General features: G+C 50.2%; 105 protein-coding genes and 1 tRNA gene (2 of these 106 running past the window's edge). 52 read left to right on the top strand and 54 right to left on the bottom strand.

Annotation, left to right across the window (positions count from 1 at the left end; all coding sequences use genetic code 11):
- Both accB and accC read left to right on the top strand, forming a co-directional pair.
- Positions 1-380, top strand: the 3' portion of a protein-coding gene (gene accB, locus ACJJI4_RS22955) for an acetyl-CoA carboxylase biotin carboxyl carrier protein (protein ID WP_282934436.1). 88 nt of this gene lie to the left of the window's left edge; only the last 380 of its 468 coding nucleotides appear in the window; the start codon falls outside the window, past its left edge; the stop codon is at positions 378-380.
- A 15-nt stretch (positions 381-395) separates the two neighbouring features.
- Positions 396-1,736, top strand: coding sequence for an acetyl-CoA carboxylase biotin carboxylase subunit (gene accC, locus ACJJI4_RS22950; protein ID WP_413664257.1), 1,341 nt, complete (start codon positions 396-398; stop codon positions 1,734-1,736).
- Here the strand turns inward: accC and ACJJI4_RS22945 are convergent.
- Entirely contained in the window at positions 1,725-1,862 is a 138-nt protein-coding gene (locus ACJJI4_RS22945) for a hypothetical protein (protein ID WP_444926578.1), read from the bottom strand. The two genes, accC and ACJJI4_RS22945, sit on opposite strands and share 12 nt — an antisense overlap.
- A 24-nt stretch (positions 1,863-1,886) precedes the next feature.
- On the opposite strand from ACJJI4_RS22945, the gene prmA reads away from it, so the two are divergent.
- From prmA to coq7, 7 genes are all read left to right on the top strand, one after another.
- A complete protein-coding gene (prmA, locus tag ACJJI4_RS22940) occupies positions 1,887-2,768 on the top strand; it encodes a 50S ribosomal protein L11 methyltransferase (protein ID WP_444926577.1) in 882 nt (293 codons plus the stop codon).
- Between the two features lie 75 nt (positions 2,769-2,843).
- Complete coding sequence (locus ACJJI4_RS22935) at positions 2,844-4,079, top strand: DUF3426 domain-containing protein (RefSeq protein WP_444926576.1); 1,236 nt, start codon at positions 2,844-2,846, stop codon at positions 4,077-4,079.
- 205 nt (positions 4,080-4,284) lie between these two features.
- Positions 4,285-5,277, top strand: coding sequence for a tRNA dihydrouridine synthase DusB (gene dusB, locus ACJJI4_RS22930; RefSeq protein ID WP_444926575.1), 993 nt, complete (start codon positions 4,285-4,287; stop codon positions 5,275-5,277).
- Entirely contained in the window at positions 5,274-5,582 is a 309-nt protein-coding gene (gene fis, locus ACJJI4_RS22925; RefSeq protein WP_020411495.1) for a DNA-binding transcriptional regulator Fis, read from the top strand. Before dusB ends, fis begins: the two co-directional genes overlap by 4 nt.
- A 143-nt stretch (positions 5,583-5,725) precedes the next feature.
- On the top strand, positions 5,726-7,297 hold the full coding sequence (gene purH, locus ACJJI4_RS22920; protein WP_444926574.1) for a bifunctional phosphoribosylaminoimidazolecarboxamide formyltransferase/IMP cyclohydrolase: 1,572 nt from the start codon (positions 5,726-5,728) through the stop codon (positions 7,295-7,297).
- Between the two features lie 191 nt (positions 7,298-7,488).
- Positions 7,489-8,793 (top strand): phosphoribosylamine--glycine ligase, encoded by a 1,305-nt coding sequence (purD, locus tag ACJJI4_RS22915; RefSeq protein ID WP_444926573.1) that lies wholly within the window; start codon positions 7,489-7,491, stop codon positions 8,791-8,793.
- A gap of 56 nt (positions 8,794-8,849) precedes the next feature.
- Positions 8,850-9,494: a 2-polyprenyl-3-methyl-6-methoxy-1,4-benzoquinone monooxygenase gene (gene coq7 / locus ACJJI4_RS22910; RefSeq protein ID WP_444926572.1), complete on the top strand. Its 645-nt coding sequence runs from the start codon at positions 8,850-8,852 to the stop codon at positions 9,492-9,494.
- Between the two features lie 84 nt (positions 9,495-9,578).
- Here coq7 and ACJJI4_RS22905 read toward each other — a convergent pair whose 3' ends face one another.
- Complete coding sequence (locus ACJJI4_RS22905) at positions 9,579-9,986, bottom strand: OsmC family protein (protein ID WP_282934442.1); 408 nt, start codon at positions 9,984-9,986, stop codon at positions 9,579-9,581.
- A gap of 301 nt (positions 9,987-10,287) precedes the next feature.
- Here ACJJI4_RS22905 and crp point away from each other — a divergent pair, with 301 nt between their 5' ends.
- Entirely contained in the window at positions 10,288-10,938 is a 651-nt protein-coding gene (crp, locus tag ACJJI4_RS22900; protein ID WP_051089460.1) for a cAMP-activated global transcriptional regulator CRP, read from the top strand.
- A 78-nt stretch (positions 10,939-11,016) separates the two neighbouring features.
- Here crp and trpC read toward each other — a convergent pair whose 3' ends face one another.
- The 8 genes from trpC to ACJJI4_RS22860 all read right to left on the bottom strand — a co-directional run bounded on the left by trpC (position 11,017) and on the right by ACJJI4_RS22860 (position 18,600).
- A complete protein-coding gene (gene trpC, locus ACJJI4_RS22895) occupies positions 11,017-11,814 on the bottom strand; it encodes an indole-3-glycerol phosphate synthase TrpC (protein WP_444928264.1) in 798 nt (265 codons plus the stop codon).
- On the bottom strand, positions 11,808-12,857 hold the full coding sequence (trpD, locus tag ACJJI4_RS22890) for an anthranilate phosphoribosyltransferase (protein ID WP_413664251.1): 1,050 nt from the start codon (positions 12,855-12,857) through the stop codon (positions 11,808-11,810). The genes trpC and trpD overlap by 7 nt, the downstream gene beginning before the upstream one ends.
- Before the next feature lie 73 nt (positions 12,858-12,930).
- Positions 12,931-13,509, bottom strand: a complete 579-nt coding sequence (locus tag ACJJI4_RS22885) for an anthranilate synthase component II (RefSeq protein WP_444912048.1) — start codon at positions 13,507-13,509, stop codon at positions 12,931-12,933.
- A complete protein-coding gene (locus ACJJI4_RS22880; RefSeq protein ID WP_444914855.1) occupies positions 13,506-14,369 on the bottom strand; it encodes an ion transporter in 864 nt (287 codons plus the stop codon). The genes ACJJI4_RS22885 and ACJJI4_RS22880 overlap by 4 nt, the downstream gene beginning before the upstream one ends.
- The gene (gene trpE, locus ACJJI4_RS22875) at positions 14,356-15,867 is read right to left on the bottom strand and encodes an anthranilate synthase component I (protein WP_444926571.1); all 1,512 of its coding nucleotides are present in this window, start codon (positions 15,865-15,867) and stop codon (positions 14,356-14,358) included. The genes ACJJI4_RS22880 and trpE overlap by 14 nt, the downstream gene beginning before the upstream one ends.
- A gap of 231 nt (positions 15,868-16,098) precedes the next feature.
- Positions 16,099-16,761: a ribulose-phosphate 3-epimerase gene (gene rpe / locus ACJJI4_RS22870; RefSeq protein ID WP_444892691.1), complete on the bottom strand. Its 663-nt coding sequence runs from the start codon at positions 16,759-16,761 to the stop codon at positions 16,099-16,101.
- Positions 16,762-16,780: 19 nt separating this feature from the next.
- The gene (locus ACJJI4_RS22865; RefSeq protein ID WP_444926570.1) at positions 16,781-17,488 is read right to left on the bottom strand and encodes a nucleotidyltransferase family protein; all 708 of its coding nucleotides are present in this window, start codon (positions 17,486-17,488) and stop codon (positions 16,781-16,783) included.
- Between the two features lie 29 nt (positions 17,489-17,517).
- Complete coding sequence (locus tag ACJJI4_RS22860; RefSeq protein WP_444926569.1) at positions 17,518-18,600, bottom strand: aminoglycoside phosphotransferase family protein; 1,083 nt, start codon at positions 18,598-18,600, stop codon at positions 17,518-17,520.
- Between the two features lie 295 nt (positions 18,601-18,895).
- Between ACJJI4_RS22860 and ACJJI4_RS22855 the strand changes: the two genes are divergently transcribed.
- From ACJJI4_RS22855 to ACJJI4_RS22835, 5 genes are all read left to right on the top strand, one after another.
- Positions 18,896-21,499: an LPS-assembly protein LptD gene (locus tag ACJJI4_RS22855; protein WP_444926568.1), complete on the top strand. Its 2,604-nt coding sequence runs from the start codon at positions 18,896-18,898 to the stop codon at positions 21,497-21,499.
- The gene (locus tag ACJJI4_RS22850) at positions 21,499-22,839 is read left to right on the top strand and encodes a peptidylprolyl isomerase (RefSeq protein ID WP_444928263.1); all 1,341 of its coding nucleotides are present in this window, start codon (positions 21,499-21,501) and stop codon (positions 22,837-22,839) included. Before ACJJI4_RS22855 ends, ACJJI4_RS22850 begins: the two co-directional genes overlap by 1 nt.
- Before the next feature lie 76 nt (positions 22,840-22,915).
- Entirely contained in the window at positions 22,916-23,899 is a 984-nt protein-coding gene (gene pdxA / locus ACJJI4_RS22845; RefSeq protein ID WP_444926567.1) for a 4-hydroxythreonine-4-phosphate dehydrogenase PdxA, read from the top strand.
- 149 nt (positions 23,900-24,048) lie between these two features.
- A complete protein-coding gene (gene rsmA, locus ACJJI4_RS22840) occupies positions 24,049-24,849 on the top strand; it encodes a 16S rRNA (adenine(1518)-N(6)/adenine(1519)-N(6))-dimethyltransferase RsmA (protein ID WP_444926566.1) in 801 nt (266 codons plus the stop codon).
- 27 nt (positions 24,850-24,876) lie between these two features.
- Positions 24,877-25,689 (top strand): symmetrical bis(5'-nucleosyl)-tetraphosphatase, encoded by an 813-nt coding sequence (locus ACJJI4_RS22835; RefSeq protein WP_413664241.1) that lies wholly within the window; start codon positions 24,877-24,879, stop codon positions 25,687-25,689.
- 113 nt (positions 25,690-25,802) lie between these two features.
- Here ACJJI4_RS22835 and ACJJI4_RS22830 read toward each other — a convergent pair whose 3' ends face one another.
- A complete protein-coding gene (locus ACJJI4_RS22830; RefSeq protein ID WP_444926565.1) occupies positions 25,803-27,128 on the bottom strand; it encodes a M1 aminopeptidase family protein in 1,326 nt (441 codons plus the stop codon).
- Positions 27,129-27,478: 350 nt separating this feature from the next.
- Positions 27,479-28,507, bottom strand: coding sequence for a UDP-glucose 4-epimerase GalE (gene galE / locus ACJJI4_RS22825; RefSeq protein ID WP_444926564.1), 1,029 nt, complete (start codon positions 28,505-28,507; stop codon positions 27,479-27,481).
- 339 nt (positions 28,508-28,846) lie between these two features.
- On the opposite strand from galE, the gene ACJJI4_RS22820 reads away from it, so the two are divergent.
- From ACJJI4_RS22820 to ACJJI4_RS22810, 3 genes are all read left to right on the top strand, one after another.
- Positions 28,847-30,769 (top strand): PrkA family serine protein kinase, encoded by a 1,923-nt coding sequence (locus tag ACJJI4_RS22820; RefSeq protein WP_444926563.1) that lies wholly within the window; start codon positions 28,847-28,849, stop codon positions 30,767-30,769.
- Positions 30,770-31,007: 238 nt separating this feature from the next.
- Positions 31,008-32,285, top strand: coding sequence for a YeaH/YhbH family protein (locus tag ACJJI4_RS22815; protein ID WP_444926562.1), 1,278 nt, complete (start codon positions 31,008-31,010; stop codon positions 32,283-32,285).
- The gene (locus ACJJI4_RS22810) at positions 32,285-33,874 is read left to right on the top strand and encodes a SpoVR family protein (protein WP_444912041.1); all 1,590 of its coding nucleotides are present in this window, start codon (positions 32,285-32,287) and stop codon (positions 33,872-33,874) included. Before ACJJI4_RS22815 ends, ACJJI4_RS22810 begins: the two co-directional genes overlap by 1 nt.
- Before the next feature lie 76 nt (positions 33,875-33,950).
- On the opposite strand, the gene ACJJI4_RS22805 is transcribed toward ACJJI4_RS22810, so the two are convergent.
- Positions 33,951-34,523: a helix-turn-helix domain-containing protein gene (locus ACJJI4_RS22805; RefSeq protein ID WP_413664235.1), complete on the bottom strand. Its 573-nt coding sequence runs from the start codon at positions 34,521-34,523 to the stop codon at positions 33,951-33,953.
- A 532-nt stretch (positions 34,524-35,055) separates the two neighbouring features.
- Here ACJJI4_RS22805 and ACJJI4_RS22800 point away from each other — a divergent pair.
- The 5 genes from ACJJI4_RS22800 (at position 35,056) to ACJJI4_RS22780 (ending at position 40,294) form a co-directional block, all read left to right on the top strand.
- Positions 35,056-36,276, top strand: coding sequence for a multifunctional CCA addition/repair protein (locus ACJJI4_RS22800; RefSeq protein WP_444926561.1), 1,221 nt, complete (start codon positions 35,056-35,058; stop codon positions 36,274-36,276).
- Positions 36,260-36,997 (top strand): pteridine reductase, encoded by a 738-nt coding sequence (locus ACJJI4_RS22795; RefSeq protein WP_444912039.1) that lies wholly within the window; start codon positions 36,260-36,262, stop codon positions 36,995-36,997. Before ACJJI4_RS22800 ends, ACJJI4_RS22795 begins: the two co-directional genes overlap by 17 nt.
- A gap of 108 nt (positions 36,998-37,105) precedes the next feature.
- The gene (locus ACJJI4_RS22790) at positions 37,106-37,801 is read left to right on the top strand and encodes a response regulator transcription factor (RefSeq protein ID WP_444906520.1); all 696 of its coding nucleotides are present in this window, start codon (positions 37,106-37,108) and stop codon (positions 37,799-37,801) included.
- Positions 37,785-39,032, top strand: a complete 1,248-nt coding sequence (locus tag ACJJI4_RS22785) for a sensor histidine kinase (RefSeq protein WP_444926560.1) — start codon at positions 37,785-37,787, stop codon at positions 39,030-39,032. The genes ACJJI4_RS22790 and ACJJI4_RS22785 overlap by 17 nt, the downstream gene beginning before the upstream one ends.
- Positions 39,033-39,235: 203 nt before the next feature.
- Positions 39,236-40,294, top strand: coding sequence for a type 1 glutamine amidotransferase domain-containing protein (locus ACJJI4_RS22780; RefSeq protein WP_444926559.1), 1,059 nt, complete (start codon positions 39,236-39,238; stop codon positions 40,292-40,294).
- 21 nt (positions 40,295-40,315) lie between these two features.
- On the opposite strand, the gene ACJJI4_RS22775 is transcribed toward ACJJI4_RS22780, so the two are convergent.
- Positions 40,316-40,777: a winged helix-turn-helix transcriptional regulator gene (locus ACJJI4_RS22775; protein ID WP_282934464.1), complete on the bottom strand. Its 462-nt coding sequence runs from the start codon at positions 40,775-40,777 to the stop codon at positions 40,316-40,318.
- Between the two features lie 415 nt (positions 40,778-41,192).
- On the opposite strand from ACJJI4_RS22775, the gene ACJJI4_RS22770 reads away from it, so the two are divergent.
- A complete protein-coding gene (locus tag ACJJI4_RS22770; protein ID WP_444926558.1) occupies positions 41,193-42,305 on the top strand; it encodes an NADH:flavin oxidoreductase in 1,113 nt (370 codons plus the stop codon).
- A 68-nt stretch (positions 42,306-42,373) separates the two neighbouring features.
- Here ACJJI4_RS22770 and folK read toward each other — a convergent pair whose 3' ends face one another.
- Genes folK through tsaD form a run of 3 tightly spaced genes read right to left on the bottom strand, consistent with a single transcriptional unit; the run spans position 42,374 to position 44,336 of the window.
- On the bottom strand, positions 42,374-42,865 hold the full coding sequence (folK, locus tag ACJJI4_RS22765) for a 2-amino-4-hydroxy-6-hydroxymethyldihydropteridine diphosphokinase (protein WP_444912034.1): 492 nt from the start codon (positions 42,863-42,865) through the stop codon (positions 42,374-42,376).
- 2 nt (positions 42,866-42,867) lie between these two features.
- The gene (gene folB, locus ACJJI4_RS22760) at positions 42,868-43,257 is read right to left on the bottom strand and encodes a dihydroneopterin aldolase (protein ID WP_444912033.1); all 390 of its coding nucleotides are present in this window, start codon (positions 43,255-43,257) and stop codon (positions 42,868-42,870) included.
- A gap of 44 nt (positions 43,258-43,301) precedes the next feature.
- Positions 43,302-44,336 carry a tRNA (adenosine(37)-N6)-threonylcarbamoyltransferase complex transferase subunit TsaD gene (gene tsaD, locus ACJJI4_RS22755; protein ID WP_444926557.1) on the bottom strand — a complete coding sequence of 345 codons (1,035 nt, stop codon included), beginning with the start codon at positions 44,334-44,336 and terminating at the stop codon, positions 43,302-43,304.
- Positions 44,337-44,509: 173 nt separating this feature from the next.
- Here tsaD and rpsU point away from each other — a divergent pair, with 173 nt between their 5' ends.
- From rpsU to ACJJI4_RS22720, 7 genes are all read left to right on the top strand, one after another.
- Positions 44,510-44,725, top strand: a complete 216-nt coding sequence (gene rpsU / locus ACJJI4_RS22750) for a 30S ribosomal protein S21 (protein ID WP_020411530.1) — start codon at positions 44,510-44,512, stop codon at positions 44,723-44,725.
- Between the two features lie 197 nt (positions 44,726-44,922).
- A complete protein-coding gene (locus ACJJI4_RS22745; RefSeq protein WP_108731584.1) occupies positions 44,923-45,369 on the top strand; it encodes a GatB/YqeY domain-containing protein in 447 nt (148 codons plus the stop codon).
- Between the two features lie 15 nt (positions 45,370-45,384).
- Positions 45,385-47,349 carry a DNA primase gene (dnaG, locus tag ACJJI4_RS22740; protein WP_444926556.1) on the top strand — a complete coding sequence of 655 codons (1,965 nt, stop codon included), beginning with the start codon at positions 45,385-45,387 and terminating at the stop codon, positions 47,347-47,349.
- A 196-nt stretch (positions 47,350-47,545) separates the two neighbouring features.
- Entirely contained in the window at positions 47,546-49,411 is a 1,866-nt protein-coding gene (gene rpoD, locus ACJJI4_RS22735; RefSeq protein ID WP_444926555.1) for an RNA polymerase sigma factor RpoD, read from the top strand.
- Between the two features lie 90 nt (positions 49,412-49,501).
- Positions 49,502-49,921, top strand: coding sequence for a diacylglycerol kinase (locus ACJJI4_RS22730; RefSeq protein WP_282934471.1), 420 nt, complete (start codon positions 49,502-49,504; stop codon positions 49,919-49,921).
- A gap of 284 nt (positions 49,922-50,205) precedes the next feature.
- Positions 50,206-50,282, top strand: a tRNA-Ile gene (locus ACJJI4_RS22725).
- Positions 50,283-50,564: 282 nt separating this feature from the next.
- The gene (locus tag ACJJI4_RS22720) at positions 50,565-50,720 is read left to right on the top strand and encodes a hypothetical protein (protein ID WP_444926554.1); all 156 of its coding nucleotides are present in this window, start codon (positions 50,565-50,567) and stop codon (positions 50,718-50,720) included.
- A gap of 415 nt (positions 50,721-51,135) precedes the next feature.
- Here the strand turns inward: ACJJI4_RS22720 and ACJJI4_RS22715 are convergent, their stop codons facing one another.
- Together ACJJI4_RS22715 and ACJJI4_RS22710 are read right to left on the bottom strand one after the other, a co-directional pair.
- Positions 51,136-51,444, bottom strand: a complete 309-nt coding sequence (locus ACJJI4_RS22715) for a hypothetical protein (RefSeq protein ID WP_444926553.1) — start codon at positions 51,442-51,444, stop codon at positions 51,136-51,138.
- Positions 51,445-51,501: 57 nt separating this feature from the next.
- On the bottom strand, positions 51,502-51,882 hold the full coding sequence (locus ACJJI4_RS22710; RefSeq protein WP_444926552.1) for a hypothetical protein: 381 nt from the start codon (positions 51,880-51,882) through the stop codon (positions 51,502-51,504).
- An 822-nt stretch (positions 51,883-52,704) separates the two neighbouring features.
- Between ACJJI4_RS22710 and ACJJI4_RS22705 the strand changes: the two genes are divergently transcribed.
- Positions 52,705-53,718: a zinc-dependent alcohol dehydrogenase family protein gene (locus tag ACJJI4_RS22705; RefSeq protein ID WP_444926551.1), complete on the top strand. Its 1,014-nt coding sequence runs from the start codon at positions 52,705-52,707 to the stop codon at positions 53,716-53,718.
- A gap of 58 nt (positions 53,719-53,776) precedes the next feature.
- On the opposite strand, the gene ACJJI4_RS22700 is transcribed toward ACJJI4_RS22705, so the two are convergent.
- Positions 53,777-54,721 carry a GlxA family transcriptional regulator gene (locus ACJJI4_RS22700; protein ID WP_282934496.1) on the bottom strand — a complete coding sequence of 315 codons (945 nt, stop codon included), beginning with the start codon at positions 54,719-54,721 and terminating at the stop codon, positions 53,777-53,779.
- 506 nt (positions 54,722-55,227) lie between these two features.
- Here ACJJI4_RS22700 and ACJJI4_RS22695 point away from each other — a divergent pair.
- Positions 55,228-56,316 carry a hypothetical protein gene (locus ACJJI4_RS22695; protein WP_444926550.1) on the top strand — a complete coding sequence of 363 codons (1,089 nt, stop codon included), beginning with the start codon at positions 55,228-55,230 and terminating at the stop codon, positions 56,314-56,316.
- A gap of 128 nt (positions 56,317-56,444) precedes the next feature.
- The gene (locus tag ACJJI4_RS22690; RefSeq protein ID WP_413664215.1) at positions 56,445-56,720 is read left to right on the top strand and encodes a hypothetical protein; all 276 of its coding nucleotides are present in this window, start codon (positions 56,445-56,447) and stop codon (positions 56,718-56,720) included.
- Between the two features lie 62 nt (positions 56,721-56,782).
- On the opposite strand, the gene ACJJI4_RS22685 is transcribed toward ACJJI4_RS22690, so the two are convergent.
- From ACJJI4_RS22685 to pepB, 5 genes are all read right to left on the bottom strand, one after another.
- The gene (locus ACJJI4_RS22685; protein WP_444926549.1) at positions 56,783-57,499 is read right to left on the bottom strand and encodes a CARDB domain-containing protein; all 717 of its coding nucleotides are present in this window, start codon (positions 57,497-57,499) and stop codon (positions 56,783-56,785) included.
- Positions 57,500-57,791: 292 nt separating this feature from the next.
- On the bottom strand, positions 57,792-58,838 hold the full coding sequence (locus ACJJI4_RS22680) for a DUF3667 domain-containing protein (protein ID WP_444912022.1): 1,047 nt from the start codon (positions 58,836-58,838) through the stop codon (positions 57,792-57,794).
- Positions 58,839-58,905: 67 nt separating this feature from the next.
- A complete protein-coding gene (locus ACJJI4_RS22675) occupies positions 58,906-60,060 on the bottom strand; it encodes a DUF3667 domain-containing protein (protein WP_444926548.1) in 1,155 nt (384 codons plus the stop codon).
- A gap of 232 nt (positions 60,061-60,292) precedes the next feature.
- Entirely contained in the window at positions 60,293-61,447 is a 1,155-nt protein-coding gene (locus ACJJI4_RS22670; RefSeq protein WP_444926547.1) for a DUF3667 domain-containing protein, read from the bottom strand.
- A gap of 232 nt (positions 61,448-61,679) precedes the next feature.
- Entirely contained in the window at positions 61,680-62,969 is a 1,290-nt protein-coding gene (pepB, locus tag ACJJI4_RS22665) for an aminopeptidase PepB (RefSeq protein ID WP_444926546.1), read from the bottom strand.
- Positions 62,970-63,134: 165 nt separating this feature from the next.
- On the opposite strand from pepB, the gene ACJJI4_RS22660 reads away from it, so the two are divergent.
- Positions 63,135-64,553, top strand: coding sequence for a hypothetical protein (locus ACJJI4_RS22660; RefSeq protein ID WP_444926545.1), 1,419 nt, complete (start codon positions 63,135-63,137; stop codon positions 64,551-64,553).
- A 57-nt stretch (positions 64,554-64,610) separates the two neighbouring features.
- Here ACJJI4_RS22660 and ACJJI4_RS22655 read toward each other — a convergent pair whose 3' ends face one another.
- The 7 genes from ACJJI4_RS22655 to ACJJI4_RS22625 all read right to left on the bottom strand — a co-directional run bounded on the left by ACJJI4_RS22655 (position 64,611) and on the right by ACJJI4_RS22625 (position 73,470).
- Entirely contained in the window at positions 64,611-64,976 is a 366-nt protein-coding gene (locus tag ACJJI4_RS22655) for a thiol-disulfide oxidoreductase DCC family protein (RefSeq protein ID WP_444906538.1), read from the bottom strand.
- 35 nt (positions 64,977-65,011) lie between these two features.
- On the bottom strand, positions 65,012-65,479 hold the full coding sequence (locus ACJJI4_RS22650; RefSeq protein ID WP_444906539.1) for a cupin domain-containing protein: 468 nt from the start codon (positions 65,477-65,479) through the stop codon (positions 65,012-65,014).
- A 53-nt stretch (positions 65,480-65,532) separates the two neighbouring features.
- On the bottom strand, positions 65,533-66,936 hold the full coding sequence (locus ACJJI4_RS22645) for a rhomboid family intramembrane serine protease (RefSeq protein ID WP_444906540.1): 1,404 nt from the start codon (positions 66,934-66,936) through the stop codon (positions 65,533-65,535).
- Positions 66,937-67,074: 138 nt separating this feature from the next.
- Positions 67,075-69,237: a mechanosensitive ion channel family protein gene (locus tag ACJJI4_RS22640; RefSeq protein ID WP_444926544.1), complete on the bottom strand. Its 2,163-nt coding sequence runs from the start codon at positions 69,235-69,237 to the stop codon at positions 67,075-67,077.
- Between the two features lie 99 nt (positions 69,238-69,336).
- Positions 69,337-69,921, bottom strand: coding sequence for a DUF6515 family protein (locus tag ACJJI4_RS22635; RefSeq protein WP_444892664.1), 585 nt, complete (start codon positions 69,919-69,921; stop codon positions 69,337-69,339).
- A 115-nt stretch (positions 69,922-70,036) separates the two neighbouring features.
- The gene (locus tag ACJJI4_RS22630) at positions 70,037-71,293 is read right to left on the bottom strand and encodes a PepSY-associated TM helix domain-containing protein (RefSeq protein WP_444926543.1); all 1,257 of its coding nucleotides are present in this window, start codon (positions 71,291-71,293) and stop codon (positions 70,037-70,039) included.
- A gap of 77 nt (positions 71,294-71,370) precedes the next feature.
- Positions 71,371-73,470: a TonB-dependent siderophore receptor gene (locus ACJJI4_RS22625; protein WP_444926542.1), complete on the bottom strand. Its 2,100-nt coding sequence runs from the start codon at positions 73,468-73,470 to the stop codon at positions 71,371-71,373.
- A 64-nt stretch (positions 73,471-73,534) separates the two neighbouring features.
- On the opposite strand from ACJJI4_RS22625, the gene ACJJI4_RS22620 reads away from it, so the two are divergent.
- Positions 73,535-73,729 carry a hypothetical protein gene (locus tag ACJJI4_RS22620; RefSeq protein ID WP_444926541.1) on the top strand — a complete coding sequence of 65 codons (195 nt, stop codon included), beginning with the start codon at positions 73,535-73,537 and terminating at the stop codon, positions 73,727-73,729.
- Here ACJJI4_RS22620 and ACJJI4_RS22615 read toward each other — a convergent pair.
- The 4 genes from ACJJI4_RS22615 to ACJJI4_RS22600 all read right to left on the bottom strand — a co-directional run bounded on the left by ACJJI4_RS22615 (position 73,709) and on the right by ACJJI4_RS22600 (position 80,059).
- A complete protein-coding gene (locus ACJJI4_RS22615) occupies positions 73,709-74,827 on the bottom strand; it encodes an efflux RND transporter periplasmic adaptor subunit (RefSeq protein ID WP_444892661.1) in 1,119 nt (372 codons plus the stop codon). The genes ACJJI4_RS22620 and ACJJI4_RS22615 overlap by 21 nt on opposite strands.
- Positions 74,824-77,919, bottom strand: a complete 3,096-nt coding sequence (locus tag ACJJI4_RS22610; protein WP_444926540.1) for an efflux RND transporter permease subunit — start codon at positions 77,917-77,919, stop codon at positions 74,824-74,826. Before ACJJI4_RS22610 ends, ACJJI4_RS22615 begins: the two co-directional genes overlap by 4 nt.
- Before the next feature lie 231 nt (positions 77,920-78,150).
- Complete coding sequence (locus ACJJI4_RS22605) at positions 78,151-78,966, bottom strand: LytR/AlgR family response regulator transcription factor (protein WP_413664204.1); 816 nt, start codon at positions 78,964-78,966, stop codon at positions 78,151-78,153.
- Between the two features lie 4 nt (positions 78,967-78,970).
- Complete coding sequence (locus tag ACJJI4_RS22600) at positions 78,971-80,059, bottom strand: sensor histidine kinase (RefSeq protein ID WP_444926539.1); 1,089 nt, start codon at positions 80,057-80,059, stop codon at positions 78,971-78,973.
- 121 nt (positions 80,060-80,180) lie between these two features.
- Here ACJJI4_RS22600 and ACJJI4_RS22595 point away from each other — a divergent pair, with 121 nt between their 5' ends.
- Entirely contained in the window at positions 80,181-80,651 is a 471-nt protein-coding gene (locus ACJJI4_RS22595; protein ID WP_444926538.1) for an EVE domain-containing protein, read from the top strand.
- Here the strand turns inward: ACJJI4_RS22595 and ACJJI4_RS22590 are convergent.
- The 6 genes from ACJJI4_RS22590 to ACJJI4_RS22560 all read right to left on the bottom strand — a co-directional run bounded on the left by ACJJI4_RS22590 (position 80,648) and on the right by ACJJI4_RS22560 (position 86,787).
- Positions 80,648-80,839, bottom strand: a complete 192-nt coding sequence (locus tag ACJJI4_RS22590) for a DUF3094 family protein (RefSeq protein ID WP_413664201.1) — start codon at positions 80,837-80,839, stop codon at positions 80,648-80,650. The genes ACJJI4_RS22595 and ACJJI4_RS22590 overlap by 4 nt on opposite strands.
- A 109-nt stretch (positions 80,840-80,948) precedes the next feature.
- Positions 80,949-82,730, bottom strand: a complete 1,782-nt coding sequence (locus tag ACJJI4_RS22585; RefSeq protein WP_444926537.1) for an acyl-CoA dehydrogenase C-terminal domain-containing protein — start codon at positions 82,728-82,730, stop codon at positions 80,949-80,951.
- Between the two features lie 175 nt (positions 82,731-82,905).
- Positions 82,906-83,301: an HIT family protein gene (locus ACJJI4_RS22580; RefSeq protein WP_413664199.1), complete on the bottom strand. Its 396-nt coding sequence runs from the start codon at positions 83,299-83,301 to the stop codon at positions 82,906-82,908.
- Positions 83,302-83,846: 545 nt separating this feature from the next.
- Positions 83,847-84,854, bottom strand: coding sequence for a S66 family peptidase (locus ACJJI4_RS22570; protein WP_413664197.1), 1,008 nt, complete (start codon positions 84,852-84,854; stop codon positions 83,847-83,849).
- 83 nt (positions 84,855-84,937) lie between these two features.
- Positions 84,938-85,828 (bottom strand): hypothetical protein, encoded by an 891-nt coding sequence (locus ACJJI4_RS22565; protein WP_444926535.1) that lies wholly within the window; start codon positions 85,826-85,828, stop codon positions 84,938-84,940.
- Complete coding sequence (locus ACJJI4_RS22560) at positions 85,825-86,787, bottom strand: amino acid--tRNA ligase-related protein (RefSeq protein ID WP_444928262.1); 963 nt, start codon at positions 86,785-86,787, stop codon at positions 85,825-85,827. Before ACJJI4_RS22560 ends, ACJJI4_RS22565 begins: the two co-directional genes overlap by 4 nt.
- Positions 86,788-87,106: 319 nt before the next feature.
- On the opposite strand from ACJJI4_RS22560, the gene ACJJI4_RS22555 reads away from it, so the two are divergent.
- Positions 87,107-87,682, top strand: coding sequence for a 3'-5' exonuclease (locus ACJJI4_RS22555; protein WP_444926534.1), 576 nt, complete (start codon positions 87,107-87,109; stop codon positions 87,680-87,682).
- Between the two features lie 65 nt (positions 87,683-87,747).
- Here the strand turns inward: ACJJI4_RS22555 and bioD are convergent, their stop codons facing one another.
- Positions 87,748-88,446 carry a dethiobiotin synthase gene (gene bioD / locus ACJJI4_RS22550; RefSeq protein WP_444926533.1) on the bottom strand — a complete coding sequence of 233 codons (699 nt, stop codon included), beginning with the start codon at positions 88,444-88,446 and terminating at the stop codon, positions 87,748-87,750.
- Positions 88,447-88,678: 232 nt separating this feature from the next.
- On the opposite strand from bioD, the gene ACJJI4_RS22545 reads away from it, so the two are divergent.
- Complete coding sequence (locus ACJJI4_RS22545) at positions 88,679-89,167, top strand: L,D-transpeptidase family protein (protein ID WP_282934516.1); 489 nt, start codon at positions 88,679-88,681, stop codon at positions 89,165-89,167.
- Positions 89,168-89,213: 46 nt separating this feature from the next.
- On the opposite strand, the gene bioC is transcribed toward ACJJI4_RS22545, so the two are convergent.
- From bioC to bioB, 3 genes are read right to left on the bottom strand one after another with little or no spacing between them, the layout of a single operon-like run.
- The gene (gene bioC / locus ACJJI4_RS22540) at positions 89,214-90,758 is read right to left on the bottom strand and encodes a malonyl-ACP O-methyltransferase BioC (RefSeq protein ID WP_444926532.1); all 1,545 of its coding nucleotides are present in this window, start codon (positions 90,756-90,758) and stop codon (positions 89,214-89,216) included.
- A complete protein-coding gene (gene bioF, locus ACJJI4_RS22535; protein WP_444926531.1) occupies positions 90,755-91,948 on the bottom strand; it encodes an 8-amino-7-oxononanoate synthase in 1,194 nt (397 codons plus the stop codon). The genes bioC and bioF overlap by 4 nt, the downstream gene beginning before the upstream one ends.
- Positions 91,945-92,994 carry a biotin synthase BioB gene (gene bioB / locus ACJJI4_RS22530; protein WP_413665834.1) on the bottom strand — a complete coding sequence of 350 codons (1,050 nt, stop codon included), beginning with the start codon at positions 92,992-92,994 and terminating at the stop codon, positions 91,945-91,947. Before bioB ends, bioF begins: the two co-directional genes overlap by 4 nt.
- 180 nt (positions 92,995-93,174) lie before the next feature.
- Between bioB and ACJJI4_RS22525 the strand changes: the two genes are divergently transcribed.
- Together ACJJI4_RS22525 and ACJJI4_RS22520 are read left to right on the top strand one after the other, a co-directional pair.
- Positions 93,175-93,867, top strand: a complete 693-nt coding sequence (locus tag ACJJI4_RS22525) for a ComFC family protein (protein ID WP_444926530.1) — start codon at positions 93,175-93,177, stop codon at positions 93,865-93,867.
- Between the two features lie 159 nt (positions 93,868-94,026).
- A complete protein-coding gene (locus ACJJI4_RS22520; protein ID WP_413664188.1) occupies positions 94,027-95,172 on the top strand; it encodes a beta-ketoacyl-ACP synthase III in 1,146 nt (381 codons plus the stop codon).
- 135 nt (positions 95,173-95,307) lie between these two features.
- Here the strand turns inward: ACJJI4_RS22520 and ACJJI4_RS22515 are convergent, their stop codons facing one another.
- Positions 95,308-95,796: a DUF1203 domain-containing protein gene (locus ACJJI4_RS22515; RefSeq protein WP_444926529.1), complete on the bottom strand. Its 489-nt coding sequence runs from the start codon at positions 95,794-95,796 to the stop codon at positions 95,308-95,310.
- A gap of 96 nt (positions 95,797-95,892) precedes the next feature.
- Positions 95,893-96,438, bottom strand: a complete 546-nt coding sequence (locus tag ACJJI4_RS22510; RefSeq protein WP_444926528.1) for a PadR family transcriptional regulator — start codon at positions 96,436-96,438, stop codon at positions 95,893-95,895.
- Positions 96,439-96,680: 242 nt separating this feature from the next.
- Here ACJJI4_RS22510 and alaE point away from each other — a divergent pair, with 242 nt between their 5' ends.
- The 5 genes from alaE to ppc all read left to right on the top strand — a co-directional run bounded on the left by alaE (position 96,681) and on the right by ppc (position 103,136).
- Entirely contained in the window at positions 96,681-97,178 is a 498-nt protein-coding gene (gene alaE / locus ACJJI4_RS22505) for an L-alanine exporter AlaE (protein WP_444926527.1), read from the top strand.
- Positions 97,179-97,218: 40 nt separating this feature from the next.
- Positions 97,219-97,920, top strand: coding sequence for an aspartate/glutamate racemase family protein (locus tag ACJJI4_RS22500; protein WP_444926526.1), 702 nt, complete (start codon positions 97,219-97,221; stop codon positions 97,918-97,920).
- A gap of 374 nt (positions 97,921-98,294) precedes the next feature.
- Complete coding sequence (locus ACJJI4_RS22495; protein ID WP_444895363.1) at positions 98,295-99,668, top strand: response regulator; 1,374 nt, start codon at positions 98,295-98,297, stop codon at positions 99,666-99,668.
- A 168-nt stretch (positions 99,669-99,836) separates the two neighbouring features.
- Entirely contained in the window at positions 99,837-100,190 is a 354-nt protein-coding gene (locus ACJJI4_RS22490; RefSeq protein ID WP_444926525.1) for a DUF4870 family protein, read from the top strand.
- A 282-nt stretch (positions 100,191-100,472) separates the two neighbouring features.
- The gene (ppc, locus tag ACJJI4_RS22485; protein ID WP_444926524.1) at positions 100,473-103,136 is read left to right on the top strand and encodes a phosphoenolpyruvate carboxylase; all 2,664 of its coding nucleotides are present in this window, start codon (positions 100,473-100,475) and stop codon (positions 103,134-103,136) included.
- A gap of 71 nt (positions 103,137-103,207) precedes the next feature.
- On the opposite strand, the gene ACJJI4_RS22480 is transcribed toward ppc, so the two are convergent.
- Complete coding sequence (locus ACJJI4_RS22480) at positions 103,208-104,452, bottom strand: DUF945 family protein (protein ID WP_444926523.1); 1,245 nt, start codon at positions 104,450-104,452, stop codon at positions 103,208-103,210.
- Between the two features lie 680 nt (positions 104,453-105,132).
- Between ACJJI4_RS22480 and ACJJI4_RS22475 the strand changes: the two genes are divergently transcribed.
- The 3 genes from ACJJI4_RS22475 to ACJJI4_RS22465 all read left to right on the top strand — a co-directional run bounded on the left by ACJJI4_RS22475 (position 105,133) and on the right by ACJJI4_RS22465 (position 107,240).
- Complete coding sequence (locus ACJJI4_RS22475) at positions 105,133-105,519, top strand: hypothetical protein (protein WP_282934530.1); 387 nt, start codon at positions 105,133-105,135, stop codon at positions 105,517-105,519.
- A 135-nt stretch (positions 105,520-105,654) separates the two neighbouring features.
- Positions 105,655-106,593: an NADP-dependent oxidoreductase gene (locus ACJJI4_RS22470; protein WP_444926522.1), complete on the top strand. Its 939-nt coding sequence runs from the start codon at positions 105,655-105,657 to the stop codon at positions 106,591-106,593.
- Positions 106,594-106,640: 47 nt separating this feature from the next.
- Positions 106,641-107,240 carry a DUF1287 domain-containing protein gene (locus ACJJI4_RS22465; protein WP_413664175.1) on the top strand — a complete coding sequence of 200 codons (600 nt, stop codon included), beginning with the start codon at positions 106,641-106,643 and terminating at the stop codon, positions 107,238-107,240.
- 27 nt (positions 107,241-107,267) lie between these two features.
- Here ACJJI4_RS22465 and ACJJI4_RS22460 read toward each other — a convergent pair whose 3' ends face one another.
- The 3 genes from ACJJI4_RS22460 to ACJJI4_RS22450 all read right to left on the bottom strand — a co-directional run bounded on the left by ACJJI4_RS22460 (position 107,268) and on the right by ACJJI4_RS22450 (position 108,995).
- On the bottom strand, positions 107,268-108,122 hold the full coding sequence (locus ACJJI4_RS22460; RefSeq protein WP_413664174.1) for an AraC family transcriptional regulator: 855 nt from the start codon (positions 108,120-108,122) through the stop codon (positions 107,268-107,270).
- A gap of 80 nt (positions 108,123-108,202) precedes the next feature.
- Positions 108,203-108,505, bottom strand: a complete 303-nt coding sequence (locus ACJJI4_RS22455) for a DUF1330 domain-containing protein (protein ID WP_282934534.1) — start codon at positions 108,503-108,505, stop codon at positions 108,203-108,205.
- Between the two features lie 58 nt (positions 108,506-108,563).
- Positions 108,564-108,995 carry a DUF4345 domain-containing protein gene (locus tag ACJJI4_RS22450; RefSeq protein WP_143729557.1) on the bottom strand — a complete coding sequence of 144 codons (432 nt, stop codon included), beginning with the start codon at positions 108,993-108,995 and terminating at the stop codon, positions 108,564-108,566.
- A gap of 110 nt (positions 108,996-109,105) precedes the next feature.
- Here ACJJI4_RS22450 and ACJJI4_RS22445 point away from each other — a divergent pair, with 110 nt between their 5' ends.
- From ACJJI4_RS22445 to ACJJI4_RS22435, 3 genes are all read left to right on the top strand, one after another.
- On the top strand, positions 109,106-110,119 hold the full coding sequence (locus ACJJI4_RS22445) for an SDR family NAD(P)-dependent oxidoreductase (RefSeq protein WP_444926521.1): 1,014 nt from the start codon (positions 109,106-109,108) through the stop codon (positions 110,117-110,119).
- 116 nt (positions 110,120-110,235) lie between these two features.
- Complete coding sequence (locus ACJJI4_RS22440; protein WP_444926520.1) at positions 110,236-112,143, top strand: multicopper oxidase family protein; 1,908 nt, start codon at positions 110,236-110,238, stop codon at positions 112,141-112,143.
- Positions 112,144-112,402: 259 nt separating this feature from the next.
- A complete protein-coding gene (locus ACJJI4_RS22435) occupies positions 112,403-112,753 on the top strand; it encodes a nuclear transport factor 2-like protein (protein WP_444926519.1) in 351 nt (116 codons plus the stop codon).
- Positions 112,754-112,899: 146 nt separating this feature from the next.
- Here the strand turns inward: ACJJI4_RS22435 and ACJJI4_RS22430 are convergent, their stop codons facing one another.
- Positions 112,900-113,748 carry a putative porin gene (locus ACJJI4_RS22430; protein WP_444926518.1) on the bottom strand — a complete coding sequence of 283 codons (849 nt, stop codon included), beginning with the start codon at positions 113,746-113,748 and terminating at the stop codon, positions 112,900-112,902.
- A gap of 714 nt (positions 113,749-114,462) precedes the next feature.
- On the bottom strand, positions 114,463-115,343 hold the 3' portion of the coding sequence (locus tag ACJJI4_RS22425; RefSeq protein WP_444926517.1) for a hydroxymethylglutaryl-CoA lyase. Its footprint extends 19 nt past the window's final position; 881 of the gene's 900 nt are visible here — the last part of the coding sequence; its start codon lies off the right edge, out of view; the stop codon is at positions 114,463-114,465.

Below are 115,343 nucleotides of genomic sequence, written 5' to 3'. Positions count from 1 at the left end.
TGCGCATCAGTCGCGGCGTCAGCAGCGCAGCCCAACCCGTTGCACCGATTTACAGCGCGCCTCCCGCACCGGTTGCCGCCCCCGCTGCTCCGGCGCCCAGCGCTCCTGCTGCCCCAGCTGAAAAAGAGTCCAAGCCGGCTATCAGCGGACACGCGGTGAAGTCCCCGATGGTAGGCACCTATTACGCTGCCCCCAGCCCTGGCGCCGAGGCATTCGTGAAGGTGGGCCAGCAGGTCAAAGTTGGCGATGTTGTGTGCATCGTCGAAGCGATGAAAATGATGAACCAGATCGAAGCCGACAAGGCCGGTACCATTGAGTCGATCCTGCTGGAAGACGGCCAACCGGTTGAGTTTGACCAGCCCCTCGTGACCATCGTCTGAGTGGGGTAAGTCACAATGTTCGACAAAATCCTAATCGCCAACCGCGGCGAAATCGCATTGCGGATTTTGCGCGCCTGTAAAGAGATGGGCATCGCCACTGTGGCGGTGCACTCTTTGGTAGACCGCAATCTCAAGCATGTACGCCTGGCCGACGAATCTGTATGTATCGGTCCCAACCCATCCCCGCAGAGCTACCTAAATGTGCCGGCCCTGATCTCCGCCATGGAAATCACCGATGCAGTAGCCGTGCACCCCGGCTATGGCTTTCTCGCAGAGAACGCCGACTTCGCCGAACAGGTGCAAAAGAGCGGCTTTACCTTTATCGGCCCTGATCCCGATGTGATCCGCCTGATGGGTGACAAAGTGTCTGCAATTGCCGCCATGAAAAAGGCTGGCGTTCCCACCGTTCCAGGCTCTGACGGCCCGCTGCCCGATAATAGCGAGCGCTGCATGGAGATCGGCCGCAGCATCGGTTATCCGGTCATCATTAAAGCTGCCGCCGGTGGCGGTGGTCGCGGCATGCGCGTGGTGGAAAAGGAAGAGGAGCTGGTGAACGCGATTGCCGTGACCAAGTCCGAAGCCCAAGCGGCCTTCGGTGACGGCACCGTCTACATGGAAAAATTCCTGCAGAATCCCCGCCATGTTGAGATCCAGGTAATGGCCGATGGCCAGGGCAACGCCATCCATCTCGGCGATCGCGACTGCTCCCTGCAGCGCCGCCATCAAAAGGTTTTGGAAGAAGCCCCAGCTCCGGGTATTCCCGATGAGGTGCGCGAGCAGGTACATGAGTCCTGTGTACAAGCCTGCATCGATATCGGCTATCGCGGCGCGGGTACTTTTGAATTCCTGTATGAAAATGAGCGCTTCTACTTTATCGAAATGAACACCCGAATCCAGGTGGAGCACCCCGTTACCGAAATGGTAACCGGCGTCGACCTGATCAAAGAGCAAATTCGGGTTTGTGCCGGTGAGAAGCTATCCCTGAAGCAGGAAGATATCGTAATCAAAGGTCACGCCTTTGAGTGCCGTATCAATGCCGAAGATCCGCAGACCTTCTTCCCCAGCCCCGGCAAGGTAAACAACTTCCATATGCCTGGCGGCTTGGGTGTGCGGGTCGACTCCCATCTCTACTCCGGATACTCGGTACCCCCCAACTACGATTCCATGATCGCCAAGCTGATCACCCATGCGGAAGATCGTGAAACCGCGTTGGCGCGTATGCGTGTGGCCCTGTCGGAACTGGTAGTGGACGGTATCAAAACCAACATTCCCCTACAGGAAGAGTTGGTACGAGATGAAAACTTTGCCAAGGGTGGGGTCAATATCCACTACCTGGAGAAGAAGTTAGGTCTTTAAGCGCTCGCCAGCCGGGGCAAAGTTAGCGAGAATTGCGGCAAACATAACGACACTGAACCTTGCCATGGATGGCGTGGCAACCGTCGTTATCTGAGTGCGGCCCGGCCGCAACAATGCCGTAAACATCGCTATAACAATTCCGGAATAATTATGCCCTGGCTACAACTCCGCGTGGACACCGACCGTGATCACGCGGAAAAAATTGAAGACGCACTGCTTTTTGCCGGTGCCGTATCTGTCACCCTGCAAGACAACGCTGACCAACCGATCCTTGAGCCCGGGCTCGGAGAAGTGCCCCTATGGGAGCAAACACGGGTCACCGGGTTGTTCGATGCGGAAGTGGACACCTCGGTTACCGAGGCAAAAGCAGCTTCCTTCCTATGCGAAATGTTGCCCAATGCCCGCTGGGAGCAACTTGAGGACAAGGATTGGGAGCGAGAGTGGATGACCCACTACAAACCCATCCAGTGCGGCCCCAATTTATGGATCTGCCCCAGCTGGTGTGAACCACCACAGCCAGACGCCGTGAACCTGCTGCTCGATCCGGGCCTAGCCTTCGGCACTGGCACGCACCCAACTACTTTCCTATGCCTGCAATGGTTGGCGCAGCAGGAGCTCGCAGGTAAGAGTGCCATCGACTTCGGTTGCGGCTCGGGTATTCTGGGGATTAGCGCACTTCTACTGGGAGCAGAGCGAGTTCTCGGCACCGATATCGATCCCCAGGCATTGCTCGCCAGCCGCGACAATGCCCAGCGCAACGGCATAGACCCCGAGCGCTTCCCGGTCTACCTGCCAGAACAAATGCCGAGCGAAGCCGCCGATGTTATGTTGGCCAATATCCTCGCCGGTCCCCTGGTAGAACTCGCCCCTCAACTGATACAGCTCACTCAATTGGGCGGAAAAATCTGTCTGTCCGGCATCCTCAGTTCTCAGGCAGAGCAGGTGAAAAATGCTTATAGCGAATGGATTAAGTTCGATCCTGACGGCGAACACGAGGGATGGGTCAGACTGACAGGCAAGCGGGTGTGCTAAATGCGCTCCCCAGCACTACGCGGGACCCCTTTGGGCTGATAAACTTGGCTGCTAAATAAACTGCGCTCTAGTCGAATGTCTCAACTGGTAACCCGCTGCCCTCATTGCAGCACATCATTTCATATTAATGACCAGCAACTGCGCGCTGCCCGCGGCGCCGTTCGCTGTGGGTCTTGCCTGCAGGTGTTTCGCGCAGATGAAAATATCGTTTTCTCAGAAAGTGATAGCGAGAGCCGCAATGATTTGGAGGCTTTGCTGGAAGACGATGACTTCCTGATCCATGACGATATCGAGCTCGACGAGGACGAACCCACCTCCCCGCCATCTCCCCCAGCTGTGGATCAAACTACCAGTCAGGAGAGTGCAACCAATGAGAGTGCACCTGACAGCGCGCCCACATCGGAACCAAAAAAATATAGTGCAGCAGCGCAGGAATTAATTGGTGACGCCTTTGGCGACCATGAGTGGCAGGAGCTGGAAGCATCTCACACCGAAGAGGAAGCGGAACCCGAAGAGGACCTGGATAAAATCCTCAAGCCGGACTGGGAAGAACTTCCTGATTTTGATTCTGACCCTGCGCCCGAGAACAACCGCCAACCTGAAGTACCGGAGTTTGAAACCTCTAGCTCCCTCGCTGAAGAACCGTCCTGGGACAACAATGAGCCTGCAGTATCAACCGAGTCTGTAGATACACCTCCCCCCACTGAGGAAAGCCGCCAGGAGCCTTACTTCGGTGGCGAATCTACCACTGCTGAAGAGCCCCAGCGGGAGCAATTGATCTCAGCCATCCAGCCCGCGCCTGTGGAGATGTCGTGGGGAGTTCCCAAAAAGAAACACACAGCCTCTCCCTGGCTGTGGCGTGCATTGGTTCCCCTATCGATCCTCGGCATAGTGATTCAGGTTGCATACTTCCAGTTCGATAGCCTCAGCCGCAAACAGCCCTGGCGCGACTTCTATGCTGCCGCCTGTCCACTATTCGGCTGCACTTTACCCCAACTAAAAGATACCCGGGCGATCCAGGCCACAAACTTAATGGTGCGTACCCACCCGCAGCTGCAGGGCGCCCTGGTAGTGGATGCAGTGCTGCTAAATACCGCCCCCTACGCACAACCCTTCCCCAACCTGTTGCTGAACTTCAGCGACCTGAAGGACAAGGCTGTGGCCAGTCGCCGGTTTACCCCGAACGAGTACCTACAGGGGGAGTTGGCCGGACGCAAACTAATGCCCCAGGACAGCCCCATTCATATCGCGATTGAGGTGGTTGACCCCGGTGCAGAAGCGGTAAACTACGAGTTGAACATCACTCACTGAGCGCACACAAGCACCCCGACTGAGTTTTTAGCAAAGGGGATTTGACGCCATAAACAACCAAACCTGCGCATTCAGCAGGCTAAATGAACAGTGTTCGATCAAATTGCCCGCTTTTTCGCTTTGCCATTAACGGGCCAGCCGCTATCATAGGCGGCTGTTTTGCCGGGGCACAGATTGCCCTTCCTACAGCCCAAATGGAGCTACCGTGTCTACTGCCATTGGCCCCTATATTATCGACAACCCGGTAATTCTGGCGCCCATGGCCGGTGTCACCGACCGCCCCTTCCGCCAGCTGTGCCGAGAACTCGGCGCCGGATTGGTGGTTTCGGAGATGGTGACCTCGGACACTCGCCTGTGGAACAGCCGCAAGTCCCGCTTGCGCCTGGATCACGGTGGCGAAGCGGCGCCCATATCGGTGCAGATCGCCGGCGGTGATCCTGAGATGATGGCGGAAGCCGCTCGGGAGAATGCTCGTCGCGGCGCGCAAATCATCGATATTAATATGGGTTGCCCGGCAAAAAAGGTGTGTAAGAAAGCAGCGGGCTCCGCCCTGCTGCGGGATGAAAAGCTGGTAGCGGATATTCTTCAAGCCGTGGTCCAGTCTGTTTCCGTCCCGGTGACGCTAAAGATCCGCACCGGCTGGTGCCCGGATTCCCGCAATGGCGTCACTGTAGCCAAAATGGCCGAGGATTCCGGGATCGCTGCACTGGCGGTTCACGGTCGCACTCGCGCCTGTGGCTACCACGGAGAGGCTGAATTCGATACCATTGCCGAAATTGTATCCAGGGTAGAAATCCCGGTTTTTGCCAATGGCGACATCTGCAGTGCTGAGAGAGCCCGAGAGGTGCTCGATTACACTGGCGCATCGGCGGTCATGATTGGCCGTGCAGCACAGGGACGACCATGGATTTTTCGGGAAATAGCCCACTATCTCGCCACTGGCGAGCGGCTACCCGAACCGACATTGGATGAAGTCAGGAATATTTTGCTCGCCCATTTGGGCGAACTACACCGATTCTACGGTGAAGTGATGGGGGTCCGTATCGCTCGCAAACATGTGAGCTGGTACTTGAAGACGCTCGCGGATAGCGAGTCCTTCCGCAAGACCTTTTTCCAAATAGAGAGTGCAGAAGTACAACATGCCAGCGTTCACGAGTGGTTTGAACGCCGAATAACGAGAGGGGCACAAGCGGCATGAACAACGAAGTATTAATTCCGGATACTGGCAATGAAGAAGTATCCTCCAGGGGACAGACTCAACTGGCACAGCCACAGCAGCAGTCCCTGCGCGATGCCGTCGAGCACGCAATGGAGAACTACTTCCGCCACCTGGATGGCCAGATGGTAACCGATGTCTACGACATGGTGCTGTCGGAGATCGAAGCGCCCATGCTCGAAGTGGTGATGAAATACACCCGCCACAACCAGACCCGCGCCGCGCAATTACTGGGTCTCAACCGTGGCACCTTGCGCAAGAAGCTGAAGCGCTACGGCCTGCTGTAAGCTTCCCACCGAGCGAAATTTTGAAGGGGGATGAGGTAACTCATCCCCCTTCGCTATTTTCCCGGCAGCGTTTTTGTTGCCACAGTGGACAACCGCTAAAACCCTTTAAACATCCTTTTCGAAAACCAGTTGGATCAAGTGCAATGACAGACAAGGTTTCCATCCGCCGCGCTCTAATTAGTGTCTCTGACAAGAGTGGCATTGTAGAGTTCGCTCAACAGCTCTCCGCAATGGGGGTTGAGATTCTTTCCACCGGCGGAACCCACCGCCAGCTCAAGGAAGCGGGTATTCCCGTGGTAGAAGTTTCCGACTACACCGGCTTCCCCGAAATGATGGACGGCCGTGTCAAAACTCTGCACCCGAAAGTACACGGTGGCATTCTGGGGCGCCGTGGTACCGATGATGCCATCATGGGCGAGCACGGTATCACCCCGATCGATATGGTGGTGGTTAACCTCTACCCCTTCGCTCAAACCGTTGCCAAGCCCGACTGTTTCCTCGAAGACGCTATCGAGAATATCGATATCGGCGGCCCTACCATGGTTCGCGCTGCCGCCAAGAACCACAAAGATGTCACTATCGTGGTCAATGCCAGCGATTACGGCAATATCATCGAGGAGATGAAAGCTAACGATGGTGCCCTGAGCCACGCCAGCCGCTTTGATCTGGCGGTAAAAGCCTTCGAACACACTGCGGGCTACGACGGCGCTATTGCCAATTACCTGGGCGCCATTAAAGGCGAAGAAAAGCAGCTGTTCCCGCGCACTTACAACAGCCAATTTATCAAGAAACTGGATCTGCGCTACGGTGAGAACCCGCACCAGAAATCCGCTTTCTATACCGAAGCCAACCCAGCTGAGGCCAGTATTTCCACTGCCACCCAGTTGCAGGGCAAAGAGCTGTCCTACAACAATATCGCCGATACCGATGCCGCACTGGAGTGCGTTAAGTCCTTCGAGCAACCCGCCTGCGTGATCGTTAAACACGCCAACCCCTGTGGTGTGGCGATCGCTGAAGATATTCGCACGGCCTACGACCTGGCTTTCGCTACCGACAGCGAATCCGCCTTTGGCGGTATCATCGCCTTCAACCGGGAACTCGATGGCGCCACTGCCCGCGCTATCGTCGAGCGACAGTTTGTTGAAGTCATCATCGCACCGTCAGTCTCCGAAGAGGCCAAACAGGCCGTTGCCGAGAAGAAGAACCTGCGCCTGCTAGTATGCGGCCAGTGGAGCAGCGAGCGCACCCCGGCACTGGACTACAAGCGCGTTAATGGCGGCCTACTGGTTCAGGACCGCGACGACGGCCTGATCACCGCTGCCGACCTGAAAGTGGTCTCCAAGCGCCAGCCCACTGAAGAGGAAATCCGCGATTTGCTGTTTACCTGGAAAGTGGCCAAGTTCGTAAAATCCAATGCCATCGTATACGGCAAAGACGGTCGCACTGTCGGTGTGGGCGCAGGCCAGATGAGCCGCGTAAACTCCGCGCGTATCGCCGCGATCAAGGCTGAGCACGCCGGCCTCGCCGTGGCCGGGTCCGTTATGGCTTCCGATGCCTTCTTCCCCTTCCGCGACGGCATCGATAACGCTGCCGCTGTCGGTATCCAGGCGGTTATCCAGCCCGGCGGCTCCATGCGCGATGAAGAAGTGATCGCCGCAGCGGACGAGCACAATATGGCCATGGTATTTACCGGCATGCGCCACTTCCGCCACTAAGATCGTGCGCCCGCACAGACTTAACATTGCGGGCTATGATCAGCGGGTTGGAAGGTATCTACCCTCTCCAACCCACACAAATCATTGGAATCCAGGGGCGAGACTCAGGCCCGAGGATCAATTCCACGTTAAACTAGCACACCTATAACCTGTGCAATGGACCGGATCGGTCGACTTAGGGGGATTTAAGAATGAACGTATTGGTTATCGGATCAGGTGGCCGCGAGCACGCCCTGGCGTGGAAAGCAGCGCAAAACCCAAATGTCGGCACCGTCTATGTTGCCCCTGGCAACGCCGGCACTGCCCGCGAACCCAAGCTGGAAAATATCGCAATCGGTGTGGATAACTTCGCCGCCCTGGCAGATTTCGCCGAGGAAAACGGCGTAGAACTAACGATTGTCGGCCCGGAAGCACCGCTGGTAGAGGGTGTTGTCGATTTCTTTAATGCCCGTGGCCTCGCCATTTTTGGCCCCAGCAAAGGCGCCTCCCAACTGGAGGGTTCCAAAGCCTTTACCAAGGACTTTCTCGAGCGCCACAAAATCCCCACCGCTGCCTACCGCAATTTCACCGAAGTGGAGCCGGCGGTTGCCTACATTCGCGAGCGCGGCGCGCCTATCGTGGTTAAAGCCGACGGCTTGGCTGCGGGCAAGGGGGTAATCGTTGCCGAAACCGAAGAGCAGGCTGAGCTCGCTGTACGCGATATGCTGTCTGGAAACGCCTTTGGTGAAGCCGGCTGCCGCGTGGTTATCGAGGAGTTCCTTCAGGGTGAGGAAGCGAGCTTTATCGTGATGGTGGATGGTGAAAATATCCTGCCGATGGCCACCAGCCAGGATCACAAGCGCGTTGGCGATGGCGATACCGGCCCTAATACGGGCGGTATGGGTGCCTACTCCCCAGCACCGGTGGTGACCGACACCATTTACCAGCGCATTATGCAAGAGGTTATCGAGCCCACAGTTAAAGGCCTGGCCTCTGAGGGCACACCCTACACCGGTTTCCTTTACGCCGGCCTGATGATCGATAGCGACGGCACCCCGAAGGTCATCGAGTACAACTGTCGCTTTGGCGATCCGGAAACCCAGCCAATTATGATTCGCCTGAAATCAGACCTGGTCGACCTGTGCATGGCTGCTCTGGACAAGAAGCTGGACACTGTCACTGCTGAGTGGGATCCCCGCCCAGCCCTGGGTGTGGTACTTGCCGCGCACGGCTATCCCGGCAGCTACCGCAAAGGCGACGCCATCAGCGGCCTAGACAAAGCAGACGGTGACAACGCCAAGGTCTTCCACGCCGGTACCGCACTGGATGGTGAGCGCGTAGTCACCAATGGTGGCCGGGTGTTGTGCGCCACAGCAATGGGAGATACTGTCGCTGAAGCTCAGGAAAATGCCTATGAATCAGCTCGGGCTATCTACTGGGACGGCGTGTTCTTCCGGAAAGATATCGGCTACCGCGCTGTCGAAAGAGAAAAGGTTTCTGCAGAGCAGCAGGACTAATAGCTGGCATCGGCGGCCGCTCATCAGCGGTCGCCTCTGACAGGGAGCAGAATACTATGAGTAAACGCAGCCTCAGTGGACTCGACCGCCTGTTAATTCAAGCGGATCGGGCTCTGCGCACCCTGAGTCCCGGCGAACCCTGCCACGGCCGGGTATCCCCGGCGAAGGGTGAAGCCGAGATAGACCTCACCGACAGCGAACGCAAACACGCCGCTGGCCTTATGCGGGTCAACCATAGCGGTGAAGTCTGCGCCCAGGCGCTCTACCAGGGCCAGGCCCTGACCGCCAAGCTGCCCGAGGTGCGGGGAGAAATGGAGCGCGCTGCCGATGAGGAGATCGACCATCTGGCCTGGTGTGAACAGCGCTTGAAGGAATTGGACAGCCGCCCCAGCCTACTCAACCCACTGTGGTACGGCATGTCCTTTGGGCTCGGCGCCGCCGCCGGGAAAATCAGCGACCGAATCAGCCTCGGTTTTGTGGCCGCTACGGAAGAGCAGGTGTGTAAACATCTTGAGAGCCACCTCGAAAAGCTTCCCGCCGACGACAAGAGAAGCCGTGCGGTAGTGGAACAGATGTTAATTGACGAAGACGAGCACGCCCACGCTGCACTGGCCGCCGGTGGTGCCCGCTTCCCCGCTCCAGTAAAAGGAGTGATGTCTCTGGTATCCAAAGTGATGACCTCGGCCAGTTATAAAATCTGACCGTTACTCTTCACTCATTAAAACAACTTGGATTTTAGGGAGGTTACGCCCAGTATCCTCCTTCCCTTCCCGGCTAATTTTCCTTCAAGCTTCTTCAACGCTGTAGCTGTGCACAATCTCGACACCCGCATTGCGCAACATGATGGAGCCTGAGCAGTATTTCTCTGCGGAGAGTTCCACTGCACGGGCAACATGGGATTCCTTCAATCCGCGACCGCGCACTACAAACTTCATTTCAATTCGCTCAAACGGCGATGGGGTTGTATCTGGGCGCACACCTTCCAGTTCACAATGACAGGAAATAATGTCTTGTCTCGCCTTCTGTAAAATACTCACCACATCGTAAGCCGCGCAGCCACCGACGCCCAGCAAAATCATTTCCATCGGGCGCACACCATTATTTGTGCGGCCGCCTTCCATCACTACCGAATTACCACTGCCGGCTTCACCGACGAAGGTTAAATCATTTACCCAGGTTACTTTCCCCTGCATCACTCCACTCCCATTAAAACTTCAGCGGCGAAGCTTAGCATATTGGCGAAGTCTATCCCGGCACCTGTATGTTTCCGGTATAGTGTCTGGTACGCCTCCGCGCGAAAGCCGAATGACGCATGATCAAATGCTTTTTCTATGAACGCATCGTGGATTATGAAGTCCAAGCGACCCAGTGCCATAGTGTCACAGGTCACACTGCGGAACTTTGCCGCGGTCAGCCCCTGTTGGGGATTTTGTTTTCGCGCGATAATTCAATAGTGCTCAGCTGCTAAAGCCGGGATAGGGCACAAGACAAAAAATGAGGAATAAATCCGTGACGGTTGCTATCGAAGACCCCATGACTATCGGCAATATTGAAGACTTTCTGGCCCACTGCCACCGGCGTCGCTACCCGGCCAAGAGCACGATTATCTATGCTGGCGACCGCTGTGAATCCCTTTATTTCATTATGCGCGGTTCCGTTACTGTTCTGATTGAGGACGATGAAGGCCGCGAAATGATCGTTGCCTACCTCAACGACGGGGACTTTTTCGGTGAGATGGGCCTGTTCGATCAGGACACCCGCAGTGCCTGGGTCCGCACCAAAACCGAGTGTGAGGTGGCAGAAATCTCCTACACCAAGTTCCAAGAACTCACTCGCCAGCACCCAGAGTTTCTTTTTGCCCTGGCCACCCAAATGGCCGGCCGCCTGCGCAACACCACGCGCAAAGTTGGCGACCTCGCCTTCCTGGATGTGACCGGACGTGTCGCTCGCACCCTGCTCGATCTTTGCAATGAGCCGGATGCCATGACTCACCCCGAGGGCATGCAAATAAAAATCACTCGCCAGGAAATTGGCCGTATCGTCGGCTGCTCCCGGGAAATGGTGGGCCGCGTATTAAAAACCCTGGAAGAACAGGGCTTGGTTTCCGTTAAAGGTAAAACCATGGTGGTGTACGGTACCCGCTAGTAACCGAATAAATATACCACATAAAAAAAGGGCGATTTTTATATCGCCCTTTTTTATTTCTACTACTGGAGTAAGCGGTCAGTTAAACATTTCCATCAGTTTCCTGCCCGGCTCCTCCTCCCGCATAAAGGCCTCTCCCACCAGGAAAGCATTGACGTTATGACCGCGCATCGCCGCAACATCATCTGTGGTATGAATACCACTTTCCGTGACCACAAGACGGTCTTTGGGGATCAAGTCCAGTAACTTAAAGGTATTTTCCAGCTGCACATCGAAAGTGTGCAGATTGCGATTATTGATGCCGATTAAGCGGTTAGGTAATGCCAGGGCCCTCTCCAACTCCTTGTGGTTGTGCACTTCCACCAAGACATCCAAACCCAACTCCAAAGCGAGCCCGTTGAGATCCGCCATCTGTGGATCTTCCAGGCAGGCTGCAATCAGCAAAATACAGTCGGCCCCAATCGCGCGAGCTTCATAGATTTGGTAGGGATCAACGGTAAAGTCCTTGCGCAGCACCGGTAGGCGTACGGCATCTCGGGCCTGCTGCAAGTAATTATCTGCGCCCTGAAAAAAGTCGACATCGGTTAGTACTGACAGACAAGCCGCGCCACCTTTTTCATAGCTGGTAGCAATTTCTGCAGGAAGGAAATCCTCGCGAATCACGCCTTTACTGGGAGAGGCTTTTTTAATTTCGGCAATTACTGCAGCCTCACCAGTGGAGATCTTGCGATCCACTGCATCGACAAAGCCTCTCGTCGGTTCCTGATCCCTGGCGCGAAGGCGAACTTCGTCGGTGGAGCACTCAGCCTTGCGCTCGGCAACCTCTTGCCACTTGCGCTCGACAATTGTTTTTAAAATGGTCGGTGTACTCACGATTGAATTTCCTCTGGGCGAAACGCACTGGTAAACGCGGCAAGATCGTTAATTTTCTCTCCGGCGAGACCGCTGTCGATAGCATCTTGTGCCATAGCGACACCTTGCTCTGCAGAGTGCGCAACGCCGCTGACATAAATTGCCAGGCCTGCGTTTAGCGCAATAATATCCGCGGCTTTTTGCCCCGCCTCAGTATTGCGCTTACCCAGCGCATCGCGAATCAGGGCCAGGGAGTCCTCGGAACCAGAAACACTAAGATCAGATAGGTCACGGCGCTGCAAGCCAAAGTCTTCTGGCTTGAGGGTATATTCCTGCAAGGCACCATCCTTTAATTCCACAGCAAAGGTATCCGCAGCAATACTGGCTTCATCGAGCCCATCATCACTATGTAAAACCAGCACATGCTCTGAACCGAGCTTTTGCAGAACCTCAGCCAACAGGCGACAGTAGCGCTTGTCATACACACCGATTACTTTGCGCTTTACCCCCGCCGGATTTGTCATCGGCCCGAGTAAATTGAAGATGGTACGCAGTCCCAGCGCCTTGCGCGATGGGCCAACGTGGCGCATGGCATTGTGAAAGCTGGGCGCAAACATAAAGCCAATACCGATAGTCTCTACGCAACGTGCCATCTGCGAGGGACTCAATTCCAAAAATACGCCGGCGTGCTCAAGCAGGTCAGCAGAACCACTACTGGACGACACCGAGCGATTGCCATGCTTGGCTACCTTAGCTCCGGCAGCAGCTGCAACAAAGCTGCTCGCGCTGGACACGTTAAACAGATTGGCGCCATCACCGCCGGTGCCGACAATATCAACCGTGTTTTCCAGATCGAGCTCAACCTTTACCGCCAGCTCACGCATGGTTTCCACAGCGCCGACAATTTCATCGACTGTCTCCCCGCGAATGCGCAGTGCGATAAGGAGTGCGCCTATCTGAGACTCCAGCGCTTCGCCACACATAATCTGGCCCACGGTTTCGCGCATTTCTTCACGAGTAAGGTGTTCGCCATCCACCAGTTTGGCAATGGCCTGTTGAATATTCATTTTTCCCCCTTTGCCCCGCTCTGGTTATTGATTCTGGCGGGGCCTGCCCGCCGCGCACTTATTCTTCCGGTCCTCAAGACTCGATAAAGTTTCTCAACATATCGTGACCGTGCATGGTGAGAATCGACTCAGGATGAAATTGCACCCCTTCTACCGCTAGTTCCCGGTGCTTCACGCCCATGATCTCGTCAATTTCACCATCCTCTGTCTCAGTCCAGGCGGTGATCTCCAGGCATTCCGGTAAACTGCTTTTCTCCACTACCAGTGAGTGATAGCGAGTCGCCTCAAACGGGTTGGACAAACCGTGGAACACCCCCAAGTTGTTGTGCACTATAGGGGATGTTTTGCCGTGCATAACCTGCCGGGCACGAACTACCCTGCCACCGAAGACCTGGCCAATACTCTGGTGCCCCAAACAAATACCCAAAATAGGGATACTGCCGGCAAAACGGCGAATGGTATCGAGAGAAATACCCGCCTCATTGGGAGTACAGGGACCCGGCGAAATCACGATTTTCTCTGGCGCCATTGCCTCGACTTCATCCAGGGTAATTTCGTCGTTGCGTTTCACCACCACTTTTGCACCCAGCTCTTCCAGGTACTGCACTACATTCCAGGTAAAGGAGTCGTAGTTATCGATCATTAAAATCATTGCGCGGCCCCCTTAGCCTCTGGTTGATAAGTGGATTCTTCCATTCTTTTTTGCAGGCGTGCGAGAGAGGCCTGGGTTGCGCGGAGTTCGCGCAGGATTTCGGTCTGGCTTGGAGGCAGACACATTTCATCCATTCGTCGCAATTTGGCCTCTTCCAGGTTATTCAAGACTACACCGATAAAGAGGTTAATCATTACGAACGCCCCCATGACCACAAAGCTGACGAAGTAAAGCCAGGCCCAAGGCATCGAATCCATCGCTGTATACATAATATCCGTCCAGTCCTCAAAGGTGACTATGCGGAATAAACTCAAAAATGCGATGGGTAAAGTGCGCCAGTGAGTTGGATCAATATCGTGAAATAGGAAATAACCCGCTACACCATAGATATAGAAAATGATGCTCATCAACAAAGCAATGTGCATCATGCTTGGCAAACTGCGCAAAAGCGTGTCCACCAGTGTGCGGAGTTCCGGGAATGCAGACACCAGCCGCAAAACCCTTAATACCCGCACCAAGCGCGCCAGGGTAGCTAGCGGCCCTGTAGCAGGAATCAAACTCAGTGCAATAATAGTAAAATCAAAGCAATTCCAACCACTGGCAAAGTAACGCCAGGGACGGGCCCCATGGGCAAAAATTTTAACCAGCGCCTCAATAACAAATGAGGCGAGAATCAGTTGATTAATAGCGCCCAGCAGCGTACCAAAGCGCTCCGTCACCCAAGAGGAAGTCTCCAACCCAACAGCGACAGCATTGAGCAGAATCATTCCGATAATGATTTGGTTAAATAACGGCGCTGCGACGACTCGCTCGCAGCGTTCAGCCAGGGTCAACTTTTGAGAAATACTAACTTCGCTCATCTTGCTCGATCTTTAAAGGGTCACTACTCTTGGCCAGCGCCATACCGGCAGCGCGAAAAAGCGCTCGGGCCTTATTCATTGTTTCATTCCACTCTGACTGTGGATCTGAGTCCGCCACCAGGCCAGCCCCCGCCTGCACATATAGTCGGCCATCCTTGATAACTGCGGTACGAATGGCGATAGCGGTATCCATATTGCCATTCCAAGCCAGGTAGCCAACCGCCCCACCGTAAATGCCACGCTTTTCTGGCTCCAGCTCATCGATAATTTCCATAGCGCGAATCTTGGGGGCGCCCGACAGGGTACCGGCCGGCAGTGCCGCGCGCAGAGCATCCATGGCGGTGAGGCCCGGCTTTAACCGGCCGACAACATTGGAGGTGATATGCATCACGTGGGAATAGCGCTCGACAAACATTTGGTCGGTGACTTTGACACTGCCAGTATCAGCCACCCTGCCGATATCATTGCGCCCCAGGTCAATCAGCATCAGATGTTCGGCGAGTTCTTTGGGATCTGCCAACAGCTCTTCCTCCAGGGCAAGATCCTCCTCCTCAGTGGCTCCCCGATGGCGGGTTCCCGCCAGAGGTCGCACAGTCATTTCCCCCTCTTCTAAATGCACCAAAATTTCTGGGCTGGAGCCCACCACATGGTGATCACCCAGATCGAGGAAATACATATACGGCGAAGGGTTCAAACTGCGTAAAGCACGGTAAAAATTGAGTGGCGGCGCATTGAAAGGCGCAGACAGGCGCTGGGAGGGCACCACCTGCATCACATCACCGGCAAGCACGTACTCTTTAACCCGGTCTACTGCGCGCTTAAAATTGTCCTCGCCAAAGTGGGATTGGAATTCGCTCTCATCAATGCCGCGCCCATGCAAATCGAGGGGCACAGTATCCGGTAGCGGTTGCGCCAACTGGCCAACCAATTGGTCCAGGCGCTGCTGGGCTTTTTCATAGGCTGCTTCTTCAGCGGTATTTGCGTGGACAATCAGAATTACCGCACCGGCAAGATTGTCAAAAACCACCAATTCATCGCTGACCATCAACAGGATATCCGGGTTACCCAGGGTATCCGGCGGAGTACTGGCGGCCAGACGCGGTTCGATATAGCGCACGCAGTCATAGCCAAAATAGCCCACCAACCCGCCGTTAAAACGGGGCAGATCCACTAATTCAGGCACCTGATAGCGCTGCTGAAACTGTTCAACAAACTCCAGAGGGTCGGCGGCGCTGTGGCTCTCTACAACCTCACCATCAGTTTCCACTGTGATGTCAGTGCCCTTAACCCTGAGCAGAGTCCGCGCAGGTAAACCAATAATGGAATAGCGTCCCCATTTCTCCCCGCCCTGAACCGATTCCAGCAAATAGCTGTAACGGCCTCCGGCCAGTTTCAAATAGGTGGACAGTGGCGTTTCAATATCCGCCAGTACGCGCCTTACCAGGGGGATACGGTTATAACCCTCAGACGCAAGTTGAGCGTATTCAGTAGGGGTCATGGAGACTCCGATCAATTTTTCATTCTTTATGATTGGCGCCAGAGTATAAGCAGCGCCCACGGGAAAGGTGCCTCAATCGCCAAACTCGATTGGGCCTCAGCAGGTCAGTGGCGCCATCGCCAACTGTTTGTCAGGGAGAAAGAGTGGTTCACGGAAATTCCCTCAGTGCAGGCGCACAAGTTAACAAATCCCGTCTATGGCGGGCAAGAGATTGCCCGCCAGTTTTGTAAATTAAGCCAAACTCTTACGCATAGCTGCAATCACTTCAGCGTAGTCTGGGGTATTGAATATGGCAGACCCAGCGACAAAGGTATCTGCTCCAGCTGCAGCAATTTCGGCAATATTGTCGCGATTCACACCGCCGTCGATCTCAAGGCGAATATCAAACCCAGACTCATCAATCAACTTGCGGGCTTCTTTTAACTTGGTCAGGGTATTGGGGATAAACTTCTGCCCACCAAAGCCCGGGTTCACCGACATCAGCAGGATCATATCCAGCTTATCCATTACATACTTGGCCGCATCGAGGCCACTGGCTGGATTGAACACCAGCCCGGCTTTACAGCCGAGACTGCGGATCAATTGTAGGGAGCGGTCCGGGTGGCGAGAGGCTTCTGGGTGGAACGTAATATAGGTAGCTCCGGCATCGGCGAACATGCGAATCATTTCATCCACCGGCTCCACCATCAGGTGTACATCAATCGGAGCCTCAACACCGTGTTTGCGCAGGGCCTGGCATACCATAGGGCCAATCGTGAGATTTGGCACATAGTGATTGTCCATCACATCAAAATGCACCCAGTCCGCTCCGGCTGCCAACACATTGTCCACCTCTTCACCCAAACGTGCGAAATCTGCGGAGAGAATAGAGGGGGCGATCTTGTAATCTGACATCAAAATATCCTTTGGTAACTCAACTTTCGCCAGTCAGTCGGCGATCTAAATTTTCCAGGCGCTCGGGGGTTCCCACATCGCACCAGTCCCCCTCATAGAGTTCAGCTTGTAGCTTATCCTCATTAAAGGTGAACACTTCCCCAAGCCCAAAGCATTCGCGACGCTTAGGGTATTCAGTTAGGGTTTCAGCTCGCAGCCAGCTAATACCCGCAAAGGTATAGCGGGGCTTGGCTGTACCCGACAGCAAGCCACCCTCCATGCCAAAATCTCCATCGGGGTTATGGGGAGGATTAGGGACCATCAAAAGACGCCCAGGGCAAGACTCCGGCAGCGGCCTCTCGATCCATTGCGACAGGTCATAGTCACACCAGACATCACCATTAACCACCAAAAACGATGAATCGCCGATCAGTGGCAGTGCCTTGAGAATCCCGCCGGCAGTTTCCAGTGGCTCCTCCTCATGCTCAATGGAGTAGTGAATATCCAACCCCCAGCGGGAACCAGAACCGAGCTGTTGACGAATTTTGGGTCCCAAGTAGCCCAGGTTAATCACGACCTTTTGCACACCAATAGCTGCCAAGCGCTCAATTGCATATTCAATCAGGGGCTTACCGGCAATCGGCAACAGAGGCTTTGGAGTTTGGTCCGTCAGTGGGCGCATACGGCGCCCAAAACCTGCTGCCAATACCATGGCAGTCAAAGGGGAATTCTCTTTGGGTTTGCTCATTAAATTAATCTGTACAGTTTTCGTACGGCCTACTGCGGCTGGTCACCGGCACAGCGGTAATCGGTGTACCAGGGCAAAGGCTCTATCTGCGGCAGTAGGGTGCCGCTGAACCAATCAGTAAACAGCTCCAGCTCTGGGTAGCGCTCAGCGGTTTCCAAAACATAGCGAATCACCAGCGGCAGGTGCTGCAAGTATCCCTGCTTTCCATCACGCAGACTGAGGCGCGGGAACAGACCCAGCACTTTAATATGACGCTGTAACCCCATCCAGTCGAACCAACGAAGATAAAGTTGTGGGTCCACAGGCTGCATAACACCCGCCGCTTCAGCGGTCGCGACGTAAGCCAGCACCCAGCGCTCTACCCGCTCGCGGGGCCAACGGATATAGCAATCTTTGAGCAGAGACACCAGATCGTAGGTGGCGGGCCCCCACACTGCGTCTTGAAAATCGACAATCCCCGGCCTTTCCCCGTCGCGGATCATCAGGTTGCGACTGTGGTAATCCCGGTGAACAATAGTGTGAGGCTGTTCCTCCGCACTGTTAAGCAACAATTCAAAGGTTTGCTCCAGCAGCTTTTCTTCCCGCTCTGAAAGCTGGTAGCCAAGTAGCTCTCGCACCAGCCACTCAGGCATAACCTGCATTTCCTTAAGAAGTAGTTCCCGACTATAAGCTGGGAATAATTGTTCCTCAAAAGGGATTTGCTGCAGGCATAAAAGTTCACTCATTACCTCTGCGTAGAGTCCCTCAACACTGTCGCTGTTGAGCACGCTATACAATTGGGTATCCCCCAAATCTTCCAGCAGCAGGTACCCCTCCGCGGTGTCTGCAGCAATCACCATCGGAGTATGGATACCGTTGCGGCGCAAGTAATCAGCCAGAGCCACAAAGCGGGCGGGGTTAGTCAATTGGGGGGGAGTATCTACCGCTATCAGTGACGGCTCGGTTAGAGTGCGAAAATAACGGCGAAATCCAGCATCTCCCGCCAAGCTCGATAAATCAGCCGGAGCCCCCATATCCATGGCCACACCAACCCACTCACTCAAGGCATTGTGTCTGGGATCGGAGTCGATCTCGCACCTTTTCTCAACTTCACTGCTCGATCTTAAGCTCATCTTATATTCCAACTGTTTCTAGCTGCATTTTAACCCCGAGCCTCTCTGCGTCCAGAGACGCCATCACTTTTATTGGAGCCCCTACTTTGCCTCAGCTAAAAACAGAACACGAGTTCCAGGTAATTTGCGTTTCGAAGCTGAGCCTCTAGCTGTAACATTACGACTTCAGTACGGCTATTAACCACATCTACATTCAAGTAGAATCGGACGATGATTTTGCGCGCCCCGGCTCGAAAGCTGTCGCACGTATCCATCGATAAAGAAACACTAAAAGATAGCTGGAACATATCGTTTGATGCTTGAAGTCTCCCGGTGGCGTCGCCTCGCTCTGGCGATTGCTAATAACTCCCAAGCCCGCTCCATCGCTCTCGGCCTAATCGCTGCTCAGTCTCTGTGGGCGCAAGCCAATCAGGGCGAGTCGTACCCTGACCCAGACTACAACCCCTATTTGTACTTGGATTGGTTGCCCCGCTCTGAGCTAACCCCGGAGGAGTTAGCCAATCTACCGGCTGTGTGCTCTGGCGCCTTTGTGGCCCCTCCGCGCAACTATCCCGGTTCTGACCTGCCCCCTGGGGAGGCCCCACTGAGAGCCACTGCTGAGAAATCCCAGTGGCTGGAAGATGGTTCAGCCGAGCTGAGCGGGAATGTGCATATTACCCAGGGTTACCGACAGCTCTTCGCCGACCAGGTCAAACTGAATCGCCCGGAAAATATCGCTACTTTAGATGGTGCGATTGAGCTTCGGGAGCCCGGTTTACTGATCCGTGGCTCCTCCGCCGAAGTCCATACCGAAAGCGAAGCGGCCTCTGTTGAGGATGCCACTTATGTGGTGCACGATGCTTTTATTCATGGGGATGCCGAGTTAGTTGCACGTCAAACCAGTGGTGAGCTAACCCTGACAGAGGGCACATATACCCGCTGCGAGCCCGGGCGTGAGTTCTGGCAACTCACGGGCCGCGAGATCAATATTGATGAAGTAGAAAGCCAGGGGACTGCGCGGGATGTGCGCCTGAAGATTCTGGATGTACCTGTCTTATACCTGCCGTATTTCCGCTTTCCAGTGGGCGATGCGCGCATGTCCGGTTTCTTGTTTCCCACACTCAGCAACAGTGATAAGAATGGCTGGGACCTCGCAATACCCTACTACTGGAATATTGCACCTCAGATGGATGCCACCATTTCCCCGCGTTATATCCAATATCGCGGAGCCGGGCTGGAAGTTGAGTTCAGACACCTGGCAGAAATGTTTAGTACGGAAATCCGTCTGGCCGATCTACCAGACGACGATGGCGGCAATAATGACCTTGCCCAAGACCTGATTGATGAGGGCTTTCCTGAGGACTTAGTTCTCCCCTATAAAGGTGAGGACCGCTGGCTGATAAGTTTGGAGCAACAAGGGGGCTACAGCGGGAGTGTCTGGCGTACTGATATCGACTACACCAAAGTCAGCGATCCGGACTATTTTCGTGATTTAAGCACGGCCAATCTCGATATCAATGCAGAAACCCGAGTTAGTCAGAAAGTTCAGGGACTACTGCGCAGCGAGCACTGGCAAGCAACACTGCGTACCCAGGACTATCAAGTACTAGAAAATGACGCCTTCGATACATTTGCCCAATATCCTCGTTTGGATATAGACGGGGATTACCGCTGGGATGACTGGCTGCTAACCATGCAGAACGAAGTCACCAGCTGGGAGCACAGTGACACACAAACCATAAGGTTTATCGAAGACACCGATGACCCCGATAGTGTCATTACTCGAACACGGGACTTTATTACCGCAGATCGGTTGCGCCTCGACTATGAATTCTACTGGGATAAAGAGTGGCTCTGGGGATATTTTAAACCGGGAATAGCTGGCCGCTACCTCGCTTACAGTGTGAGTGACCTGTTTCTACCTGAGGATGCCGACGATACCCCGGATGCGGCTGCCGCCCAGTTTATTCTGGATACTGGGCTCTACTTTGAGCGCGATAGCCACCTATTTAACCGCGACTTTATCCAAACACTAGAACCTCGGCTGTTTACCCTGATTAGCAGCAATGCCGATCAGAGTGACTTCTTTGATATCAGCGGTCGTGCTAACGATGTCGATCCTGAAATTAGGATCGACCCTGACAGTAACAACTTGCTGTACGACACGTCACTTTACACTTTCAGTTACGACCAGTTATTCCGCGATAGCCGATTTACCGGAAATGACCGGATCGACGATGCAGGCAGACTTGCCCTGGGCCTGACAACCCGCTTTCTAGATCCAGTCAGTGGCCGGGACCTCTTCTCCGCCAGTGTCGGACAGGTCTACTACTCCAGTGACAGGCAAATCGGCCGCACCGCTTACATTGAGGATACTCAACGGTCAGAGCTAGCTGCACGAATCGAGAGTCGCCCTTTCGAATCCCTGCGTTTGGGTACTGAGCTGGTCTATGAAGATAGTGAGCACAATATTAATCGCGGTAATTTCAGCCTGCGCTATCTTGACGACGACTACCGCATCTTTAATTTAAGCTATTACTACGAGCGACCAGACTCGACGGATGACGAGGATGAGGATGAAGATGAAACCGTGAGTCAACTAAATGCCTCAACAGTCCTCCCACTTGGTACTCATACCTCACTCATGGCTGGTGCCAGCTATGATCTTACTTTGAATCGGGAACTGGAATACCTGGCAGGAATCGAATATGACGACTGCTGCTACCGTACCCGACTGGTGTGGCGACGCACACTGGACAACGATCTCGCAGGGGTTGTATCTGCTGAAGACCTTGAGTACGACGAAGGTATCTATCTTGAAGTCGAACTCAAAGGATTAGCAGGCTTTGGTTCAACCGTGACAGAAATGCTGACCCAGGGGATTGCCAACTTTGATCAGAGAGAAGAGCTGAAACAGTGATGAGAATAATTAAGAAATTCGTACCGAAACTGGGCCTAGCTCCCGTGCTGGCAGCTAGTGTTCTGATCGCCGCCACTGCCACCGCACAAGTCAGAACCCTTGACCGGGTAGTCGCCGTTGTTGACGACGATGTTGTAATGGCCAGTGAACTGGCCCAGCGCATGAATACCATCGCCAGCCAAATCCAATCACAACAGGTTCAGGCTCCTCCAGTAGATGTTTTGCGTCGCCAGGTCCTCGAACAACTGATTATCGAGCGTTTGCAGCTGCAGATGGCCTCTCGCGCAGGGGTCACCGTCTCTGAATCAGAGCTGGACCAAGCTATCGCCCGTGTCCAACAAAATGCCGGAGTCAGCCCCGAAGAATTCCGCCAGCGCCTGCTCGCTGACGGAATGAGCATGAAGAGCTTTCGTCAGCAAATTCGCCAGGAGCTGATGATTCGCCGGGTCGAGCAAGGCAGCGTTAACCGCCGGATCCAGATTACCGACCAGGATATCGATAACTTTCTGCGCTCCAAAGAGGGGGAGTTTTGGAAGTCCCCTCAATTTGAGCTGGGTCATATCCTGATCCCCGTAAGTTCCAGCGCTCCCAGCAGCGAAGTTACCCAGGCACGGGAGAAGGCTGAAGACCTAGCTAAACAGGCCAAAGAAGGCGCTGACTTCCGCCGCCTAGCAATCGCTAACTCTGCCGGCCAGAATGCCCTCTCCGGTGGTGACCTGGGTTGGCGCAAGACCGTCGAGCTTCCAACTCTTTTTGCCGATGCCCTCACCGACTTAAAAGCCGGCGATGTTACCGAGCCTTTCCGCAGTGATGCAGGCTTTCACCTGTTAAAGATTCACGCTCAGAAAGGTGCAAGTGAGCAGTTGGTAGAACAGACAAAAGTTCGCCATATCCTGCTTAAGCCATCCGCTATTCTTACCGATGACCAAGCTTACAATAAGCTGATTGAGCTGCGTGAAGAGGCCATGGCCAGCGATAACTTTAGCGAGCTCGCGCGCGAGAACTCAGAGGATATAGGTTCTATGCTATCCGGTGGCGATCTTGGCTGGTCTATGCCCGGGCAGTTTGTACCGGAGTTTACCCAAGCTATGGATGCAACTGAGATTGGCAGCATTAGCCTGCCTTTCCGCAGCCAGTTCGGCTGGCATATCCTGCAGGTTGAAGATCGGCGCAAACAGGATATGACCGACAAATATATCCGTAATCAGGCAGCCAATTTGCTGCGCAACCGCCGCTATGAAGAAGAACTGCAAAACTGGCGCCGTGAGATTCGCGACCAGGCGTACGTTGAGATCAAATTGCCGGACTCTGAGACCACCGAGGACTCAGGAAACCAATAGTAAGCCGCTTTTTCAGCGGTAAAGACCGGGCCCTGTGCCCGGTTTTTTTTTGTAGCTACAGGAAAGTTATATAGCAATGGCTCCTAAAATTGCCTTCACCCCCGGAGAACCTGCAGGTATTGGCCCTGAGCTCGCCGTGAAGATTGCACAAGAGAGTTCTCCTGCACAGATTGTCGCAATTGCTGATCCCCAGCTACTGACAGATACCGCTGCGGCATTGGGGTTGCCTCTTCAGCTCCTTCCTCTGTCCAAAGCAGGCACAGAGGGAACACCTGCCGGTGCTCTCTACATACTACCGGTCTCCATAGCCGAGCCTGCTAAACCCGGCTTACTGAATGCAGTCAATGCACCCTATGTATTGGAAACTCTTACAGTTGCGGCAGAGGGGTGCCTGGCCGGCCAGTTTGATGCCGTGGTTACAGGGCCCGTACACAAAGGCATTATCAATGATGCCGGTACTCCATTTAGCGGCCATACAGAGTTCTTTGCTGAAAAAGCCGGTGTTGAGCGTGTCGTTATGATGCTAGCAGCAGAGGACCTTCGAGTTGCTCTAGTGACAACTCACCTGCCCCTCAAAGAGGTGAGCGCTGCTATCACCCCCCCGCTTCTAGAGCAGATTATTACCATCCTCGACGCCAGTTTGCGGGAACATTTCTGCATCTCCAATCCTCGTATTAGCGTTTGCGGCCTCAACCCCCATGCTGGAGAGGGGGGACACTTAGGCCATGAGGAAATAGAAATAATTGAACCCACACTCGAACACTTGCGCCACCAAGGTATATCACTGAAAGGTCCACTTCCCGCAGACACTCTTTTTACACCGCCGCATTTGTCGGAATGTGACGCCGTTTTAGCTATGTATCACGATCAGGGGCTTCCAGTGTTAAAATTCAAGGGTTTTGGCCACGCCGTCAATATCACTTTGGGGCTACCCTTTATCCGCACTTCAGTAGACCACGGCACAGCTCTCAATATCGCGGGCACAGGCATTGCAGACTGCGGCAGTCTCAAAGCCGCACTGTCTCAGGCTGTGGCGATAGCTAAATTGCGCAGTTCCTAACCAGTGCCTAAAACTTGCTTGGAGAAAGAGTGGACCATGCCCTCAACACGTGAGCGCAGTGAAAGGCCCTAAAGGGTATCCAACTGAAATGCTCACCAGCACCCCAAGGCTTAACCGCAAAATTAATCATCCAGGTTACAGATATATCAATGGATAACTTCTTTCAACACAAAGCCCGCAAACGCTTTGGACAAAACTTTCTCGTCGATGAAAATATTATCGAGCGCATTGTTCGTGCGGTAGGCCCTAAAGAATCAGATACGCTAGTGGAAATTGGCCCGGGTCAAGGGGCAATTACAGAATTACTACTAAAACGCTGCCCATCTCTAACCGCTGTCGAACTGGATCGCGACCTGATTCCGATGCTGGAATTTAAATTCAGGGAATACCCGGAATTTAGCATCATTGAAAAGGACGCATTAAAATTTGACTTTGGCACCTTTGCTGGAGATAAGCAGCTACGCATCGTCGGTAACCTTCCATATAACATATCCACACCGCTACTGTTCCATCTGCTCAGTTTTCGCGGGCAAGTCCAGGATATGCATTTTATGCTGCAGAAAGAGGTGGTAGATCGGCTCAGCGCTACGCCTTCGACTAAATCTTATGGGCGACTTAGCGTGATGGTTCAATATTACTGTCGCGTACAGGGCCTGTTCCCTGTACCCCCGCAGTCTTTCCGGCCCGCCCCTAAGGTGGATTCTGCCATCGTGAGATTGGTTCCCTACAGTACTCTGCCATTTACCGCAAAAGATGAAGGATTATTGGAAAGAATCGTCAATATAGCCTTCCAGCAGCGCCGTAAGACCCTACGCAATGCTTTAAAACCCCTATTCCCGGATCTCGACCCCGAGCTGCTGCCCATTGATGCCGGCCGCCGACCAGAAACCTTAAGCGTCGGGGACTTTGTTAAGCTGGCCGACTACTGTACAAACTTGCAACAACAATAATTATTTTTCATATTTTTGGGGGAAACCTTGGCAACTTACGCCATCGGAGATATTCAAGGATGCTTTGCAGCTTTTCAAAGCCTTCTCAAGAAAATCAATTTTAGTGCTGACCGTGACAAGCTCTGGCTTGCCGGAGACTTGGTTCACCGGGGTGAGGATAGCCTGAGCACCCTTCGCTATCTCTATGAGCACCGCCAACAGGTTACAGCAGTGTTGGGCAACCATGATCTCCATTTACTGGCGATCGCCCATGGTGCTAAATCTCTGTCTGAAAAAGAGCATGACCTTGCCAAGGTTTTGAAAGCAAAAGATTCTGATAAGTTACTGGAGTGGCTACAAAGCCTACCTCTTCTAGTACATAAGAAGGGGTACACCATGGTGCATGCGGGTATCCCCCCCATTTGGAGCGTTACTAAAGCGCAAAAGCTCGCCACTGAAGTGCATAAGGCCCTCGCCGACGAAGCTATGGCAAAGGCATTTTTTTATGGCATGTACGGTAATGAGCCACACTGTTGGGATGATCATTTGATCGGCATCGAACGCCTGCGGTCCATTACCAATTACTTCACAAGAATGCGATTTTGTAAGGCTGATGGCACTCTGGATCTAATCAATAAAAAGGGGGTCCAGGCCTCTCACGGTGAATACCAGCCATGGTTTAGCTTTCCCAATCGAAAAACCAGAAATGACAAGATTATTTTTGGGCATTGGGCTGCCCTGGAAGGCCGTGCAGATACTGAGAATATCTATGCCCTAGATACAGGTTGTGTTTGGGGAGGATATCTGACTGCAATGCGATTAAGTGATGAAGAATTTTTTTGTACAGACTGCAGCTTATAAAAATTACTTTACCCTGAAGCTAAAAGAAGAATTTAAACCGACCGAATCTAAAAAAACAAACTGACAGTTATCACCTGAGTGTGTAACTGTCAGTTTACCTAGCTTGAATAACCTTATAAACCATGAGTTAATTGATCCAAAGCGACTCCTGCACTCGCCGGTTTCCCACCAAGTAAAAGCTCAATAGAGTTAACAAGTTCCGCTGCTCCTTCCCTCTGACTGAGAAGCATCAAGAAAGTATCAGCGCCTTTTTCTCCGCCGCCCTCGACCTCTTGACGAAAACTGCTCCATATCGAAAAAATATTTGACGAATCAGCATTTTCACTTTGCAGAAACAGGTCAATTGCTCGATGTATGAGCAGACCACAGCTATAATACAGATCAAACCTGCCCCGGTTAGCAGCCTCAACCAAAGGAATCTCTTTTACACCTTTTGTGCAACTTTCCTTAAAAGCCTTAATTTTATTAGAGACATATTTTGATGACTCGGGATACAAATCTAATAAAGCCAGCGCTGCCAACCAATCCGCATTCCCTTCATGTAACCACGATTCATTTGCATCACCATACAACCCTGTTTCACTACCCTGCTGGTATAAATGTGCGACCTCATGAGCAAAAAACCAAATGGTTTCATTAATAAAGTTAGGGTCGGAAAATTTCCCATCAAGTTCATTCATATTCCAATGCATAAAAATCTGATGTGGCAAGGTCCCCCCCTGCCAAGAGTTATCATCGACATTCGCATATGATGCATACAAAGCAGGCTTTGCTCCACTTAGTGCCCCAAGCCTTTGCTCAAAATAACTCATTAACCTGGGAATATCTGATTCTAAAGACAATCTCAATTTTTCCGGCAAACCTTTATCAATAACAGCTACAACACTAACTGTATTTATAGGTTCTTGAGTTCCAACATAGACCATCATTCCATTATCACGATCAATCCAGCTGGCTGTCCGATCATTTATCTTCCCGTTAATAATCATATGCTCACCTGGGGGAACCTGCATAGTTACTCGCCAGGCTTTTGCTTTATAATCACAGTTGTCAATACAAGCAAAAAAGCGGCCCGTATATATCAGGCTTCCACCATCTGAATAGGGGGAGAAAGGTGCATAGTCTTTGGGAAGAGATATATAGCTAGACGTCAAAAAAATTTCAATGTGTTCGAATGAACTTCTATCTTTTCTAACCAGAAACTCTTCACCTTCCATAGAAACTAATTCAAATTCTGGTGACACAGGCTTCCAGCGTTTTATACGAGAGGCATCCGGGTTACGCACAAAGCTAATCCGGCTTGCCGGCCTATCCATTTGATAGGTAAGCTTCCAGAGCTTATCGCCCTGCTTCTCAATCGTGATATCCACCCCAGATATATCTTCAGCTAAAGCTGAAAAACTAGTTAAAACTAACAGTAAAAACTGAATATATTTCAATCTTAACTCCTTTTAGATTGAGAAAAATAAATAAAAATTGAAGTAATAAATGCTTCCATATATTGATAACTATCAATACAGAGTTATACATACAACCAGACAGACAAATAGTTCTTATTCTTCGCTAATCATAAACATTCAAGTCAATCAACAGGATTGTATCTATCGGTAGCTTAATGGCCCCTTAACGCAGGTACTGATGATATAATTTTATTTAGAACATGAAAGAAACTCATTACCTGCAATATCCGCATGGAGCTGCGCAAGCAATGAGCATTATCAGGTTGATAGAAAAACCTAATCCTCTGTGAGGCAAAAAATAGGATCAAATTTCCTTAACTTAATTTTGCCTAATCTGCACTGTACCCTTTAGGATTTTTATACTGCCAACGCCAGGTATCTTTCACCATACGCACTAAATCATACTCAGCTTTCCACCCCAGCTCTGTTTCAGCCAGCTCTGGATCTGCGTAACACTCTGCAATATCTCCGGGTCTCCGCGGAGCAATGTTATAGGGAATTTCCTTCCCGCTGACACTCTCGAAAGCACGAACGACTTGTAAAACAGAACTGCCCTGTCCCGTCCCCAGATTATGGGTATAACAACCCTCAGAAATTTCTTCTTTACATATTAAGTTTAGCGCCGCCAAGTGTCCGCGAGCCAAATCAACTACATGTATATAATCTCGAACTCCAGTACCATCAACGGTATCATAATCACCACCAAAAACCTGTAGCTGCTCCAATCTACCTACTGCCACTTGGGAAACATAGGGTAGTAAGTTATTGGGGATACCACTGGGATCTTCACCAATAGTCCCACTTTCATGGGCCCCAATCGGATTGAAGTAACGCAACAAGCTCACTTTCCACTGGCTGTTCGGCGCAGCACAAAGATCTCGCAACATGTTTTCCACAATCAACTTACTTGAGCCATAGGGGTTGGTTGCGCCAGTAGGAAAATCTTCTTTAATTGGTACTGTTTCAGGATCACCATAGACCGTTGCCGACGAACTGAAGATCAGGCGGTGAACTCCAAACTCCTCCATCACCTCACATAAAGTTAAGGTCCCAGCTACATTATTCTGGTAATAGCGCAGAGGCTGCGCAACAGATTCACCAACTGCTTTCAACCCCGCGAAGTGAATTACGGCGTCAATCTTATGATCAGAGAATACTTTGCGTAAACCTTCCTTATCACTAATATCCAGATGGTGAAAAGGGATATCTTTGCCAGCAATTAACTCGACTCTCCGTAGGGCTTCCTCACTGCTGTTCGATAGGTTATCCACAACTACAGGCTCAAAGCCGGCAGCAAGCAACTCGATACAAGTATGACTGCCAATATATCCGGCACCTCCAGTCACCAAAATCGCCATTTATGTTCCTCAATATTTCTCTAATACCCAATATGGGCTGTAGTAAAGCGTAAAACAGCCGCCCAATTCAACCTATATAAGTGACATTCCACTGTCTCATTCAAAGGGAAAGCTATGCTGGAAAAGCTGGAGAGCATTCAACACTTACTCCAGCAAAGAACAAGGTTCACAACGGCAATAACGATAGTGCTTCACGCCAAGCGTATCCCAAACACGATCTGGACTTTACAGCTCATGCATCGCTCGTCCCATTTGGGCAAGAGAAGCCAAGGGCGTACGACATCCTAACCAAAGCAGGAAACTGAGCTAATTCCAGTAGGCTACAGGGAGGTAGACACCATGACAATTTTCAATCACTACTTGGAAAGATACGAATCTATCCAGGACGAGGAACTCAGTATTCAGGAATACCTGGAGCTGTGTAAGACAGACCGCAGTGCCTATGCGTCACCAGCTGAGAGGATGCTGATGGCCATTGGCGAGGCCGAACTGGTAGACACCTCACGGGACCCGCGTCTGTCACGTATTTTCTGTAATAAGGTTATTAAGCGATACAAGGCCTTCAGTGAATTCTATGGTATGGAGGAAGCCATAGAACAAATTGTCTCTTTCTTCCGGCATGCCGCACAGGGTCTGGAAGAGAAGAAGCAAATCCTGTACTTGCTAGGTCCTGTTGGTGGCGGAAAGTCATCCCTTGCGGAGCGGCTAAAAGCCTTGATGGAGCAGGTGCCCATCTATGCAATTAAGGGATCTCCAGTATTTGAATCCCCCTTGAGCCTTTTCTCTCCTACTGAGGATGGCCGCATCCTTGAAGAGGACTACGGCATTGCACGTCGATACGTCAACACTATTATGTCTCCCTGGTCTGTTAAGCGATTGCATGAATTTAGAGGGGACATCAGTAAATTTCGTGTCGTAAAAATTCGTCCTTCTATTCTCGATCAAGTTGCCATCTCAAAAACAGAGCCCGGTGATGAAAATAACCAGGATATTTCATCACTAGTTGGCAAGATCGACATTCGTAAGCTTGAGGATTTCCCCCAGAATGACCCTGATGCCTATAGCTTTTCTGGTAGTTTATGTAGGGCCAACCAGGGACTGATGGAGTTTGTCGAGATGTTCAAAGCGCCTATCAAGGTGCTTCACCCCCTACTAACTGCAACACAAGAAGGAAATTACAACAGTACAGAGGGATTGGGGTCAATTCCTTTCAACGGTACAATCCTCGCTCATTCCAATGAATCAGAATGGCAATCCTTCCGCAATAATCGCAACAATGAGGCTTTCCTGGATCGTATTTATATCGTCAAGGTGCCCTACTGTGTAAGAGTGCAGGAAGAAATACGAATCTATCAGAAACTGCTAGAAAATAGCTCCTTGTCAAAAGCGCCCTGTGCACCAGACACCCTGCGGATGTTGGCGCAATTCTCTGTATTGTCGAGAGTTAAAAACCCTGAGAACTCCAGCCTTTATTCAAAGATGCGTATCTATGACGGTGAAAACCTAAAGGATACCGACCCCAAAGCAAAAACCATTCAGGAATACAGAGATAATGCAGGGGTAGATGAAGGCATGAACGGACTATCCACCCGTTTCTCCTTTAAGATCCTTTCAAAAGTTTTCAATTTCGATGCTACTGAGGTGGCGGCAAATCCAGTCCACCTACTCTATGTTCTGGAACAGCAAATAGAGCAGGAGCAATTTCCACCAGAAGTGCAAGAGACTTACCTCGGGTTTATCAAGGAATATTTAGCTCCAAGATACGTAGAATTTATCGGTAAGGAAATCCAAACAGCTTACCTGGAATCCTACGCTGAATACGGCCAAAACTTGTTTGATCGCTATGTCACTTACGCTGATTTTTGGATACAGGACCAGGAGTATCGCGACCCAGAAACCGGTGAAATACTGGATCGCGGCGCCCTTAATGAAGAGCTTGAAAAGACAGAAAAACCTGCAGGAATTTCCAATCCGAAAGATTTCCGCAATGAAATAGTCAATTTTGTGCTCCGTGCCAGGGCTAACAATCAAGGAAAAAATCCCGACTGGAGATCTTACGAGAAACTACGTGCCGTTATCGAGAAAAAAATGTTCTCCAATACGGAAGATCTTCTGCCAGTTATATCCTTTAATACCAAGGCATCAGCAGATGATAAACGCAAGCATGCAGACTTCGTTGCGCGTATGGTTGAACGCGGCTATACCGAGAAGCAGGTTAGATTGTTATCCGAATGGTATCTACGCGTGAGAAAATCTCAATAGTAAGGTTTTCCTCCATTAAGGTCACTGGAAAAACACGAGGAAGCCAAACCCGGATACTGATTAGATCATTAACTTTTAGTGAGCACTTGAGTGATTTCACAGCATCTCATCGGGACCCTCAATGGCTCGCTATAGTGAAGATACCAATAATTGTGTTTGGTGGATTCAGCAGGAAATATTCTGAATAGATTTATGGCGATGAATGCCTGTGAGCTTTATTCAGAACAAAGGCAGAAATATGAGCTATATCATCGACCGCCGCTTGAATGGAAAGAAAAAGAGTACCGTTAATCGGCAGCGATTCTTAAGGCGCTATAAGGCTCACATTAAGAAAGCTGTCGGCGACGCCATGAATAGCCGCTCTATTATGGACATGGATAAGGGAGAGCAAATCAGTATCCCTACTCGGGATATCAGCGAACCCTTATTTTCTCACGGTAGCGGTGGGCACGTAGAGCGAGTTTTACCCGGAAACAAGCAATTTACTGCTGGTGATCGTATCCCTCGTCAAGGTCAGCGAGGCGGTGATGGAAATGGTGGTGGTGCCAGTGATAGCGGGGAAGGGGTTGATGAATTTGTCTTCCAGATATCACAAGAAGAGTTTCTGGACTTTATGTTTGAGGGGCTCCAGCTGCCCAATATGATCAAGCAACGCCTGGCCGGCAACGAGTCTTTTCAAATAGTACGTGCCGGAATTAGTAATGAAGGAACTCCAGGTCGTCTCAATGTGATCCGCTCACTCAGGGCTGCCCATGCAAGACGCATAGCCTTGACCAGTAATAAGCGAAGAAACCTGCGCAATTTAGAGGAAGACCTATCCCAAGAAGAAAACAAAGATACTGCTCTGCGAGACCAGCGCAAAATTGAGGCTCTTAAAAACCAAATCGCCGAACTTCGCAGCCGTATCAATCGAGTCCCTTTCCTCGATGATTTCGACCTGAAATATAACCTGCTGATTCGACAACCAAAACCTCGATCTAGGGCGGTGATGTTTTGCCTGATGGATGTATCCGGCTCGATGAACCAAGCCACAAAGGATATGGCCAAACGCTTCTTCTTACTTTTATATTTGTTCCTACAGCGCAGTTATGAATATACAGAAGTCGTTTTTATTCGACACCACACTAGCGCCAAAGAAGTTGATGAAGAGGAGTTTTTCTATTCACGGGAAACTGGCGGCACCATTGTCTCAAGCGCGCTCAAATTAATGCGACGTATTGTAAGAGATCGCTACCCCGCCAGCGAATGGAATATCTATGGAGCCCAGGCCTCAGATGGTGATAACTGGAACGACGACTCCAGTACCTGCCACCGAATCCTTATCGACGATATTATGCCCCATGTGCAGTATTACTCTTATGTGGAAATTACTCCCAGAGATCACCAGGCCCTGTGGGAAGAGTATGAAAGTGTCCGCACTTTATTCCCCGATCACTTTGCTATGGAGCAGATTGTCGATGTACAGGATATTTATCCGGTGTTCCGACAACTGTTCCGCCAAAAGGTGACTGCCTGATGCTCGACAAATTTGCCAGTGGCGCTGAAGCATCTGAATCTGAGTCGCGTCAGCCCATATCAACAAGCTCAGAATGGACTTTTGAATTAATTCAGGAATATGATCGCGCCATCGGCGCACTGGCAGAAGAGTTTGGGTTAGATACCTACCCAAATCAGATTGAAGTTATCTGCTCAGAGCAGATGATGGATGCCTACTCCTCGGTAGGAATGCCAGTGGGTTATCACCACTGGTCTTTTGGCAAGCAATTTATCAGCGTGGAAAATAATTATCAGCGCGGATTGATGGGGCTGGCTTATGAAATAGTCATTAATTCTAATCCCTGCATCGCTTACCTCATGGAAGAAAATACCATGACAATGCAGGCTTTGGTGATTGCTCACGCCTCCTATGGGCACAACTCTTTCTTTAAAGGGAATTACCTGTTTCGCTCCTGGACAGATGCCAGCAGTATTATTGACTATCTGATCTTTGCCAAAAATTATATTTCCCGCTGTGAAGAGCGCTACGGGCTTGATGAAGTCGAGGCCATTCTCGACTCCTGTCATGCTCTAATGAACTACGGTGTAGATCGCTATAAACGCCCTTACCCAATCTCGGCTATTGAAGAAGAACGCCAACAGCAAGAGCGAGAAGAGTACCGCCAGAGGCAGCTCAATGATTTATGGAGGACCATCCCAAAACTCGGTGACGGTATAGAGGAGACAAAGGAGAAACGTTTCCCCGAAGAGCCTCAGGAGAATATCCTGTACTTTGTTGAGAAAAATGCCCCTCTCCTGGAAAACTGGCAACGGGAGCTAGTGCGTATTGTACGTAAGCTGGCCCAATATTTTTATCCACAGCGGCAAACCCAAGTAATGAATGAGGGCTGGGCTACCTTCTGGCATTACACTCTCTTAACCGAGCTGTACAAGCGCGGGCGGGTGACTGAAGGCTTTATGATGGAGTTTCTTCAAAGCCACACCAATGTTATCTACCAACCCTCTTTTGACAGCCCTCACTACAGCGGTATCAATCCCTATACCCTAGGCTTCAGTATTTTTACTGACTTACGGCGTATCTGTGAAAGCCCCACTGAAGAGGATCGCCGCTGGTTCCCAGACATTGCTGGAAGTAATTGGCGTGAAACCCTTCAATTCGCCATGCGCGACTTCAAAGATGAAAGTTTTATTTTACAATTCCTGTCTCCCAAGGTTATGCGAGACATGAAACTGTTTTGTATCAGCGACAACGATAAAGAGAACGATATCATTGTCAGCGCAATTCACGATGAGAGCGGTTATCGCCAGTTAAGAGAGAACCTTGCGGGACAGTACAACCTGGGCAATCGGGAACCGAACATCCAGGTATATTCAGTAGATACCCGTGGTGACCGTTCACTGACCCTGCACCACACACAGCACCGCCGTCGCCCTCTTGGTAAAGATACAGCAGAGGTATTAAGGCATCTTCACCGGCTATGGGGCTTCGATGTTCACCTGAACAGTTTGAACGGGGATCAAATAACGGCCAGTTGTCACTGCCCGGAGCAAGGTCGGGACCGACCGGAGGGTGAAGAAGAGTCTATGTTAATACCAAAACCCATTTAGGTTTCAGCGCGGGAACTGTTGAAATACCAGCCCCGCACAGAATGGGGAAATAATACCCACTAGCGAATCGTGCTACTTAGGCATCAGCTTCCAACAAAAGCTTGGCCTTTGCAGAAAGTTCACCGTGCTCAGAACGGTGAGTTAAAAGAGCATCAGCTCCAGCATCCAGCCAACGGGCTTTCTCGCCATCGTCATCAGAAGGCACAACCAGAATGCTCAAATTTGAATACTCACTGCGGGATCTGAGGTAGTCCAGCACCTGAAACCCACTCTCCCCAAGCAACCCAGTGTCAACCACTAACAACGCCGGCTTGGCACTCGCCATCAAGATACCGGCGGAAAAACTATCACTAGCTACTTCTACTTCACACCCCATCTGCTGAAGCGCCTGGCGTCCACCTGAAGTCAGCTCAGGATCAGTCGTTAACAAAAGCACTTTTCGACTGGGAACTGCCAGGTCGTTCGGAACTGGCATTGAGTTGTCCCGCAGGAAGCCCACGAAATCCTCAACACAGATACGGTGATCACCACGCCCTGGAAGTTTGTATGCCTTGAGCTGGCCACGCTCAATCCAGCGAATCACCGTTCGGAAGTTAACACCGCAGTACCTGGCTGCTTCCCCGGTGGTTAGCACATGTAATTCGCTCATCTTTATTCTCCCCAACAACTGCGATTAAAAAGAAGAACAGTCAACTTCCCGAAAGTATCCTCTGCCCCACAGAGTTACACGTGAAATTATCCTGCCCAGCTGAACCGCCCCTATAAATTATGCTGTTTAATGCTGCAAACCCAGCCCGAAATTCGGTCCATGTAATTTATTAACGAACAGCGGAACAACCCCCTCAAAAAATACTAATAGATATAGTTGACAGGTAAGACAGGTTTCTTAGAATGACACTAGATTCGTGACTTGAGACTTGTCACGCGATCCTTTCCAGTGGTGTGGCCGTTAAGTCAGAGCCCCCACAGTTGGCAAAAAAATGTTTGCTAAGCGAATACCCTAAGACCCTGGGCCCCCTTGTTTTTTCGGGGCCTTTTTTTTATCTTGCCGAAGCTTCTTACACTCCTACCGCTCATCCTCCGTCCAGCAGACAAACCTGGAACAACGCCGGAACAAATGGACTTATGGCAGTACAATCACCTATCAGATCACTGGTCCCTCCAGCTCTGGAGCAAATGCTTTGAAGATCTACCTTGTTGGCGGCGCAGTGCGCGACAGACTTTTGAATCGCCCAGTCACCGAGCGTGACTGGGTAGTGGTTGGGGCAGATGCAGATAGAATGCAGGACCTCGGATACAGCCCAGTCGGCAAAGATTTTCCAGTATTCCTACACCCTGAGACCGGTGAAGAATACGCGCTCGCTCGCACCGAAAGAAAGAGCGGACACGGCTATGGCGGTTTTACCGTTAACGCTGATGCCAATATCACCCTGGAAGATGATCTTCTGAGGCGAGATCTCACTATTAATGCCATTGCAGAAGACAGCGACGGCAATCTAATTGACCCCTACGGAGGGCAGGAAGATCTTGGAGCTCGGCTTTTGCGCCATGTTTCCCCTGCTTTTGCAGAAGACCCGCTAAGAGTTCTACGAGTCGCCCGCTTTGCCGCCCGCTACCATCACCTTGGCTTTAGCGTTGCCCCTGAAACCATGATACTCATGCGCCAGATGGTAGAAGCGGGTGAAGTGGAATATCTGGTGGCCGAGAGAGTCTGGAAAGAGGTAAGCCGGGCGCTTACCGAGCCAGACCCCGATATTTTTATTCGGGTACTGCGAGACTGCGGTGCCCTCTCGGTACTGTTACCAGAACTAGAGAATTTGTTTGGTGTTCCCCAACCGCCCAAACACCACCCCGAAGTGGACACTGGAGAACACGTACTACTAGCCCTGCGCGCCGCCCCAGTAGAGCTCCCCTTGCGTTTTGCAGTACTGCTACACGACCTGGGCAAAGGACTGACTCCCGAGGAGATTCTCCCCAGCCACCACGGCCACGAGGCCGCAGGCGTGCCCCTGGTAAAGGCCGTCTGTGAGCGCTGGCGTACCCCAAAAGACCTGACTGCACTAGCTGTCGGGGTCTGCGAATATCACCTGCACTGCCACAGAGCCTTCGAATTGCGCCCACAGACCATTATGAAAATGATCCGCAGTCTGGATGCCTTGCGACGTCCCGAGCGATTTGAAAACTTTCTTCGCGCCTGCGAGGCAGATGCCCGAGGTCGTGAGGGGCTGGAGAATCGAGATTATCCACAGGTGGACTTTTTACGCGCCGCTCGAGATGGGGCAGCGGCAGTAACTGCCGAGGAGTTGATTAAACAGGGCTACCAGGGTGCGAAACTGGGGCAAGCACTGGACCGGGAGCGCATCAAGGCAATCGCCAGAGTAAAGGATGACTACATTGCGTAATGTGTTGATTACCGGTGCCGCCGCACGCCTGGGCCGTGCTATTGCTGAAGAGCTGCATAGAGATCACAGAGTTGTTATTCACTATCGCAACTCGGCTGATGCTGCCAAGGCCCTGGCAAACGAGCTGAACCAACGTCGCCCCAACTCTGCCATAGCGTTGCACAGTGAGTTGAATAGCGCCGAAGCCTGTTCCAATCTGGCCCAACGTGCACAAGAGGCCTGGGGCGGTATTGATGTTCTGGTCAACAATGCCTCAGCATTTCACCCCACACCTGTGGGAAGTGCAACCGAGGAGGACTGGGATCGGCTGGTAGGCAGCAACCTCAAAGCCCCCTTCTTTCTCACTCAGGCCCTGAAAGAAACACTCAGCCAACAGCTGGGTTGCGTTGTTAATATGGCGGATATTCACGCCGAGCGCCCGATGCCCAAGCATACTATCTACTGCGCCGCCAAGGCTGGGCTGGTAATGCTGACAAAAAGCCTCGCTCTGGAGCTATCGCCCCAGATTCGGGTCAATGCAGTCGCCCCCGGTGCCATTCTTTGGCCAGAACAAGAGGCAACTAACGAAGCCAAGAAAGCAAAAATCACCCAGCGCATTCCTTTGGCCCGAACCGGTGACCCCAGTGATATCGCCAAGACCGTGCGCTTCCTTGCCTGTGATGCCCCCTATATCAACGGTCAGGTTATTGCCGTTGACGGCGGCCGCAACCTCAATATCTAGAGCACTCCAACCAATACCTAAAACAGTTCAACAACGGGGCTTCACTTCAATTTCACCGGCACTCTGTCAGAATGTTTTGTAACTTCCTCTGCCACAAGAGATTTGCCGGTGCGCTCACTGAAGATATTGTTGATTGAAGATAACCCCACTATCGCCCGCCAGCTTGCCGAATTCCTACATGCTGAGGACTGGCAGATAGATTATGCCCACCGGGGTCGCCAGGGCTTACAGCTGGCCCTGGAACAAATCTTCGACCTGATCATTCTCGACCTGGGCCTGCCGGATATGGACGGCTTGGAGGTCTGCGAAAAGATCAAGGCACAAGCGCCAGTTAACATGCCAATCCTGATGTTAACTGCCCGAGATGCTCTCGCAGATAAAGAACGCGGATTTGGTATCGGTGCCGATGACTACTTATGTAAGCCCTTCGAACCAAGGGAACTGATACTGAGATGCCGCGCCCTGGCACGTAGACACCAGCTGCATACCAGTGAAGAAATTAAGGTCGGTGATTTACAGATAAACCAGCGCCAGCAAACGGCCTACCGGGATAAACAACCTCTGCCCCTGACAACTATCGGTTTTCGCATTCTCACTATGCTCGCCCAGGCGTCGCCAGCACCAGTAAGCCGCTCGGCAATAATCCACCATATTTGGGGTGATGAACCCCCAGAAACAGACGCCTTAAAATCCCACATTTATAGTCTTCGCCAAACACTGGATAAGCCTTTCCAGGCCCCTATGTTGAAAACCATCACCAATCTCGGTTATCAGTTGGAAACTCCCAATGCGCGAAACCAGTAATTTACAGAGGAAGGTCTTCGCTATTTTTGGCAGTTTTACCCTGCTGCTATGCTTGGTGTTTTTTGCCATTTGTATGATGGTGGCCTATGTAGTTGAAGATCATTTACTCGATAACTTATTGGCCGGAGAAGTCCGCTACCTCGAACAGCAGGCAAGACTGACTAATACGACCCCAGAGCCACGCCTACCCTATCTAACGCTATACACTGAAAGCAAAATAATTCCGGCCGAACTGCGCACTGCCCTACCAAGCTATGCAGAAAAGGCTGAGTGGTTTAGTGATACTGAACATCACTTCCATTTACGCAGAGTACATTTTCCGGACAACCATTCCGCCGTTCTCGTAGCTGAAGTCAGTGAATTGCTCACTGTTACGCGACAATCTTCAAAACTTCTTTGGCTCTTTGCCAGCGCCTGTATCTTGACCCTACTCTTAGCCCTCTATTGTGCTTTTCGTATTTCCCGTAAAACCATCGCTCCTGTAGTAACCCTTGCTAAAGCAGTTCAGCAGCAGAGAAACTGCGATTCTCAAATTTCCCTGCCCTATAACAATGAACAAGATGAAATCGGTTATCTCGCAAGTACGTTGCAAGATACACTTAACCAGCTCAAGCTAACATTGCGCAGGGAAACTGAGTTTACCCGGGATACAAGCCATGAGTTGCGCACCGGGCTAACCATTCTGAAAAGCACACTGGCTCTCAGTCAAAATCGGGAAATGACTTTAGCTGAGAAAAATGAGCTATTAGAAACTGTTACCGGTATGGAAAAAACCGTTAAGACACTATTAGCCCTCGCCCGCTCTGAGTCTCTACAGTCGGAAGATATCCCATTGTGCGCTTTACTAGAGGAACGTCTTTTAGCTCAACACCAGTTAATTGTACAAAAGCATTTTAATGTTGATTTAAAGTTAGGGCACAAAGTCAGAGTCCTGGCCAATCGACACCTGGTAAGTCTGCTCTTCGACAACTTAATCAGCAATGCATTACAGCACGCTACCAGCCCTGAATTGGTTATTACCTATAAGGCGGACACACTCTTTTTTGAGAACGCCACAGACAACCAATTAGATCTTAAAACCTCCCTCTTACCCGGCCAAAAAAGGGAAGGCAGTGACGGTATTGGTCAAGGCCTTTTCCTGGCCAAGAGAATCTGTGAAGCCTTGAATTGGACCATCTCTATCCAATGTAAAAAAAATATTTATCAGTGCTCTCTATCTTTTACACAGTAGCGTTCTAAGATTCAAATTTTTACCGTATGCGCTCGAGATGCACAGTGAATCAGCATCCATACCTTATAAGATCTCAAGCGCAGATTTTTTCTTTCTTCCTAAATAGCAATTGCAATCTCACCTGAATTTCACCTTCCACCCCTTATTCTCCTACGAACTCACTAGAAGATTTCCCGTCTGCTACTGTAATTTTGGAGATTAATATGTTGAAGAAAATTGTTATTTCCCTGGCTCTGACTTTGTCCGTATTTTTTGGTTTTATTATTTGGGTTAAGGGCCTAATTCCACCCCAAGAGCAGGACTTTTCCACTACGACAGTAAGTGACCTGCCGTATTTACAACAATTACCCAGGGAAAGCCGAGGAAAAATCTTAGCTGTTGTCACCAGTACTGAAACGATGGGAGATAGTGGCAAGGCGACTGGTTATGAATTAACTGAACTGGCACGCCCCTATTACATCTTTTCAGCCAACGGATTTATTGTCGATATTGCCAGTCCCAAAGGCGGCAAACCGCCTGCGGTGATCGATAAAGATGATCTGGGGCCTTTCGACTATGCCTTTCTCAATGACCCGGAGGCACAACAAAAGGTCAATCACAGTATTCCTATCGATCAGGTATCAGCAGAGGATTACCAGGCCGTATTTTTTGTCGGCGGTAAAGGCACCATGTTCGATTTCCCCGACAATCCCCATATCCAGTCCCTGGTGCGGGAAATCTATAACAGCGGCAAAATTATCGGAGCGGTATGCCACGGGCCAGCAGCCCTTACCAATGTCACCCTGGATAATGGCAAGCCCTTAATCGCCGATCGGCAGATCAGTGCTTTTACTAACGAAGAGGAGCTTTTTCTTATCCCTGACGCCGAGCAACGATTTCCATTCCTGCTTGAGGATCGCTTACGTGAGCAAGGCGCGTTTTTTCAGGCTGGGCCCACTTACCTGGAACAAGTCAGCGTGGATGGCCAGCTTATTACCGGGCAAAACCCCTGGTCCACCTGGCTGGCAGCTGAGAGTATGGTAAGCGCGATGGGGTATACCCCTGTTCCACGCCAAATCACTCCGGCAGAGCAGACCGTCAAATTACTACTCACTTATGAGCAGCGCGGCTTTACCGAGGCCACAGAGAAATTACACAAGCTGCAGGAGAAAGGGGAAATAGACCAGCGCCTACTGGCCATGCACGGCGTTGTCTCTGTTATGCGTTGGGAGCCGGGCAGGGCTCTGGACATAATCAGACTGCTATCCAAGAGCCAGGATTGATAGAGCTCCTCAAAAAGCCAGCTAGCCAGCCTGCTCTAGGGGCTGGCCATTTTCATCCACAAATAATACATCGCGAATACTGAGTTTTTGTCCCTGGGCATTCTGCACAGCAACTTCGGAGATAGGCTCACCACTGTTTTTATCGACCAGGTGCATCCCATCTTTATTGCCGTTCCAGCGCAGATTCCACTGGCGTAGGGCGATTACCACCGTAAACAGGTCCCGACCTTTTTCCGTTAAACGGTACTCGTAGCGAGTGCCGTGTTCACCCGCATCAAAGCGTACCAGCACCTCGTTATCCACCAGACGTGATAACCGATCCACAAGGATATTTTTGGCAATTCCCAGGTTTCTTTGGAAATCCACAAAACGGCGAGTACCCAGCATCGCCTGCTTAATTATCAGCAGGGACCACCAGTCCCCCACTTCATTCAGGGCACAGGCCAGAGAACAGTCGAGATCATCAAAGCGTTTACGTGACATATAGGGAGCCTCTAAATAACTCCGTGATACCTCTGGCATGCAGAGCGGTTCACAATCAAGGCGCGGCTTCGCAGGAATGTCTAGACCTTTCAAGAAGTCGCAACGCGGAGTGTGAATCGCTCTGCACGCCCCAAAGGGCGGGCCTTGAAGGCCACAGCTGCTGCGTTGCAGCTCTTGCATAGGGCTGCGGCCATTCGCGGCGAGCTGCGCCTAACATCTGCAGCCTTCATGGCCCGCAGAGGCATTACGGAGTTATTCAGAGGCTCCCTAGCCATTATACCGACAAAAGAGTTGCAATACGAAACCAGATATTGAACTCAACCTTAAAATAAGGTCTTATAACGCAACCGTTTTAATTGTGACCTAGTGGGACCAGTGAGTCCCAGTGTTGAATCGAGACATTCAGGAGAGAAATATGAGTGGTTCCCTGGACAACCTACTGCGTCCCTTCGAGCATAAATCCCTAAAGCTGCGCAACCGGGTTGCGATGGCTCCCATGACCCGCACTATGTCACCGGGCTATGCAGCCAATGATCAAGTGGCCGGCTATTACCGCCGCCGCGCCGAGGGCGAAGTGGGACTGATTATTACCGAAGGCACCTTCGTTAATCATAAAGCTGCAAACGGCTACGAGAATGTTCCGGCAATCTACGGTGAGGCCGCTCTCGCCGGCTGGAAAAAAGTGGTAGACGAAGTACACGCTGCCGGTGGCCAGATTATCCCGCAGTTATGGCACGTAGGCTCCGTGCGCAAAGAGGGCATAGGCCCGGATAAATCAGTGCCCGGCTACTCCCCCTCAGGCCTGTTCAAACCCGGCAAGCCCAATGGCCAGGCGATGAGCAAAGAGGACATCCAGGAAGTTGTACAAGCTTTTGCGGACGCGGCGAAAGCAGCCAAGGAAATCGGATTCGACGGCGTAGAGATCCACGGCGCCCACGGCTATCTGATCGACCAGTTTTTCTGGGAAGGTACCAACCAACGCGATGACGAGTACGGTGGCTCCATCGAAAATCGCACCCGCTTTGCAGTGGAAATTATCAAAGCGGTACGTGAAGCCGTGGGCGAAGATTTTGCCATAGTGCTGCGCTACTCCCAATGGAAGCAGCAGGATTACGAAGCCAAGTTGGCGCAAAACCCGGAAGAACTGAAACGCTTCCTGACACCGCTGGTTGAAGCCGGCGTTGATATTTTCCACGCCTCTACAAGACGCTTCTGGGTGCCAGAATTTGAGGGTTCTGATCTCAACCTGGCAGGCTGGACCAAGGAATTGACGGGAAAACCGGTAATTTCTGTCGGCAGTGTCGGCCTCGACGATGATTTTATCGGCGGCAATAACCAGGGCATGGGCGGCACTGCCAATCCTACCGATTTAGCCGAACTGACCCGCCGTATGGACAACCAGGAGTTCGACCTGATTGCCGTTGGCCGCGCGCTATTACAAGACCCACATTGGTTCGCCAAGGTGCGTGAAGATCGCGCGGAGGAAGTCACTCCGTTCACCAAAGAAGCGCTAATGAGCCTAAGTTAATTATTCCTAACAAAAAAGCAGCCTCAAAGGGCTGCTTTTTTATCTGCATTTTTAAAAATTTATTGGAATCACGGCCAAATAAATTCTACCGGCCACAATTTTTGTGAAGCCTGGTCGTACTCATCCCACAACTGGCGGTATGTTTTCTGCTCGACCGGATGCAATACTTCTGGAGCAATTTCTGCCAAGGGCTGTAAAACAAAGGCATTTTTTACAATCTCACCTCTAGGCAATTTTACCCCATCGACAGTTCCCGTCAGGTGATCATAGGTGAGAATATCAATATCCAGGGTGCGCGCGCTGAACTTGGGACCGGAGCGCAGGCGGCCGTTGGCATCTTCAATACCGCGCAGACACAGGGCCAGCTGCCCTACCGGCAGGTCAGTCTGCAGCCCAACCACCAGGTTGTAAAAGTTATCACCCTGGAAACCTACCGCTTCACTTTCGAAGACCCGGGACACCTGTAATTCGCCAAACCGCCCGGTCAGGGCATCCAGCGCTGCGCGGATATATTGCGCGCGATTGATATTACTGCCGAGGCTGAGATACACCTGAGCCACGTTTACACTCCCGCAGACATCGCTGCTGCACCTTTTGCCGGCCTCTCGCCGCGCTCAATAATGACACCCACATCCCTGGACCCTCTGACCGCACCCGGCTTGGACAACCGCAGTCGCAGCCAGTTTACAGAAAACTCTTCCCTGACAATTGCCGCAGCCTGCTCTGCCATGGTCTCCACCAACAGAAACTCACTGCTTTCAATAAAAGCGATCAAGCGCTTGGCCACCGCTTTATAGTTAAGTGTGTACTCGATATTGTCTGTACGCGCCGCCTCACTAATATCGAAGGCCATCTCCAAATCGAGACTGACCGTCTGGCGCACTTCCCGCTCCCAATCGTAAATACCAATAATGGTATTCACCTTTAAATCCCGTATATAAACAATATCCATTTATCGGCTCTTTTCTTTTTAATGCCAGGCTATCCCTGGGATTTTTAAAGTTCGGTCTTGGGCAATTCTGTCATGGGCCAGCGCGGACGCACATCTACCGCAAGGCTCGTCTGCTCCCCTGCTTTTAAGCGCAAACTACCGGCGTAGGCGATCATGGCCCCGTTATCAGTGCAGAATTCATGGCGGGGATAGTAGACGCTGGCGTTATCCTTTCGCAGGCTCGTTTCCAAACGCTCACGCAATAATTTATTTGCGGAAACTCCACCGGCAATCACCAGGGTTTTATAGCCGGAAGCCTTAATAGCGCGACGGCATTTAATCACCAGGGTGTCCACTACCGCCTCCTGGAAAGCCGCAGCAATATCTGCGCAAGTCTGCTCGTCTGGTAAACCATCCTCGAGGGCGTGCTTGCGCACCGTCGTCAGGGTGAAGGTTTTAAGGCCTGAAAAACTGAAATCCAACCCCGGTCGATCAGTCATAGGACGCGGGAAGGTAAAGCGCCTGGCGTCTCCTTTCTCCGCCAGGGCAGCCAAACGCGGGCCACCGGGATAATCCAAATCGAGCATTTTGGCGGCCTTATCAAAGGCTTCGCCGGCGGCGTCATCCAGGGATTCACCCATCAGTTTGTAATCACCGAGCCCCCGCACCTCCACCAGCTGGGTGTGTCCGCCGGAAACCAGCAGGGCCACAAAAGGAAAGGCGGGCGGATTATCCTCCAGCATTGGGGCCAGTAGGTGGCCTTCCATATGGTGCACCGCCACCGCCGGGATATCCCAGCCATAGGCCAGAGCACGAGCCGCGCAGGCCCCGACCATCAGCGCTCCCACCAGACCGGGGCCTGCGGTATAGGCGATGCCATTGAGGTCTGAAGGGCTGGTCTCGGCCTTCTTCATTACCTGGCGAATCAGCGGCAAGAGCTTGCGCACATGATCACGGCTCGCCAGCTCGGGGACTACACCGCCATAATCGGCATGCAGGTCCACTTGACTGAACAGGGCATGGCTGAGCAAATCGGACTCAGAATCGTAAATAGCGACGCCAGTTTCATCGCAGGAAGTTTCTATACCAAGGACGCGCACTTGATCTCATTCTCGTGACTACTTCGAGGGGTGGTTATCATACTGGAAAATGGGGTTGCGATCCCGTATAGGAGTGTTTAGAATTTGCGCCCTCGCTGTGAACCGGCCACCGGATGCAACTGCGAGAGCATTGCCGGAATGGCCGAGAGAAACGAATTTTAACAGGTATCCTAATGCCCTCTGTACGAATCAAAGACAACGAACCTTTCGATATCGCCCTGCGCCGTTTCAAGCGCTCCTGTGAAAAAGCAGGCGTACTGTCTGAAGTACGTCGTCGCGAGTTCTACGAGAAGCCCACCGCTGTTCGTAAGCGCAAAGCTGCTGCCGCTGTAAAGCGTCACGCTAAAAAGCTTCAGCGCGAAAACCGCAAGTTCCAGCGTCTCTACTAAGAGCCGCAGGCTGCATAAGCCTGTCGCAGCGAGGCGGCCGGACGGGCTTAGCCCGTAGCGGAGCTATAAAGAACGGCGTGCGAGCCATACTCGCGCGCCGTTTTTCGTTTGGGCTAACGCATTTCCCCCGCCCAGCAGACAAGCTATCCTAAGCCCCTGATCCAAAATTCATTGCCAACAATCCCGGAACACTCATTATGAGCACTCTCAAGGAAACCCTGACCCAAGCCACTAAAGACGCAATGAAAGCGCGAGACAAAGAGCGCCTGGCCACCCTGCGCCTGATCAACGCCGAGATCAAACGCGTTGAAGTCGACGAGCGCATCGACCTGGATGACGCCCGCATCCTCGCCCTGCTGGACAAAATGACCAAGCAGCGCCGCGACTCCATTACCCAGTACGAGAAAGCTGGCCGGGCTGAACTGGCAGCAGTAGAGCAGGCTGAAATTGAAGTTATCCAGGAATTCCTGCCGAAGCAGCTGAGCGAAGCTGAGATCACCGATATCGTTGCCTCCGCCGTCAAAGACACCGGTGCCAACAGCATGGCGGATATGGGCAAAGTCATCGCCCAGGTTAAACCCCAGGTGCAGGGCCGTGCAGATATGGGCGCGGTGAGCAAACTGGTGAAGGCCCAACTGGCCTAAGCTGAGCGAATCCCCATGGCCGGCAAGATACCCCAGCACTTTATTGACGATCTGCTCGCAAGGGCAGATATCGTCGAGCTGGTGGACAGCCGGGTCAAGCTGCGTAAAACAGGCAAAAACTACTCTGCCTGCTGCCCCTTCCACGACGAGAAAACCCCATCGTTTACCGTGAGTGCGGACAAGCAGTTTTATTACTGCTTCGGCTGCGGCGCCAATGGCAATGCCATCGGCTTCCTCATGGAGTACGACCGCCTGCCCTTCCCAGAAGCGGTGGAAAAACTCGCGGCCACCCGTGGACTGGAAGTTCCCAGGGAACAACTGGCACCGGGGCAAGAAAAGCGCCAGCGGGAGAGTCAATCTCTCTACCAGCTTACAGAGAAAGCCGCCGACTACTACCGTGAACAGCTGCGCAACCACCCCGCCGCAGGCAATGCGGTGGCCTACTTGCGCAATCGCGGCCTCTCCGGTGAGATTGCCCGGGACTTTGGTATAGGCCTTGCGCCCCCGGGCTGGGACAACCTGCTCAATGCATTAGCCGATACCCCCGAGAAAGCGGATCAACTGGAATTGGCAGGCCTGGCCATTCGCCGCCAGGACAGTGATGGCAACACCAAGCCCAATGCGCGCCATCACTACGACCGCTTCCGCAACCGTATTATTTTCCCGATCCGCGACCAGCGCGGGCGCGCCATCGCCTTTGGCGGGCGGGTACTGGGCGACGACAAACCCAAGTACCTGAACTCCCCGGAAACCCCGATATTCCACAAGAGCCGCGAACTCTACGGCCTGTGGGAAGCGCGCCAGGCCAACCGCAATTTAGAGCGCCTGATTGTGGTTGAAGGCTATATGGATGTGGTGGCCCTGGCCCAGTTCGATATCCGCTGCGCCGTCGCCACCCTGGGTACCGCTTGTGGCGAAGACCATATTCAACTCGCCTTCCGCCACACCTCGGAACTGCTGTTTTGCTTTGACGGCGACCGCGCCGGCCGCGCTGCCGCCCGCCGCGCTCTTGAGTCGGCCCTGCCGCAGATGCAGGACGGGCGCAGCCTGCGCTTCCTGCTGCTGCCAGAAGGCGAGGACCCGGACACCCTGGTGCGCCAACTGGGCGGTGAACGTTTCCAGCAGTTAATTAAGGAGCAATCCCTACCGCTGGAAGATTTTCTCTTCGACCTACTGAGCGAAGATATCAACCTGCAGACCATGGACGGCCGCGCGCGCCTGTCCAAACTCGCCGCTCCCCTGCTGGACCTGCTGCCCGATGGTGTCTACCGCCAGCTGATGTTCCAACAACTGGCCTCGCGCACCGGACTCGACAAGGAAACCCTGCTAGAGGTTATCCGCACAGAAAAAGCTCGCGCACCACAACAGCCCCACCCGCAACCTACAGCTGCACAGGGAGAGCCAAGCCAAGCACCCTCCCCTCACGAGGAGCTGGAGCACCGCACACCGCCGGAACCCTGGCAGCGCGACAGTAACTTCAATGAAAGTGCAGCACCGAGTTACGACAGTCCGCGCCGCCAGAGCCAATATCTCCTGCCACCGGAGCGCATGCTGATCGCCCTGCTGTTGCACCACCCGGAGCTGGCAGCACAAATCGAAAATCCACAGCAGTTCCCCGTTGAGGGCAATGCAGACCTGGCATTGTTTATCCAGCTGGTAGAGCTGTACAAAAGCCGCCCCCAATTAAATTTCTATCAATTGATCGGCCACTGGCGTGCACACCACAGCGCAGAATCTTGCGATACCCTGGCCAAGCTCGCTATTTCTCCACTGGTATCGGTCGCGCGGCAACTCGCCCAGGATGACAGCAACCTGGAATACGATCCGCACACCGAATTTAACGACTGTCTGCTGCGCCTGAAACAAGCTGCGGACAAACAGCGCAACCGCGATTTACTCGATCAACTCAAGAACAGCGCCCAGTTGAGCCCCGAAGAACAACTGGCTCTATTAGCCAATTGGCGAAAAAAGCAGAATTAATAAGCGCCAACCCCTTGAAAACTGCGGGCTCAGCACTATATTCACTCACCCCCGCCGGGCGGGATCGGGAACCCCAGCACCCTAAACATCGCACCTACGCCGTTACTTGACAGCTAGAGTGGTTATTGCTAGTGCAAATACGCTATAATCCCGCGTCTTTGTCCCGTATTTTCATTCCCAGAATTCAGGGTTGTGCATGACCGACAAAACCCAGCAACAGTCCCGCATTAAGGAACTGATCGCCCGCGGTAAAGAGCAGGGCTATCTGACCTATGCCGAGGTAAATGACCACCTACCGGAAGATATTTCCGATCCCGATCAGGTGGAAGACATTATTGGCATGATCAACGACATGGGCATCAAGGTGTTTGAAACCGCACCGGATGCCGAAGAGTTGTTGATGGCTGAAGGCGACAGCTCCGCTGATGAAATCGCCGCAGCCGAAGCTGCCGCTGCCCTGGCAGCCGTAGAGTCCGACGTAGGCCGAACCACCGATCCAGTACGCATGTATATGCGCGAAATGGGCACCGTAGAGCTGCTCACGCGCGAAGGCGAGATCGCCATTGCCAAGCGTATCGAAGAGGGCCTGCGCGAACTGATGGCCGCCCTGGCCTACTGGCCGGGTGCAGTGCAGCAGATCATCGATGAGTACGCTCTGATCGAGAAAGAAGAGCGCCGCATCCCCGATATTATCTCTGGTTGGCTCGACCCCGCCGACGAGGTTCCGCCCGGAGCCCAGGCTGGCCAAGCCGCCGCTGCCAGCGCGCCGGAGTCATCAGATTCCGATGACGACGCCGAAGACGACGACAGCGATGACGACAGCAGCGAAGAAGAAGAGGAAGCTACCGGCGGTATCGACCCCGAAGAGCTCGCCGAGCGCATGAACGCGCTGATCGCCGCACAAAAAGCTGCCGACGAGGCCATCGCCGCCCACGGCCGCGATTCCAAAGAAGCTGGCCAGGCCCTCGAAGCCGTTGGCGATGTATTCCGCTTCTTTAAACTGGCTCCCCGCCAGTTTGACCCGCTGTACGGCGAAGTTCGCTACGTACTCGACAGCGTGCGCGAGCAAGAGCGCGTGGTTATGGCCATGTGTATCAAACGCGCCCGCATGCCGCGCAAGACCTTTATCAAGGAATTCCCCGGCAACGAGACCAATGATGATTGGATTCCCGCAATCATCAAGAAAAAGCGCGATTACTCCGATGCCTTGCGCCACGTCGTAGACGAAGTTGTTCGCGCCCAGCGCAAACTGGCTCAGTTCCAGGAGCGCGCTAAGCTGGACGTAGGCCAGATCAAAGAGATCAACCGCCGCATGTCCATTGGTGAGGCCCGTTCACGCCGTGCCAAGAAAGAGATGGTCGAAGCCAACCTGCGTCTGGTTATCTCTATCGCCAAGAAGTACACCAACCGCGGCCTGCAATTCCTGGACCTGATCCAGGAGGGCAACATCGGCTTGATGAAGGCTGTGGATAAGTTCGAATACCGCCGCGGTTACAAGTTCTCCACTTATGCCACCTGGTGGATTCGCCAGGCCATTACCCGCTCTATTGCGGACCAGGCCCGCACCATCCGTATCCCGGTACATATGATTGAGACTATTAATAAGCTCAACCGTATCAGCCGCCAGATGCTGCAGGAAATGGGTCGCGAGCCCACTCCGGAAGAACTGGGCGAGCGCATGGAAATGCCGGAAGACAAGGTGCGCAAAGTCCTCAAGATCGCCAAAGAGCCGATCTCCATGGAGACGCCTATCGGCGACGACGAAGACTCCCACCTGGGTGACTTTATCGAGGATCAAAATCAATCCTCGCCGGTGGATACCGCCACTCAAACTGGCCTGCACGACGCCACCCGCTCCGTGCTTTCCGGCCTCACCGCCCGTGAAGCCAAGGTACTGCGTATGCGTTTCGGTATTGATATGAATACCGACCACACTCTGGAAGAGGTGGGCAAACAGTTTGACGTAACCCGCGAGCGTATCCGTCAGATCGAAGCGAAAGCATTGCGCAAACTGCGACACCCTTCCAGGTCGGAGCATTTACGCAGCTTCCTCGACGAGTAAGCGCTAGACTAAAGCCCGGTTCAACCGGGCTTTTTTTTGTGACATAAAGATGACCTCCCCGCGCAGGCTTAGTGAAAGCAGGAGATAAGCATGCAAAAAGAAATGGCGAATAAGCAGGAAAAATCTGAAGAGCTTGCCAACAAGCCCGGCAAGAAGGGGTTTGCTCGCCTCCTGGCTGCCACTAGCTACTCCAGTCAGGGGCTCGTCGCTGCATGGCGCAATGAGGAGGCTTTTCGCCAGGAAGTAATTGCCGCCTGCCTAATGGTGCCTCTCGCACTCTGGGCCGGGGAGACACCTACTGAGCGCGCCATATTGATTGCAGCCGTGATGTTTGTCCTCCCAATCGAACTTATCAACAGCGCTATTGAGGCGACCGTGGACCGCATCGGCCCCGAGAAACACCCGCTGGCCAAGATTGCTAAAGACACAGGCTCCGCCGCCGTGGCCGTCGCCCTCTTCGCTGCATTCCTGGTTTGGTGCTGTATTCTTATCCCCAAACTGCCGATTTAAATACTTTAGTATGGAGTTTTAGCCTCCATTTCGCATAAACAAGACACTCGTACCAATTGAAGTTTCTAGTTAAGACACTCGAACCAATTAAGCTGTTTGGCAGCTCTCTCAAGGTGAGCATCTATTCCATAAAGATCAGTTGTTGGCGAAAGCTTGAGCAACAGGGAAAGAAGATTTCTAGAATTTGCCCATATCGGCTTTGAGTGCTAACAAAGGCATTGATTTGCAAGGGAAAATCTTGTACTTTTCCCAACCGCTTGCAACGATCCTCGCAAGCAATGTGTGGGCCCTTAGCTCAGTTGGTTAGAGCATCCGACTCATAATCGGCAGGTCCTGGGTTCGAGTCCCGGAGGGCCCACCATTTTTAATCCCCTATGACCCCAAGCCATTTCTAGGTAATTCGACTCCCCCGCTGTCCTTAGCTTTCAGGGGAAGCGATTACTTACTCGCCACCTTACAAAAAATTAGCTAAAGAAATATTCGTAGCTTTCTAGGGCCCGCCGATTGCTTAAAGCTCAAGTATTTATTGGCCTATTATTGATGCGGTGTAAGGATTCGTAAGGAAAATCGTGTAATTCACGAATCCCTGAATATTTCTATTATTTTTGAGATGTCACTGGACTATCTGATAATGGGCCAGTCGATGAAAAATGCCCCATCCGCAACGATGGTGCTATTTAAGCATTTCAAGCTGCTGGGGACTTTTGATGATCAAGACAAGGACACGGTGATGCGGGTGATTGTTGCGATTATCGCCCAGAGCCAAGTGGAACATGCCATGCGGCCATTAGATCGCTAACTACTGATAGTTAGCGATCTACTTTTCTTATTCGGTAGCACTCAAACTAATGTCCGTATTTTTAGCTTCTGAAAACCCTCATAAAGAATCGAGCCGACCATGAACAAATTACAAGCCCAAAAATAAGAAACCAATCAAACCTTTCCGCAATCAATAATACAATTACTCCACAAATCGCAATTATAAATAATACTGCAAGAACTAAAGCTAACTTTCTATAAACTGGTTTCACCCTAGAAGAGCCTATCGGATCAATTTCACTCAACTGGATTCTCCACCAAACTTAAACCTACTATTCAGATAGCCAAATTGCTATTCTATTTACAGCAATACGAACAAATGAGAAAAAATTTTCTAGCTTCATATGCAGCCGTTAAAAGTGCACCATTAACTACAGCACCTGTAGACACATGACCTAGAGTTTAAAGCCTTGCTCCCAAGTGGGCTGTCGGCTTAAACCACCTTTAAAAAACTGTCCAAACGTCATATATCCAGTTTCACGTACAATTGCACTACCGACAAATAATCCCACTACTTTTTTATCTACTGACTTCAGAATACCAATTGCAATACTTGTTGTCATGAAATTATTTTTCATGGCAGTAGTAAAAGAACTTTCTGTCCAACCACCAGTAAAATTAATTATCCCCTCAAAAATGCCTTCAAAGAAATCTTGACTTGACCCATTTGCTACCGCGTTATAACGCCATTTAGCACCATCCAAGAATGCATCAACATAGTCTTTAGCAGAATTCCAAAGACCATCCTTTTGTGCAGCAGCTCATCTTTCAGTCAAGAAGTATGCTAGAAAAAATATACAAATTATAGGAACCAATAAGCTCAACACTCCACCCACATACCCAGAAGGCTGACAGAGAACAACCTTTTTCTTAACTAAAAAACCCTTACTGCGACTTCGAATAGAAAAAAGTATATAATTTACTAAAAAAACAGTAATGGAAAATAATACTGCCGAAAATTTGGTAACACCAGAAAAAACCTCTCCTATCCCTAAAAACATATGAGCAAGCAAAGCTCCGTTTATAAAAAGGGCAATCTCAAAGAAAGAGAGGGACAGACAGGCATAGTAGTGATTATGTCTGCCCACACCATTGATCTTTTCGGAGAGAGCAAAAAATTTAAAATAAAAAGAATTAAGCATATTTTGATCTAACAATTTTCAGTATACCAACATAAGAAATCTGTTCCAGGCTTGACAGTATAATCATACACTCCAGGAATATATTTAATAGCTGCTGATGTTCCACCATAGCTAACAGCACCCACAGTACCCCCTGCAAATCCCGCTACACCAAACGCTAAGTCAACGCCTGCATTAAATACACCAAAGCCATTCCCATTACTTAAGGCCTGACCACCATTCCAAAGTCAAATAGCAGTACTGACATAAAAAGTCCTGAACCCGCATGTTTTAGTGCTTGAAGACTTTTAGACGTATCTAATGCATTTGCAACAGGAAATGGACTCATAAGGAATATAAATTTCTATAAAAATAATGGGATATTACTTTCCTTCTTGCAGACAATCTTCTAGGTCATTAAACACTATAAAGCTCTACTTGACTCTGAAATTCTAAAGAATCCAGAGGGTATCACTAGGCTATTATATGCCTATCCTGAAGCTTAGAAAATTTAAAAATCTTATATTACGTAGAAGTAAGTAAAGAGGAAGACCTTTCCTAAATTCAAGCAGCACTTAATCCCACTGAAAGATATCAATGCGAATCTCCAAGTGGATAATTTAATAAATAATCAATAACAGCCTTACAGGCTGATCTTCCATTGTGGATATCTTTCACTTGAATCAACAATAGATTCGATTACCTAAAAAGGCCTTTCCTTTAGATGCCGAGAGACTAGTTCTCTTTGATTTCACAATTAATCTAAATATTTCCCAACTTATCAAACATATCAAAGTTAATTTATTATCTAGTGAACTAAGAAATCAATAAAAGGAAAAAACTATGAAGGCATTGACGCTAAAAACACCAGGCGGACTAGAAAATATTTCGGTTAGCGACATCGATGACCCGGGAGCACCCGGCCCAGGCCAGATCCGTGTTGCAATTAAAGCCTCCTCTCTCAACTTCCACGATCTTTTAGTCGCCAATGGCGGTATTCCTACAGAAGACAGCCGCATTCTGATGTCTGATGGCGGCGGTATCGTGGATGCAGTTGGTGAGGATATTACCGATTTTCAGGTCGGCGATTCTGTTGTGTCGTGCTTTTTCCCACAGTGGCCAGCAGGTACGCCTATGGCTTCCGTGGGTAACTTTGCCAATACGCCTGGTGACGGTATCGATGGGATGGCCGCTGAGTTTGTTGTGCGCGATCAGAGCGCCTTTACCCTTGCCCCAAAAGGCTGGAGCCACGCTCAGGCGGCAACCATTACTACCGCAGGCCTTACTGCTTGGCGGGCATTGGTAGTAGACGGCAAGGTAAAACCTGGCGACACAATATTGACACTAGGCACTGGTGGAGTATCTATTACGGTAATTCAGATTGCCAAAATACTGGGCGCCAAAGTTATTGTAACCTCTTCTTCCGACGAGAAACTGGAGCGCGCTAAAAAATTAGGCGCCGATCATGGCGTCAACTATCGCACCCATACACAGTGGTCAAAGAAGGTTATGGAGCTGACGGAAGGCAAAGGTGCGGACCATATTATTGAGCTCGGTGGCCCCGGTACACTAGAGCAATCAATCCATTCAGTCAGAGTTGGCGGCCATATTTCATTGATTGGTGTTTTAACGGGCCGCTCGGGAGAAGTGCCCACAGCACTGTTAATGGCCAAGCAGGCCCGGTTACAGGGCTTGATCGTTGGAAGCCGTAGGGATCAACGGGAATATGTCACCGCATTGGAAGCCAACCAGATACAGCCAGTGATTGATAAGACTTACCCTATGGAGGAACTGGCTGCGGCATTTGAGTACCAGGCCAGCGGGTCGCACTTTGGCAAGATCTGCGTCGAGTGGTAATGGAATAGCTCTCAATCTCGGCGCACTCTTAAAGCTAAGACACTTGTGAGAGCGCGGCTTAACGATTCCTACTGAAATATGAGGGGGACACACCAAATTGGCCATAAAAAGCTCGGCGAAAGCTATCATAGCTTGCAAACCCCACCTGCCGAGCTACCTGAACAAGGCTTGCTGATTCACAGGTGATTAAATCCCGCGCCCGGTTTAAACGGAGTTGGTTTAGATAATGTCCGGGGGTGCTATTAAGATGTTGTTTGAACAAGCGAGTTAACTGGCGATCGCTAACAGAAATACGTTCCGCCATATCGGAAACGCTGATTGATTTCTGGTAATTCTCCGACAGCCACTCCAATAGGGGATTGAGCCTCATACTGTCGCTGGATTGCACTTTAAGCAGATCAGAGTACTGTGACTGCCCTCCCCTACGCTGCAGATAAACGACCAGATCTTTAGCCACGCTGGCCGCAATAGTATTGCCATAATCCTGGCGAATCACTTCCAAGGCCAAGTCGACTCCAGATAGAATTCCCGCTGAAGACCACAGTTTTCCGCTTTCAATAAATAAGGGGTCCTGCTCAACCTGATAATTGACTGCTTGCTCGGCAAGCTGCCGGCAATGCCGCCAGTGAGTGGTAATACGGTGCTTTTGTTCCGGAAATATATCTGTTAGTAAGAATGCACCTGTACAGATACTCAAGACACGCTCTGCTTTGTCTGCGATTGCACGCAGCGCATTTACCTGCTTAGGGCTTAAGCGGAGCTGCCGCATCCCAGTACCGCCAGTAATGACCAGGTAATCAATTTCCCTATCCTGGTAAATATCAAAATCCACTGATAGGGCTTGGCCGTACGCGGTTTTAACTGATGCATTGGTTAAACCTATCAAACGACTTGTATAGGCCTCACTAACGAAACTATTAGTCTCCATAAAGGCATCCAAGGGCCCAAAGAGGTCTAACGCCTGAAATCCATCAGCAACAAAAAAACCTATCTTCTTGGTCATAGCATCTCCTCCACACAGGGAATTGTACTCCAATGGGTACGTCTGCTATGACACATTTACGACACAAAACGACATTGGTACTTCACCTGAACTCGTTCAACATAGAACTACCTCCATGAAACTGAACCACCCAATCTCATAAGGCTGGCAGAAGATTAGCTAGTCAGTCCAAATCCCACAGCAATTAAAACTCTGCCATTCAGCTACTCAATATTTGTAAGGTTCGTATTATCTAAATCATTTGTACCACATTGGTCAGCTCTTATCCTAAGTAGGAAGTTTTACTTAAGAAAAAACAATCTTTAAGAAAGTACTCAATATGCAAATGGACCAACCATGATGCCGGTCAAGTAATAAAAATTAATTTAGAGTTAACCTTCAGTTTTATTCACCAAACAAACTGCAGTTGTATTTTTCACCCACACCAAGTTTCCACTCTATAAAAAAATTATTACTCCAAAAGTACCAATACCTAAAGCACAAGAAATACAGTAAGGATGTATTAAATGGCGTTACAAAAGTCCCCCGGACAAAAAAGAAAATCGATGGTACGTACAGCATGTATTTTAGTTTTCCTTATTCTGACTTACTTTCTGTCAAACTATTACTCTCGTGCCAACAATGAATCATTAAGTTGGGTCGAAGATCATCAAGCTCTAGATGCTGAAGTAGTAGCGTTAAGAGAGGAGGAAGAAGAGTACCGGGGCCGCAAAGGTAAAAAGCGCTATCGTACAAATTACTATATTGACTATCAGTTTAACTATGAAGATGAGGACTTCGAATCCTCCGCAGAGGTTTCAAAAGTAATTTATAGTCAATATGAACAAGGTCAACCTATCGAAGTATGGTTTCCAGAGGGCGACATCTACGGTCATGTATTGGCGCAGAATGCTCAAAGAGATATCGAAAGTAACACACCTGTAGGAAACCTGATTCAAGCAGCACCTATCACTATAGGTATCTGCCTCGTCTTATATTGGATTTTAAGCTTCTTGTTTGTAAGGGAATCAAAAAAAGCACTACCCGAGGGCTTTTATACTGAGACGTCCTGGCTTGATATCGATGATAACTACCTCGTCGCCTTAGAAGGAGATGAACTCGTCTATTTTGATATCCCGAAAAAGCAGGCTTTAACTGCTCAATCTGCCTACCAAGCGGGGAAATCCCCTGAAGAAATATATCACTTGTGTAAACCTGAGACCGCAGCCCGAATCCCTCTCAATGAAATAAGTTCACTTAGCAGTGACCACAATTCGGATGTAATAACTATCAAGCACGAGGATAAGACCCATTCTGTTGAGTTCTTAAATCAAACAGTAAAAGCGCACGCATTAGAACGTATCGAGAAACAACTACCTGAGACAATGGATTATCAGCATATTCAGCGGTCTCGTTTGCAAGCCACTCTACCGTCACTTGTGATAGCAATACTGTTAATAGGCCTTATCTACTGGCTTGACTCATTTATTTTCCGTGTGATAGTTGGTTTTATTGGGCTAACCTCTGTGGCCCCGAATCTTTTGTCCAAATTAATTAGTCCGACAGAGACACGCCTCTGGGAGAAAGTCGAAGAGACCTCTGTAGAGCACGCATAGTTCAGAAGATGGCCAGCTTCGCCTGGCCGCTTTAATAGAGCTATCTGTTGCTCATAATCAAGCTCAGCTATACTGTCCCCAGAATAAACATAACGTCAGTCTGAAGACCCATTGGGATAGCAGAGATTATGAACTTCTCTTCATTAGCTTTTGCCATGCTCACCACAGCTACTACTCCTAATAGTTGCACAGATGGTATCGCTTTACTCCATGGAGTAACAGCCATTGCCGCTGAATACCCTTGGCTGAGTGCAGATAAAAAAGATTATATAGTCCGAGACTATCCACGAATGTATCTCGTGCTACCTAAAATACCAGGGGAGCAAACAGTCGGTAATGAACAGCCTAATGCTGCGGTGGATAAAGAAAGCTGCCAGGTTATTAATGTGTTTCTTTCGAGCTGATCTTATTTAGTATCTCAAAGCTCCCTACGGCTTAGTTCCGGGAGCTCTCCCCCTATCTACTACTACCCTTGCTCGGCATAAGTCAGTGTATTGTTATTTTCGTTACACTCATCGACGAGATTGGTAAAGTCAGCAGTTACCTCTAAAACCGCATCCGGATCAAAAACCCAGTAACCCAAAGTAAATACAATACTTACAGTGCCACCTGCTGGAATTGCAGGCGTCGCCTGTACATCGTTGGCTAGTGTATCAATATCTAAAAGGCGAGCCTGGCTGATTGGCGCTGCAAGAGCACCTATATTAGTGATATCGACTACGATGATGGATTGCCCGGTTCCAGGATTCCAGATCGGATCATAGATTTGGCTCACTATCAGGTCAGGTTTATTACATACACACAGACACATATAGTGATCATCTTCTTTGACACCATAAGGAGTTCCGACATAGCAAACCGACTTATCGTCAAACTGATTGCCATAGAGCCAGTGAGATGATGGGTCATTGACAGGTTTCTCGATTATTTCAGGGTCGCGAGTTACCTTACAAACACTGGTAGATTCAAAATCATCTATCAGGTCAGTAGCAACCTCTGACTCAGGCACCCCTCCAACCCAAATTGCACAAGTCCGACGACATGTCAGTGGACCCTGCCCCTGCCAATAATTTGGAAACCAACCCGCTTCATAGTTTTGCATACTTAAATCTTGAATTGGATCTGCATAACTGCTAGAAGCTAAAATCCCTAAGATAACTACACGCAATATAGATTTAAACATAACGCCCTCCATTTAAGTGAATACACCTATAAATTTACCCATTCCAGATTCATGTAACTTAGACTGAATTTATGGGTAGAGCGATTGTAAACTGTGCTTAATGAATATCTATGGAAACAGTAAATTTCTGGCGGGCATTAATTTTGCTTTCTATTGAATGAAAACAAAAAACAAACACCTTCAAACCGCGTATTTCTAATAACAATTAGAATAGAAATCCATCTATCATACAATTATAAATAACAAAATTACGCAGCTGGATCAAGAATCACAAATTGGAATAACCAGAAATTTATAATTCAGCCAAACTATAAAATGCGGCCATTACCGTACAGAGTATAATTAGTGGCAGATAAACAAAATTTAAAGCCGAGTATTTAATACAGGTCGAGACCCACCCCTCTTTATAGATATTCTTTTGCATCACTAGTAAATTTATTGGCATCCAAAGGAAAAGCAGCAGCAAAATCCCATAACATAAAATTTCCATCCAGAACAAAGGCTCAACAAATTCTTGCAAGAGAAAAATAGCAGTTCCTAGCAACAACGTTAGGCTCACATAGGCATGACTATGGAGCGATACAATAACATGTTCCATATACAATTTTTCTCTACATGCATAAAGTAGCCACAATATACCTGAGTATATTGGCAGCATAAGTAACAGCATTGTAGGAAGAGATCCGAAGAAAGCTTTGGCAAAGATTGTAGGGTTTTCCGACACTCGCTCAATATTACTTCTCGCCTTTTTGAATTCGATATCAAACCAATGACGCCATGACTGCGGCATAATTTCTACGGCATAGACTTTTTCTTCAATAATTGAGAGTACTCGATTAAAAGATATCGACCATACTTCTTGCTTATTTTCTGCTCCACGAACTTTCAATTTCCTGCCACCAGGCAGATCCCAGTCAAATTGTTTTTCTGTATCACCTGTGGATGACGGAACCATTTTTGCGGCAACATTCTCACTAGTACGGATAGACTGCTCTTGAGCAATACTCCAATCACTACTAATACGAATCAGAAAAAAGGCACTTACGCAAAGAAAGATAAACAGCTTTACCGGGCTTACATATCGTGCTCGCCTTCCAGATAAATATTCTATCGTCAAAAATCCTGGGGATAACAGTAAAGCCGGCAGTGTTCTCCACAAACGTGAATCAAATGCCACAAGGGTATTTAGAAAGTCTCTAATCACACTTGATAAGCGTCTCACAATACCTTCTGCTGACTGTCCACAGCCATAACAGAAATGCCCCAATAAAATTGTATTACAGTTAGAGCAATAATCTTGCCTCTCTACCGAGGCTTCCTTTCGACTTTTAATACCCACTATATCTTCCGATTATATATAACTGTAAACTTTAAATGTCCATCAATTTATATCGCTAAAACCGTTATTACAATCCAGCCAAGCTCCAAACGATGGCAAAAACCGCTCCAATTGATAATAGACACAAGTAAGCCATCCCCAATACTGAATATTTACAAAAGGTTACAAACCAGCCTTGCCTATATATACGCTTTTGCATCCAAAGGAGATAAACCAGAACCCAAAAAATCAATAAGGTTATCAGGGCCTCTAAAGCTAATGTTATAGGAGTATACCCAGCCATGTTAACACTTAGCACGTATAAGATATTTCCAATCAGGATACTTAGAAATATAAAAGCATGACTATGTAAAGCTACAATTAAGTGCTCCATATATAGTCGACGCTTAAAGATATAGAGCACCCATAACATCATGGCAAACATTGGCAACATGATTAACAGTGCATAAGGAAGCGTCTTAAGAAATGCTTTCTTGAACCGATTTGGATTTTCAGTAACTTGCTTAATATTCTGGTTAGCATTTTCAATCTTGGCATCCATCCAGTCTTGCATGGGCTTTGGTAGGCCCTTGATATCCATTCTTATCAATTTATTATCTGGATCATTGGCTGATGACTGCCAAACCGGCTCCGAGTCCTCTTGAGAAATTATTCGCCCCTTATCACTGCCTTTAACAATCTCATTTTTAATACCTCTTTTAATACCCTCTTCAACCTCCTCTTTAGCTTCGATAAGACTTATTTCAGCCTTCTTAATTTCTCCTAGCAGGCCTTTTTGTTCAGGAATTTCAGTATGTACTGGCCGATCCGCCTGCAAAAGGAGGTCGACACCCGACGCTTCTAACTGAGGTCCTTCATTTGAAGCATCAACATCCATAAAATTGATTGTCCAGTCTCCACTCAAACGAGTTACAAATAGACTGGTGATACAGAGAAAAATAAATAGCCGTACAGGGCTTACATATCGAACACGACGACCAGAAAAATACTCTGTTGTTAAAAACCCTGGTCGGAATAATAGCGCAGGTATGGTTTTCCATGTTCTGGAGTCAAACGCCAACAAGGTATCTAAGAAATCACCGATTACAGATGAAAAATGCCGCACCATACCTTTAACGGGCTGACCACAAGCATAACAATGGGGACCTAACAACTGTGTACAGCAGTTTGCGCACTTATTATCTTCATTACAAACACTTGCTATTGATGTCGTACTACTCAAGATCTACTTCCTTCGACATTCCCTTTAACTACTTACCACCAGTAATCGAAAGTCCAATTTTCTGAACAGAATTACGGATATAAAAATTTGCAATACAATATTCTGAATATAGACAGTACTGCGAGTAAACTCTCTAGTTTGAATAACTTAACATCCAAGCAGCATAGCTTCACCAACACCAACCATTAAACGCTTATGCGTTTAATGGTTGGAATCCTATTAGGATATATCCTTATAACTCTGCCAAACTCCAAAGTACAGTAAGAGCCGCACCTACAGATAATAAAACTAGATAGGCTAACCCCAAAAAAGAATACTTAAACAAGGTCATGAACCAACCCTGCTGATATACACGCTTTTGCATCCAAAAAAGATAGACAGGAACCCAGAGAATTAATAGTGCCATCAGGCTATCAAGAGATGAGGATATAAATGCGTATCCTTCCAGTTGACTACTAATACTATAAAACAGGTTGCCAATCAGAATACTCAGGCAGATAAAAGCCTGGCTGTGTAACGCTACAATCAGGTGCTCCATATAAAGTCTGCGTTTAAAGACGTAAAGCACCCACAGCATCATGGCAAATATTGGCAGTATGACTATAAGAGTTGACGGAAGAGCTCCCAAGAATGCTTTTTTGAAACGATTTGGATCGTCAGTCACCCTTTCTACATTTTTATGGGCGCTCTCTACCTTACGGTTCACCCAATCTTCTAATGGTTTGGGAAGCCAATCAACTTGAAGAAACTCTCTATCTAACTCACTAATAGTCTCATTCAATCCTGAGGCCAGTTCCTCTTTAGAAAGGTTTTCCGATCCATTCTGGCCTCCATCAATCTCACTTAAATCTTCATTGAGTTTATGCAAACCATCGGTAAGCTTCTCTTGTTCGCTAATCAGATTTTTCTCAACATCTTCCAAAACAGCGACAGCATAACTATTGTTAACGTGCTTTTCTTTGCCTTTTCGAATATCTTCGATGGCGTCGTTATAACCTTGGCTCGCCTTTTCAACATCGACTGACTCAACGTCTACATTTCCAAAATTAATAGCCCAATCACTGTTTATCTGGGTTACAAAGAAGCTGGTGATACATAGAAAGATAAACAAGCGTACAGGGCTGACATAACGGACCCGTCGACCAGAGAAATACTCAGCGGTTAAAAATCCAGGTTTAAAAAACAGAGAGGGTATTGTTTTCCATGTGCGGGAATCAAAAGCAAGCAGGGTATCAAAAAAGTCTCCAATTACTGAGGAGAAATGACGAACCATGCCTTTAACCGGCTGACCACAGGCATAGCAATGGGGCCCCAATAGCTCTGCATGACAATTGGCACAATGGTTTGGATTATAATCCGAATTATTTGTAGAGGTTGCAGTGCTCATTACCGCTCACCGAATCACTGATTATCTTATTTACCTGGCAAAAGCTTCCAGGCCCAAGTATCTGCTAACGAACCAGAACCGAAATACCTCAATTAGCAGAACTCTACTAATATCCCGATTATCAGCTGGAGTACAATTTTTTTAATGACTTATAGGTATTAAGGGAGAGGTAAAAGAAACGCGCCGACTATTAGGCGCGTTTCGAAGGGAAATTGGCATAAATTGCCGGTTGCTAATTATCCAAAAGGAAGCGTGCAATTGTACGCAGGCCGTGCCCTTTAGCACCTGGCGCCCACTGATCATTGCCACTGGGCTGGTAAGAGCCGGAAAGGTCCATATGCACCCAATTGCGCCCTTCATCCCGTACAAAGCGCGCCAGGAAGGAGGCTGCCGTAGATGCACCAGGACTTCCCTCAATACCAACATTGGCGATATCGGCAAAGTTGGATGGGGTTTGCTCAAGGTGGAAACGCTCTAAAGGAAGTCTCCACGCCTTTTCATTTTCCTCAGAAGCTGCAGACAATACCTTTTGAGCTGCTTCATCTTCAAAACTAAAGACAGAGTTGAAATCCCGACCTACAGCCATCTTTGCTGCACCGGTCAGAGTAGCGGCATCCAATAACCAGCGAGGATCTTCTTCCGAAGCTGCAATTAAACCATCGGCCAGCACCAGGCGCCCTTCAGCATCGGTATTCAGTATTTCTACACTCACTCCGTTTTTATATTTAATAATATCGCCCAATTTAAAGGCATGACCGGAGATCAGATTTTCTGCGCAACAGAGATAGAGTTTGACCCGCTTGTTGAGACCTCTGGCTATTGCAAGAGCCAAGCCTCCAGTTACCATGGCCGCGCCACCCATATCGGATTTCATTGTGGCCATGTTGTTGGACGGCTTAATGCTGTAGCCGCCGGAGTCAAAAGTAATTCCTTTACCCACCAAACACATATCAACCGGCGCCTGGTCATCACCCGTCGGGTTGAAGTCCACTTGTAACATCACCGGCTCACGTACACTACCACGCCCAACGTTGTGGATACCGACAAACCCTTCACGCAGCAGGTCATCCCCGGCAACTATACGGTAAGTTACCGCACTGGGAGCCAGCTTTTGCAGCATTTCTGCAGCGCTCTCCGCCAATACACGCGGAGACACATCATCAGGAGTACCATTAGTAATTTCACGAACCCAGCGACTGGCATTTTCACGGGCGGCGAGTTCTTTTAACTCGGCGCTGTCATCAGTCCCCCAGTCAATTTTGTTGGATTTACGCGGGTTAAAAAAACCTGCCCAAAATGCCCAGCGGCTTTCAATGCTCCAGCTTTCTCCTTTGAGGATAGCATCGTTGACCCCCATACCATCGAGCTTTCGGGCAGCTCGCTGCGCTGCAACCAACACAGCGCCTTTCGCAGCGCTAATATGAATATTGGCAGCGCTACCATCAAAGCTCAGCAGTGCTGATTCTCCCCAGGGTTCCGGCGCAAAGCCCTCAACCAAATGAATATGCATAGCCTTTGTCATACAACACCTATTTTGAAACTTGTGTACCAATTTTATCGGTATTTCTCCTGCATTCTAACAGGACATTAAAAATACTTGATGATTGCACCGCCACCGAGTCGACAGATAAACTGTGAACCAAGACAAAATTACTATTAAGTAGAGAAATTCGTTAGGGAAGAATAAATGGCTGATTCCTGCCACTATCACACTAGCAAGACTGCATCCTGGCAGTGCCAGCCCTGCAACCGTCAGTTCTGTGGCGAGTGTATTCCGGGTTCGAGTACCAATTACCATGGGCAGGGTCCCGAATGCCCGCTCTGCCGCGATAGCCTGGAATATATTGGAGCCAGTAACAACGCCAAGCCTTTTTGGCAAATGGGGCTATTTTACTTTCTCTATGCTTTTAAGCCTGGCCCTCTAACAATCATGGCTGTTGCAGCAGCGGGCAGTATGGCAATAACGTCAATGGGTCTTCTGACCCTTATCGCTTTGGTAGCCATTGTAGCTGTTGTATCCCGCTACAATCTCTTGGTCATCGAAAGACTCGCAGGAGGCCAACTGGAAGCCCCTCCACTGGCAGATGCACTTGATGGCAATGGTGCAATGTTATTTCTGAAAGTCATTGGAATGACATTGATCGCCGGTTTTGTTGGCTACAAGCTTGTACAATTTACTGGGAGCCTCAATGTCATAATGATTTATGCGGCCGCCCTGTCATTTTTAGCGCCGGCTGCAATGATTGCCTTAGCGCTTACCCATAGTTTGAGGTCCGCAATCAACCCACTCAAATTATTGGAATTTACCCTAATCATTGGCTGGCCCTATTGGTTGCTGTTAATTATTACCAATATCATTTCTTTCGCACCCAATATACTAATGGCCGTGGTCAGCGATAAACTGCCGGCTTGGGCAATTTTCCCGACCACGGCAGCCATTGTCTCTTACTTTTCCATCGTCTCAAGTGCTGTAATGGGATATATCTGCTTAACTCGACAGCAAAAACTGGGAATAGCTTCAATACAAGAAGATGATGAAAATTACTTAGAGGAAAATGAATTCCTGTGTAAGCGCGCTCGGGCTGAGGCGCAAATATTTTTACGCGAAGGGGACTTCAAGGGCGCTCGCCAGGCTTTGGTTGAAGGGTTGCGCCGCTTCCCTAACGACGAAACTCTTAATGAGCGCTACTACCGCCTTTTACTTGCTACTGACGATAAAAAAGCCCTTCAGGAGCTGGGGCCACATCTACTAGAAAAATTTGTACAGATAAATCGCCCACATAAGGCAGCTGAACTGTATTTGGCCACAGAGCCCAGCCTGACTGTGGCTAAGCCCGAGATACGCCACGCACTAGCCAAAGTGCTATACCAACAGCATAAGTACCAATTGGCAGCACAGCTGCTCAATAATTTACATAAAGAAGCCTATCCACAACTCGATGCTGCCTATCTGTTATTGGCACAAGTGTATATGGATGGATTGGATAGAGAGGACTTGGCAAAAAAACTACTGCACTTTGTCCGACAGAAATTTCCAGAGAGTACTTTGCGTTCTGAAATCGATACCCTGTGGAAAGTACTTAACAGCACTGCCGAAATTCACTAAATAGCAAAATATGGGTAGCCATCTATGGTAGCTACCCTAAACCTAGCCCGACATTCGCTACCAATGCTTTAGCGCCCGATTCCATAGATACAAACCTCGCGCAAAAACGTTGTAACCTTTATTCAAAAACCACCTAAGGCCGGCTAGCTTCGACACCCTAGCCTTCCATTGCTCCTTGGGAGAGTTCTCCCAAATTGTAATAAAAGCTTCGTAGCCTACTTTCAGATTTCCATCCGCATCCAATACATGCAACCGCTCACGGACAAACTCTAAATCTGTATTCAGTTCCTTCGCTTTATCTTCATCAATATGAACATCCTCCCAATCCACTTGGCAGGAGACGGACTTTTTCTTTTGTGCTGAAATTCCTGCGTTACAGACTGGACAAGCGGAATTATAAAAAACCCGAATCTTTTCAGGCATAAGCTAAAAATCCATTCTTTTTCTACCGGCGAAAACTACTTAGGGTGGTCAATGTCATCGCGGTTCACCAACTCCCAGGGTAAACCATTATTTCGGTAGATCCGCTGATTTTTTTCTGGGTAGTCGGCAACATCATGTTGCAATCGCTGGCCTACAACTATGCAGCGCAAGGTCACTTCTCCCACATTGCGCATCACATGAGCTGGGCCACCAGCGGGGTAGCCAATAAAATCCCCTGCAGAAACCTGGTGGTGATCGTCACCAATACGCACCTCGGCCCTACCCTCCAGGATATAAACACATTCATCTTCAAAATAGTGACAATGGAATTCTGTGGATTCATAACCTGGCTCGATTTCAATCATATGGAAACCAAAGCCGGATATGCCGGTAAGATCACCCAGGGACTTGTTTTTACGCACCGCATTGGCATTAAGGAAATGTACCTTGCGCTCCCCCTCCATCCCTGCAATTTCGGTCCCGGTCAAAATATAGCGACTCACTCTGCCCCCAATACAATATTTAATTATTTATAAGACATACCAAATTATGTTCATCAACCTGAGGCAGCCATATCTTGGGTCATCTCTTTCACCTCGCGCGCGCGGCCTTCCTCACCCAGGCGACGATAGTAATTGACCAGAACCATTCCCAGCTTCGGAATCAAGGGGTGATTCACTCGCTGCTGTTTCAAGTGGCGCAGTAATTCCTCTAGCCACGGCCAGTCCTTTTCCTCCGCTGCACGCCGTGCCATCAATAAATTTGCCTTTCCGGTGAGCGCCTTTGGACTTTTTGTTGCCGCCAAGTAGCGGCGATAGCCACTTGCCAGGGTATGGCCATCGATCTCCAGATTTCCTGCCTGGGCAAATAAAGCGAGATTGGCCCGGTGGTAACCTTCACTCTCTGGCGCCGCTGAGGTCAGTTCTATATAGCGCTCAATCAGTGTTAACGCCTGTGGATATTGCCGCACCGCTGAGGCTGCCGCTTCAGTGGCTTCCAGGATTTTTCCCTCTTCCAAAAAACGATCAATCCGCGCCAAGGCTACCCTTTGGGGGGACGGGGCCTCCTCTTCCTCCGGCATAGGTTCCACCATCGGGCGCCAGTACAACACCGCCAAAGTCAGGGCAAAACCTGCAAGTAAACCACCAGTATGGGCCCAGTAGGCAATGCTGGCATCTCCATACAAATAACCGAAAATCTCCTTACCCAACCACAGCGGTAACACCAGCAGCGCCGGTGCACTGAATTCGCCAAACATAAAACCAATGGTGTAAAAGAAACGTAGCCGGCGCACACCGTAAACCGCGACGAACATGCCCATAATTGCCGAGACCGCACCGGAGGCACCCACCATCGGTACATGGCTGCCGGATTCCACCAGCACATGCAGACCTGCTGCCGCCAATCCTCCCACCAGGTAGAGCCCTATAAACCACAACCCTCCCAGGGCCAACTCAACAGACAAGCCAAACAACAGCAGAAACACCATATTGCCGATAAGGTGATCCCAGCTTCCGTGTAGAAACATATGGCCAAAGGCTCCAGCAATACTCGGGTCTGCCGGTATCAGCCCCAGTGCGTTGCTACTGACTCTATCCCGCAGTTGGGCAAACTCCTGCCTCTGTCTTAACCATTCGGTCTCACCCTCTGCTTCGAGCTTCGGCAACAACCAGTGGTGGAATTCAGGGTTACCCAGGGATTCCCGGTAAAAAAACTCCTCCCCTTCCACACCCATCTGCGCTCTCCACTCTGGGTGCATTTCATTGACATACACAAGAAAGCGTTGCTCTTCGAGGTCCGGTAAGTCACTCTCAAAATAGTAATCTTCAGCTTCCTGCCAGCGAGCTTCATCCCCCCCTTGATAGAAAACAAACATCAGTAAGTTAAGGGCAATCAACGCAAAACACATTAATGGCGGCCGGCGCCAGTCGGGTTTGTTTTGGATGGGGATGATCAGCACGGGCTTCCCTTATTGTGATTTCATCAGCGCCCTGAGAGAAAACGCAGTAACACCGGTAAATGAACTTGCACCAACACAAAGGCCAGTAGACTGAAAATACTATGAAATCCCGGAGGTGTCATGCCAGCCGGACTCCAGTTACTTCCTGGCGGTACGGCCAATGATCGCCGGAACATCCCAACTGCGCAGATGCAGATCTCTCTGAGGGAAAGGTACCTCAATACCCTTATCGCGAAATTCCCGCAACAACTCCAAGTTGTACAGGGCATAGGAGTCTCCCAGGGAAGTCACCATATTGCTGTTGACCCACACCACCAACTTGAAGTCGAGGGCATTATCCCCGAACCCCATCAGCCACACCTCGGTTTTTCGCTTCCAGTCGGTATGGGTGATATTGACTCGAGCAGCAGCTTCCAGGGCAGCTTCCCGCACCAAATCTGGGTCCGAGGCATAAGACACACCAAAGGGTACATGAATACGGCGCACAGGATCATCCAGTGTGTGGTTAATAACCCGGCCCGCAACAAACTCAGTGTTGGGCACCAAGATATCCACATTGTCCCGCGTGGTAATACGGGTTGAGCGCACGCTGATATCGCGGATGCGGCCAAAAACGCCCGACTCCAGCTCCACCAGATCACCCACTTTGAGAGGGCGCTCAAACAGCAAAATCAAACCGGAGATAAAATTCGAGAAGATCGCCTGAAGCCCAAAGCCAATACCTACCGACAGGGCTCCAGCGACCAGGGCCAACTTGGAGGTATCCAGGCCCAACATGCTGAGCACCACAATCAGGGCCGCGGAAATAAAGATGTAATGCAACACCCGCCCAAGATTGTACATGGAGGATTCACTGGCATGCTCCCTGCGCACAAGCCGGCGCAGGAAGGCCTGGGTGAGTCCAGACAATAGCCAGGCCCCCACCAAGACCACAATCATCTTGGCGATCAACCGCAGGGTTATCGGGTTCTGGGCAACAGTAAATAGCTGATAATCCGCCAACTTACGCCAGCGGTTATAAGCTTGTCTTGCGCCCAGTGCGACTCGTTCGCGCACTGTTGCCCACCAACCCTGGCGCTCCTTGTAAACCTCCAGCTGGGCCTTTTCATAGCGCTGAATATCCTGCTCGAGGTCATTGGCGCGGGCCAGGCCACTGCCAATACGCTCAAAGTAAGACCACCAGCGACTCAGGTCTTCGTTCTCTTCATCTTCGCGCCAGGCCACCACCTGGCGCTGGCGCACCGCCAGCTCCCGCGACGCACTTTCAATCACAGAGTTGGCATTTTCCAATAAATCCCGACTGATAATCAGGGGGCGCTCTTCGCCCTCTTCATTCAGGACCTCATTGATGGATTGCAGCAATTCCTTTTTGCGTTTTTCCAACTGCTCCTCCAACAAGTCCACTTCAAGCTGCATCAGGGTGAGGTCTTTCTGCATATTGATGGTGGGGTCAGTGGAGGGTTCTGTAGTGCTTTGAATACTGGTGCGGGTCGCAGAAATACGTTCGATTTTCTTTTCGTTCGCGGCAATATCCTTATCTATTTCCTCTGCATCTTTACTGGAGTAGACGAGGGTATCCAGAAGTCTCCGCAATTTAATTTCTGCGCTGTTAATCTTTTCCCGCCAGGTTCCCAGGAAAGTATTAACGGTACTCAGCTGCTCAATAATATTTAGGTGATTTATTTGAGCTAAAAGTAGGGCCTGCGCCGCCTCATCCTCCTCTCGTCCACTGGAATCCCGCAGCACAATCACTTGTTTACGCAGTAAAGATAGAGACTGGGACTGGGTTGATTTAAGTTGGCGAGCCTCCAGTTCTACGCCTTTCAACCTACGTCGGCCACGGCTGATGGCAGAATCGGCCTTGGCCCAGTTCAATACCGTTGGGTTCTCTGGAAAATCCACATCCGGCATTAAAGGGACTTTCAGGTACTCCTCTCGTTTTTTCCAGGTAATTGCGATCCCTTGTAAACTTTGGCTAATCTTTTCTGCACCGTCCTGTAAGGCCTCATCCTCCGGCAAATCCTTTTCCCACTCCTCCCAGCTCTTTGTGACCAAGCTAAGCCATTCTCGTCGCTCTTCGGGAGAAGCACTGGTCCATCCAGTCCACCAATCTGCAGAGGGGTCAGCAAAATCCGGAACCTCCGGCTTAAACTCCTTGGGTTTACTACCGGGAAGCTGGGCGACACTGGAAACAGAGAGACAGGCGACGCTAAAGAAAAGGAGAAATGAAAGGGCGAGGTGAAGAAAAGAAAATTCTTTGCCGGCACTACAACGAGGGATGAAAAGGCTGGCACCCGGCATAAAATACTTCTATCCGTGAAAAAATCCGGCACTAATAAAATAGGCGCCTACTGGGCCATATTGTTCAGTGTAGCCCAGGGACTTCCCTGCCCCATGCATTTACCTGAAGCGCCGACTTTGACGCAAACATTTTCTGTATACCTTGCGATATTCACGCATAGCCTGCCTGGTTGTTTTACCAGGCTCACCCGTACGGCGCAGCAAATTTGCCGCCCGGGCTTCACAGTAAATATCCCAATCCTTACGATCGACTCGTTTACCCTCTGAGCGGTGCCGCAAATGGCGGGGCGGATACGCTCGGGGGTATATTTTCTTTTTCGGAGCTAGGGGATTGCGATTAACATGCTGCCAATTGGGAGGGGGCGTGACCACCACATATTGATTGTCCCTGGGGTCTAATAAGAAAAAGGTACCATTACCCGCAAGCATATAATGCTTGTTACCCAAGTTAATGGGGGTTCCAAAAGGTACTCGGGAGACCCGAGCTCCCAGAGGCGGCTCAATCCGGGTATAGGCGTCGGGGCCTTTGCGGTAGAAATAACCATTTTTATAAAAAACTGTCTGGTTATTCACTTCGATAGGCTCAGCTCCGGGAGGCAGGTGGTCCGATCGAACCTGAGACTCCGAAACAGAACAGAAGAATACAAGAAATAGGGTAAGCAGGGATCGCATGGCTAATGTCATCAGCAAATTGCAATCCGCTAAGGGTATGGTGCGAACAAGTCATCCCCAAGGCTATCCCAAGCGGTAACTAGAGCGCCATTAATTGCTCCAATTACCACTGGTCTAACCAATAGAGTTATACAGCAGTACTCGGCAAGGGAGACCTGCTATCCACCCGACTACTGACTGCCACACGACGTTTACGTAACCAGATTAAAACTCCAGTCACACTCAACATCGCAATCACCACCCCCATAATTGAAATCAGTATGCGACCAGGGAGACCGAGGATCCTACCGGAATGCACTGGAAATTGCGCCTGTACAAATAAGTCTGCTGCCGTCCCTTCCCAGGGGATAAAGTCTCCGAGATATTCGCCGCTGTGGCCATCAAAAAATAGAGCCTTGTGACCAACACCTCCGGCACCATGCCCTGCGCTGGCATCAAAAAATTCAGCCCGATATATCCCCCACTCCCGGGCATACCACAGGGAATTCAGCGGTTGTTGCCAGCCAATCTGCGCAGCTTGGTTTTCTCCAATCGCGGCTATATCCCCAAAAGACAACACCGGGGTAATTGGATTGCTGTGATCGTTGGGTGTGCGCTCTTCCAAGGGCGACGGAGTCACATCTGATACCAGCGACATCAGAGGAAAAAACACTTCTCGATAGAGATTCAGTGAGAAGGCCGTAAATGCAATTGTCAGCAGCAACGCCCAGGTCCACAGGCTGAACGCACGATGTAAATCAAATGTGAGCCTGGCACGCCCAGCGCCGGCCTTAATCATCCATGCGGGCTTCCATCGCTGCCACCAAGTCCGAGATGGCTTTCGGGTGGATTTCTTGCGACGAGGTAAAGTCACCGCTAGCCCCACAAAGCAATCGATTGTCCATACCAGTGCAATAACGCCCAGCAGCCAAATCCCCCAGTGATCAGTGCCCCAAAATTCGGGTATATGAAAACTGTAATGCAGCTTGTACAAAAACGACATCAGGGTTTCAGTTGTTATTGGCCAGACACGTCCCCACTCGCGCTTACCAATAATTTCCCCATTGGTCGGATCGACAAATACCTGGTTGTAATCCACCGCAAAGAATTTACCGGTAGCCGGGTCAATTCGAGGCTCTACCCAGAAATACTGGGTATGCCCAGGCTCCTGTACTAATTCAAAATAGGATATTTGGACTTGCGGCAAGGACTCTTCAAGCCGTTCTGCCAACTCGATAGAGGCTAAGGGTTCGCCGCTGGAAGTAGTTTTATATAAGTGGGGATTGAGCCACTCATCCAGTTCGTGATCCCAGGAGATAATAGCGCCGGTTAGCCCGGTGACTATCAGGAAGACCGCAGTAGCAAGCCCCAGGTAACGATGTAAAAGAACCAGGGTTTGACGCATAACATTTACCTAAAACTAAAAAACAGAAAACCCGGCACAAGTACCGGGTTAAACTGCAACGGAGTTAACTAGGCGCCTTAGTAGCGCCAGCTCACACTCAACTGTGCCTGACGCGGAGCGCCGTAATAGCCCTGGGTCCAATAGAGGCTGTTGATATATTTCTCGTTGGTCAGGTTATCAATATTGAGGCCAACCGTTAAAGCATCAGAAATATCGTACTTGGCAAATGCGCTGAGCAACGCATAGCTATCCTGCTCTACACGAACACCCTCGACAGGCTCAATGTAAGTATCATCCTGCCAATTGATACCGCCGCCGAACTTCAAGCCTTGAACTTGAGGTAAATCGTAAGCCACGGCCACCTTCACGGTGTTGCGCGGAATATAAGTGCGATCTTCCTCACCGTCTTTATTGACTACTTCACTTAAGTGGGTAAGGCCAAAACTAACATTGAAATTCTCGGTAATTGAACCGATTAGCTCCAGCTCAACGCCCTTTGTAGTGAAATCACCACTCTCGTAAACATTCTTTCCATCAACCTTATCTAGGTATTCACCGAGATTATTCAAGTTAGATTCAAATAGCCCAACACTAGCCGTTGCTTGTCCACCCGCAAGGGAGTACTTAAACCCCACCTCAGAACTATCTCCCTCTGCGGCGCCCAGTGGTTTAAATTCAGGGTTAACCCAAGACTGCGGGGTAAAGACTTCAGTATAGCTACCGTAGAATGAGAAACTATCGTTCAAATCAAAAGTGGCCCCTACATAGGGAACAGTTTCATCCGCCGAAGTGTCAGCATCAACACCATAATTGTAGCCAGATTGTTCCACTTCCATTTTGCGTGCGCCGGCCAATAAAGACAGGCTGTCGGTAATATTCAAACGAGTGGCAAAGTACAGGGACTTGTGTTCTTGATCGTCTTCGTGGCCATCTTCATAAGGATCAAAATCAACAAAGTCAGGCCGCGCCGTTGTGCCATTAGCCCAGTCACTGCCAAGAACCGGATAACCGTCGGAGTAGCTATAGAAAGACTGGCCGGTTAATTCGATATCCGCATAGTTGGCTCCCACCACCAACTCGTGATCGCGGCCGAACAAATTGTAGGTTCCTGACAGGAATACATCCGCAATTTTTTGCTTTTCATCCAACTTGTAGCCAAAGGCATATCCATATAAACCCAGTTCGGTTTCTCTGTCTGGAGTGCCGTAGACATACATCTCCTCGACATCCATATCGATTTCATTCTGGGTCAATAATGCAGTAACGGACCAGTTTGCGGAAAGATCCTGCTTCAGTTCAACAAAAGTCTGGATTCTGTCTACATTGCGGAAAGCCCAGTCTGGTGCCGTACTTGTGGAAACATCGTAATTGGTAGCGCTGCCATTGGTATAGAAAAGTGGCAGGGCACCAGACATACTGCCATCGGCTCCACTGCGATTTTGGCTGTGGCCTAAGGTCAGGGTGGTGGAATCAGTCAAATCCGCTTCCACAATACCGTAGTAGACACTGCCGTCAGTTTCGTAGCGATCAAGATAAGAGTCGGCCTGATCCTCTGCAACCACCAACCGTCCTCGGACGTTATCGCTGATAGAACCTGAGATATCTCCCTGGGTGCGCAAACGTCCCTCTTCACCGACAACCAGATCTACACCCGCCTTGAACTCTTCTGTTGGACGCTTGCGGATAAAGTTAACCGTCGCGGAGGGGTTAGCCAGACCTGTGGTCAGAGCTGCTGCGCCCTTCACCACTTCAACCTGATCAAATATCGCGGTGTCTTGATGCCCATGGGATAAACCAGAGGAAAAGGGAACACCGATACCATCGTATTGGAAGTTCACAATATCAAAGCCGCGAGCGGTGTAATAAGTACGATCCGTCTCTACGTTCTCTACGGTTACCCCAGGGGTATATTTCAGCAGCTCATTAATATCCTGTAGGGCAAAGTCCTGGATTTGTGCTTGGGATACAGTTGTTACCGTTTGCGGAGTATCGTAAACAGATAGGCTTAGGCGAGAGGCAGTACTGGTCTCCTCCTGCTCTCCGTAGACACTGACTTCTTCCATGGTTTCAGCAGTTTCGCTTTCAGCAGACCAAGCAGAACTTCCCAGCGGGGCGAGCACGGCGGCAGCAATCCAGGCTGACAGCGCTTTTTTCTTCATTAAGCCGTTAATTTTCATCGGCTAAAACCTCTTTCCAAATCAGTGAACGGTGCAGGGGCACCATAAACGGAGCGGATGATATTTGAAGAAATATACGCCAGTCAATGCGAATGATTATTATTTGGCCGATGTGCCCACAAATAGTTTGGATGTGGAGGGAACATCATTGCTTGGCGAAAGATTAGGAGGGCCAGGGCGATCACAAGCAGCGAGTCACCCTGTATTTGATCAGAAGGCCTTCAGGGAAAATCAGGAATTAGCCACTGCCCGCCTGTAATGGCTCTTTATCTCGCACCACTTCCGACAGCACTTTAACTTCCTGTCCAGGCTGCAAGCGCTCAGCACCACGCACTATCACACGATCGCCCTTGGTGAGATCACCGCTTACCGACACCCATTCACCATCGCCACTGCCGATACGCACAGATAATCGCTCAGCCTTATCCTCCTCGCCCACTCGATATACGAAGGTATCGCCATTTCTTAAAACCAAGGCATCCCTTGGCACAGACATGGTGGCCTGCGCCTGCGCAATAGGCACAGAGACCTGTACCGGCATACCGACAATCCAGTCCCACTGCTCCGGCGCACTCTGTGGCAAAGTTACCATCAGCTTAACTCGCCGGGAGCGATCGCTTGCCACAGGCACAAATTGACGTACCCGGCCGCTAAATAATTGATCATCCACCCGTGCCTCTCCCGGCAGAGAGACAGAATCACTGCGCAGCGCCACTGTGTCACCGATGCGAATCAGCGGCAGAGCCGTCAAGGGAATATCCGCCTCCACTTCCATCTGTGACATATCCAGGGCTCGCAGTAATTCCGAACCGGTGCGCACATATTCTCCCGCCTGTAATTCGCGGCTCACCACTAAAGTATCAAAGGGTGCATCAATGGCTGTTTTAGATAATTCATAGGCCCGTCGGTCGCGCTCAATTTGAGCTGCAATCAGGTCCTGAGCCATTGCCTCTCGCTCAGCCTGCTGCTCTTCCAATGCGGCTCGGGAGGTACTATTGGTTTCCGCCAACTTACTCAGTCGATTTAACTGAGCATCCATATAGGTCAACCGCGCACGCAATTGTGCAATACGGCTGTCACTATTGCGCAGCTGTAATCGCCAATGAGTACTGTCCAGCTCGGCCAGGCGCTCACCCTTTTTAATAAAGCTGCCGGGCTCAGCGACAAATTCCAACACACCATCCAGTTCAGAAGAAACCAGGATATCTCGTCGGCTCACCACCTCACCTGCAGACCACTGGCTCGGAGCAATTTCCCGAACTTGGGCCCGATCCACCAATACCGCAATAGGATCGCCCTGCGCCCATACGCCATTGGCACCCAGAGATAAAACGATTCCTGCGAGCAATTTCTTCATTGTGAACTCCTCAGGGCAAACCTTTCGCGCATAGCCGTAAATTTGGGTAGTGGCAGGCTGCCGGTTTGCAGTAATGCCGGCAATAAAACCAGGGTAAAGAGCGTGCTCACTGCCATGCCGCCCACAATCACTGCGGCCAGGCCGCGGTAAATAACACTGCCCTCACCGGGAGCAACCAACAGTGGCAACATGCCAAATACACTGGTCAGGGTACTCATAAAAATAGGACGCAAACGCAGGCGCAAGGCCTGCTCTACAGCGTCCACCCGAGTGCTACCCGCCATTTCTGCCGCTCGCGTCTGGTGTACCAGCAAAATAGCATTATTCACCACCAGGCCTAGCAGTATCACAAAGCCAATCATGGTGAGCAGATCCAGTGGTTGGAAATCGATCAAGTTTAAAATTTGTAGCGCCAACACGCCGCCCACTGTCGCCAGGGGCACGGTGAGCAGTACCAGAGAGGCATCCCGCAAGGAGCGGAACAGTGCACTCATCAGCAGGAATAAAATTAGCAGCGCTAACAGGAAATTCTTGGAAAGCGAAGCCAACGCCTTATCCAGGTCACTGGCATTTCCTCCCACCAAAATACTCCCGTCAGCGGGAAGAGCTTCGCGAATCTTCGGCAATACATCCGCCTCTAGCTGTGCGCGCACCTCTTCAAGGGACACATCTTCCGGCGGTACTATATTCAGTGTAATAGTGCGCCGACCATCGACCCGGCGCAAACTGCCCGGCCCCACAGTCCGCTCCACACTGGCCAGCTGACTGAGCGGCACTACTTCTCCACGGGGCGTTACCAACGGCGTATTTTGCAGTTGTTCGGGAGTACTCCAGGGCTGCGCTTTAAAAATAATATCCAGGCGCTTTTCACCGTCAAAATACTCGCCGACATAGAGACCATTGCCCAGCGTTCGAACCAATCCGCCCATATCCTGGCGATTCCAGCCCTGCTCCAGCATTGCGCGATCATTGGGGCGCACTGTCAATTCAGGTTCTGATAAAGATAAGCCTGGGTTGGTCTGCACCGGCGTTCCCGGCATCACCTCTTCAACAACCTCAACCCCAAGGGCAGCCGCACTCATCAATGCTTCGGCATCACGGGATTGCAGATGTAAAGCAATGTTTCGGTCACCACCGAATTGGCCAAACAGATTACCCCGGGCGGCGAATCCCTGGAAATCAGGAATATCCACCAGGATTTCTTCCCGCAGGATTCTCTCCATCTCCTTGGCTTGATCCATATCCTTAACCCGCACTCCCATAGTGCCGCCATTGGGCCAGGTGATCACGTAGTAGTTCTTCAGGGCTGGTTCGCGCTCACCACTCATGTAGGGTGCCATGCGCTTATCCAACTCGTTGACGATTTCTGTTTCTAAAGTTCTGGTATTAGTGGATGCGGGGAAGTTCATCCACACATCAACTGCATCTCTTTTTACCGGCGGTAAATAATCCAGGTTTGGTAAGAATAAATAAGTCGCAACCATGGGCATTAATAAAAGCCCCCCGATCACCTGCCAACGGCGGGTCCTTGTGCTCGTCAAAGCCATTACCCGCGCAGTTATTTTTTCCCACACTCGGGAGAGGCGGTCTTCAGTAGAGATAGAGGGTAGCCACAGACGCGCAGCCAGGGGAACCACAGCCACCGCAACCAACAGGGAAAACACTACAGCCACAGCAATAGTCAGGGCCAGGTCACCGAAGACCTGCCCTTCGACGCTATTAAGGAAAAATACCGGCAGGAATATCGCAACGGTTGTCGCAGTACTGGCCAACAGTGCACCCCACACCTGGCCCGCACCCTGCTCCGCAGCCTCCTCTGCCCCCCGACCTTTTTCTCTCAAGCGCACAATATTTTCCAACACTACTATCGCAGCATCGAGCACCATACCGGTAGCAAAGGCCAGTCCCGCCAGAGAAATTACATTCACGCTGCGGCCTGCGGCCGACAGCACCACAAAGGTCGAAAGTAATGAAATTGGAATCGCTGCGGCAACGATCAAGGTCGCACGCATGCGTCGCATAAACCACCAGAGCACTCCGACAGCTAATACGATACCTAAAATCATATTACCGCCGAGCAAGTTTAAAGCCCGATAAACAAATACTGATGCATCAAATGATTGCACCAGCACAAGCTGCTCAGCTTTCAATTTAGTTTCATTCAGCTCAGCGACTTTTTGCTTAACCCGCTCCAAAGTCGCCAGCATATTGGCATTGTTGGTACGGTTAATACGGAGAGAAACTGCCGGGTTGCCATTCTGCGTGGTGACACCGCGGGATTCTGAAGGCCCCACCTTGACCTCAGCAATATCGCCCAGGCGCACCGGCTGTCCATTGCGCCATTCCAACACTAATTCGGATAAGTCTTTGGGTTCATACTCGCCGACAAAGCGCAGGGTATAGCGACGCCGCCCCACGTCTGTAAATCCGCCGGAGACATCCCTGGCAGACGCCAGCTGCCGACTCACTGTAGGCAGCTCTACTCCCAGTTCAGCTGCTTTCCAGGGATCAAAAATAATCTGTAACTCTTCCTGTGCCGCACTCCCAGACTGGGCCTGGACACTAGCAACCCCGGGCACCGACTCCAACTCCGGGCGCAGTACATCTTCGATCAGGCCAGCGTAGTCATCCAGGTTATTCTGGTTATCAGGTAATTTTTGCAGAAAGAAATAGGTCAGTGCTGTGGCATCGCCACCCCAGCCACCCAGCATTACTCGCGGTGGCTCCGCATCCCTAGGCAGTGGCGGCAGGCTGCTCATACGGCTGATAACGTCAATTAGCACCTTATTCATATCGGTGCCCATGGCAAATTCCAGATTTGCCCAGGCGCCGCCGCGACCCGCGTTGACTTGCATCATTTCCAGACCGGTAAGGCCCTGTAATACGGATTCGATCGGCTCGACAATTTCCGCTTCCACCTCTTTCGGTGCGGCCGCTCTCCAGCCCGCCTGAATAGCGATACGAGGATTGTCGATATCGGGGAAAAGTTGAACCGGCAGCTGGCTGGCAAGGAAAGCTCCAAGCAGAACAGCCATAACCACTGCGACCCCCGCAGCAGCGGGATTTTTTAAAGCGGCGCGTGTTAATGCCATTACTTCAGCCCCAGTTTTTTATTGGGACTGAAGGCTAGCGGAATATGAATTCCTTACAAGGCAGTTGCGACTAGTTGCCAGGAAAATTCGATCAGGCCATGAAGAGCCCGTTTATTCGCCGGAAAGAAAATAAAAATTCACAAAATGAAATCTATGCCTTAAGAGGCAGCGTTACAGTGGAAAACCCATCTGCTTTGCTGCCTCAACTGAGAGCCATAAAAAATTTATGGATCAGAGGAAGTGCTGGACTTTATTTTTATAGCTGCGGCTCATTTTTAAACACTCGCCGCTATCTAACACCAGATGGTATTCGCCATTAATATGGGCACGTATTTCCCTTACCCGACTTAAATTGACGATGGTTGAACGGTGTATGCGCTGGAAAAGTTTCGGGTCCAACTGCTGCTCCAGTTCTTTCATGGTGATACGCATCACATGGGTCTCACCCCGAGCGTGAACGCACATATAATCACCGGCAGCATCGATCCAGTCGATTTCACTGGAGGGCACCAAAGTTATTTTGCCCGCATCTTTCACTGCAATTTTGTCCGGATAGGCACTGCCGGCAAATTGCCCGCTAACCAGCTTCTGCTCCAGCACCTCAGGGGATTCCTTGGTCAAATCGGCAACAGCTTCAAGTAATTGCTCTCGTTGGTTAGCGATATCAGCGTTAGCTCTCTGTTCCCTGACTCGGGTAAGAGCCAACTCCAAGCGCTCTTCTTCGATGGGTTTTAATACGTAGTCCACCGCATTGATTTCAAAAGCCTCTACCGCATACTGGTCGTAGGCCGTGACAAAAACGACATGAGGTAGAGAGTCCACCGGAATCAACTGAACCAGTTGCAAACCGTTTACGCCAGGCATCTGGATATCCACAAATGCTACATCGGGCTTCAGCTCCAGTATTTTGTCTAACGCATCGCGACCATTGCCGCTCTCTGCAACCACCTCGATATTAGCCATCTGCTCCAGGCGCAGCCGCAAACCGCGACGAGCCAGGGGTTCATCATCGACAACGATCGCCCTCAGGGTCTCTACTCCACTCATCTCTTTATTCCTGTTCAAAGGGAATACGAATATTTACCGACAAGCCCCCCTCCGGGCGGTTGCGGAAACGCACTCTCTGGTCATCGCCATAAAGGGCCTTAAGGCGCTCACAGGTATTGCGAATACCCACTCCGTAGCCTTTGCCAATCAGGCGCAGCTCCTCTTCCGACATGCCGGGGCCGTTATCGCTGACCTCCAATAACAATTCGCCGGCGAAAACCCGTGACTTGATGCCAATCTCACCGCCCCACTCCAGCTGTGAAATCCCGTATTTGATCGCGTTTTCAACCAGCGGTTGCAGTAGCAGGCTCGGCACCAGAGCCTGGGGCGACTCCCCCTGTAAATCCAGGTTCACCCCTAAACGATCGGCGAAGCGTACCTTCTCAATGTCCAGATACAACATCAGCGCCTCAACTTCCTTCGCCAAGGTGACCTTCTGCATAGGGTCATTATCCAGAGAGTGGCGCAAGAATTGGGACAGGCGCGTCACCATATTGTTGGCCGTACGCCCGTCATTATCGAGGATCAAAGTAGAAATTGCGTTGAGCGTATTAAACAGGAAGTGCGGATTTAACTGGTAGCGCAGCATTTTCAATTGAGCCTGGTGCGCCATTGATTCCGCCCGCAGCGCCTTCTCCTGCTGGGCCTGAGAGGAGCGGTAATATTTGATGCCGTAATAGAGCGCCGCCCAGGTCATCAGGATCAGAAATGAATAGGTGAACCAGTAGATAGCCAGGAGTGCCGGGTGCTCATCACCGTCGTGACCATAAAGCCACAGGGAGCCGGCGAATTTAATTGCTGCCCAAATCACTGCCGCCATTACCACCAGCAGTAAAGAGCCTAGCAATCTCAGTGCCGGAGGCTTACTCCACAAGCGGTGAAAACCCAAGCGCATGCTCTCGCTGAGAACAACCCCCGCTGTAGTGGCAACTATGATGTAGCCAGAGTGAATCCAGTGATCATTCACCCAGAAAAAACTGCCTACAAAGGTCAACAGCGTATAGCCCCCCCAACCAGAGAGCTGCAGGGCCCAGTACTGTGAGCGACGACTGGCCAGCTTCTGTGAGAGCCACTGAAGTGTTTTGCTTCCCATAATCTCCCGCTTATTGGGTAAAAATCTATGCGCCGATTTGACACTAATCGGCAGCTTCATACTAAATGGCGTCGAAAGCCGGCGAAACACCAACCGGCGCAGCAAAGAGACAAACTGCCGCATGACCTACTGGTTATTTAAATCTGAGCCCGATGAATACAGCCTCCAGGACCTCGCTGCCGAATCCAGCGGTTGCGGTAGCTGGGATGGTATCCGCAATTATCAGGCACGCAATTTTTTGCGCGATAAGGTGAAGGAAGGAGATGGCGTGCTGTTTTATCACAGTGCCTGTAAGGTGCCGGCAGTTGTGGGCACCGCTGTAGTGGTTCGCTCTGCCTACCCCGATCCGGCCCAGTTCGACCCGGAAAGCAAGTACTTTGACCCCAAGGCCAGCGAGGATAAACCGCGCTGGTACTGCGTGGATATTCGCTGGCGAAGTGAGTTCCAACGGCCGGTGCCCCTCGCAGAAATCAAGGGCATCCCCCAATTGGCTGAGATGGTGCTGGTAAAACAGGGGCGCCTGTCTATCCAGCCAGTTTCCGGTGACGAATGGCAGCTACTCCAGCACTTGGGAAGCTCCACGCCGCGCTAAACGATACCTTTTGTCTGGGCGATATACAGGCTCAGCAACGATAGCAAGGTCAATAACGCTAACAAGCCGAGTAATAGTACCCAGGGGCGGAAAGGCTTGCGTTCGACACTGTTGATGCCGGACTGCAGGTATTTATCGACCTTGGCTTGGTCTTCATCGGAGAGTTTCTTTTCGGAGGGATCTAACATGGGCACTTTCGCTCGTTATTTTTGTGCCCTGAGTTTAGGAGAAAGCTTTCTACAGCTCCACAAAAAAGCCCCGCATAGCGGGGCTTTTTAACACTTTCGCAGGGAGCTGTTAGAACAGCTCTTCCTCCAAGTCCATCAAGCTAGCGCTACCTGCATTGACACTGCCGGCCAATGCCTGGGTGCGTGGCAACAGGCGAGCAAAGTAGAAGCGCGCTGTCTTTATCTGGCCGCTGTAGAAGCTATCCGCTTCCGCTTTCGGCAGCGCCGCAGACACAATTTTCGCCCACATAAAGGCGTAAGCGACGTAGCCGAACAGGTGCAGGTACTCTACAGAGGCAGCACCCGGTGCGTGGGGGTCTTGCTGAGTGGCGGCAACCATATTCTCAGTTGCTTCACGCAGGCGTTGCATCTCTGCGATAAGCGGCTGGATAAACTCTGCCATTTCCTCTCGATCAATCTGGGCATCGATAAAGCCCTGTACATCTGCAGCAAACAATTCGAATAGAGCACCGCCAGTGGCTACAGTCTTGCGGCCCACCAGATCCAGAGCCTGGATACCATTGGTTCCTTCATAGATCTGGGTAATACGCACATCGCGCACCAACTGCTCCTGGCCCCATTCGCGGATATAACCGTGGCCACCGAAGACCTGCTGACCGAGGATGGTGCAATCCAATCCCATATCGGTAGTAAAGGCCTTGGCTACCGGAGTCAGCAAGGCAACCATATTCTCCGCGTTCTTTTTCTCTTCGCCCTCACCGAACTTGGAAATATCCAGCCACTTGGCCACGTAAGTGGACAGGGCGCGGCCGCCGTTGACCAAGGCCTTTTGGGTGAGCAGCATGCGGCGCACATCCGGGTGCACAATGATGGGATCTGCGGCTTTCTCCGGCTGCTTGGCGCCCGCTGGAGAGCGGCTTTGGATACGGTCGCGAGCGTATTCAACAGCATTTTGATAGGAGCGATCTGAGGCGCCGAGGCCCTGGATTCCGACACCCAGGCGCTCGTAGTTCATCATGGTGAACATGGCTGCGAGTCCTTTGTTCTCCTCGCCGACCAGCCAGCCCTGGGCACCATCGAAGTTCATCGCACAGGTCGCGGAGGCCTTGATGCCCATTTTGTGCTCGATCGAGCCACAGTTCACATCATTGTGCTCGCCGATGCTGTTGTCTTCGTTCACCTTGTATTTGGGCACCAGGAACAGCGAGATGCCTCTCGGTCCCTTGGGTGCGTCTGGCAATTTTGCCAATACCAGGTGAATTATGTTTTCGGACAGATCCTGGTCACCGCCGGTGATAAAGATCTTGCTGCCGCTAATGCTAAAGCTGCCATCGCCACGGGGCTCGGCCTTGGTGCGGATAATACCCAGGTCTGTACCGGCGTGAGGCTCGGTAAGGCCCATGGCACCAGCCCAGGTTCCCTCATACATCTTGGGCAGGTATTTTTCTTTCAGCGCATCACTGGCGTGGGCATCAATTGCCAGGCAGGCGCCGTTAGTCAGAACCGGGTAGAGTGCAAAAGAGATATTTGAAGCATTGATCATCTCCTCAACCTGAGCGCCCAGCATTTTCGGCATACCCATGCCGCCGTATTCCGGGTTGCCCAGCAGTCCACCCCAGCCGCCTTCACAGAAGGTGGCATAGGCTTCTTTAAAGCCTTTCGGCGTGGTCACCACACCGTCATTCCACTGGCAGCCCTCTTCGTCGCCAGTGCGATTGATCGGATCCAGGGTGTTGGCAGCCAGCTTGGCCATCTCTTCGAGAATCGCATCTGCGGTCTCACGATCTACCGCTCCAGCCAACCCGGGCAATTCCGCCCAGAGTTTTTCCGCAGCAAATACCTCGTGAAGTAGGAAGTTCATCTCCCTTAGTGGCGCCTTATAGTCGGCCATGCTCCCGGTCCTCATTCAAGTGTTTCAAACGCTCGTTTGAATCTAGGGCCGAAGCGCCCTAATGTCAACAGTCTCGGGCTTTGAGGAACCTGACAAGCACTCAGTTCTAAAGAGTGGGAACAATCTGTTGAATGGATGCTGTACCGCTCACTAGAGCCGGCTGAAAAAACTGCTGCTAGTCTACATTGGCGCTCCTTCGCAGTAGAACGCTGACGAGTTCGGCTAACTTATCCTCAGCTAATAGTGGAATCTCATCACTGGGTACAAATGAATAGGGCTCATCTGCATATCGCGGGATGATTTGCACATGCATGTGATCTTCAGACTGGCCTGCGGACACTCCAGAATTGCAGAATGTATGAATACCATCTGGCTGAAATGCCTCTCGCAGAATATCAACACCCGTTAGGATCAAATTGCTGACATCTGATAAAACTACCGAGTCACAAGCGGTAAAATGATTCGTGTGCAAAGAAGGGATTACTAACAATGCGCCTTTACTGCGCTGCCTCGGATTTACCGCCAGGCAAGCGTGCTTCAACTCCTTTACCAGCGGAACACTCGAATGCATCAGTGTACATAGCGGGCACGGCCTTCGAACTCGAAACGTATAAGGCACAGCAAACTCAATACAAGTTATGATCGTTTTATAATAGGGGCTATTTCGAGCAATTGAGAGCACCGCGTAGACGTGCAGCTTCCTTCGCCCTCTCCGGCGAACTCCATTGCGGACACGAAAAAATATCCGTATAGCGATATTTTCTACCCGCTTTCCTGTCACTCCTGGGGACAATCTCCCAAACTAAGTGAAGATAGGATCGCCCCGTAATTCCCCCCCAATCACACCAGACATTGGTACCATCCGGATCATAGAGGTTTTCTACTGCAAAAGTAGACTCCCTGACACACTTAAATAGATCGCGGAACTCACTCTGATTGAATGTGGAAAAATCCGTATGATAGACGTGAGGCACCACCACCACATTCCCCCTAATTCTCGGCCGTATCGGTATTAGTGCGGTCGCAACATCATTTTGGCAGACAATAAATTGCGACCTCTCCCCCGGGGTACTCAAGCAATAACCGCATGGGCATCCCTGTTTTGATAAAAGTAAGTTAGACAATTGTGATACGGGCCTCACTACCTTTCATTACACAAACATTAGCCAAAACACCGATTGGCAAAGTCAACATGGGATCTGTGTGCCCAAAGCTTAGATTCGCCACTATTGGAAAGTCGAAATCCGCACAAGCCTCAAGAACCGTATCTTTTAGCGTGACGCCGGCTATATCAGTGCAATATGGCGAGCGTCCAATAAGCATACCTCTAACGTGAGAGAGTATCCCTGATTGACGCAAATGGGTAAGGGCACGACGAACCCTCTCTAGTCGCGCTTCTTCAGCATGGGCCTCCCAGAAAAAAATAATATCTGAGGGGATATTAAGATATGGCGTACCCACAAGCATATTTAGCGTCTCTATATTCCCTCCAAACAATATCCCCTCACCCAGCCCTTCTCGATAAACTATTCGGTGACTGTCTTTTTCCATCAAACGACGACGTTGCGGACTTTCACCCCAGTCCGTAAATTCACGAGTCCATGCAGCAGGATCTCTTAGCTCTGTCAAGGTCTCATTATTACCGATGGCAGAAAAAAGGTTCTCGTCCGTAAAAGCAAAAGGCTGTGGGTATTCGCCAAACTGAGGTAACAGTGTGGGACCAAAATAAGTAGTCCATCCACTCAAACTATAAATACCTAAAATCAAGGCTGTCGCATCGCTGTTGCCAATTAACACTTTCGGGTGTCGGCAAACAATATCTCGATTCAAGTGTTCTAATATTTCAGCTGAGTTAAATCCTCCAATTGAGCACATGATTCCCGCAATCGAGTGATCGAGTAATAAACTCTCAAGCGCCTGAGCCCGCTCCAATGCAGTCCCTGCCGTAAACCCTCTTGAAAAGCACACCTGCTCCGGCAGTACAACCTTTGTATTCAAGGTTCGCTCCAAGGCTTTGACGCTCCGAATTAATCGGTCAGGATATTTACTTGCTACATTTGAAGAGGGTGAATATATTGCTATCGCCTTTCCCGGTATTAACTTAGGATAAAACCTGTTATTCATATTGATAGCGTGAACTTTTCATTTCGAACATTGTTTCTCTGGGCTTATGCCCAGAGCGCCCAAAGTTTACCGACATTGCATCATTATTCAGGCCAGTCAATGGTTAGCCCCTGCCGTCGTAACACATCAATAAGCTGATTATATTTTTGCTCCTCTAGTAACAAATCAGACTTTCCTATTTCATTAACCGCCCGCAGGAAAATTTGATGAAGGCTAGCTTGACTCAAATAAAGATCCTCAGGCTTCAAAGTACGAGGGTGAGTGTTATGAAGTTGTTCTACCCAGTCGGTCGGCAATCGCTGCTCTAATCGCCGATCCCCCTGTAATTTAACACCTGTAGCCTGTTGAATAAGTGGGATAATGGCATGTTTACGTGTAAAGGCGAGAGAGTCACAAGCAGCCAAACTCTCACCTCTTTTAATTTTTGCAAATGTATACCAAAGCCATCCACAATAACGAGGAATAATCTCCTGCACTGACATTGGTTTCGTATCAGGCATGGTGTTTTGGTTGATAGGAATATCTTTACGCAAGACGATGAATGGTTCTTGGATACAGCAGGGAGGATCTGCACAATACAAAAAACTTATATCTAACTTTACAATCCAGTCATCTTGTCGAGTATAGAAAACAAGTAAATTTGGGATTCCCGCATGCACAGCAGAGAATGTCACGCAAATATTAAAATACTGGGTGAACATCTGCTCAAATTCAGCTCTGGCCCTATTGAGTGGATTAGTTGACTCATAGACTGCCGTGATATCCAAATCACTAAAAGCATCGGCTTCACCAGATGCGATGCTTCCACCTATAGTTATAGTCACTGGTGCATTTTGTTGATTTGCCCATGAATTGATAAATGAAAGTATGGGGTGTAAGTGCTGAGGTACTCTATCTTCAGCTAATCCCAGTGAGTTAATTCTTACCTGATTAGAAGTACTGTAACTTGAAGGGTCCCTATCGAAAGAACTCATGGTGACAATTCAAATCCATTTCTACGAGGTAATATCTGGAGATCCCGAATATCATCGTGTTGGAGCACCCACATCAAAAATCGTTCAACACCCATGCCAAATCCAGCCGTTCTCAATGGGTAAACCCGCTTCATATTCGTATACCACTTATAGGATTCTGGATTTACCCCATGTACCTTCATAGCTGTGAGAACGGCCAGATCGTCAACATGTCTCTCACCACAACCAACCACTTCGCCACATCCAAATAAGAGATCACTATTTAATGCGCTATAGCCGTTTTTATCCATGGCTTGATAAAAAGGAACAATTCCATGGTCCCACTTGGTAACCCAAACAAAGGGGCCAATAGTTCTGATAAGCTCTCGCTCTCCCGCTCTAGTAAGATTTCGCCCGTAATCCGTTTTATCGATAAACTCCGGTTTGTCCTGAAGAAGCTTGGCGGCTTCATCAAAAGTAACAGAATTAAAAGTTAAATCTCCGTTTGCCACTGACTCTAAGTGACTTAAGCTGCCGATTGCTCGTGTAATTGACTCAGCTTGCTCCCTAAGTATCGCTTCGCAAAGCACACGGATATATCCTTCAGCCAAAGACATAGCCTCATCCAAGTCGCCACTAATTTCTACCTCGCTGTGCATAAACTGACAGAGATGTGTAGCGTCCCAGTCCTCCCCACGAAATGACGGCATTAGATAATAAGCGCCCCGAGGCTTCATTCGACAACACAACTCAAGCTGAAACTGCATGGAGTCGGCTAGATATGTTTCCTGACCATTTAATTGAATACTCACAGGAATTGAGTCACTTCCCAGCCCAACTGGGCTCGAAATACTACCAGTCGTAACAGGTAAGTGAACGGTTCCAATTCCCTGGCCTCGCCAGAACATTGCTGTCTCTCGAGTAAGTATGTCTTGCAAATCTACCAGCAAGTTAAACCAAGAATTATTTGCTAGTTTCAAGTATCTGCTGGGATCTTCAAGAATCGGTGGTTGCCAGCCATTTGTATGCTCATTCGTAGTCAATTTCCCAACCCCAATCAAAGAGATATCCCCATAAGAATATATCCATCTACTTTTTACTGCTGGACGATACAAATTTTTGGTGCGCGTTTTGTTTCCCTAATTAATAAATCAATAACGCAAATTCAGTAACTGCAATAACCGAGTTAGGAAATAATGAAAAATTAGAGAAAATCACGCCAGCTTTATCCGAATAACTACATAGACTATAAATTAAACATTGTCATGAATATTCTTACAAAAAACTTCTCAATTAACGATGAAAAATCAAACCTGTATCCTTTTGGTTGATCTCGAATGTACTTGTGATAAAGAGCCGCCCCTCCCTCCAGAAGAAGCCGAAATCATAGAGTTGGGTGCGATATTGGGAAGTTTGACACAAAAAGCTTTTGTTCAATTAGATGAAAGGCAGCTTTACGTAAAACCCTTTCTTCACAGGAAATTGACACTATTTTGTACCGAATTAACGGGTATTACTCAGGAGCAGGTTGATAAGGCCTCGTTGTTACCCGGGGTACTGGATAAATTCAAAGATTGGCTTTCCGACTATGAATTAGCCGCATGGGGCAGCTGGGGAAATTTTGATGCATGGCAATTGCACATGGAAACAGGCAGAAAGGAAATAGCAAACCCCTTACAGTACCTGCCTCACATTAATGTGAAGCAAATATTCGCTGACAATAAAGGACACCGCGTCAACCTAGCCAAGGCTATTAAACTATCGGGGCTTAAATTTAAAGGGCGACTGCATTCCGGTATCGATGACACACGAAATATCGCCCAACTTCTGGAAAATGATATCGCCCTACGAACTAGCTTTTTAAATCAGATATAATCAGGCCTAGTAATATCACCTTCTAAGGACAGCATTTTGCGCCTTCTCCTTACCCTACCGCCCCATCAGTGATCGGCTTGGGCAATTAACCTATCGATATCCAGGTACTGGGCAGCATTGCGATAGTTCGCGGCGCTATCGAATGGAAGAGAGCCTAGAAGAGGAGCCGGCAGTAGAGCCTTAAGGGTATGCAGATTCTCCTCTGCGCGAGCCATACCCTCACCACGTACAAAGTTGGCTACCCAACCCACTAACGGAAGCCCATCACAGCGGATTGCCTCTACTGTGAGTAATGCATGGTTGATACAGCCAAGTTGCATGCCCACCACGAGTATGACCGGTAGGTTTAGTTCCCGGGGCAACTGGGACAGAAAACTCCTAGGGCCCAGAGGTGTGCGCCAGCCACCAGCACCTTCGATCAAAACCAGGTCGGCCCCTGCAGACATCACTCCCCGGCAGACGCCAGCCATCCGCGCAACATTTAACTGCTTACCCACCTCTGCGGCCGCTATATGCGGAGCAATAGCGGGCTCCAGGGCAAAAGGGTTTACTTGCTGGTAGGGCAGCTTCAGAGTCATCGCTTCCTGGAGCAAAAGGGCATCTTCATTGCGCAGGCCATCATCCGTGTGCTCACATCCAGACGCCACAGGCTTCACTGCCGCCGTTTGCAAGCCTGCCTCCGCCGCTGCCGATAACAGTGCGGCGCTCACATATGTCTTGCCGACCTCGGTGTCAGTACCGGCGATAAAATAGGTTTTTGCCAAGGCCTAACCCCCTCCTCCAATAAAAGTTAACTTTTTTCATGACGTGACTTTTCACGCCACTTAGATGGTGATAAATTAACCGGGTAGCGCAAATTTTGAACAAATCAAGCCGTACATCGATAAGAAGGCACGGGGTTGCGCTCACACAATAACCCCCTTTTAAAGGGGACAGACAGCAGGGATGCGGTGTCATTGCGAAATAACCGACAACTACCCGAACTGCTTAAAGACCATGCGATACTTGACCTTTGCCCTGCTCCTACTGGTGCCAATCTTTGCTTCAGCGAAAGTTGATCCCGTTGACCACGTCGTAGTTTATAAGTCCAAGAAACTCATGCAGCTGATACGGGACGGCCGTGTCGTGAAAAGCTATACCGTGTCTTTTGGCGATAACCCCAGGGGACACAAGGTTCGCCAGGGGGACGAACGCACCCCTGAAGGCCGCTACACACTGGACTGGAAGAATCCCAACAGCCGCTTTTACCGTTCAATCCACGTGTCCTATCCCAACAAGCAGGACCGTGCACGGGCAGCCAAAATGGGGGTCAGTCCCGGCGGTGACATTATGATCCACGGTATCAAGCCCCAGTGGTCCTACATGGAAAGACATCTGCGTCGCACCAACTGGACTGATGGTTGTATCGCCGTGGCCTCCAATCGCGAAATGGACGAAATCTGGGCTCTGGTGAAGACGCCAATCCCTATCGACATCTACCCCTGATCTCTTCAATCTTGCACCCGGCTCCCTGCGTTGCGATAGGCGCAGGTCAGCCGGATTTTTTTGCCCTGCAAGCGGTGAGATTCATATAGATCACCTCGTAAGTTACCGGCAATCCACGCTCTTCCCGCTTATTTTCATAGGCCACGGACAAGCGCTGCAGTTTGCGGCGACCGGTCATACCTTTATCCGCCGCCCGGTTAATATTGTGTGCACCCACTCCCTTAAGCTCCCGCATCAACCGTCGCAGGCTATCAAAGTGCAGTAGGCGCAATTCATCCGTAACCAATCCGCTGAGACCACTGTGCAGTGCCGCTTCACGCCATTGCTCGGCGGGCAGGAACTGATTGACATGTACACCCCCATCCACTTGGGCCCAACTCTGTTTCAATTCCACCAGGGTTTTAGGGCCAAGGGTGGCAACCAGGCACCGCCCTTCAGGGGTCAGTATTCGCTGCAACTCAGCAAACAATTGCGGCAGACGGTAGCACCATTGCAGCGCCATACTTGAAAACACCAAATCAATACTACCCGCCGCCAGGGGTAACTGTTCGGCATCGGCCGCAATGTAACCATCAGCTTCGGGTCTTTGCGTCCGGGCAAATTTCAGCATCCCCTCCGCCAGATCCAGGGCAATAATTTGCGCCTTAGGAAAATGCCGCCGTAACAGTTCAGTACCGAATCCGGTGCCACTGCCCAAATCGAGGATCGTACGGGGTGCCCAGCTGTCATCGGCTTGGGCCAACAGTTGCCGGCAGACTGCCCGCTGCAGATGGGCGCAATCATCATAGCCCTGTGCTGCCCGGGTAAAAGAGCGAGCTACCGCAGCCTTATCAAACGGCTCAGCCGGGGGATTCCCAATAGACTCGAGAAGCTCGAATAGATATTCAGCGACGATGTCAGCCTTGGTGCAATGGGGTAAATGGCCCGTCTCGGGTATGACTTTGACGGTGCCCCCACACGCCTCAATGGACCGAGCAGCTTCAATGGGAACCAGGGCATCCCTGCTGCCAAACAGATGCTGTGCCGGCACGGACAGATTTTCCAGGTATTGGCGGTTATCCAACTCTGCCAGACAGCACAATGCTTCCCGCCAGGCATCACTATTTATTTGAGGTTTTTGTGCCTTGAGGTCTTTAAGCAAAGAGCGCATGGCGCTATCACCCCGTGCCTGCAGCGAGCAAAATCGCTCCCAGGTACTCTCCGGAGATGATGTAAAAGCATCGAAAAATGCCTCGAAAGTGCTCTCGGCCATGCCCGGCCAGCCATCTCGTTCCACAAAGCAGGCATTGGCAGCTATGGTCACTAGACCCAACACTTTGTCCTGCTCCACCATAGAAGCCAAGCGAACAGCCAACATGCCGCCGAGGGAGTGGCCAACCAGAATGCAGCGAGGGGGAAGCTGCAGGTAAAGCTTCTGCAGCAAAGCTTCTAGCGGGGGCCAATCTTCAGCACCCTGTGTCGCAAAGCCAGGTAACTCAATACAGTGGAGCTGGACTTCTGTACGGCTCTCGAGGGTTTTTACAAGCGACTGCCAAAGGAGTGCATTCCCGCCCCACCCGTGCAGGAAAACCAAGTGTTCAACCTGTGTCACTTATCCAGTACCCCTGCGCCCTGCAAAATCTGCTGCAGCGCGCCTAGTAGCTCGTCGATATCCTCGGCCCGGTGAGCCGCGCTCAGGGTAATGCGCAAGCGTGCAGTGCCCAGCGGCACTGTAGGCGGGCGAATGGCACCCACCAGGAATCCGCGCTCCTGCAATTCTCTGGCAACCGCCATCACGGTGTTTCCACAGCCCAACACCAGCGGCTGTATCGCACTGGCCGACGCCTGTAGAGGTAAGCCGAGCTGTAGTGCCCTGCGGCGGAAATAAGCGATATTTACCCGCAAGCGCCCTTGTAACTGAGGCTCATCGCGAATCAATTCGATAGCAGCCAAGGCACCGGCAGCCACTGCTGGCGTCATTCCGGTGGTATAGATATAGGGCCGCGCAAACTGGGTGAGGAAATCTATCAGTGCCCAGGAGCCCGCAATAAAGGCACCGGCATTGCCAACCGCTTTACCCAAGGTACCCATCACAACCGGGGCTTGTTCCTGGGTCAGCCCCGCCAGGGCACAGCTGCCCGCCAGTGGGTATGCTTCACTACCCATTACGCCAAAGCCGTGGGCCTCATCAACCATTAACCAGGCGTTGTATTGCTTACACAGAGTGGCAATCTCAGCCAGAGGGGCCAAATCACCATCCATGCTGTAAACACCATCTACCGCTACCAAGGTATTGCCACCCCGGCTAGTAGCGCGCTGCAATTGGCGTTCAAGGCCAGCGAGATCGTTATGGGCAAAGCGCAGACTGTTGGCGCCACTCAAGCGGGCACCGTCAATCAGTGAGGCGTGATTAAGCCTGTCCGAAACAATATTGTCGGCCCGCCCCAACAGGGCACAAATAGTGCCGATATTCGCCATGTAGCCACTCGAGAATATCAGCGCCGCTTCTCGCCCACTTACTTCGGCGATGCACTGCTGCAAGCGGTGATGAATATCCAGGTGACCATTAACCAAGTGAGAGGCTGTGGCACCTGCACCACACTCTGCTCCCGTCTTCTGTGCTGCGATGACTTCCTCGCGGCTGGCAAGCCCCAAGTAGTCGTTACTGCTAAATACCAGTAGCTCCCGCCCATCGACCCGGGCTCGCGGCCCGGGTGCACGATCGAGGGTTTTTAGTTCCCGGTACAGATTCTGCTGGCGGCGCTCGGCGAGGCGCTGTTGCAGGACTTCATTCAGGGTCATTTGGCCGCGTCGTAGAAGAAAGCATCATTTTGCTGTTCGGTGATCTGCGCGTTCAATTCTGCTTCCACCTCAGCCTCATCGGCGTACTGCTGATACTCTTCTGGCTTAATACCCAGGCGACTGAACAACTGCATATCTTCGTTAGCTTCCGGATTCGCAGTCGTCAGCAGTTTTTCACCGTAGAAAATAGAGTTGGCGCCGGCAAGAAAAGCCATTGCCTGCATCTCATCGCTCATCTGCTCGCGACCGGCGGACAGGCGCACATGGGATTTCGGCATCATGATACGGGCCACAGCAATGCAGCGAATAAATTCGAAGGGATCCAGGTCCTTTTGTTCTTCCAGCGGGGTACCTGCGACTTTTACCAGCATATTGATGGGCACTGATTCGGGGTGCTCCGGCAGGTTCGCCAATTGCATCAATAACCCGGCGCGATCTTTATCGCCTTCACCCATTCCCACAATGCCACCAGCACAGACCTTCATTCCCGCTGAGCGCACACGCCCCAAGGTTTCCAGGCGATCCTGGTAGGTGCGAGTGGTAATAATCTCACCGTAATATTCCGGCGAAGTATCCAAATTGTGGTTGTAGTAATCGAGGCCTGCATCCGCCAACTCCTGGGCCTGATCATCATTTAGCATGCCCAGGGTCATACAGGTTTCCATACCCAACGCCTTTACTTCTCGTACCATCTGGGTCACGTAAGGCATATCTTTTTTCTTGGGAGAGCGCCAGGCGGCCCCCATGCAGAAGCGGGTAGCACCACCGGCCTTAGCCGCCCTTGCCTCCTGCAATACCTTTTCAACCTTCATCAGTTTTTCCCGCTCCAGCCCGGTGTCATAGCGGGCACTTTGGGGACAGTAGGCACAATCCTCAGGGCAAGCACCGGTCTTGATAGAGCAAAGGGTACTGACCTGTACCCGATTGGCATCAAAATAAGCTCTGTGCACTTGCTGCGCGGTAAACATCAAGTCGCTAAACGGCATGGCGAAGAGGTCCAGTACCTGCTGGCGGGTCCAGTCGTGGCGGATCTCTGCGGCGGGCATTTGCTGGGCGGCAGTCACAGGGCGTACTCTCTCTGTTGCTTATTAAAATCGGATACTCACAGCCTGTTAGCAGGCCCTAGCGGCATCGATCAGCGAGCTCTAATTCAGCGTCTGCCGTTCAATCCACCAGACTGGCCAGTTTAGCCACGGCCAAACCGCTGTCAACTCGGAAAAGACGACATGGTTTACAAGCTTTTCAGTAGAAAACTTGCCCAAAGTCTGGCCCGCTGCCTGCTGTGCGGCGGAGCATCAGGAGAGGTTGGAATCTGTTCTGCCTGCACTCAGGAGCTACCGGCGCTAGGCCGCGGCTGCCGCTACTGCGCCCTACCCTTGGCGGCGGCAAAAGATAATATTTGCGCGGCCTGTTTACAGAGGCCACCCGCCTTAAAGAAGATCAGTGCTGCCTGGCAATACGCTTACCCAATCAACCACTTAATCCAACATTTCAAATACCACCGGGACCTGGCCGCCGGACACAGCCTTATACAGCTAGCTGCCCGCCAATTGGGGCCTCCAGAGGATATGCCTGACATACTTACCCCGGTTCCTCTGCACTGGCGTCGCTATTGGCAACGCGGTTACAACCAGGCTCAACTTATTGCCAGTGGGCTGGGGCAATACTGGTGCCTGCCAGTAGATCTGCAACTACTGCGCAAAACAACATCCACCAAAACCCAGTCTCAACTCAGCCGCAACCAACGGCTGAAAAACCTGTCTGACAGCTTTACCGTGCGCGGAGAAATATCGGGTGCCCATATCGGCCTGGTAGACGATGTTGTGACCACGGGAGCGACCCTCGAAGTCATCACTCGCCAGCTACTCACAGCCGGGGCAAAACAGGTCAGCGCCTTCGTTTTGGCCAGAACGCCATGACTGTTCGGCGCGACTACAAATAGACCCATAGTCACCCCAACGTCACAATAGCTTACCTTGCCGTTCTGGCGCCTCAGTCCCTCACCTGCCAGCACTGCTAAGGTTCTAACAGCGACTAAATTGCCCGCATTTCTGTTGTCGCGGGCCAGGAATTCAGCGATGAGTGAATACAAGTTGCCACGGGGCATTGTCATCAGCGGCACAGGCCTGTGGACCCCACCGGAATCTATTAGCAATGAAGAGTTGGTAGATGCCTATAACACCCATGCCGAGCAGTACAATCTTGAGCATGCTCAAGAGATTGAGGCCGGTGAGCGCGCAGCAAAACCTTTCTCTTCTGCAGAATTTATCGAGAAGGCCTCAGGCATCAAGAGCCGCTATGTGGTGACCCGCGATGGCATTCTTGATCCGAAGCGTATGCGCCCCCTTATTCCCGAGCGCGCAGATGACGAGCTGAGTGTACAAGCCGAAATGGGTTTAAAGGCCGCCAGACTAGCTCTGGAGAAAGCCGGCAAGCAGGCGTCTGACATTGATTTGGTCATTGTCGGTGCCTCCTATATGCAGCGCGCCTACCCCGCTATTGCTATTGAAATCCAAGGTGCACTGGGTATCGATGGTTTTGCCTTTGATATGGAAGTGGCTTGCTCCTCAGCCACCTTCTCACTTCAGCGTGCGGTGGATGCGATCTGCTCAGGCTCAGCCAAAACTGTACTGGTCATCAATGCCGAGCTGGCCTCACCACAAGTGGATTACACCGACCGAGACAGCCACTTTATCTTTGGCGATGTAGCCGTAGCCAGCATTATCGAGCGCAGAGAAACCTGTACTGTCGAAAGCGCCTGGGAAATTCTCGGCACCAAAGCGAAAACCGTTTTCTCCAACAATATCCGTTCGAACTTTGGCTACACCGCTCGCGCCGCCGATGTGGACCCATTTGGTCCCGGTAAGTTGTTCCGCCAGAATGGCCGAAAGGTATTTAAAGAAGTTTGCCCCATGGCGGCGTCTCATATTGAAGCCCACCTGCAAGAGACGGACACCGATCCTCACAGCGTGCGCCGCTACTGGCTCCATCAGGCCAATATCAATATGAACAACCTGATCGCCAAGAAGCTAATGGGTGACAATGCAAGCGTTGAGCGCGCGCCCATCGTTCTGGACCGCTACGCCAACACGGCAAGTGCCGGCTCAGTTATCGCGTTTAATTTACACAGCGATGACTTGCAGGTCGGTGACCGGGGAATTATCTGTTCCTTTGGCGCGGGCTATTCCATTGGCAGCTTGGTATTGGAAAAAATCTCCATTTAATTTTGAAATATTTTCGGAGTTCGGGAATAAATACTGAACTCCGAAACAACTACTAAAAAGACCGGTGGTTCTCACTCCCACTGACATCAGGATTTTATTAACCGGCGACCTGGCCTTCACAAATATCTATTAAAACTATGCGCGATCCAGCCGCAGCGCATAGCAACCATAAGCAGCGAAGCGCAGCAGAGCGAAATCAATCTCATCCTGCATAAAATATTCACTCACTTCTGTTTTTATTTGTTCAGGGCCCACCAATTTCGCAGACACGATGTGCTCTTCAGCGCTATAGGCGCGAAGCACTAGTGGCACACCACTCTTGAAATAATCTTCCGCATTATTATTTAGCGGGGGGAAGCTGTCCTGTGCTCTGAAGTCTTGTTCCGGCTGCGGCTGCGCCAGTACAAATACAGGCCCGTATTCCCGGTAAGGACCGGCAAAAGAGAAAGGGCAGTAGCTCGCCAGGAAGATTTTCTCCCCCGGCCGTGCGCGCCGTCGCACATCACGACATGGCTCACCGCCCTGGGCGCTCAGCTGCCGCACCGGCTGCCCTAGATCATCTAGACCTGCTTGACGAACCTTTTCTAAAAAATCTTCGCGGATAGGTGTTACGGTAAAAGTCATGGCTAAGGTCACCCCACTTGCTAAAAGAGCGAGGTTACTGAACACCAAACGGCATCGCTGGCCAGATTCGGGCACGTCATTCCAAGCGAGTAGCGGTTATTTTTTTACGGACTCTTCAAGCTCACTCAGCAGGCCTTCTGCCCAACTGATCCAGGTCTTTTCCGCCTCAATACCCAAAAGCAGGGTTTGATGTGCCAACCAGTAACGCTCCTGGAGTGCTGTATCACTCTTTAATACCCGCTCATTTTGCTCCTGGTAACTTTCCAGGGAGCTGCGATGTTGGCGCAGTTGGGCCTCCAGAGCACCTCGCATTTCATCCTTGCTCAGGTTGTGACCGGCGAACATACGCACCAGGAAAGGCTCGCGAATCTTCTGCGGCGCACTGGGCTGAGTGACCCAATCACGCAGCTCGGCGCGGCCTAGATCCGTGAGGCTATAGACCTTCTTGTCCGGCTTGCCTTCTTGGGCTTGCTCCTCACAGTCCAGCAGGCCCTCCTCATGTAACTTGTGCAGCTCACGATACATTTGCTGATGGCTGGCACTCCAGAAGTGGGAGACGCTGCGCTCAAAGCGCCGCTTAAGGTCATAACCACTGCCGGGCTCAATATCCAGCAAGGTGAGAACGGCAAAGCGCAGGGACATGAAAACTCCAACTCATCTTATGCAAAGAGTTGCATATTAACCGGTGCCAGCCATTCGTGACCAGCTGCCAGATTTCCACAACAAGATAATTAGATTAAGAAATCATTAAAAAATAGGACAAATGTATCGGTAGAAACTATCAGTCGAGATGTAAGGCTAGCTTTTATGCAAATTGGAGATATAATCGCCGGCCTGTCGCCAAAGTCGTTTAGGCGGCCACTGTCTACGAGGTTGTTTGCCCAATGTCCGCGCCCGCACTATCCCCATCCAGTCCAGATGCCCCAGATGAAAAGGCTTCTGGTGCGCGCCGCTGGGACTTTATGCTGGACATCTTCGCCATGAATAGCTTCTCTTGGGCTGTAGCGATCCCCATCGAGCTGGTTCTGGCGGGTATGAGTTGGAGCGAACACCTGAAAGTTCGCCTGATGGCCCTGGTATTCAATACCCTTATCGCCCGTCCATTCAGTATGTATCGCAACTGGATTGTGAACCGTTTTGGGGGCGGCGGCTTTATCAATGCCTATCTGGTAGACACCTTTGTATTCCTCAGCTTCCAGTTCCCGCTATATATGGCCAATATGCGCCTCGGTGGGGCCAGCTGGGACGAAATTGCCACCGCCAGTATTACTTTTATGCTCATCGCGGGAGCTCTTGGCCGCCCCTACGGAATTTATCTCGACTGGGTGCGCCGAGTGTGGATTAATACGCTTGTCCCCCTGTGGAGCAAACGCGCTGCCTGAGGGGTCACCGATACTCGATTAGGCATTACGAGAGAGGAACATGACTGTGTTGACCGATAACGCCATTGAAAACAGTTCCATGACCGTTGGTGTGGTCGCCGGCACCCCCACAGATACCCGCTTCGGATTGGACTTCCTCGCCGCGCGCCAACTTCGTGGCGTGGGCCTGTCCCTATCTTCCTCTCCCCAGGCCCAGACTCAATTGCAGGCGCTGGAGCGCGACGCCCTTACCCAACAATTGATCGAAGCCATTGAGCAGCTGTACCAAGCCGGTGCAGAAGCGGCCATGATCTATTGCAACTCACTTTCCGGCGCTGTGGATATGGCGGCGGTAAAAGCTGCCTCCCCCATTGAGGTGGTATCCCCTCTCGAAGTCTACGCTGAGCTTACCCAGCGCTATCGCAACTTTGGACTGTTGGCCGCCAACTGCCAGAGCTGCGCCAATATCGAGCGGGAAATACTCGAGCGCAATACAACCGCCAAAGTCATCGGTATTGGCAACTTGCAAATTGTGGAAGATATCGAGGACGGCCTCGCCGCAGAAATGATTGTTCGCCAACATGCCCTTGATGACTTGGTCGCGGCATTGGTGAAAAGCGGCGTACAGATCCTGATTTTGGGGTGCACCCATTTCGATTATTTTTATCGGGAACTGCTCGCACACTGCGATGGTATTCGCCTTTTCCTTCCCTCAGAGCGTATGTTGCAATTGCTGCAAGAGCGCATTCCCCAAGCCGCCTGAATACTATTTCCTCACGACAGCTCCGGCGTAATTTGTTCAGGAGCTGTCGCTAATCTACCCATATAATCTAGTAAATTGCTGCTAGATCCCTCTATGTAATCAGATGCAATCTGCTGATTAACTTCACGCCCAACAACCCGGCCGCTCAACCTCAAGGCAGAACAGACGGGGCCAGCCGGCAACTCTTCTATCGGCAAGTTAACTGAAGCGCCTCTGCTCCCCTCACAGCAGAAGCAAAATTTTTCTTGTACCAAAAGCGGGCTTATTGCAGTATCAAAAATCTCCGGTGTGCCTGGGTATTCATTACAACAAGTCGTATAAACCCTTTTTGGACTGCAGGATTTAGTCCAATTCAAATAACGTTGGTTACAAGGATGATAGAAACCACTTTGTCTGGGGGGATTCCCTCTCGTCACGTATTCTTACGTGCCATATGCCTCGGCCTATTGGTCTCGGGTTCGGTATTTTTATCGAGTACTGCACAGGCCGATGTTATTACCACACTAAAAAGTCAGGTCCCGCTCTTTTGGATGGGAATACCTGCTGTGCTTCTACTGCTAATTTGTGCGTTTGCAATAAATAGGCAAGTTAAATTACGCCAATTAACTCTCGATACCAATGCTCGGCTTAAAAATTTGAGCAAGGAAAATAGCAATCTTTTCCAACAGGTACACAGTCGTAACAGCGAATTTATCGCACTGGAAAAACAACTTGCCGACGCTCTCAGTGAGCTGGAACAATTGCGCCAGGAGAAATCTGATCTCCTCACCATAACCCGGCACCACTTACAGCATCCCCTGGATACACTTCTCGGCACTTTGAATTTATTGGCTCGCAGCGAAGACAACAATACGCGCGCCCTGGTAGAAATCGGGAAAAGACAATTAAACAGCGCCCTTAAATCCCTGGAGAACTTACATCAGTGCGGTAATGTTGAAACAGTAGAATTAAAACTCCCCACTGAAAGCCATCGTGCACCCGGCAAACAGCTCTCTGTATTACTCGTTGAAAACAGTAAGCATGACTCCCTTCAGCCCACCCTTGAGACCATGGGCCATAACGTGCAACGGGAGTGCAATGGGATCGATGGGAGCAGCGCGGCACTGCAAAAAAATTTCGATCTTATTTTGGCAGATACCCATCTTCCGTTGATGGATGGTGTTGAAGCAGTGCGGGAAATCCGCAGGGAGAGAGGTGCAGAACTACCTATTTTTGCCCTTTTACAAAATGCCAGCTCTGGCGATAAGGAGCGCTACCAGGCCAGAGGCTTTACCGGGGTATTGACCCACCCGATCGGCGACCGACAGCTGATGCAATTATTGAGTTGGGCTGTTCGCCGAAGCCAGGGCATTGCAGGCCCCCAGGGAGCAAAGCCCACTCGACTCCTTAATACCAATACCCTATTTCGCCTGCGGGATACATTGGACCACCATACGTTTGCCGAATTACTCAGCGAGCGCACCGCCACCCTGCCAAAACAAATAACGTCATTAACCAGCGCTATTACTGGACGCCACTGGCTTGATGCAGAACAGCAGGCACAAAGACTGGCTCGCTCAGCTATTGAGGTCGGCCTCGAAACAATAGCTTCTCGCTTGCGCACCCTGGCCGCAAACCTCTCTATCGATAGTGAAAGAGAACATTGTCGCCAACAGCGCACAGAGCTGTTACAGCTTATGCGCGAATCTGTGCGCCAGCTAAAGGCCTGGCGCGAGCGCAATGTTCACACTGAGTGGGCATTAAAATAGACTACCCTACTGTGCTCCGATTTCGAGCCACAGTACTCTTACTGGGAAATAATGGGGCGGAAAAGGCGTCTGCAATCCACCGCGCAAATAACACATCCCAGCGCAGCTAAGTTGAAATGCACTATTTGCACCACACTATATTGGAGTGAATAGTAGAGAGAACAAGTTATGTCAGAGCAGTATCCCGAACGCAGTCAGGAAGCCCAAGAACAAAGCGGGCGCGACCTGGCCATCATGGTTTACCTGATCCAGGCGATCAGCTTATTTACCGCAGTACCATTTTTTATCGGGGTATTAATCAACTACTTTAAGCGCAGCGATATTCGCGGCACCCTGGCCGAGTCCCATTTCCGCTGGCAGATTCGCACCTTCTGGTTTTGGCTGCTGTGGACCATTGTTGGCTCCCTAACCATTTGGGTACTGGGGCTGGGCTACCTGATTCTGGCAATTAACTGGGTATGGGTAATCTATCGGGTTATTCGCGGCTGGCTGACACTGGTCGACCGGCGCCCAGCTTATTAATGGCAAATATTTCATTTTATGGGCCCAGTATCTTGGGCCCATTTACTTCTCAGTAAGAAATGAACCCAAGGTTTCCTTACTGAAATTAGCGACTTTCACACCTCGAAAAAGACAAAAGCAGATTGACTAGCCATAAGGCTGTATCGACCTTTCCTCATTTTCTTTCTCAAGCCCTTATTCGCCAAAAGTTGCAGCTGCAACATTGCATGCTTCAGCGCAAAGTGTGCGAATATGCCTATCCGATTGACTTTCACCGCGTTGTTAACAGGGAGAAATAGATTCGTGAACCAGGACCAGAATGCCCCCTTGCGGGAAGATGTACGCCTGCTGGGTGACGAGCTCGGCGCAGTATTGCGAAACCAAGTTGGCGAGCCACTATTTGATACCGTTGAGAATATTCGTCAGGCGGCCGTTGAAAGCCGCAGCAAAGGGGCGATGCAGGCCGATCACTTGCGAGAGCTACTCGACCCCCTGGATGATGCGACCCTATTGGAAGTTGCCCGGGCATTCAGCCAGTTTCTAAACCTGGCCAATATTGCCGAACAGCGCCATCGCGAGAGACTGCACCGCCAGCACCAGCGCTTTCCCGGAGATCCCGATACAGACCGCGGCCTGCGACAGGTACTGGCAGAGTTAAGCAAAGCGGGGAAGTCTCCCGAGGAAATCCACGGGACACTAAAAGAGTTATCCGTAGAACTGGTCCTAACCGCTCATCCCACCGAAGTGACACGCCGTACCCTAATTCGCAAATACGATCGAGTTGCAGACCTGCTCAACACACTGGACAGGCCCGACCTGACCCCTGAAGAATCCCAGGATTTACGTCGCCACCTACAAGAACAGATCCTTTCCGCCTGGAGCACCGACGAGATCCGCCGCTCCAGACCCACCCCAGTTGATGAAGCCAGGTGGGGCTTTGCCACCATCGAACAATCCCTGTGGCAGGCAGTTCCGAGGAGTATGCGGGAAATAGACAGTGAATTGGCCCTGGCCAAGCTGCCCCCATTACCGGTTGATTGGGTTCCCATCCACTTTGCCTCTTGGATGGGGGGAGACCGGGACGGCAACCCCAATGTCACCGCCAGCGTCACCCGGGAAGTTCTGCACCTAGCCCGCTGGATGGCCGCCGACCTCTATCTGCGCGATGTGGAAAACCTGCTCGCAGACTTGTCCATGCATCGCGCCAGCGAAGAACTTTTACAGCGCACTGGCCCCAGCCACGAGCCCTATCGCCTGGTGCTGCGCCAGGTTCGCGACCGTCTCAAAATAACCCGGGAAAAAATGGAGGCCCGCATTGGTCGACGTGCAGAGCCTTCCGGCCTCGCGTTTACCAGCAGCGAGCAGCTGGCCGACGAGCTGCGCCTGATCGACCGCTCCCTGCGCGATGTGGGCCTCTCAGCCATCGCCGATGGCCAACTTAAAGATACCCTGAGGCGACTCAACTGCTTCGGCATCACTTTATTGCGCTTGGATATACGACAGGAATCCACCCGCCACGCTGACACCCTGGATGCCATTACCCGCTATCTGGGTATGGGCAATTACAGCAGTTGGAGTGAAGAGGAGAAACAGGAGTTCCTGGTGTCCGAGTTGGACAGCCGCCGCCCACTGGTGGACGAGAGCTTTTACCGCAGTGATTTCTGTGACGAAGAGGTAAGTGAAGTCTTACAGACCTGCAAGGTCATTGCCGAACAGGGTCCCGAGGGATTAGGTGCCTACGTTATCTCAATGGCGACCACACCTTCCGATGTTCTCGCTGTAATGCTGCTGCAAAAAATTGCCGGGGTGCAGGTGCCAATGCGAGTGGTTCCCCTGTTTGAAACCCTCGACGATCTCGATGGTGCAGCTACCACTATGAGTACCCTGCTGAATATCCCCCTCTACAAGCAGCGTGTGCTCGATGGCCAGGAAGTGATGATCGGCTACTCGGACTCCGCCAAGGACGCCGGCTTCCTGGGCGCCGCCTGGGCCCAGTACCGCACACAGGAAGCTCTCACCGGTATATTCCGCAACCACGGTATCCCCCTAACTCTGTTTCACGGCCGTGGCGGCTCCATATCCCGGGGCGGCTCTCCTACTCGTATGGCCCTGCTGTCGCAACCACCGGGATCAATAGCCGGACGTATTCGCGTTACCGAACAGGGAGAAATGATTCGCTTCAAATACGGCCGTCCCTCTGTAGCCGCCTACAACCTGGAGCAGTATGTCGCCGCAACTCTGGAGGCGACACTGATGCCCCCGGCAGAGCCGCGTTCGGAGTGGCGCGCGGAGATGGACCGGCTCACGGAAGTCTCCGTCGGCAACTATCGGGAAGTCGTGCAGGATGACCCAGCCCTGGTGGCTTACTTGCGCACTGTCACCCCGGAAACCGAGCTGAGCCGCCTGGCCCTGGGCAGTCGCCCGGCAAGGCGTAAACCCGGTGGCGGTGTCGAATCACTGCGGGCGATTCCGTGGGTGTTTGCCTGGACCCAGATACGACTGATGTTACCGGCCTGGCTGGGCACTGGCGCCGCCTTGGAGAATGCCCTCAAGCACGCAGATGAAACTGATATCTTGCGGGATATGAGCCGCCAATGGCCCTTTTTCCAAGGCGTTGTGGATATGCTAGAAATGGTACTGGCCAAGGCCGATCCCCGCGTTGCCTCCTGGTACGAAGAACGACTCACCCAGGATGCAGACCTAATCCAACTGGGTGTCAGTTTGAGAGAGCGACTGGCTCACACCGTAGAGGCCCTAAAACAGCTTACCGGGCGGGAGAGCTTGTTGGATAACAATCCCGTAATGCGCTGGTCCATCCGCGTGCGCGATCCCTACACTGACCCTTTGCACCTATTGCAGGCCGAGCTGATGGCACGTTTGCGCGAACGGGAAAGTGATGCGGTACTGGAAAGTGCGCTGATGGTCACTATCGCAGGGATTGCAGCGGGCATGCGCAATACGGGTTAAAAGACCACGGCAGCTGTGATGATAATGGGATTTGAGGCCTGCTTTTTTCACAATAGCAGGCCCCCAAGCAATCAGAACCTGCCGGTAAGTGCCATCACGAACAGGTCTGCCGGCAACTGCTCTCCATTCACCTCCAACTGGCCACGATTGACCTTGAGGTACATTTGCAGCTCACCCTTGTCTTCGATCAGCAGGCCATAATCTCGCAGAAGCATTGCCTGACCTACCAGGGGGGACTGCAAGAGCGCCTGCTCTGCAGCGCTAACGGTCATACTACCTACCAGCGGTTTGAGCCACTGATCGATCTCACTGGCACCTCGGCGGGAGGATTTGCGCATACCCCGCCAATCGATATCAGCATCTACTAACACCGGGCCATTGCGAGATTGAATCGCCAGCTGTTGCTCCAGGCGCAGCGGGCGGCTCATTTCACGGGCCCAATTCCGCTCAGGGGCCGGCAACAATACGCGCAGGTAGTGCCCCAGATCCGCAGTCTTAATTCTCGGCAAAGTCATCTGCTGGCGCACAGAGGTAATCGGTGTTGCCGAGTCCACGGTGGGGAGCTTCAGGTCACTGATAACTTTCAGGGTCTGTGCCGCCAATTCTTCCAAGGTCAGGTCCAGGGTAACATCGCGCAATTGAACCGGCCCGGAATCTGATTCTGCCCTCAGCAACGACAAGCGCAGCTCCGCATTACCGCCCTCGCCGGGCATATATTCAAACTCGCCTTCAAGGGGCTCGGTAAACAGTACTTCGATACCTTCGCGAATATGGCGCAAGCTTCCCAGCTCCACGACACCGTTCAGCACAGCACCGCTGTAATCCGTAGATACGGCAATCTCCCCACCGTCAAACTCCAGCTCCCCGAGTGGGCCAGTATTTTTGAAAGGGTCTAAGCGGAGGGTATTCAGCACCCGGTTGTCGGCGGTAACCAGGGTCTCCAGAACTACCGGACTCGCCTGTAAAGCGCCATAAATGGACTCCAATTGAGCGCGCAATTCAGGCTGTAGTTGATCCAGCTCCAGCCGGGTCTCGGTATAAACCACACCCAGGCGCGGCCCCTTAGAGGTAAGCAACACCGGCCCATGATGGATCTCTGTATTGAGCTGGGTAGTGCCATCCGGCAATGCCACTTCAGTATTGGTTTCAGCACCAAACCATCCGCGTTCGTAACCCGTGGAATTCCCCCCCTGCAAGCGGCCCAACTGCTGCTTCCAAATTTCCTCTACTTTGGGGCCGATAAAACCCGGCGCAGCCAGCGCAGATATCACCATTAGGGCAAGCACAATAAATAGAAGTGAACGCAGTAGTTTCATAAAAAATCATCTAGCGAAGGGGTTTGCGCCGATGGTATCAGATTATGCAGCTATTAGTGCGACAAGAGCCTCGTTACTTGGTACGAGTGCTGAACATTCATCAACCACGGCATAAGGACCTACGACCCATTTCTAAAGAGCAGAATCTCGGCTTGTAAATTAGTAAATCTATATTTCAAAAGCTCTGCTCAAGCCTAAGAAGAGGGGTTTGTAAGCGGCCATAAATTGAAATTGACCATTATGCTGGAGATCAGCTCACAAGTCTCTTGATCTCCTGTGGCACGCCTGAGTAATTTTATGGCTCGTTGACAGTTTTAAACAACAATGTAATTTTTTAAACCACCCTTTAACTTCCCCTTAATCAGAGCAATTTAAAATGGTAGGTAACAATCTATTTTTCTTGTATTTCAATCTAACCCAGATTCTTATCTCCACGATTTAGCTTTCTTACAAATACCTCAACAAAATAAAGGTCCTGATTACTATAAGAAAACCGCTATCTAGGAAATTTTTTGTTTTTTACCTATTCATGTAAAAAATAATTATTGAATTCATAACCGTTATCTCGATCGGATCTTAAAAGATACCTTTACAACAACCGAAACTTCCATTACCGCACGTTGGGACACTCCCCCAGTTTGAGTAGACTTGTGGCCAAACTAGGAGAAGGAGAAGACGTTATGCGATATCTTGTTTCAATGGTGCTCTTGTGTTCTCTCGCAGGTTTCAGTTATGCAGATGACCGCATGACGCGCCTCCCATCCAACGCTGAACCCGTGCAAATTCTCGGCAAGACTTATTATCAAAGTGGTAATACTTTCTATGCCTTTAATGAGCAGGGCCGTTATTTCTACAGAGTACAGCCCCCCACCTCTATTCGTAGTTATGAGAATCCCCGGGATATGTATATCCGCGGCTCACAACCTCGCCCCCAAACTTGGGGTCTGACTAGAGACCAGGTAGAAGGCTGTATGAATGCCGCTGCAGATATGGCAAATGCTAACCCTGCAGTAGGTGGTAAGATTTATATTCGCGAATATAACCGCTGTATCAGTAACTTGCGCTAGCCATTGTGGCTATATTTACTGCTACAAGGGGCCTTCGGGCCCCTTTTTTCAATCGTTATTTTTTTACAGTTACTAAACTAGCAAGTCTTTCAACACACTAAAGCTATCAATCCTCTAATTTTAGAGCTGTGAAATATGCAAGCCGCTATTATCAGGTCTTATGGCAGCCCCATCGAAATTGCAGAGATGCCTAAACCTTCACCGGATAAAAATAGTATTTTAGTAAAGGTACAATCGGCCAGTATCAACCCCCTCGATAACTGGGCAATATCGGGGGCTTTACAAAACGTAATGCCTGTAAAAATGCCGCATATTGTCGGGTACGATGTTACTGGGAAAGTAGTAAAAATTGGCAGCGCTGTCAGAAATTTTAAAATTGGCGATCTGATATTTGCACGCCCCGATACAAATCAAGCGGGTACGATTGCCGAATACACTTCAATCAAAGCAATGGACGCAGCTATCCGCCCCTGCAATCTTTCCAACAATGAGTGTGCCGCTTTCCCTCTCGTGGGTTTAACAGCCTGGCAATCTCTCATTGAAGTGGGAAAATTACAGAAAGGGCAAAGAGTTCTTATCCACGCTGGCTCCGGCGGAGTCGGTACTATCGCTATACAAATAGCGAAATATATTGGCGCCTTCGTAGCCACAACCACCAGTGATGCCAACTTTACATTAGTCAAACGACTCGGTGCCGACACTGTTATCAATTATAAAACCGAAAAATTTGAGGAATTACTCGAGGATTATGACCTTGTACTCGACTCTTTAGGCGGAGAAGTATTAGAAAGGTCTGCCAAAGTTCTTAACAAACATGGTCTATTAGTATCAGTCTCCGTCAAAACTAAAGGGTCAGATACCTTAATTGAAAAGATGAGGCAGCGTCTCCAACTAGTCTATTCATGGCCAAGTGGCACTACTCTCGCAGAACTTGCTTCATTACTTGAGAAAGGATTTTTGAAACCGGTTATTGATAGAGTCTACCCCATACATGAAACTCAAGCCGCACTCGACTACCTAAATAAGGGAAGAGCCAAAGGTAAAATAGTTATTGATGTGTTGCAGGGTAAATAAACGATAGTATAGGATTTCAACCTAGACTCAAAAAAACTGGAGCCCTAGTGAAACGGATATTTCTATTTTTGGGTACCCTGATTTCTGCCGCCAGTTATGCACAAAATATAACTTTGGCCGAAGCTGCTCTGGAGCGAACCTATCATAAGGTACGCTACGATCCAGCTTATGTGTCTATTCCCTATCCAAATGGAGATGTGCCGGCTGATACCGGTGTTTGTACCGACGTAGTGATTCGATCATATAGGAAGCTGGGGATCGATTTGCAAAAAGAAGTTCACGAGGATATATCGGGTCATTTTCAAGCCTACCCATCTAAACGCATTTGGGGACTTTCCAGGCCAGATAAAAATATTGATCACCGGCGAGTACCCAATCTACAGGCTTTTTTTACTCGCAAAGGACAATCACTCTCAATAAGTGACAAGGCAGAGGATTATCTACCAGGGGACATCGTTACCTGGATGCTGCCCGGTAATTTACCACATATCGGTATTGTGACTGCGAAACGCTCTCTAAAGACCAACCGGTACTTGGTCGCACACAATATCGGGGCTGGACCCGTGCTGGAAGACATGCTGTTTTCCTTTAAAATTACCGGGCATTACCGATACAACGCCGGCCAGGCAACCGAAAAGATTGAGTAGCGAAAAAACTACGCTAGTGCCAAGCGATTACGGCCTTTCTTTGACCGGGATATGGAGAAACATTTCCGCTGTCGGGCTGGTAACCTGATATCTGGGTGGGTACAGCTCAAAGTCTGGCCTCTCAATATAGTCGTAATTGGACTTTGGCAACCAGCTTCCCCAAATATACTTCAATGTCTGTTCCAGGGTGGTAATAGATCCACGGTGAACAAATTTTGCATATAGCTGCTCCGGTAGTTCCCGCGCCACCATACCCTCGGGTACCTGAGTCAAGTCGGCAACCGGCGCACAGCAGACATACTTAAACTGAATTTCATCACCCGCTTCCTCATAACATTCATAGATACCAAAAGATTCATCGCTGATACGATTGGGGATTTTATCCCTGTAGGGCCGAAATGCAGACCAGAGCTTTGGCAAGCTGAGATTTTCATGGTCGTATTCCTGCGCTACCCCCACCAATTGCATCGCTGGCCGCGAAATAATTTGTGGCTCCATGGACAACTCATTTTGCAAGAAGTGCAGCATATGAGGGCTAAATTGATCCTTATACAACAACCGAAAAGGATCCTGCTGCTTTCGATACTGTGCCGGGGTTACGTTAAATAAAGCTTTAAACGCGCGAGTAAACGCTTCTTGGGAGTCAAATTGGCACTCCATGGCAAGCTCAAGAATACCAATATCTTCACTCAACAACCTCTTTGCGGCGACGGTCAATCGGCGCTTACGCAAATACTCTTTCGGTGAGTCCCCCACTAATGCCTTAAAAATACGGCTGAAGTGGTAGGTGGAGTAATGAGAGGCAGCAGCAATTTCGTGAACAGAAATTTTGTCATATAGATGCTGCTCTACGAAGTTAATACTTTTAAAAAATCGCTGCATGAGAGGCTCCTTTACTGCCAGTCTACGTTGGGACGGTGAAATTTTCGAACAATACCTTCTCGGTTTAGTATGCCTTTAAATTAAATTCGCTCACTAGTGATAAAAAAGCGTAAATGGGCAAATGCTTTGTCCCTCAAAGGAATAATCGCCTGGTAGGCTGGATCATTAAAGAATGCATAGATCGCCTCCCGATCCGGAAAAGATACCACAACAAATGCCCTTGGTGACCGACCCCCGTCCAGGGCCTCTTCCACATCATAAGAGGCAATAGGCACCCCCCCATACTGTTGCATTAATTGCGGTGCCAGACCTATATACTGCTGAAGAGCCTGCAATTCCTGTAAGTTTGGTGAAGACTCTATATGTAAAAATACTGGTAACAAAGTAATAACCTCTTAAGTGTAAATAAATTTTAGTTGCTTAACTAAGAGCTTCTAATGACTAACTTTGAGAGGCTACTCGCCTATGCCAAAAAACCAGAAGTGGAACTATCGCAAGCTCAATAATCGTAGGGGGTAAGACCTGATCATCCACCAATCCAAATTCCAGAATATTGCTTAAGCGGCCCAGACCGCCAATAAAGAGGGATAAAGCCACGAAGTAAAACAATGCTTTATGTTTTTCGATATTGCTCAGGAAATACAGTAGAACCAATCCCTGGGCAAAGAAAACACCAAAGGCAAATCGATATTGATTATCCCCAAATCCTCTCAAAGGGCTATCCGGGCCAAAAATCATAGCACCACCACTCAGGGCAGCACTGCCATTCAGCCCTCCAAATGCACTGATACCACCGGGTACAAAACAGATCACCGCTAGCGCTACCACTAACAATTGGAAAATTTTTCTTTCTATAGAACTCGCCTGATTCATAGTGTCACCTTAGTTTGCCGTATTTGGAGTGATGACCTAATCATATTGGCCAGTAAGGCCCTATTTTTGATATTTCTTGCGGTCTTGGTATCCCACTAAGACAGCAAGAAATGTCAAAAGACGAGGCGATTAACCGCTTATCTTTCTCTCCAACAGCCGGGTATATCCATATCCGGGCACCAGTTCCCAATATCCACAGAGACAGAAAGATGATTAAGAGTGTTTTGATTACCGGAGCGAATGCAGGCTTAGGCAGGGAATGCGCCAAGCAACTGGCGGAATACCAGCAGATTAACAAGATCTATCTCGGCTGCCGCAATCTGCACAAAGCCAAGGAAGCCCAAGCCGATCTGGTGTCGGAAACAGGCAGGAATATCTTCGAAGTATTGCTGATCGATGTCGCGGATCAACAATCAGTGAGAGAGGCAGTTAAGAACCTGGACTCCCCAGTTGATGCTCTGGTTATGAATGCTGGCGGTACCGGGGGGAAAGAGTTTTACAACAAGACCCCTGAGGGAGTCACACAAATTTTCGCCGTCAACCTGCTCGGGCATGCACTACTGACTAACGAATTGCTGAAAGCCAATAAGTTAACCCAGGCTGCTATTTACGCCGGCTCTGAGGCCGCTCGCGGTGTAAAAGAGATGGGGATGAAACGACCAGAGCTGAAAAGCGCCTCTGTGGAGGAATTTATGCAGATCTGTGAAGGAAAGCTCTATGCCAGTACCAAAGACGCTACGGTACCCTATGGTCCGATAAAGTATATGGGCGCCCTATGGATGTCTTCCATGGCGCGGGAATTCCCCCATATCCGCTTCGTAACCATGAGCCCCGGGGCTACTGTAGGCACAGAGGGCTTCAATACACTGTCGTTATTCAAGCAATATATAATGAAGGGCATGATGCAGATTATGCTCCTACTTGGCAAAGTCCACAAAGTAGAAATAGGCGCCAAGCGCTATATCGATGCCCTACTGGATACAACATCCTTCCGCACAGGTGTTTTTTACGGCAGTGAACGCGGATTGACTGGACCTCTTGGTGAACAGCGGAAGCTTTTCCCGGACCTGGACAATCCTACCTATCAGGACAATGCCAAAACAGCGATCAATCGCTTTATCTAATGAAGGGTCGCATCAGGGAAGGGCCCTGTACACCCTTCCCTGCCCCAAGTTAACTCCGCCGAAACCGCTTGTTTACCTATACTTGACTGTTAAATACTTACTGCTAAAAACAGCCAATGTTTCGGGTGATCTTTTCCCTGCTGTTGTTAATTCCCCTTGCCCTGACTGCTGCTGAAGATGTAGCTAAAGCAACTCCCCTGCGGCTGCTGGATCCAGCAACTGTGGATAAGTTCGTCAATGAACTGCCAATACCCGCAGAAATCCGCCCTCAGGGCTCAGCCCCGATTAAACTACCCGCCCGCCCCACTGAAGTTTGGATGGGGCTACGGGATAAGGAAGGCAAACGTTTAATGACAAAAGCCTGGGGTTTTGAATATGCAGGTCGCATCCACTCTCCTGGCCCTACTATTCGCGCCCGAGAAGGCCAACCGGTATTTGTACACTGGGCCAATGAGCTACCGGGTCCACATCTATTTCCTGTGGATCGATCCATTCACCTCGCCGACGTAAAAGATCCAAAAGCTGTACCTATGGTTATCCACCTTCACGGCGGGCATACAGAGTGGAAAAGTGACGGCAATCCCCTTGCTTGGTACACCCGCAATTATCGTGAGACGGGACCATTATTTGAGAAAAAGATTTACGAATACGACAACTCCCAGGATGCCGCCACTATCTGGTATCACGACCACACCCTGGGCATGACGCGCCTTAATGTTTACGCAGGTCTATTCGGTTTTTACCTGGTTGGCGATGACAATGAAGACCGTCTGATACAGGAGAAACTGCTCCCTGCAGAAGAGCGCACTTTTGTAGCCGCTATTACAGACAGCTTGTTTAGCTCCGATGGGCAGCTGTATTTTCCTGGCTGGAGGGACCAGCCTCCATCACCGGTTTCCCATGAGGTGGTTAAGGCCAATTGGCCCAATCCGTCCCATCTCGACGAATTTTTTGGCAATATTATTCTGGTAAACGGCATGACCTGGCCCAAAGTCAGTGTCACTCCACACGTCTATCGATTTCGGTTACTCAACGCATCTGATACCCGCACACTGATACTCAGGATCGACGAAAATACACCCTTTGTACAAGTCGGCGGTGACGGCGGATTTCTCGATTACCCTGTAAAATTGAACGAGTTGATATTGGCACCCGCAGAGCGAGCAGATGTTTTAGTAGATTTCAGTGGTTATGAAGAGCGTGAACTGACACTGCGGAACTTTGGGCCGGATGTCCCTTTTAAAGGATTTGTAGAGGCCAATGATCCAAAGAGTTCAATTCCACTTGTCTATAACCCGGATGGTAAACACGTATTAAGCGATGGGCGCGGCGGCATCACACCAGCTACCGATCCAAATACTACAGGCCAGATCCTACAATTCCATATTGCTTCAACACCGATAAAGACCCCTTCTAATAAGCAGAAATCAGAGATTAAAAATTCCATTGGAGATTTAAAACTCCCCCTAAATACTCCCTTGCGCACCCCACTTAATAGGCTTAACCAAGCCAGTCGTACACGACAACTTGCCACCTACCGATTGGACGATCCCTACGGCCGCAATCTGCTCATGTTAGGTCCAGTAAGGGAGGGCTCCCTGTTTTTTGAAGACCCTACTACAGAAATAATCCAGCACAACGCCATTGAGATCTGGGAAATATATAACCCTACAGTATCGGCTCATCCAATCCATATTCATCTGGTGGAATTCCAGGTACTGGATCACCAGCCTTTTAAAGGAAAACTTATTGCCAAGCAGCAGAAATTTATGCATACAGATAAGATATTTCAGGGTGCACGCCTAGAAATAGAATCTCTACAAGGGAAACCCCTTCCACCACAACCAGAAGAAAGCGGCCCCAAAGATACGGTCATCGCCCTTCCCGGCCAAGTAACACGGGTAATTGCGCGCTTTGATCGAGAAGGCCTCTATGTATGGCACTGTCATCTGCTCTCCCATGAGGATTACGATATGATGAGGCCGTTTAGGGTGTTGGCGCCAAAGCCAATAAACAACCAGTAATCTATTAACCTCTAAACTCAGATAAAGAGTAAACACCTAAAAACTAATCGATATGCCGAACAATAAATAAGACAGCAAGAAAAAGAATAGAACCAAACAACATTATCAATGGTTACAATCATCCAAGAAAACCAACAATAACTCGGAATTGATCTTTACAAAATAAGTAATTACGATGAAAAAACTAATAATATTATTATTTTTTACACTGGCATCAGGGGCAATTGCCACTTAAATATCGGAATTAACAAAGGAAAAATTGAAGAAAAAAGCTGTCCTTATCAATGAGCTACAAAACAAAATGTTGATGAAGGGATCGACAGTCGAAGATATCGACAAACTATTTTCTCACTACACAGACGACTTTATCTATATCCATGAAGTTTATGGCGGCACCTACACCAGAGAGCACCTATACAACAACTCCATAAAGTATTTAAAGGAGGGAGAATATCAAATGACTGGCGCTAGATATAAAATTATATCAATCATCGCTGGTTACAAAGCAGTCTCACTTGAGCGGCAACAAACCTATCAAGGCGTTATCTCTAACCACTTAACAGTATTTGAATTTGAGGATAACCAAGTTTCTAGAATTATTGAATATTGAAAATAGATATCATATCAACAGCAAAAAGTTGGAATTCAACTAAAAAAGTAATACTGAAAACCCAGATTGTAACTTTTCGATGCCACAATTAAACTAAATCCTGTCTAGAAGGGCTCACTTAAACAAGCCCTTCCAACGACCTAAAACTAAATTTGAATAGTGGCACCCAATTCAAATTTATCTAAATCTCTATCTGCATTCCAAATAGTTCCAAAAACATCACTGCCAAAGCTTGCAAACCTTAAAGGGTTTCCCAAAATGGTGCTATAAGAAGCTTCTATCGCAATATTTCTATTAAGAAAATGAGAAAAACCTATCTTATAATCACTATTCTCATCATAATCAATACTCAAAGAAGAATTTTTAGTGAAATAGTAATTTGAAGCTACTCGCCAATAGTCATCCCATTCATCATCATTCAAGTATTTTAACTCAAGCGATATATATTTATCATCACCAATCTCAGAAAAGTACTTAGAAGATAAAATTTGCCAGTCAAATGAAACATCAGTAGAAATATCAAAACCAATATAACCAGAACTACTCAACTGGTAATTATAACTCAGTTTTGCAGATGAACTTCCATCTGAATTATATAACCTCATCAACAAATCCGGTGTAAACAAATACCCCAGTGAAATCGTATTAAAACTATCACGCCCAAAACTTGTCAGGATCCCACCAAGCACAAAACCACTTTCTGAAAAATACTCCCCACCCAAAGCAAAGTCATCACTATCACGAAAACCTGTATCACCATGAAAATAGGCTGCCGACAAATTACTAGACCTATTAATAAAATCAAATTCCCCTAAAGGCCCAAGTGAACTTTTAGCAGAAAAATAATATGTTGTTTCCGCAAAATACTCATCCCCATCAACAGCATCAAAATCTAAATTGGAGTAGCCAAAATTAGTTATTGACCTATAACCTTCAGCAGCAGCTCCTGAAACCATCAAAAGCATAAACAAAAAAATCAACCCATGTTTTTTCACTTCAAACTTCCTTCCAAGAAAAATCCATACTTAGTAATTCGTCTATGACCCAGACCATCAAAAAAGGTTCATAACGAATAAAACTAATTTCAATGCATATCAAGTTAGTCAATATTATTTGATTTTTTTAGCACCTATAGATTGTCACTTGACGTAACAATCTATTGAACATGGGAAAAACTGAAAATTTTTAATGAAGACTTCAACAACTCTAACGCTCTAATCAAGCCAAGACCCATGATAAGAAATCACTAACAAAGTATTACTAGCTCTAAATCGTCTAAAGGGAATTTCCAACAACAAATAGTAAGAATCAAAATAATTTAATATGGACAACATAAGTTAATAAAACGATAGTACCCGGAATGGACATCAAGTATAAAAACTACGGGAAGCATATCATTCTTCCTACAAATGGAGGCTAATCCATAAACACACAACACTCATAATAAGCTAGTTAATGCAATATTTATCTAAACCAGCTAAGAAATTATAAAAAGATCAAAACCTGAATTATAAATACTTCAGACCCCCATCTCTTTATATTTATAATTTTGAAAAAAACCAAGGAAAACCATAAAGACCTATTAAAAAGAGAAACAAGAAAAACGTAACTTGAAGAGCAATTGAAAACAACCATAGAAAGGAAAGAGGTTTATAAAAAGTTCACACTAGAGGCAAAACTAGCTGTCTAATGTGAACCACATCATAGTTTCAGCAGGGCACCAAAGCCTTAGCCACACGGGAGTTAGTCTCCCGCCCCAGCTGTTCAGAAATAAAGTTCCCAGCCTCTGCCAGCAACTGTAAATCCACGCCGGTTTCAATACCCATGCCATTGAGCATATAAAGTACATCCTCACTGGCAACATTACCGGAAGCGCCACGGGCATAGGGGCAGCCGCCCAGGCCGGCTACGGCGGAATCTACTACTGCGACACCCATTTGTAAGGCCGCGTAGATATTGGCCAATGCCTGGCCGTAGGTATCGTGGAAATGCACCGCAAGTTTTTCCACAGGCACGCGGGTCATTACCTGCTCCAGCATACGCTTGGCGGATTCCGGGGTGCCGACACCGATGGTGTCGCCGAGGGAAATTTCGTAGCAACCCATTTCCAATAGAGCGGCACTAACTTCTGCCACTTTGGCCGGATCAATATCGCCTTCATAGGGGCAACCAAGTACGCAGGATACGTATCCGCGCACGGGTATACCGTTTTGCTTCGCTTTTTCCACCAGTGGACGGAAGCGCTCAAGACTCTCAGCAATACTGCAATTAATATTTTTCTGGGTGAAGGCTTCTGAGGCCGCGCCGAATACGGCGACCTCATCCGCTTTGGCTTCCACTGCACGCTCATAGCCTTTTAAGTTTGGCGTGAGCGCGCTGTAGATAACTCCGTCTTTGCGCTGGATACCCGCCAGCACTTCCTCGCTGGCGGCCATTTGCGGTACCCACTTGGGGCTGACAAAACTGCCGGCTTCAATAACCGACAGCCCACTGGCACTGAGCTTGTCCACCAGAGCGATACGGGTCTCCACAGAGATAGGCTGCTTTTCATTTTGCAGCCCATCGCGGGGGCCCACTTCGACAATTTTGA

The organism is Microbulbifer maximicatervae (SeqCode), assembly GCF_052467305.1.
Note: the sequence above shows the minus strand (reverse complement) of the source record. Positions and strands in the feature narration are given on the sequence as shown.

Excerpts from the sequence above, each read along its gene's own strand:
- accC (WP_413664257.1), top strand. The coding sequence starts at position 396 with ATGTTCGACAAAATCCTAATCGCCAACCGCGGCGAAATCGCATTGCGG.
- ACJJI4_RS22945 (WP_444926578.1), bottom strand. The coding sequence starts at position 1,862 with ATGTTTACGGCATTGTTGCGGCCGGGCCGCACTCAGATAACGACGGTT.
- prmA (WP_444926577.1), top strand. The coding sequence starts at position 1,887 with ATGCCCTGGCTACAACTCCGCGTGGACACCGACCGTGATCACGCGGAA.
- ACJJI4_RS22935 (WP_444926576.1), top strand. The coding sequence starts at position 2,844 with ATGTCTCAACTGGTAACCCGCTGCCCTCATTGCAGCACATCATTTCAT.
- fis (WP_020411495.1), top strand. The coding sequence starts at position 5,274 with ATGAACAACGAAGTATTAATTCCGGATACTGGCAATGAAGAAGTATCC.
- purH (WP_444926574.1), top strand. The coding sequence starts at position 5,726 with ATGACAGACAAGGTTTCCATCCGCCGCGCTCTAATTAGTGTCTCTGAC.
- purD (WP_444926573.1), top strand. The coding sequence starts at position 7,489 with ATGAACGTATTGGTTATCGGATCAGGTGGCCGCGAGCACGCCCTGGCG.
- coq7 (WP_444926572.1), top strand. The coding sequence starts at position 8,850 with ATGAGTAAACGCAGCCTCAGTGGACTCGACCGCCTGTTAATTCAAGCG.
- ACJJI4_RS22905 (WP_282934442.1), bottom strand. The coding sequence starts at position 9,986 with ATGCAGGGGAAAGTAACCTGGGTAAATGATTTAACCTTCGTCGGTGAA.
- crp (WP_051089460.1), top strand. The coding sequence starts at position 10,288 with ATGAGGAATAAATCCGTGACGGTTGCTATCGAAGACCCCATGACTATC.
- trpD (WP_413664251.1), bottom strand. The coding sequence starts at position 12,857 with ATGAATATTCAACAGGCCATTGCCAAACTGGTGGATGGCGAACACCTT.
- ACJJI4_RS22885 (WP_444912048.1), bottom strand. The coding sequence starts at position 13,509 with ATGATTTTAATGATCGATAACTACGACTCCTTTACCTGGAATGTAGTG.
- ACJJI4_RS22880 (WP_444914855.1), bottom strand. The coding sequence starts at position 14,369 with ATGAGCGAAGTTAGTATTTCTCAAAAGTTGACCCTGGCTGAACGCTGC.
- trpE (WP_444926571.1), bottom strand. The coding sequence starts at position 15,867 with ATGACCCCTACTGAATACGCTCAACTTGCGTCTGAGGGTTATAACCGT.
- rpe (WP_444892691.1), bottom strand. The coding sequence starts at position 16,761 with ATGTCAGATTACAAGATCGCCCCCTCTATTCTCTCCGCAGATTTCGCA.
- ACJJI4_RS22865 (WP_444926570.1), bottom strand. The coding sequence starts at position 17,488 with ATGAGCAAACCCAAAGAGAATTCCCCTTTGACTGCCATGGTATTGGCA.
- ACJJI4_RS22860 (WP_444926569.1), bottom strand. The coding sequence starts at position 18,600 with ATGAGCTTAAGATCGAGCAGTGAAGTTGAGAAAAGGTGCGAGATCGAC.
- ACJJI4_RS22855 (WP_444926568.1), top strand. The coding sequence starts at position 18,896 with ATGCTTGAAGTCTCCCGGTGGCGTCGCCTCGCTCTGGCGATTGCTAAT.
- ACJJI4_RS22850 (WP_444928263.1), top strand. The coding sequence starts at position 21,499 with ATGAGAATAATTAAGAAATTCGTACCGAAACTGGGCCTAGCTCCCGTG.
- pdxA (WP_444926567.1), top strand. The coding sequence starts at position 22,916 with ATGGCTCCTAAAATTGCCTTCACCCCCGGAGAACCTGCAGGTATTGGC.
- rsmA (WP_444926566.1), top strand. The coding sequence starts at position 24,049 with ATGGATAACTTCTTTCAACACAAAGCCCGCAAACGCTTTGGACAAAAC.
- galE (WP_444926564.1), bottom strand. The coding sequence starts at position 28,507 with ATGGCGATTTTGGTGACTGGAGGTGCCGGATATATTGGCAGTCATACT.
- ACJJI4_RS22820 (WP_444926563.1), top strand. The coding sequence starts at position 28,847 with ATGACAATTTTCAATCACTACTTGGAAAGATACGAATCTATCCAGGAC.
- ACJJI4_RS22815 (WP_444926562.1), top strand. The coding sequence starts at position 31,008 with ATGAGCTATATCATCGACCGCCGCTTGAATGGAAAGAAAAAGAGTACC.
- ACJJI4_RS22810 (WP_444912041.1), top strand. The coding sequence starts at position 32,285 with ATGCTCGACAAATTTGCCAGTGGCGCTGAAGCATCTGAATCTGAGTCG.
- ACJJI4_RS22805 (WP_413664235.1), bottom strand. The coding sequence starts at position 34,523 with ATGAGCGAATTACATGTGCTAACCACCGGGGAAGCAGCCAGGTACTGC.
- ACJJI4_RS22795 (WP_444912039.1), top strand. The coding sequence starts at position 36,260 with ATGACTACATTGCGTAATGTGTTGATTACCGGTGCCGCCGCACGCCTG.
- ACJJI4_RS22785 (WP_444926560.1), top strand. The coding sequence starts at position 37,785 with ATGCGCGAAACCAGTAATTTACAGAGGAAGGTCTTCGCTATTTTTGGC.
- ACJJI4_RS22780 (WP_444926559.1), top strand. The coding sequence starts at position 39,236 with ATGTTGAAGAAAATTGTTATTTCCCTGGCTCTGACTTTGTCCGTATTT.
- ACJJI4_RS22775 (WP_282934464.1), bottom strand. The coding sequence starts at position 40,777 with ATGTCACGTAAACGCTTTGATGATCTCGACTGTTCTCTGGCCTGTGCC.
- ACJJI4_RS22770 (WP_444926558.1), top strand. The coding sequence starts at position 41,193 with ATGAGTGGTTCCCTGGACAACCTACTGCGTCCCTTCGAGCATAAATCC.
- folB (WP_444912033.1), bottom strand. The coding sequence starts at position 43,257 with ATGGATATTGTTTATATACGGGATTTAAAGGTGAATACCATTATTGGT.
- rpsU (WP_020411530.1), top strand. The coding sequence starts at position 44,510 with ATGCCCTCTGTACGAATCAAAGACAACGAACCTTTCGATATCGCCCTG.
- ACJJI4_RS22745 (WP_108731584.1), top strand. The coding sequence starts at position 44,923 with ATGAGCACTCTCAAGGAAACCCTGACCCAAGCCACTAAAGACGCAATG.
- dnaG (WP_444926556.1), top strand. The coding sequence starts at position 45,385 with ATGGCCGGCAAGATACCCCAGCACTTTATTGACGATCTGCTCGCAAGG.
- rpoD (WP_444926555.1), top strand. The coding sequence starts at position 47,546 with ATGACCGACAAAACCCAGCAACAGTCCCGCATTAAGGAACTGATCGCC.
- ACJJI4_RS22730 (WP_282934471.1), top strand. The coding sequence starts at position 49,502 with ATGCAAAAAGAAATGGCGAATAAGCAGGAAAAATCTGAAGAGCTTGCC.
- ACJJI4_RS22720 (WP_444926554.1), top strand. The coding sequence starts at position 50,565 with ATGAAAAATGCCCCATCCGCAACGATGGTGCTATTTAAGCATTTCAAG.
- ACJJI4_RS22710 (WP_444926552.1), bottom strand. The coding sequence starts at position 51,882 with ATGCTTAATTCTTTTTATTTTAAATTTTTTGCTCTCTCCGAAAAGATC.
- ACJJI4_RS22705 (WP_444926551.1), top strand. The coding sequence starts at position 52,705 with ATGAAGGCATTGACGCTAAAAACACCAGGCGGACTAGAAAATATTTCG.
- ACJJI4_RS22700 (WP_282934496.1), bottom strand. The coding sequence starts at position 54,721 with ATGACCAAGAAGATAGGTTTTTTTGTTGCTGATGGATTTCAGGCGTTA.
- ACJJI4_RS22695 (WP_444926550.1), top strand. The coding sequence starts at position 55,228 with ATGGCGTTACAAAAGTCCCCCGGACAAAAAAGAAAATCGATGGTACGT.
- ACJJI4_RS22690 (WP_413664215.1), top strand. The coding sequence starts at position 56,445 with ATGAACTTCTCTTCATTAGCTTTTGCCATGCTCACCACAGCTACTACT.
- ACJJI4_RS22685 (WP_444926549.1), bottom strand. The coding sequence starts at position 57,499 with ATGTTTAAATCTATATTGCGTGTAGTTATCTTAGGGATTTTAGCTTCT.
- ACJJI4_RS22670 (WP_444926547.1), bottom strand. The coding sequence starts at position 61,447 with ATGAGCACTGCAACCTCTACAAATAATTCGGATTATAATCCAAACCAT.
- pepB (WP_444926546.1), bottom strand. The coding sequence starts at position 62,969 with ATGACAAAGGCTATGCATATTCATTTGGTTGAGGGCTTTGCGCCGGAA.
- ACJJI4_RS22660 (WP_444926545.1), top strand. The coding sequence starts at position 63,135 with ATGGCTGATTCCTGCCACTATCACACTAGCAAGACTGCATCCTGGCAG.
- ACJJI4_RS22655 (WP_444906538.1), bottom strand. The coding sequence starts at position 64,976 with ATGCCTGAAAAGATTCGGGTTTTTTATAATTCCGCTTGTCCAGTCTGT.
- ACJJI4_RS22640 (WP_444926544.1), bottom strand. The coding sequence starts at position 69,237 with ATGCCGGGTGCCAGCCTTTTCATCCCTCGTTGTAGTGCCGGCAAAGAA.
- ACJJI4_RS22635 (WP_444892664.1), bottom strand. The coding sequence starts at position 69,921 with ATGACATTAGCCATGCGATCCCTGCTTACCCTATTTCTTGTATTCTTC.
- ACJJI4_RS22630 (WP_444926543.1), bottom strand. The coding sequence starts at position 71,293 with ATGCGTCAAACCCTGGTTCTTTTACATCGTTACCTGGGGCTTGCTACT.
- ACJJI4_RS22625 (WP_444926542.1), bottom strand. The coding sequence starts at position 73,470 with ATGAAAATTAACGGCTTAATGAAGAAAAAAGCGCTGTCAGCCTGGATT.
- ACJJI4_RS22615 (WP_444892661.1), bottom strand. The coding sequence starts at position 74,827 with ATGAAGAAATTGCTCGCAGGAATCGTTTTATCTCTGGGTGCCAATGGC.
- ACJJI4_RS22610 (WP_444926540.1), bottom strand. The coding sequence starts at position 77,919 with ATGGCATTAACACGCGCCGCTTTAAAAAATCCCGCTGCTGCGGGGGTC.
- ACJJI4_RS22605 (WP_413664204.1), bottom strand. The coding sequence starts at position 78,966 with ATGAGTGGAGTAGAGACCCTGAGGGCGATCGTTGTCGATGATGAACCC.
- ACJJI4_RS22600 (WP_444926539.1), bottom strand. The coding sequence starts at position 80,059 with ATGGGAAGCAAAACACTTCAGTGGCTCTCACAGAAGCTGGCCAGTCGT.
- ACJJI4_RS22595 (WP_444926538.1), top strand. The coding sequence starts at position 80,181 with ATGACCTACTGGTTATTTAAATCTGAGCCCGATGAATACAGCCTCCAG.
- ACJJI4_RS22590 (WP_413664201.1), bottom strand. The coding sequence starts at position 80,839 with ATGTTAGATCCCTCCGAAAAGAAACTCTCCGATGAAGACCAAGCCAAG.
- ACJJI4_RS22585 (WP_444926537.1), bottom strand. The coding sequence starts at position 82,730 with ATGGCCGACTATAAGGCGCCACTAAGGGAGATGAACTTCCTACTTCAC.
- ACJJI4_RS22580 (WP_413664199.1), bottom strand. The coding sequence starts at position 83,301 with ATGCATTCGAGTGTTCCGCTGGTAAAGGAGTTGAAGCACGCTTGCCTG.
- ACJJI4_RS22570 (WP_413664197.1), bottom strand. The coding sequence starts at position 84,854 with ATGAATAACAGGTTTTATCCTAAGTTAATACCGGGAAAGGCGATAGCA.
- ACJJI4_RS22565 (WP_444926535.1), bottom strand. The coding sequence starts at position 85,828 with ATGAGTTCTTTCGATAGGGACCCTTCAAGTTACAGTACTTCTAATCAG.
- ACJJI4_RS22555 (WP_444926534.1), top strand. The coding sequence starts at position 87,107 with ATGAAAAATCAAACCTGTATCCTTTTGGTTGATCTCGAATGTACTTGT.
- ACJJI4_RS22545 (WP_282934516.1), top strand. The coding sequence starts at position 88,679 with ATGCGATACTTGACCTTTGCCCTGCTCCTACTGGTGCCAATCTTTGCT.
- bioF (WP_444926531.1), bottom strand. The coding sequence starts at position 91,948 with ATGACCCTGAATGAAGTCCTGCAACAGCGCCTCGCCGAGCGCCGCCAG.
- bioB (WP_413665834.1), bottom strand. The coding sequence starts at position 92,994 with ATGCCCGCCGCAGAGATCCGCCACGACTGGACCCGCCAGCAGGTACTG.
- ACJJI4_RS22525 (WP_444926530.1), top strand. The coding sequence starts at position 93,175 with ATGGTTTACAAGCTTTTCAGTAGAAAACTTGCCCAAAGTCTGGCCCGC.
- ACJJI4_RS22520 (WP_413664188.1), top strand. The coding sequence starts at position 94,027 with ATGAGTGAATACAAGTTGCCACGGGGCATTGTCATCAGCGGCACAGGC.
- ACJJI4_RS22515 (WP_444926529.1), bottom strand. The coding sequence starts at position 95,796 with ATGACTTTTACCGTAACACCTATCCGCGAAGATTTTTTAGAAAAGGTT.
- ACJJI4_RS22510 (WP_444926528.1), bottom strand. The coding sequence starts at position 96,438 with ATGTCCCTGCGCTTTGCCGTTCTCACCTTGCTGGATATTGAGCCCGGC.
- alaE (WP_444926527.1), top strand. The coding sequence starts at position 96,681 with ATGTCCGCGCCCGCACTATCCCCATCCAGTCCAGATGCCCCAGATGAA.
- ACJJI4_RS22500 (WP_444926526.1), top strand. The coding sequence starts at position 97,219 with ATGACTGTGTTGACCGATAACGCCATTGAAAACAGTTCCATGACCGTT.
- ACJJI4_RS22495 (WP_444895363.1), top strand. The coding sequence starts at position 98,295 with ATGATAGAAACCACTTTGTCTGGGGGGATTCCCTCTCGTCACGTATTC.
- ACJJI4_RS22490 (WP_444926525.1), top strand. The coding sequence starts at position 99,837 with ATGTCAGAGCAGTATCCCGAACGCAGTCAGGAAGCCCAAGAACAAAGC.
- ACJJI4_RS22480 (WP_444926523.1), bottom strand. The coding sequence starts at position 104,452 with ATGAAACTACTGCGTTCACTTCTATTTATTGTGCTTGCCCTAATGGTG.
- ACJJI4_RS22475 (WP_282934530.1), top strand. The coding sequence starts at position 105,133 with ATGCGATATCTTGTTTCAATGGTGCTCTTGTGTTCTCTCGCAGGTTTC.
- ACJJI4_RS22470 (WP_444926522.1), top strand. The coding sequence starts at position 105,655 with ATGCAAGCCGCTATTATCAGGTCTTATGGCAGCCCCATCGAAATTGCA.
- ACJJI4_RS22460 (WP_413664174.1), bottom strand. The coding sequence starts at position 108,122 with ATGCAGCGATTTTTTAAAAGTATTAACTTCGTAGAGCAGCATCTATAT.
- ACJJI4_RS22450 (WP_143729557.1), bottom strand. The coding sequence starts at position 108,995 with ATGAATCAGGCGAGTTCTATAGAAAGAAAAATTTTCCAATTGTTAGTG.
- ACJJI4_RS22445 (WP_444926521.1), top strand. The coding sequence starts at position 109,106 with ATGTCAAAAGACGAGGCGATTAACCGCTTATCTTTCTCTCCAACAGCC.
- ACJJI4_RS22440 (WP_444926520.1), top strand. The coding sequence starts at position 110,236 with ATGTTTCGGGTGATCTTTTCCCTGCTGTTGTTAATTCCCCTTGCCCTG.